Origin of the sequence: Yinghuangia seranimata (genome assembly GCF_029953285.1) — a bacterium.
Classification (GTDB): Bacteria; Actinomycetota; Actinomycetes; order Streptomycetales; family Streptomycetaceae; genus Yinghuangia; species Yinghuangia seranimata.
The window spans coordinates 1-94,469 of record NZ_JASAOI010000048.1 but is presented as its reverse complement, the minus strand read 5'-3'; the positions used below and the strand labels follow the sequence as shown (position 1 = coordinate 94,469).

General features: G+C 72.2%; 87 protein-coding genes and 1 tRNA gene. 48 read left to right on the top strand and 40 right to left on the bottom strand.

All coding sequences use genetic code 11. The annotated features are described in order from the left end of the window. The first annotated feature begins 171 nt into the window (after positions 1-171). Positions 172-1,557, top strand: a complete 1,386-nt coding sequence (locus QI554_RS29615) for a hypothetical protein (RefSeq protein ID WP_281474120.1) — start codon at positions 172-174, stop codon at positions 1,555-1,557. A 12-nt stretch (positions 1,558-1,569) separates the two neighbouring features. Here the strand turns inward: QI554_RS29615 and QI554_RS29610 are convergent, their stop codons facing one another. The 3 genes from QI554_RS29610 to QI554_RS29600 all read right to left on the bottom strand — a co-directional run bounded on the left by QI554_RS29610 (position 1,570) and on the right by QI554_RS29600 (position 3,821). After that, entirely contained in the window at positions 1,570-1,923 is a 354-nt protein-coding gene (locus QI554_RS29610) for a hypothetical protein (protein ID WP_281474118.1), read from the bottom strand. Positions 1,924-2,347: 424 nt separating this feature from the next. After that, positions 2,348-2,995: a TetR/AcrR family transcriptional regulator gene (locus QI554_RS29605; protein WP_281474116.1), complete on the bottom strand. Its 648-nt coding sequence runs from the start codon at positions 2,993-2,995 to the stop codon at positions 2,348-2,350. A gap of 4 nt (positions 2,996-2,999) precedes the next feature. Then, positions 3,000-3,821 carry an SDR family oxidoreductase gene (locus QI554_RS29600; protein WP_281474114.1) on the bottom strand — a complete coding sequence of 274 codons (822 nt, stop codon included), beginning with the start codon at positions 3,819-3,821 and terminating at the stop codon, positions 3,000-3,002. Positions 3,822-3,965: 144 nt separating this feature from the next. Here QI554_RS29600 and QI554_RS29595 point away from each other — a divergent pair, with 144 nt between their 5' ends. The 4 genes from QI554_RS29595 to QI554_RS29580 are packed head-to-tail and all read left to right on the top strand — an operon-like array spanning position 3,966 to position 7,477. Further along, a complete protein-coding gene (locus tag QI554_RS29595; protein ID WP_281474112.1) occupies positions 3,966-4,724 on the top strand; it encodes an enoyl-CoA hydratase family protein in 759 nt (252 codons plus the stop codon). Positions 4,725-4,758: 34 nt separating this feature from the next. Next, positions 4,759-5,631, top strand: a complete 873-nt coding sequence (locus QI554_RS29590) for a CoA transferase subunit A (protein ID WP_281474110.1) — start codon at positions 4,759-4,761, stop codon at positions 5,629-5,631. Next, complete coding sequence (locus QI554_RS29585; RefSeq protein WP_281474108.1) at positions 5,628-6,407, top strand: CoA-transferase subunit beta; 780 nt, start codon at positions 5,628-5,630, stop codon at positions 6,405-6,407. Before QI554_RS29590 ends, QI554_RS29585 begins: the two co-directional genes overlap by 4 nt. Beyond that, positions 6,404-7,477, top strand: coding sequence for an NAD(P)H-dependent flavin oxidoreductase (locus tag QI554_RS29580; RefSeq protein WP_281474106.1), 1,074 nt, complete (start codon positions 6,404-6,406; stop codon positions 7,475-7,477). The genes QI554_RS29585 and QI554_RS29580 overlap by 4 nt, the downstream gene beginning before the upstream one ends. Positions 7,478-7,556: 79 nt before the next feature. Here the strand turns inward: QI554_RS29580 and QI554_RS29575 are convergent, their stop codons facing one another. From QI554_RS29575 to QI554_RS29555, 5 genes are all read right to left on the bottom strand, one after another. Further along, positions 7,557-8,387: a hypothetical protein gene (locus QI554_RS29575; RefSeq protein WP_281474104.1), complete on the bottom strand. Its 831-nt coding sequence runs from the start codon at positions 8,385-8,387 to the stop codon at positions 7,557-7,559. 70 nt (positions 8,388-8,457) lie between these two features. After that, on the bottom strand, positions 8,458-8,964 hold the full coding sequence (locus QI554_RS29570) for a SigE family RNA polymerase sigma factor (protein WP_281474102.1): 507 nt from the start codon (positions 8,962-8,964) through the stop codon (positions 8,458-8,460). A 164-nt stretch (positions 8,965-9,128) separates the two neighbouring features. After that, positions 9,129-9,791: an HhH-GPD-type base excision DNA repair protein gene (locus QI554_RS29565; protein ID WP_281474100.1), complete on the bottom strand. Its 663-nt coding sequence runs from the start codon at positions 9,789-9,791 to the stop codon at positions 9,129-9,131. Positions 9,792-9,932: 141 nt separating this feature from the next. Next, positions 9,933-11,162, bottom strand: a complete 1,230-nt coding sequence (locus QI554_RS29560; RefSeq protein WP_281474098.1) for a L,D-transpeptidase — start codon at positions 11,160-11,162, stop codon at positions 9,933-9,935. Positions 11,163-11,343: 181 nt separating this feature from the next. Then, positions 11,344-11,808, bottom strand: a complete 465-nt coding sequence (locus QI554_RS29555) for a MarR family winged helix-turn-helix transcriptional regulator (RefSeq protein WP_281474096.1) — start codon at positions 11,806-11,808, stop codon at positions 11,344-11,346. Positions 11,809-11,843: 35 nt separating this feature from the next. Between QI554_RS29555 and QI554_RS29550 the strand changes: the two genes are divergently transcribed. Both QI554_RS29550 and QI554_RS29545 read left to right on the top strand, forming a co-directional pair. Beyond that, positions 11,844-12,221: a YrdB family protein gene (locus QI554_RS29550; RefSeq protein ID WP_281474094.1), complete on the top strand. Its 378-nt coding sequence runs from the start codon at positions 11,844-11,846 to the stop codon at positions 12,219-12,221. Positions 12,222-12,266: 45 nt separating this feature from the next. Beyond that, positions 12,267-13,028, top strand: coding sequence for an SDR family oxidoreductase (locus QI554_RS29545; RefSeq protein WP_281474092.1), 762 nt, complete (start codon positions 12,267-12,269; stop codon positions 13,026-13,028). Positions 13,029-13,066: 38 nt separating this feature from the next. On the opposite strand, the gene QI554_RS29540 is transcribed toward QI554_RS29545, so the two are convergent. The 7 genes from QI554_RS29540 to QI554_RS29510 all read right to left on the bottom strand — a co-directional run bounded on the left by QI554_RS29540 (position 13,067) and on the right by QI554_RS29510 (position 18,148). Continuing rightward, a complete protein-coding gene (locus tag QI554_RS29540; RefSeq protein ID WP_281474091.1) occupies positions 13,067-13,336 on the bottom strand; it encodes a hypothetical protein in 270 nt (89 codons plus the stop codon). A 60-nt stretch (positions 13,337-13,396) separates the two neighbouring features. Beyond that, positions 13,397-14,284: a sigma-70 family RNA polymerase sigma factor gene (locus QI554_RS29535; RefSeq protein WP_281474090.1), complete on the bottom strand. Its 888-nt coding sequence runs from the start codon at positions 14,282-14,284 to the stop codon at positions 13,397-13,399. A 100-nt stretch (positions 14,285-14,384) separates the two neighbouring features. Beyond that, positions 14,385-14,768 (bottom strand): hypothetical protein, encoded by a 384-nt coding sequence (locus QI554_RS29530; protein ID WP_281474089.1) that lies wholly within the window; start codon positions 14,766-14,768, stop codon positions 14,385-14,387. Between the two features lie 55 nt (positions 14,769-14,823). Continuing rightward, entirely contained in the window at positions 14,824-15,201 is a 378-nt protein-coding gene (locus QI554_RS29525) for a roadblock/LC7 domain-containing protein (RefSeq protein WP_281474088.1), read from the bottom strand. 97 nt (positions 15,202-15,298) lie between these two features. After that, positions 15,299-16,213, bottom strand: a complete 915-nt coding sequence (locus QI554_RS29520; RefSeq protein ID WP_281474086.1) for a transcriptional regulator — start codon at positions 16,211-16,213, stop codon at positions 15,299-15,301. Continuing rightward, the gene (locus QI554_RS29515; protein ID WP_281474083.1) at positions 16,210-16,584 is read right to left on the bottom strand and encodes a hypothetical protein; all 375 of its coding nucleotides are present in this window, start codon (positions 16,582-16,584) and stop codon (positions 16,210-16,212) included. Before QI554_RS29515 ends, QI554_RS29520 begins: the two co-directional genes overlap by 4 nt. Positions 16,585-16,774: 190 nt before the next feature. Beyond that, positions 16,775-18,148, bottom strand: coding sequence for an MFS transporter (locus QI554_RS29510; protein WP_281474081.1), 1,374 nt, complete (start codon positions 18,146-18,148; stop codon positions 16,775-16,777). Between the two features lie 722 nt (positions 18,149-18,870). On the opposite strand from QI554_RS29510, the gene QI554_RS29505 reads away from it, so the two are divergent. Further along, complete coding sequence (locus tag QI554_RS29505) at positions 18,871-19,725, top strand: helix-turn-helix transcriptional regulator (RefSeq protein ID WP_281474080.1); 855 nt, start codon at positions 18,871-18,873, stop codon at positions 19,723-19,725. A 106-nt stretch (positions 19,726-19,831) separates the two neighbouring features. Here the strand turns inward: QI554_RS29505 and QI554_RS29500 are convergent, their stop codons facing one another. After that, entirely contained in the window at positions 19,832-20,998 is a 1,167-nt protein-coding gene (locus QI554_RS29500; RefSeq protein WP_281474078.1) for an acetyl-CoA C-acetyltransferase, read from the bottom strand. 131 nt (positions 20,999-21,129) lie between these two features. Here QI554_RS29500 and QI554_RS29495 point away from each other — a divergent pair, with 131 nt between their 5' ends. Together QI554_RS29495 and QI554_RS29490 are read left to right on the top strand one after the other, a co-directional pair. Next, complete coding sequence (locus QI554_RS29495) at positions 21,130-22,296, top strand: acyl-CoA dehydrogenase family protein (protein ID WP_281474076.1); 1,167 nt, start codon at positions 21,130-21,132, stop codon at positions 22,294-22,296. Between the two features lie 33 nt (positions 22,297-22,329). After that, entirely contained in the window at positions 22,330-23,364 is a 1,035-nt protein-coding gene (locus QI554_RS29490) for an acyl-CoA dehydrogenase family protein (protein WP_281474074.1), read from the top strand. 168 nt (positions 23,365-23,532) lie between these two features. Here QI554_RS29490 and QI554_RS29485 read toward each other — a convergent pair whose 3' ends face one another. Both QI554_RS29485 and QI554_RS29480 read right to left on the bottom strand, forming a co-directional pair. Beyond that, positions 23,533-23,673 (bottom strand): hypothetical protein, encoded by a 141-nt coding sequence (locus tag QI554_RS29485; protein WP_281474072.1) that lies wholly within the window; start codon positions 23,671-23,673, stop codon positions 23,533-23,535. A 167-nt stretch (positions 23,674-23,840) separates the two neighbouring features. Then, positions 23,841-24,617 carry an enoyl-CoA hydratase/isomerase family protein gene (locus tag QI554_RS29480; RefSeq protein WP_281474070.1) on the bottom strand — a complete coding sequence of 259 codons (777 nt, stop codon included), beginning with the start codon at positions 24,615-24,617 and terminating at the stop codon, positions 23,841-23,843. A 159-nt stretch (positions 24,618-24,776) separates the two neighbouring features. Here QI554_RS29480 and QI554_RS29475 point away from each other — a divergent pair, with 159 nt between their 5' ends. From QI554_RS29475 to QI554_RS29440, 8 genes are all read left to right on the top strand, one after another. After that, a complete protein-coding gene (locus QI554_RS29475; protein WP_281474067.1) occupies positions 24,777-26,402 on the top strand; it encodes a FadD3 family acyl-CoA ligase in 1,626 nt (541 codons plus the stop codon). A gap of 166 nt (positions 26,403-26,568) precedes the next feature. Beyond that, a complete protein-coding gene (locus QI554_RS29470) occupies positions 26,569-28,062 on the top strand; it encodes a helix-turn-helix domain-containing protein (protein ID WP_281474066.1) in 1,494 nt (497 codons plus the stop codon). A 215-nt stretch (positions 28,063-28,277) separates the two neighbouring features. Next, positions 28,278-31,382, top strand: coding sequence for a hypothetical protein (locus QI554_RS29465; protein ID WP_281474065.1), 3,105 nt, complete (start codon positions 28,278-28,280; stop codon positions 31,380-31,382). A gap of 192 nt (positions 31,383-31,574) precedes the next feature. Further along, on the top strand, positions 31,575-31,832 hold the full coding sequence (locus tag QI554_RS29460) for a hypothetical protein (RefSeq protein WP_281474063.1): 258 nt from the start codon (positions 31,575-31,577) through the stop codon (positions 31,830-31,832). Between the two features lie 27 nt (positions 31,833-31,859). Then, positions 31,860-33,116 carry a hypothetical protein gene (locus QI554_RS29455; RefSeq protein WP_281474061.1) on the top strand — a complete coding sequence of 419 codons (1,257 nt, stop codon included), beginning with the start codon at positions 31,860-31,862 and terminating at the stop codon, positions 33,114-33,116. 25 nt (positions 33,117-33,141) lie between these two features. Then, entirely contained in the window at positions 33,142-33,882 is a 741-nt protein-coding gene (locus QI554_RS29450; RefSeq protein ID WP_281474059.1) for a hypothetical protein, read from the top strand. A gap of 46 nt (positions 33,883-33,928) precedes the next feature. Further along, the gene (locus tag QI554_RS29445) at positions 33,929-34,513 is read left to right on the top strand and encodes a hypothetical protein (protein ID WP_281474056.1); all 585 of its coding nucleotides are present in this window, start codon (positions 33,929-33,931) and stop codon (positions 34,511-34,513) included. Between the two features lie 74 nt (positions 34,514-34,587). Further along, positions 34,588-35,352, top strand: coding sequence for a class I SAM-dependent methyltransferase (locus QI554_RS29440; protein ID WP_281474055.1), 765 nt, complete (start codon positions 34,588-34,590; stop codon positions 35,350-35,352). 27 nt (positions 35,353-35,379) lie between these two features. Here QI554_RS29440 and QI554_RS29435 read toward each other — a convergent pair whose 3' ends face one another. Then, positions 35,380-36,213, bottom strand: coding sequence for an enoyl-CoA hydratase/isomerase family protein (locus QI554_RS29435; protein WP_281474052.1), 834 nt, complete (start codon positions 36,211-36,213; stop codon positions 35,380-35,382). 106 nt (positions 36,214-36,319) lie between these two features. Here QI554_RS29435 and QI554_RS29430 point away from each other — a divergent pair, with 106 nt between their 5' ends. The 5 genes from QI554_RS29430 (at position 36,320) to surE (ending at position 44,606) form a co-directional block, all read left to right on the top strand. Further along, the gene (locus QI554_RS29430) at positions 36,320-37,270 is read left to right on the top strand and encodes a TIGR03619 family F420-dependent LLM class oxidoreductase (RefSeq protein ID WP_281474050.1); all 951 of its coding nucleotides are present in this window, start codon (positions 36,320-36,322) and stop codon (positions 37,268-37,270) included. Between the two features lie 216 nt (positions 37,271-37,486). After that, positions 37,487-39,229: an N-acyl-D-amino-acid deacylase family protein gene (locus QI554_RS29425; protein ID WP_281474048.1), complete on the top strand. Its 1,743-nt coding sequence runs from the start codon at positions 37,487-37,489 to the stop codon at positions 39,227-39,229. Between the two features lie 239 nt (positions 39,230-39,468). Then, entirely contained in the window at positions 39,469-42,024 is a 2,556-nt protein-coding gene (locus QI554_RS29420) for a bifunctional FO biosynthesis protein CofGH (protein ID WP_425528075.1), read from the top strand. A gap of 196 nt (positions 42,025-42,220) precedes the next feature. After that, a complete protein-coding gene (locus tag QI554_RS29415; protein ID WP_281474044.1) occupies positions 42,221-43,321 on the top strand; it encodes an ADP-ribosylglycohydrolase family protein in 1,101 nt (366 codons plus the stop codon). A gap of 310 nt (positions 43,322-43,631) precedes the next feature. Next, positions 43,632-44,606 carry a 5'/3'-nucleotidase SurE gene (gene surE / locus QI554_RS29410; protein WP_281474042.1) on the top strand — a complete coding sequence of 325 codons (975 nt, stop codon included), beginning with the start codon at positions 43,632-43,634 and terminating at the stop codon, positions 44,604-44,606. Between the two features lie 192 nt (positions 44,607-44,798). On the opposite strand, the gene QI554_RS29405 is transcribed toward surE, so the two are convergent. Continuing rightward, complete coding sequence (locus tag QI554_RS29405) at positions 44,799-45,545, bottom strand: acyltransferase (RefSeq protein WP_281474040.1); 747 nt, start codon at positions 45,543-45,545, stop codon at positions 44,799-44,801. Between the two features lie 216 nt (positions 45,546-45,761). Here QI554_RS29405 and QI554_RS29400 point away from each other — a divergent pair, with 216 nt between their 5' ends. Further along, positions 45,762-46,805 carry a zinc-binding dehydrogenase gene (locus QI554_RS29400; protein WP_281474038.1) on the top strand — a complete coding sequence of 348 codons (1,044 nt, stop codon included), beginning with the start codon at positions 45,762-45,764 and terminating at the stop codon, positions 46,803-46,805. A 3-nt stretch (positions 46,806-46,808) separates the two neighbouring features. Here the strand turns inward: QI554_RS29400 and QI554_RS29395 are convergent, their stop codons facing one another. Next, positions 46,809-48,392, bottom strand: coding sequence for a putative PEP-binding protein (locus QI554_RS29395; protein ID WP_281474124.1), 1,584 nt, complete (start codon positions 48,390-48,392; stop codon positions 46,809-46,811). Positions 48,393-48,575: 183 nt separating this feature from the next. Between QI554_RS29395 and QI554_RS29390 the strand changes: the two genes are divergently transcribed. Further along, complete coding sequence (locus QI554_RS29390) at positions 48,576-48,959, top strand: hypothetical protein (protein WP_281474036.1); 384 nt, start codon at positions 48,576-48,578, stop codon at positions 48,957-48,959. A gap of 59 nt (positions 48,960-49,018) precedes the next feature. On the opposite strand, the gene dhaL is transcribed toward QI554_RS29390, so the two are convergent. Then, positions 49,019-49,660 carry a dihydroxyacetone kinase subunit DhaL gene (gene dhaL, locus QI554_RS29385; RefSeq protein WP_281474034.1) on the bottom strand — a complete coding sequence of 214 codons (642 nt, stop codon included), beginning with the start codon at positions 49,658-49,660 and terminating at the stop codon, positions 49,019-49,021. 35 nt (positions 49,661-49,695) lie between these two features. Further along, complete coding sequence (gene dhaK, locus QI554_RS29380) at positions 49,696-50,688, bottom strand: dihydroxyacetone kinase subunit DhaK (RefSeq protein ID WP_281474033.1); 993 nt, start codon at positions 50,686-50,688, stop codon at positions 49,696-49,698. Between the two features lie 119 nt (positions 50,689-50,807). Between dhaK and dhaM the strand changes: the two genes are divergently transcribed. Together dhaM and QI554_RS29370 are read left to right on the top strand one after the other, a co-directional pair. After that, the gene (gene dhaM / locus QI554_RS29375; RefSeq protein WP_281474031.1) at positions 50,808-51,206 is read left to right on the top strand and encodes a dihydroxyacetone kinase phosphoryl donor subunit DhaM; all 399 of its coding nucleotides are present in this window, start codon (positions 50,808-50,810) and stop codon (positions 51,204-51,206) included. Beyond that, the gene (locus QI554_RS29370; protein ID WP_281474029.1) at positions 51,190-51,597 is read left to right on the top strand and encodes an HPr family phosphocarrier protein; all 408 of its coding nucleotides are present in this window, start codon (positions 51,190-51,192) and stop codon (positions 51,595-51,597) included. Before dhaM ends, QI554_RS29370 begins: the two co-directional genes overlap by 17 nt. Positions 51,598-51,676: 79 nt before the next feature. Here the strand turns inward: QI554_RS29370 and QI554_RS29365 are convergent, their stop codons facing one another. Next, on the bottom strand, positions 51,677-52,210 hold the full coding sequence (locus tag QI554_RS29365; RefSeq protein WP_281474028.1) for a MarR family winged helix-turn-helix transcriptional regulator: 534 nt from the start codon (positions 52,208-52,210) through the stop codon (positions 51,677-51,679). Positions 52,211-52,427: 217 nt separating this feature from the next. Here QI554_RS29365 and QI554_RS29360 point away from each other — a divergent pair, with 217 nt between their 5' ends. Both QI554_RS29360 and QI554_RS29355 read left to right on the top strand, forming a co-directional pair. Next, the gene (locus QI554_RS29360) at positions 52,428-53,195 is read left to right on the top strand and encodes an SDR family NAD(P)-dependent oxidoreductase (RefSeq protein ID WP_281474027.1); all 768 of its coding nucleotides are present in this window, start codon (positions 52,428-52,430) and stop codon (positions 53,193-53,195) included. Positions 53,196-53,354: 159 nt separating this feature from the next. Then, complete coding sequence (locus tag QI554_RS29355; protein ID WP_281474025.1) at positions 53,355-54,638, top strand: cytochrome P450; 1,284 nt, start codon at positions 53,355-53,357, stop codon at positions 54,636-54,638. Positions 54,639-54,644: 6 nt separating this feature from the next. On the opposite strand, the gene QI554_RS29350 is transcribed toward QI554_RS29355, so the two are convergent. Beyond that, the gene (locus tag QI554_RS29350) at positions 54,645-55,154 is read right to left on the bottom strand and encodes an SRPBCC family protein (RefSeq protein ID WP_281474023.1); all 510 of its coding nucleotides are present in this window, start codon (positions 55,152-55,154) and stop codon (positions 54,645-54,647) included. Positions 55,155-55,276: 122 nt separating this feature from the next. Between QI554_RS29350 and pcaD the strand changes: the two genes are divergently transcribed. Next, positions 55,277-56,050: a 3-oxoadipate enol-lactonase gene (pcaD, locus tag QI554_RS29345; protein WP_281474021.1), complete on the top strand. Its 774-nt coding sequence runs from the start codon at positions 55,277-55,279 to the stop codon at positions 56,048-56,050. Positions 56,051-56,100: 50 nt separating this feature from the next. Here pcaD and QI554_RS29340 read toward each other — a convergent pair whose 3' ends face one another. From QI554_RS29340 to QI554_RS29325, 4 genes are all read right to left on the bottom strand, one after another. Continuing rightward, on the bottom strand, positions 56,101-56,568 hold the full coding sequence (locus tag QI554_RS29340; protein ID WP_281474019.1) for a hypothetical protein: 468 nt from the start codon (positions 56,566-56,568) through the stop codon (positions 56,101-56,103). 10 nt (positions 56,569-56,578) lie between these two features. After that, positions 56,579-57,148, bottom strand: coding sequence for a hypothetical protein (locus tag QI554_RS29335; protein WP_281474017.1), 570 nt, complete (start codon positions 57,146-57,148; stop codon positions 56,579-56,581). Between the two features lie 150 nt (positions 57,149-57,298). Then, the gene (locus QI554_RS29330) at positions 57,299-59,632 is read right to left on the bottom strand and encodes an FGLLP motif-containing membrane protein (protein ID WP_281474016.1); all 2,334 of its coding nucleotides are present in this window, start codon (positions 59,630-59,632) and stop codon (positions 57,299-57,301) included. 224 nt (positions 59,633-59,856) lie between these two features. Next, complete coding sequence (locus QI554_RS29325) at positions 59,857-60,438, bottom strand: TerD family protein (RefSeq protein ID WP_281474014.1); 582 nt, start codon at positions 60,436-60,438, stop codon at positions 59,857-59,859. A gap of 249 nt (positions 60,439-60,687) precedes the next feature. On the opposite strand from QI554_RS29325, the gene QI554_RS29320 reads away from it, so the two are divergent. Beyond that, positions 60,688-61,173, top strand: a complete 486-nt coding sequence (locus tag QI554_RS29320; RefSeq protein ID WP_281474012.1) for a flavin reductase family protein — start codon at positions 60,688-60,690, stop codon at positions 61,171-61,173. A gap of 153 nt (positions 61,174-61,326) precedes the next feature. Here the strand turns inward: QI554_RS29320 and QI554_RS29315 are convergent, their stop codons facing one another. Beyond that, a complete protein-coding gene (locus tag QI554_RS29315) occupies positions 61,327-64,407 on the bottom strand; it encodes a PQQ-dependent sugar dehydrogenase (protein ID WP_281474011.1) in 3,081 nt (1,026 codons plus the stop codon). 264 nt (positions 64,408-64,671) lie between these two features. On the opposite strand from QI554_RS29315, the gene QI554_RS29310 reads away from it, so the two are divergent. The 13 genes from QI554_RS29310 to QI554_RS29250 all read left to right on the top strand — a co-directional run bounded on the left by QI554_RS29310 (position 64,672) and on the right by QI554_RS29250 (position 79,422). Then, positions 64,672-65,529, top strand: coding sequence for an ABC transporter ATP-binding protein (locus QI554_RS29310; protein ID WP_281474008.1), 858 nt, complete (start codon positions 64,672-64,674; stop codon positions 65,527-65,529). Then, positions 65,526-66,383: an ABC transporter permease gene (locus QI554_RS29305; RefSeq protein ID WP_281474006.1), complete on the top strand. Its 858-nt coding sequence runs from the start codon at positions 65,526-65,528 to the stop codon at positions 66,381-66,383. The genes QI554_RS29310 and QI554_RS29305 overlap by 4 nt, the downstream gene beginning before the upstream one ends. Then, a complete protein-coding gene (locus tag QI554_RS29300) occupies positions 66,380-67,672 on the top strand; it encodes a sensor histidine kinase (RefSeq protein WP_281474004.1) in 1,293 nt (430 codons plus the stop codon). The genes QI554_RS29305 and QI554_RS29300 overlap by 4 nt, the downstream gene beginning before the upstream one ends. 2 nt (positions 67,673-67,674) lie before the next feature. Continuing rightward, the gene (locus tag QI554_RS29295; RefSeq protein WP_281474002.1) at positions 67,675-68,328 is read left to right on the top strand and encodes a response regulator transcription factor; all 654 of its coding nucleotides are present in this window, start codon (positions 67,675-67,677) and stop codon (positions 68,326-68,328) included. Positions 68,329-68,440: 112 nt separating this feature from the next. Continuing rightward, positions 68,441-69,190, top strand: a complete 750-nt coding sequence (locus tag QI554_RS29290) for a PIG-L deacetylase family protein (protein WP_281474000.1) — start codon at positions 68,441-68,443, stop codon at positions 69,188-69,190. Positions 69,191-69,401: 211 nt separating this feature from the next. After that, positions 69,402-70,559 (top strand): acyltransferase family protein, encoded by a 1,158-nt coding sequence (locus QI554_RS29285; RefSeq protein ID WP_281473998.1) that lies wholly within the window; start codon positions 69,402-69,404, stop codon positions 70,557-70,559. Positions 70,560-70,679: 120 nt separating this feature from the next. Next, positions 70,680-71,825 (top strand): acyltransferase family protein, encoded by a 1,146-nt coding sequence (locus QI554_RS29280; RefSeq protein WP_281474122.1) that lies wholly within the window; start codon positions 70,680-70,682, stop codon positions 71,823-71,825. Between the two features lie 107 nt (positions 71,826-71,932). Then, positions 71,933-73,093 (top strand): acyltransferase family protein, encoded by a 1,161-nt coding sequence (locus QI554_RS29275; protein WP_281473997.1) that lies wholly within the window; start codon positions 71,933-71,935, stop codon positions 73,091-73,093. A 115-nt stretch (positions 73,094-73,208) separates the two neighbouring features. Continuing rightward, positions 73,209-74,876, top strand: coding sequence for an acyl-CoA synthetase (locus QI554_RS29270; protein WP_281473995.1), 1,668 nt, complete (start codon positions 73,209-73,211; stop codon positions 74,874-74,876). Positions 74,877-74,930: 54 nt separating this feature from the next. Next, positions 74,931-75,914: a Zn-ribbon domain-containing OB-fold protein gene (locus tag QI554_RS29265; RefSeq protein WP_281473993.1), complete on the top strand. Its 984-nt coding sequence runs from the start codon at positions 74,931-74,933 to the stop codon at positions 75,912-75,914. Positions 75,915-75,940: 26 nt separating this feature from the next. Beyond that, positions 75,941-77,023: a thiolase domain-containing protein gene (locus QI554_RS29260; RefSeq protein ID WP_281473992.1), complete on the top strand. Its 1,083-nt coding sequence runs from the start codon at positions 75,941-75,943 to the stop codon at positions 77,021-77,023. After that, positions 77,023-78,186 (top strand): thiolase domain-containing protein, encoded by a 1,164-nt coding sequence (locus QI554_RS29255; RefSeq protein WP_281473990.1) that lies wholly within the window; start codon positions 77,023-77,025, stop codon positions 78,184-78,186. The genes QI554_RS29260 and QI554_RS29255 overlap by 1 nt, the downstream gene beginning before the upstream one ends. 111 nt (positions 78,187-78,297) lie before the next feature. Continuing rightward, a complete protein-coding gene (locus tag QI554_RS29250; protein WP_281473989.1) occupies positions 78,298-79,422 on the top strand; it encodes a nitronate monooxygenase in 1,125 nt (374 codons plus the stop codon). Between the two features lie 81 nt (positions 79,423-79,503). Here QI554_RS29250 and QI554_RS29245 read toward each other — a convergent pair whose 3' ends face one another. From QI554_RS29245 to QI554_RS29230, 4 genes are all read right to left on the bottom strand, one after another. Next, entirely contained in the window at positions 79,504-80,298 is a 795-nt protein-coding gene (locus tag QI554_RS29245) for an MHYT domain-containing protein (RefSeq protein WP_281473988.1), read from the bottom strand. 163 nt (positions 80,299-80,461) lie between these two features. After that, on the bottom strand, positions 80,462-81,823 hold the full coding sequence (locus QI554_RS29240; protein WP_281473987.1) for an amidase: 1,362 nt from the start codon (positions 81,821-81,823) through the stop codon (positions 80,462-80,464). Between the two features lie 107 nt (positions 81,824-81,930). Beyond that, positions 81,931-82,938 carry an MHYT domain-containing protein gene (locus QI554_RS29235; RefSeq protein WP_281473985.1) on the bottom strand — a complete coding sequence of 336 codons (1,008 nt, stop codon included), beginning with the start codon at positions 82,936-82,938 and terminating at the stop codon, positions 81,931-81,933. 277 nt (positions 82,939-83,215) lie between these two features. Further along, positions 83,216-84,334 carry a P1 family peptidase gene (locus QI554_RS29230; RefSeq protein ID WP_281473984.1) on the bottom strand — a complete coding sequence of 373 codons (1,119 nt, stop codon included), beginning with the start codon at positions 84,332-84,334 and terminating at the stop codon, positions 83,216-83,218. A 330-nt stretch (positions 84,335-84,664) separates the two neighbouring features. On the opposite strand from QI554_RS29230, the gene QI554_RS29225 reads away from it, so the two are divergent. After that, positions 84,665-85,903: an MFS transporter gene (locus QI554_RS29225; protein WP_281473982.1), complete on the top strand. Its 1,239-nt coding sequence runs from the start codon at positions 84,665-84,667 to the stop codon at positions 85,901-85,903. 47 nt (positions 85,904-85,950) lie between these two features. Here the strand turns inward: QI554_RS29225 and QI554_RS29220 are convergent, their stop codons facing one another. Next, a complete protein-coding gene (locus tag QI554_RS29220; RefSeq protein ID WP_281473980.1) occupies positions 85,951-86,838 on the bottom strand; it encodes a TetR/AcrR family transcriptional regulator in 888 nt (295 codons plus the stop codon). A gap of 168 nt (positions 86,839-87,006) precedes the next feature. On the opposite strand from QI554_RS29220, the gene QI554_RS29215 reads away from it, so the two are divergent. Continuing rightward, entirely contained in the window at positions 87,007-88,575 is a 1,569-nt protein-coding gene (locus tag QI554_RS29215) for an MFS transporter (protein ID WP_281473979.1), read from the top strand. Between the two features lie 116 nt (positions 88,576-88,691). Here QI554_RS29215 and QI554_RS29210 read toward each other — a convergent pair whose 3' ends face one another. After that, positions 88,692-89,888: a CaiB/BaiF CoA transferase family protein gene (locus tag QI554_RS29210; RefSeq protein ID WP_281473977.1), complete on the bottom strand. Its 1,197-nt coding sequence runs from the start codon at positions 89,886-89,888 to the stop codon at positions 88,692-88,694. Between the two features lie 48 nt (positions 89,889-89,936). Then, positions 89,937-90,461 carry a DUF4383 domain-containing protein gene (locus tag QI554_RS29205; protein WP_281473976.1) on the bottom strand — a complete coding sequence of 175 codons (525 nt, stop codon included), beginning with the start codon at positions 90,459-90,461 and terminating at the stop codon, positions 89,937-89,939. A 179-nt stretch (positions 90,462-90,640) separates the two neighbouring features. Between QI554_RS29205 and QI554_RS29200 the strand changes: the two genes are divergently transcribed. Next, positions 90,641-91,084, top strand: coding sequence for a VOC family protein (locus tag QI554_RS29200; protein ID WP_281473975.1), 444 nt, complete (start codon positions 90,641-90,643; stop codon positions 91,082-91,084). A 49-nt stretch (positions 91,085-91,133) separates the two neighbouring features. On the opposite strand, the gene QI554_RS29195 is transcribed toward QI554_RS29200, so the two are convergent. Together QI554_RS29195 and QI554_RS29190 are read right to left on the bottom strand one after the other, a co-directional pair. Next, the gene (locus tag QI554_RS29195; RefSeq protein ID WP_281473974.1) at positions 91,134-92,345 is read right to left on the bottom strand and encodes a cytochrome P450; all 1,212 of its coding nucleotides are present in this window, start codon (positions 92,343-92,345) and stop codon (positions 91,134-91,136) included. A 105-nt stretch (positions 92,346-92,450) separates the two neighbouring features. Further along, a tRNA-Val gene (locus QI554_RS29190) sits at positions 92,451-92,522 on the bottom strand. Positions 92,523-92,680: 158 nt separating this feature from the next. Here QI554_RS29190 and QI554_RS29185 point away from each other — a divergent pair. Then, positions 92,681-93,442, top strand: a complete 762-nt coding sequence (locus QI554_RS29185; protein ID WP_281473972.1) for a restriction endonuclease — start codon at positions 92,681-92,683, stop codon at positions 93,440-93,442. Between the two features lie 36 nt (positions 93,443-93,478). On the opposite strand, the gene QI554_RS29180 is transcribed toward QI554_RS29185, so the two are convergent. Further along, complete coding sequence (locus QI554_RS29180) at positions 93,479-93,973, bottom strand: Rieske (2Fe-2S) protein (RefSeq protein ID WP_281473970.1); 495 nt, start codon at positions 93,971-93,973, stop codon at positions 93,479-93,481. Positions 93,974-94,469: the final 496 nt, after the last annotated feature.

Sequence of the window (94,469 nt, the reverse complement as noted above, 5' to 3'; positions counted from 1 at the left end):
GGGGGCCGCCCCCCGGGGCGCCCCCCCCCCGGGGGCCCCCCCCCGCCCCCCCCCCCCCCCCCACGCCTGCACCGCCCCGCGCGGTCGGGGTCGCGGACCATTGCGCCCGTCGTCGGGGCGGGGTTCGATGTGCCGGGTCCGGACATCGACCCCGCACCCCGAGGCGCCCTCGTGAACCCTGCCGCGCTGCTCCTCGAGCAGGCCCCCGACGCGTTGTTCGCCCCCGTCCTCGCCCGGCTGGACGCCGCGACGCGCCAGGCCGCGCTGGGCGGGCACGAAGCACCCGGGCCGCGACTGGTGGCGCATGTCCTGGACCGCGGCGAAGCACGCGAGCGGGCCGTCCTGGCGGGCAACCTCGGGCTGCGGCCAGGCGAGTTCGCCGCGCTTGCGGACACGGCCCGCCCTGAGGTGGCGGCGCGCATGCTGGTGAACCGGAGGGCACCGCGCGAGGCGTTGCTGAGGGTGCTGCCCGTCGCCCCGCCGTTTGCGGCGATGGTCGAGGCGGCCGCGGGCGACTACGACACGCACGGGCTGCAGACCTGCGTCGCGGTGTGTGTCGACGCACCCGACCCGGACCTCGTCCGCGACGCGCTTGCCCACCTCGACACGGCCACGAACGCGCTGGCCCACCACGCGGTCACGATGCGCGGCTGCCTCGCGCTGCTGGACGCCGAGGGCCCCGACGCGGTCCTGGAGGCTCTTGCGTCCGTGCCGGCGCCTTCGTCGCAGCGAGAGGTCGTCGAACCGTCCGACGCGGTCGCGGCCGCGCTCGCCGAGCCGACCCGGCGCGAGCTGCTGGTGGAGGCGCTCGCGCACGAGACGGGCATGGAGACGCTGCTGCGGCGCTTGCGCTACGAATCCGCCCACGACTCGTTCGACGACTACATGCGCGACCCCCGGCGGTACGACGACGGGACGTTCGCCCTGCTGCTGGCCTCGCCCCGGAGCCCGCTCGACTGGAACGCGGTCCTGCGCGAGCACCGCAGGGTGCCGTACAGCCGGCACGCGAAGGCCGCGTTGGCCCGCCAGGCCGGTTGCCCTTCGGAGTTGGCCGCGGAGCGGCCCGAACCGCCGAACCGACGGCCGCTTGCCCAGCGCTTGCGGCCCGGTGCCGCCCGCAGGCAGCTGTTCGAGCTGATGGCGCCCCGCCCGGAGCCGCGGCCCGAACCGCCGCCGGACCGTCCGCCGTTCGCCCAGCGGCTGCGCCCCGGTGCCGCCCGCCGACGGCTGGTCGATCTGATCGCGGCCGAGCCGGAGTCGTCCCAGACGCCGAAGCACCAGGTCGTGACGGCCTACGGAAACGGCCTGCTGTCCGCCCGTGAGGTGCTGGACCGGGCGCACGGCGCATATGCGGCTCTGCTCGTCCTCGCAAGAGCGCGCGGTGCCCGTCTCGCCGAAGCCCGGGCGGAGTTGGCGGCGACGACGCGCGGCAAGCTCGGCACCGAAGCGGACGCATGGATCGTCGCGCTCACGCTGCTACCGGAGTTCGCCGGCACCGTCGACGAACTCCTGGACACGGCAAGGGTGGCGGCCGGCGCAGGGGACGGCCGCACGTGAAGCGCCGTCTGGTCAGCAGTGCTTCAGCGCCTCGGCGGCCGCCGGCTCCACCTTGTGGATGTCGAACGAGCGGCTGAACTCGTCCTGGCCGCGCTGCAAGGCGTCGTACATCGCCTTGTGCTTCGCGTCCTTGAGCGACGCGGCCCTGGCGAGCACGACTGCGGCCTGGTAGCGGGAGGTCGCCGTTTCGTAGGCGTCCGCGGCCGGACCGTCCTTGGCCGGCTCCGGCATCCGCGTGGGGACCTGCTTGAGGACCGTGCACGCCTCGGAGGCGTCGCTGTAGTCCTTGGCGTCGTCCGAACACGCCGCGGCACCCGCCATGACGACCACTGCGGCGACCGCTATCCCGAGTGCGCGCTTCGGCACCGTTCTGCCCACCCCTGCGTTTCGGCGCGGCCCCGTTGGCCTGCGGAAACGTTCACCCTACGGGAACCGGCTCCGGACGCGACAAGGCACCTATCCGCGCAAGTGCTGCCGACCGGCGGCCCTGCGGCCAACTCGGCTTTTCAGGCGAGGCGTTCGTGGATTTCGAGAGCGCGTCGCAGTCCCCTGCGGGGCTTTGGTGCCGGGCAAGGGTCCGGACACGACAAGACACCCCTGGCCCGGCCGGCCCGGCGGCCCGTCCTGCCGCCGGGGGAGTCGAGTGGGGTGCTCCGCCCCGGCCGGGGGCGCTTCCTTTGCAGGGAAGCCGACCGGGGCGTGATGCCGTGTCGGACACGGGTCGGACGACACGTGTCGAACGGTCGTGCGTTCGGTGGTGCGGGTGTGGCGTGTGGTGCGGCGGCGCTGATCAGCGCGGCGGCTTCTTGCCCGTGATGCCCATGAAGACCAGGGTGGACAGCGCCGGACGCACGTCCTTCATCTTGATCTTCCAGGTCTCGAAGCCCTTTTGATGTCCGGAGACGGCCGCGAGCATGGCGACGAGCGTGCCCGCCATGGCGTTCGCCGCGACCTCCTCGCCGGTCTTGCCCTTCGCCTGGACCTCTTCGATGGCCTCGGTGAGGCCCGTGGTGACGGCGGTCAGGATCGACTGCCGGACCTTGTAGAAGCGCTTGTCCCCTTCGGCGGAGGCCAGGTCCACGACGCGGAGGATCGGCTCGTACTCCTGCCAGAACTCCAGGAACCCGTCGACCAGCGCCTCGGCCGCCGCGTATCCGCCCTTGCCGGTCCAGCCCTGGTCCTCGGTGAGGGCCTTGAGCCGCTGGCCGTCCTTGGCCATGTCGTTGGCGATCTCGAGGATCGCGCTCTCGACGTCCTGGAAGTACTGGTAGAAGGTCGCGGGTGAGGTGCCTGCCATCCGGGCGACGTCGATGACCTTGACGTCACGGTACGGCGACGTGTCGAGCATCTCGCGCAGGCAGTCCAGCAGTTTCTGCCGGGTTGCCTGGCCGCGTCGCCCGGCGACGCGGCCGTCGACGGTGCGAACTTGTCCTGTCATGCCGTCAGTTTACGGGCGCATGATCGGCCTCGCTGTTCGCGGCGCGGAGGAAGGCCGGGGATTCGCCGCCGCCGTGCAGGAGGATTTCCGCACCGCTGACGTAGCGCGACATCGGGGAGGCCAGGAAAAGGCAGACGTCCGCGATGTCGTCAGGTTCAGCCATTCGGCCCAGCGGGATGGTTTCGCCCACCGCCGCGATGCCCGCGTCGTCGCCGTAGTGGAGGTGCGCCTGCTCGGTCTTGACGAGGCCGACGACGACCGAGTTCATGCGGATCTTGGGGGCCCACTCGACGGCCAGCGACCTGGTCAGCGAGTTCATCCCGGCCTTGGCCGCGCCGTACGCGGCGGTGCCGGGCGACGGGCGGACGCCGCTCACGCTGCTGATGTTGATGACGGTGCCGCCGCCGGCCTCGCCGTGCAGTCCCGGCTGAGTCGTCATCAGGCGGTGGGCGGCCTGGGCGAAGTAGAGCGGGCCGAGCAGGTTCAGCTCGATGATCGCCTTCGAGAACCGCGGGGAGACGGTGGCCGCGTCGGTCATCGGGGCGCCGCCCGCGTTGTTGACCAGGACGTCCAGCCGCCCGAACTTCTCCTCGACGAAAGCGACGGTGGCGAAGGCGGTGTCCGGATCGCGCACGTCGGCGGGGTGGAAGACGGCGGTGCGGCCGCCCGCGCTCGGCAGCGTCTCGGGCTCGTTGCGCGAGCACACGACGACGTCCGCGCCGGCCGCCAGGAATCGCTCGCTGACGGCGCGTCCGATGCCCTTGCCGCCCCCCGTGACGAGCACCACACGACCGGTGAGGTCCAGCGGGTTGGAGGCTTCGGTCATGGCGGTCTCCGAGGGGGAAAGGGTGTCGTCGGCCACGGCGGCGGCGTCTGGCGCGGTCTGTCAGGAGTCAACTATGGTGGCAGAAATCTGACGATCAGTCAGATCGGATGGTGATTTACCACACGCCGAATGGATCCGATTGCCATGGCTATCCGCTACGAGGTGCGCGAAGGCATCGCCGAGGTCGTCCTGGACGCACCCCCGGTGAACGCCCTCGACGTCGCCGGCTGGTTCGAGCTCGCCGACAAGATGCGCGCCGCGAGCCGCGACCCGCAGGTGCGGGCCGTCGTGCTCCGCGCCGAGGGACGCGGGTTCAACGCCGGCGTCGACATCAAGGAGATGCAGAACACCACCGGCCACGACGCGCTCGTCGGCGCCAACCGGGGCTGCTACGAGGCGTTCGCCGCGGTCTACGACTGCGAGGTCCCGGTCGTCGCGGCCGTGCACGGCTTCTGCGTCGGCGGCGGCATCGGCCTCGTCGGCAACGCGGACATCATCGTCGCCAGCCACGACGCGTTCTTCGGCCTCCCCGAGGTCGACCGCGGCGCGCTCGGCGCGGCCACCCACCTGGCCCGCCTCGTCCCGCAGCACCGCATGCGGCAGATGGTCTACACGAGCGAGAACGCCCCGGCGTCCGAACTGCACGCCTACGGCTCCGTCTACAAGCTGGTCGACCGCGACAAGCTCGTCGAGACCGCCTTCGAGGTGGCCCGCAGCATCGCGTCGAAGTCGCCGACCGTGATCCGCGCCGCCAAGGCCTCGCTCAACGGCATCGACCCGGTCGACGTCAAGCGCAGCTACCGCTACGAGCAGGGCTTCACCTTCGAACTGAACCTCACCGGCGTCTCCGACGAACTGCGCGACGCGTTCGTCGAGGGCCGCGACGCGGACACCTCGAAGTAGCAGGCGGACGAGCAGGGGAGAGGGAAAACCCACCGTGGCTGACAAGCGCATGACGCCCGAAGAGGTCGTCGCACAGCTCGAAGACGGCATGACCGTCGGCATCGGCGGCTGGGGCTCGCGGCGCAAGCCGATGGCCCTGGTCCGCGCCATTCTGCGGTCCGACCTGAAGGACCTGACCGTCGTCTCGTACGGCGGCCCCGACGCCGGCCTGCTGGCCCGCTCGGGCAAGGCCCGCAAGCTGGTTTACGCGTTCGTGTCGCTGGACTCCATCCCGCTGGAGCCCAACTTCCGGTACGTCCGCGAGAACGGCCTGGTCGAGGCCGTCGAGTACGACGAGGGCATGTTCCTGAGCGGGCTGCGCGCCGCCGCCTACCGGCTGCCGTTCCTGCCCACCCGCGCGGGCCTCGGCTCGGACATCCTCAAGGTCTCGCCGCACCTGAAGACCGTCGCGTCCCCGTACGAGGACGGCGAGGAGCTGGTCGCGATGCCGGCCCTCAACCTGGACGTCGCGCTCGTGCACGCCAACGTCGCGGACGAGAAGGGCAACGCCGCGCTCACCGGGCCCGACCAGTTCATGGACGACCTGTTCTGCCTGGCCGCCGACAAGGCGTTCGTCTCCGCCGAGCGGGTCGTCTCCAGCGAGGACCTCCTCAAGGAGGCCGGCTGCTTCCACACGCTGGTCCTGCACCGGTACATGACGGCCGGCGTCGTCGAGACCCCCAACGGCGCGCACTTCACCGAGTGCCCGCCGGAGTACGGCCGCGACGAGGCGTTCCAGAAGGCCTACGCCACCGCCGCCGGCGACCCCGAGGCGTGGGCCGCGTTCGAGGCGCGCTTCCTGAAGACCGCCGACGAGGCCGCGTACCAGGCCGAGGTCGCGAAGTTCCGTGAGGAGAACGCCAAGTGACCGACACCCTCACCGAGATCACCCGCGCCGACGTCTGCGTCGTCGCGGTCGCCGAGTGCTTCCGCGGCGACGGCGAGATCATCGGCTCCCCGATGGGCACGATCCCCACCATCGGCGCCCGCCTGGCCCGCGCCACCTTCGAGCCGGACCTCGTCCTCTCCAACGGCGAGTCGCTGTTCTTCGAGGGCACCCACCGGCTCGGCGCCAAGCCGGACGAGTTCGCCGCGGTCGGCTGGATCCCCTACCGCCAGGTCCTCGACGTGCTCGCCTCCGGGCGCCGCCACGTCATGATGGGCCCGGTGCAGATCGACGCGCACGGCAACGCCAACATCTCCGCCATCGGCGACTGGGCCAAGCCCAAGCGCCAGGTGCTGGGCTCGCGCGGCGGACCGGGCAACACGATCAACCACACCACCAGCTACTGGATCCCCAAGCACTCGGCGCGCGTGCTCACCGCGACCGTCGACATGGTGTCGTGCATCGGCTACGACCGGGCCGCCCAGGTCGGCACGTCGGCGCGGTTCCACGAGGTGCGCCGGGTCGTCACCAACCTCGGTGTGCTCGACTTCGTGTCGGTGGACGGCGCCCCCGCCACCATGCGCCTCGCCTCGGTGCACCCGGGCGCCACCGTCGACGAGATCGTCGAGAACACCGGCTTCGAGCTGGTCGTGCCGTCCGACGTGCCCGAGACCCGGCTGCCGGACGAGGCCGAGCTGCGGCTCATCCGCGAGGTCATCGACCCGCGCGGCATGCGCCTGCGCGAGGTCCCGGCATGACGGCCCTGCACCCGGCGCTGAAGACCGGCTTCACCGAGAAGTTCGGGGTCCGTTACCCGATCGTGCAGACCGGCATGGGCTACGTGTCGTACCCGCCGCTGGTCGCGGCCACCGCCGAGGCGGGCGGCCTGGGCATCCTCGCGTCGGCGACCATGTCGTACGACGAGCTGGTCGCCGCCATCGCGCAGGTCAAGAAGGCCACGGACAAGCCGTTCGCGGTCAACCTGCGCGCGGACGCGCCCGACGCCGCCGACCGCATCGAGCTGATGGGCCGCGAGGGCATCAAGGTCGCGTCGTTCGCGCAGGCCCCCAAGAAGGACCTGATCAAGCGCGCGCACGACCTCGGCATGCTGGTCGTCCCGTCGATCGGCGCCAAGCGGCACGCGCAGAAGGTCGCCGAGTGGGGCGTCGACGGCGTGATCGTGCAGGGCGGCGAGGGCGGCGGGCACACCGGCTCGATCCCGACCACGCTGCTCCTGCCGCAGGTCACCGACGTCCTCAAGGACACCGACGTCACGGTCATCGCGGCCGGCGGCTTCTTCGACGGCCGCGGCCTGGTCGCGGCGCTCGCGTACGGCGCCGACGCCATCGCCATGGGCACCCGCTTCCTGCTGACCTCCGACAGCCCGGTGGGCCTGGCGGTCAAGGAGGTGTACCTGGCGACCGACGTCAACGGCACCGTGGTGTCCAAGGAGGTCGACGGCGTCCCGCACCGCGTGCTCGCCACCGACTTCGTCAAGAAGCTCGAGCAGCGCTCGACGGTCGCCCGCTACCCCCGGGCGGTTTCCAACGCGCTGCGCTTCCAGAAGCTGTCGGGCACCCCGATCAAGGACATGGTCCGCGAGGGCCTCGCCATGAAGAAGTCCCAGGGCCTCAGCTGGCCCCAGGTGCTCATGGCGGCCAACACCCCGATGCTGCTCAAGGCCGCGATGGTCGACGGCCGCCCGGACCTGGGCGTCATGGCGTCCGGCCAGGTCGTCGGCGTCATCGACGACCTCCCCAGCTGCCAGGAACTGATCGACCGGATCACCGTCCAGGCGAGCGAGATCCTCCGCGGACTCGAGGGCTGACCGCCGAGGCAAGCCGAAGGGCCGGTAAGGAGCAATCCGCACCGGCCCTTCGGCGTTGGCGCGTATGCGCGCCTGGAGCCTACTTCGCGGGGAAGTCGCAGCTCACGAGGCCCGAGTTCGGATCGATCGGCGCGGTCCTCGTGGCGGTCTTGCACGCCACGGGGGTCCCGGGGGGCGGCTCCTCGCTGGCGGACTTGCTCGGGAGCGCCCGGATCGCGGCCAGGACCCGGGCGTTCTTGGCCAGCGCGAGCAGCTGATCCTCGGGGAGCGGGGTGCCGGTGGCGTAGCCGCCGTTGGGCAGCGCCAGCTTCGTGCTGATGACGTGGACGACCCGCCCGTCGGGGGTCTCGAGCGTCAGCCAGGTGTGACGCAATCCCTCCGGGTTCGGGACACCGCCCATGGAGAGCGCGCCCGTGGCGGCGCGGCTGCCGTCGGGGAGGGGCACCCAGGAGCATTCGTTGGTTGACGGGACACCGCACGACCGGCCAGGGACTCCGCCGGACAGGTAGGGATCCGGGACGACCTGGAGCTCCCACTTGGCGCCGTCGGCCTGGGCCACCTCGAAGTAGACCGCGTCGCTGCGTGGCCCGTCGGTGACGGTCGCGCCGCGGAGGACCGGGTCCGCGGTCAGCGCGTCGAGAAGCTGTTGCCGAGGCGTGGTCGCGGCCTGGCTCGCCGCCGGGCCGGTGGCGGTCGGGCCGGTGGCGGTGTGCTCGGGCCACGTGGTGGCGGCGACGGTGCCGGCGAGGACCGCGCTGAAGGCGAGCGCGGCCGCGCCGACGCGGATCCGGCGGCGCCGCCGCAGCCGGGCGCCGTCGGCGCGGGCGGCGGGGCGGAAGTCGCGCAGGTCGGGTTCGTCGCCGGGGAGTGCCTGGGAGAAGAGGTCGTGCATGCCGTCGTCGGTGATCACAGGATTCTCCATAGGAAGGTGGGACGCAGGCGGTGAGCGCGGGCTGGGACAGCCGGCGTGGAGGAACCGCTTAGGCGTGGGTGAGGTCGGCGAGCTGGTCGCCGAGGATGGCGCGTAGCTGCTCGAGCCCGCGGGTGGTCGCCGACCGCACGGAGCCGGCGTTCTTGTTCAGCAGCGCCGCGGTCTGCTCGATGCTCTGGTCCTCCCAGAAGCGCAGCACCAGCACCGCGCGGTACGCGGGTGTCATGCGGTCGAGTGCGGCCATCAACGCGACCCGGGTGTCGGGGTCGCCGGCGGCCGTTGCCTCGACGTCCGGCAGCGCCCCGGTCGCCGTCTCGGTGCTCGAGCGCTTGCGCGTGGTGTCCACGTAGGCGCGGACGAGAATCTTCCGCGCGTAGGCGTTCATGGCGCTCGGATCACGCACTCGGTGCCACCGCGAATAGACCTGCGTCATCGTGTGCTGGACGAGGTCCTCGGCGTGGTGCCAGTCGCCGCACAACAGGTACGCGGTGCGGCGCAGCGCGGCGCCGCGGGCGACGACGAAGTCGTCGAACGCGCGGTCGTGGTCTCGCTTCATCCGGGTCCCGGTTCTCCCGATCCGTCAACAACAGGGCACTCATCAGTCGGGATGGGGACGGGAAAACGCTGCGTCGTCGGGGCCGCGAAAAGTCGCCGGCCGCGCAAAAGGGCCCGTACGGTGTCGCACCGTACGGGCCCCTGCGGTCGTCGTTTCGCGGCGGGCTACTTCTTCGCGGTCTTCTCGGCCGCCTTCTTCGCGGTCGCCGTCTTGGTCGCGGTCTTCTTCGCGGCGGCCGGCTTGGCCGCCTTCTCGGCCTTCGCGGCGGCCTTCATCTCCTGCTTGTGGGCGCGGACCTTCTGCAGCGAGTCGGGGCCGGTGATGTCGGCGACCGACATGCACGAGCCGTCCGCGCCGTACGCGCCGGCGGCCTCGCGCCAGCCCTTGGGGCGGACGCCGTACTGCTTGCCCAGGAGCGCGGTGAAGATCTTGGCCTTCTGCTCGCCGTAGCCGGGCAGGTCGTGCAGCCGTTGGAAGAGCACGTCGCCGGTCGTGGCGTCCTTCCACACGGCCTGGGCGTCGCCGTCGTAGTGCTCGACGAGGTACTGGCACAGCTGCTGGACGCGCTTGGCCATCGAGCCCGGGTAGCGGTGGATCGCGGGCTTGTCGGAGAACAGCGCCGCGAACGCCTCGGGGTCGTAGGCCGCGATGTCGTGCGCGTCCAGGTCGTCGCCGCCCATGCGGGTCGCCAGCGTGTACGGGCCGGTGAACGCCCATTCCATGGGGATCTGCTGGTCGAGCAGCATGCCGACCAGCGCGGCCAGCGGGCTGCGCGCCAGCAGCGCGTCGGCGTCGGGCTGCTGCGCGAGTCGGATCGTGTTGGTCATGCCCCGATCTTCCCGCCCCCGGTGAGGCCGCGCACCCTGGCGCGCGGCCCACCCTGGCGCGCCGCCCACCCGTCGCCCCCCACCGCCCATATTCGAGGTCGCTTCGCTCCCACCCCTCTTTTGCCACTCGGCGGGGGCGTGCTACTTGAGGGCGCTGCCGGCCTGCCAGGCCGTCCAGTCGGGGTTCCAGTCGCCGTAGCCGTTGCCGGTGGCCACCGTCTTCTCCGTCGTGTTCTTGACGATGACCACGTCGCCCGGGATGACGCGGTTGTAGAAGCTCTGGGCGGTGCCGTCCGTCGCCAGGCCCACGCAGCCGTGCGTGACGTTGTTGTGGCCGGCCTCGGTGTCGGCGCGGTGGTTCTCGTGGAGGTAGGTGCCCGACGTGGTCAGGTGGACCGCCCAGTCGTAGTAGTCGTGGTACGCGTCCGCGAAGCCGACCGTGCGGGAGTCCATGAGCAGGTGCGGGTCCTTGTCCATCACGACCATCGTTCCGCCCCAGGTCGGGGTCGCCGGGGCGCCGCCGGTGACGGGGATCTTGACCGGCGTCTTGCCGTCGTCGACGGTCATCTCGTGGGTCTTGAGGTCGACGGTCGCGACCAGGTGCCGCGCGATGGTGAAGGAGACCTCCGCGTCGCGGGCCCCGAACCGGCCGCCGCCGGTCGGGACGCCGTTGAGCGCCGCCTTCACGGTGACCTTGGTGCCGGGCTGCCAGTAGTCGCGCGGGCGGAAGTCGATGCGCTGGCCGTCGTTCAGGTTCCGGTCCTTGACCCAGCTCCACGAGCCCTCGACCTTGGGCTCGGTGGTGACGGTCAGCGCGCGCTCGACGGCGGCGCGGTCGGTGACCGGCTGGTCGAAGGTGACGGATATCGGCATGCCGACGCCGTACTGGTGGCCGTTGCTCACGTTGACCTGCCAGGTGAGCTTCTTGTCGGCGGCGGGCGTGCTGAACTTCGAGGTCTGGCGGGTCTCCTGGCCGGTGGCGTTGGTGGCGGTGGCGACGACGCTGTAGGTCGTGCCGACGTGCAACGCGGCGGTGCTGTGCCACTGCGAGCCGTCCTGCGCGGTCTCTCCGGGGACCGCCGAGCCGTCGTCCGCGGTGACCGTGACGCCGCCGATCCGGCCGCCGGTGACGGCCACCGTGACGGGCTGCCCCAGCGTGAGCTTCGCGCCGTCGGCGGGCGTGACCGTGAGGGCCGCGGCGGGAGCCGCCGGGGAGCCGGGGGAGGCGGGCGCGCCGACGGGCGCGCCGGACACGACGGAGCCGTCGGCCGGGCGCGCCTTGCCGTCGTCGCTCTTTCCGCCGCCGCCGCCGGTGCACGCGGCGGAGAACACCGCCAGTGCCGCCAGCACCGTCACCGTCGTCCGCCGCATGGGTCCCTCCGGGGTGCGTGGGTTCACCCGGGTTCACCCGGGGTTCGTGCGAACCGCCCACCTCGTGGTGGTCGGCACCCGGATGACGTAGCGAGGCGGATCGGACGTTGCTCGCAAACCCTGTGACGCACACGACATTTCCCGCGGGAGCCGGAGGGGGCTTTGCGGCGTCCTGTCTGGGTCAGCCGGGCAGGCCGAACCGCCCGGCCAGTGCGGCGAGTACGGCGTGGAGCCGCTCGCGGTCGGCCCGGGGGACGCCGTCGAGCAGCTCCTCGTCGAGTTCGTGCCCGATCGCCGCGCAGCGCGCGAGCAGTGCCCGGCCTTCGTCGGTGAGGGTGAGCAACTGGCGGCGCCGGTCGGCCGGGTCGCGCTCGCGGCGCACCGCGCCGAGGCCCTCCAGATGGTCGGCCAGGGCGACGACCAGGCTCGGGGCGACGCCGAGGCCGCGCGCGAGGTCCTGCTGCGAGCGGCCCGGTCCCTCGGCGGCGAGCACCGTCATCAGGCCGACGTGCTTGGGCCGGAGCCCGAACCCGAGTGCGTCGATGCGGGCGGTGTAGGCGTCGGTGACGTACGCGCCGACGGTGCCGAGCCGGAACGTCGCCGTCGCGGTCAGGTCGGGGGAGTCGGCCCCCTTGACATCCTTCATGCCGATCATAATAACCTCTGAGAATCATTCAGAGCATGAATCGTTTTCGAATCGACGGATCGGGGAGTCGGACGATGATCGTGGTCAAGGGCGCCAACCTCGCGGTGGTCTTCCTGCTCGAACTGGCGGCGCTGGCCGGCGTCGGGACGTGGGGGTTCACCACCCGCGACGGGCTCGGCGCACGGCTGCTGGCCGGGCTCGGCGGGCCGGCCGTACTGATCGTGCTGTGGGCGCTGTTCGGCGCGCCGGACGCGACCTACAAGGTGCACGGGGCGGTCCGCGTCGCGTTCGAACTGGGCTGGTTCGGCATCGGCGTAGCGGCGTTCGCCGCCGCGGGGTACGTCACCCAGGCGACGGTGTTCGCCGTCACGTTCGCGGTGTCCAAGACCCTGGCGGTGGTGTGGCACCAGTAACGTGAAGCCGGACGCGCGTGCGGATCCGCCGGCGAAAGGTGCTCGATGACCGTCTTCCGTGATGACATCCTCGACGGCCGGGTCGCGATCGTCACCGGCGGAGCGACCGGGCTCGGGCTCGAAGTCGCGCGCACCCTCGGGCGGCACGGCGCGAAGGTGGCGATCTGCAGCCGCAAGGAGGACAACCTGCGGCCCGCCGTCAAGGAGTTGGCCGCGCAGGGCATCGAAGCCCGCTACGGGGTTTGCGACATAAGGGACATGGAGCAGGTGCAGCGCGTCGTGGCGGAGACCGTCGCCGCGTTCGGGCGGATCGACGTCGTCGTCAACAACGCGGCGGGCAACTTCCCCGCGCCGCTCACCGGGCTCAGCACCAACGGCTTCAAGGCGGTCGTCGACATCGACCTGCTGGGCACGTTCAACATGTCGCGTGCCGCGTACGACGCGTACCTCGGCGAGCACGGCGGCTCGATCGTCAACATATCCGCGACGATCCAGTACACCGGTATGGCGATGCAGGCGCACGTCGCCTCGGCGAAGGCGGGTGTCGACGCGCTGACCCGCACCTGCGCCATCGAGTGGGGCCGGAACGGGGTCCGCGTCAACGTCGTCGCCCCAGGCGGCATGACCGGCACCGAGGGCTACAGCCGCGTCACCGCCGTCACCGGCACGGGGACCCGCAGCCCGCTCGGCCGGCACGGTACCCGCCACGAAGTCGCCGACGCCGTCCTGTTCCTGGCGTCCGACGCCGCGTCGTACATCACCGGCGCCACGATCGCCGTCGACGGCGGGGCCTGTCTGGCGCGTTGAGCGCCTTCCTCGACGAACGGGCGGCGTGCGTCAGCGCGTCACCAGGTCAAGGCCGCCGCCGCGCCCGCCACCAGCCAGCCCCAGCGCAGCAGGGTCAACTCGGGCAGCGCGTGCGCGATCCCCGTCAACGCCAGGAACCCGCACAGCCACACCACCGCCGCGCCGCCGGGCCCGGTGACCGCGAGCAGGAGCAGCAGCACGAGCCAGCCCACCACCGTCAACACGACGGCGGGGCCCAGCAGCACGAAGAACTCGATGACCGTCGGCTCGCGCCGGACATACATGTACCGCGAAGCGGGGCGTCTCACGGCGATCTCCTTTCCGGAGACATCGGATGCACCCCGCTTCGCTGCCCGCTGAGCCGCCCGTCAGTCGAAGTCCGGCAGGTCCAGCGCGGCGAGGCGCTCCATGTCGCCGAAGACCTGGATGTCCAGGACCTTGCCGTTCTCGCCGACCGTGAACGCCATCGCCGTGACCGGCTTGCCGTCGAGGCGGGCGAAGATGCCCATCTGGCCGTTGATGACCGCGATCCGGCCCATCGGCGCCATCTTGCGGAACATGAACGCCTGCGCGCCGACGTCCGCCGCGCCGCGGATCAGGCGCAGCACGCCCGCGCCGCTGTCGACCCGCATCGACACGCTCGGGTCCAGCACGTTCACCAGCGCCTCGAAGTCGCCGCCGCGCGCCGCCGCGAGGAACGCCTCGACCACCTTGCGCTGCCGGCCCAGGTCCGGATCCGGCTTCGGCGGGGCGTCCGCCTGCACCTTCTTCCGTGCCCGGCTGGCCAGTTGGCGGGTCGCCGCCGGGGTCTTGTCGACGATCACCGCGATCTCGTCGAACGGCATCGCGAACATGTCGTGCAGGACGAACGCCAGCCGCTCCGCGGGCGGCAGCGTGTCCAGCACCACCAGCATCGCCAGCCCGATCGAGTCCACCTCGACCGCGCTGCGCTCCGGGTCCGCGTCGGGGCGCTCGACGACCGGGTCGGGCAGCCACGCCTCGCGCGCGTCCAGCGAGTCCTCGCGGCGCGACGTCCGCGACCGCAGCAGGTCCAGGCACACCCGCGACACCACGGTGGTCAGCCAGCCGCCGAGGTTGGCCACCTCGCTCACGTCGGTGCGGGCCAGCCGGAACCACGCCTCCTGGACCGCGTCCTCGGCCTCGCTCAGCGAACCGAGCATGCGGTACGCGACGGCCCGCAGGTGACCGCGGTTCTCCTCGAAACGCTGGGCCAGGAACTCTTGCTGGTCGGTCATGGGCCTATATAAGCACCGGGCGGCGCGATCGGAACCAACCCCTGTCCCGATCACGCCGCCCGGTGGTGCGCGCGGCGGCCACCCCGCCGCCGACGGACCGTCAGACCTCCAGGCTGTCCTCCACCTTGCGCAGCTGGTGCCGCGCCATCGCGAGGTTCGCGCGGTGCTTGTCGAGCGCCAGATAAAGGAACAGGCCGGTCTTGCCGCGGCCCTTGAGCAGCCGGATCAGGTGGTACTGGCCGCCGAGCGTGATCAGGATGTCCTCGATCTCGTCCTTGAGGCCCAGCATCTCCATGGTCCGCAGCTTCGCGCGCACCACGTCCGTGTTCCCGGCCGCCGCGACGGTCAGGTCGAGGTCCTTGCCCCCGCCGAGCGTGCCGAGCGCCATGCCGCTCGTGAAGTCGACGAGGGCGACGCCGAGGGTGCCCTCGATCGTCGTCATCGCTTCCTTGAGGGCGGTTTCGGTGTTGGCGGTACTGGCCATGGCTGGTCTACTTCCTCTTCTTCTGGGGATCCTGCGTACGGTGTTGGTCATCCGGTCACCCGTGCGCACCGTCGACCAGGTCCCCGATGCGGGCACTGGACTGGCGCGCCTCCATGTGCAGGCGGCCGACGTTGATGCGCGACTCGGCGAGGACGGTGAGCACGGCGGACGAGCCCGCCGAGTACGTCGCGACGTAGCCCTCCTCGCCGCGCACGAGCAGTTCGCGGAACTCGCCGCGGCCCGTGGCGTCCGCGAGACGTACTGCGACCGCGAGCGACGCCGCGGTCAGCGCCGCGACGCCCTCCGCCTCGGTGCCCGTGGTGTCCTGGGCCAGGACGAAGCCGTCCGTACTGGCCGCCACCGCACCGGTCACCTGCGGCACACGGGCCCGCAACCGGCGTAGTTCGTCCAGGACTTCGGGTTCCGCCGACATCGGCTTCCTCCTCTCGGCGCGCTTCCTCAGCGAGCGCCACATGGCACGGTTGGCGGGGTGTTCGGGCACGAGAAGGAAGCCGGGGAGCTCGGGTCGGTCACAGGCGGGCCTCCAGGGCGTCGCGTAGTCGGCGCAGCAGCGCGAGGTCGGGGTCGGCGGACACGTCCGCGATCCACGCCGGCAGCGCGGGGGGCGCGGCCGGAGGCGCGGTGCGCGGCGCGTCCAGGTACCCGGCGGCGGCGAGCCGCCGCACGTCGACCAGCACGTGGAAGGCCGGACGGCGCAACAGCCGGGCGATCGTGGTGGCGGTGCGGACCCCGTCGACGAGGTCCAGGACGGCGCGCCTGCTCCGGGCCAGCCCGCCCGCGCGGGGCTTCGCCGCGCGGCTGCGGCACAGCGGCGCGGTGTCCAACGGCGGGCACGGGCACACGTGGTCGAGCAGCGCGCGCCGCCGCCGGGTCTCCCGCTCGACCAGCCGCGCGGGGACGGGGCGGATCGGCCCCAGCCAGTGCGCCGCGCCGTACCGGAACCGGGCCGGCCCCGCATCGGGCGCGAGCGCGAAGAACGCGGCGTCGAACAGCGCGCCGAGGTGGCAGATCTCCAACTCGCCCGGCGCCACGCCCGCGTGGTCGACGAGGTAGCGGGCGACCTGGTGGTGCCCGCCCGCGTAGTCGACGGCCTCCTGCCAGCGCGCGGGCGCGAGCACCGACGGCCCCAGCAGCACGTCGAGCGGCGGCGCGTTCGGGCTCTCGGCGTGCACGACCTCGCCGTCCATGAGGTAGACGGTCCCCGCGTCGCCGAGCAGCGCCCCGGTCGCCCGCTGGGCGGCGAGGTGCACGAGCGTTGCGGCGTTCGCGGTCGTGGTGGACGGCGGGCCGTCAAGGGACGCGAGGACAGCCGTCTTTGCGGGCCTCGACGGGCGATGGTGTGCGTGTGGTTCGCGCGGCTCCCGTCCGGGCCGCGGGCCCGTCGTGGTCATGGCGTCCAGGGCGGACTCGGTGGTCGTCGTCATCGCAGCGCCAGCCTCTCGGCGAGGTCGCGCAGGCGGATCCGCGCGAGGGCGAGGTTGCCGGTCTCCCGGTCGAGCCACAGGTGCAGGAACACCGAGCTGTCGAAGCCGGTCTCGACGAAGCGCAGCAGGTGGAATCCGGCGCCGCTCGTGACGATCACGTCCTCGACCGGCACCCCGGCCGGTGCGAACGCGGCGTACTCGACGGCCAGGCGCGCCAGTTCGGCGGTCTCGGCGGCGGTCGCCTCGTGGTCGTCGTTCGGCGAGTCGCCGACCGCGCCCAACGCGAGCCCGCTGATCCACTCCACCACGCTGGCCCCGCGGGCTCCGGGCAGGGCCATGGCTTCGTAGAGGCACTCGTCGATCCCTGGCACGCCGAGGCTCCCCTTCCTGCGTGACATCGGTAACCGGGAAGCTACGCAGGGCGTTTGACCGAAAGGGTGAAATCCCTTGTTTTCCAGCGGAGACCCCGGGGGGCGGGGTTAGGATGCGCGCCGCCACCATGGGCGAACGCCCGACGGCCGCCGCACCGTGAGGGTGCGACGGCCATTGGGCGTAAGGGAGTCAGGCGCTCGCGGCGGCCGCGGCGTGCCCGCTCGAACGGGCGTCGCGCGGCAGGGCGAGCGCGGCGGCGACGCCCAGCAGGGTTCCGGCGGCGATCAGCCACAGCGCGGGCCGTACGCCGTCGAGCGGGACGAGGAGGGCGAGCCCGGCCCCGGCGCCGAACTGCAGTGCGGTGGAGGCCAGTCCGGACGCGATGCCCTGCTCCTCGGCGGGCACACCGGCTCCGGCCGCGATCCACATGGTGGTGAACACCATGCCGCCGCCGAGCCCGAACGCCGCGGTGCCGGGCAGCAGTTCGGCGTACCGGACGTCGCCGCTCATGACCGCGGCCAACAGCGCGGTGCCGACCGCCGCGAGGCCGAAGCCGAGGAGCAGCGTGCGGCGGACCCCGAGCCGGGCGACGAGCCGCTCACCGGCCATGTTGCCGAGCGTCAGCGCGAGCGTCGGACCGAGGAACGCGACACCGGTGCGCAGCGCCGAAAAGCCCATCTCCTGCTGGAAGTAGAGCGTGAGGAAGAACGGCACCGCCTGCACCGTCAGGCCGAACACCATGATCACGCCGGACGCCGCGGTCAGCGCGCGGTTGCGCAGCATCCGCAGCGGCAGCAGCGGACGCGCGGTCCGCGACTCCACCGCGCCGAACCCGGCCAGCAGCGCGACCGCCGCCACCGCCGCACCCAGCAGCCGGGCGTCGCCCCACCCCCACTCGGGGCCCTGCGCGATGACGAACACCAGCAGCGTCAGCCCGGCGGTACCGGTGACCGCGCCCGGCAGGTCGAACCCGCCGGTGTCGCGGGCCGACACGTCGGCCGGCAGCAGCACGAACGCGGCGGCCCCCGCTACCGCGACCAGCGGCACGTTGACGAAGAACACCGCCTGCCAGCCGAACGCACTGGTCAGCACCCCGCCGAGCAGCGCCCCGACACTCAGCCCGCCGGCCCCGGCGACCGCCCACACCGCCATGGCCCGGGTCCGCTGCGGCCCCTCCTCGAACAGCGTGCTCACCAACGACAACGTGGCCGGGAACAGCACGGCCCCACCGGCCCCCTGCACCGCCCGCGCCGCAACGAGCGCCCCGGGAGCGGCCGCCAACCCACCGAGCAGCGAGCCGACCCCGTACAGCCCCATCCCGACCACGAACATCCGCCGCCGCCCGGCCACATCGGCCAGACGCCCGCCGAGCAACAGCAACCCGCCGTAGACCACGGCGTAACCGCTGACCACCCACTGCAGCCCGTGGTCGGAGAACCCGACGTCGGTGGCGATCTCCGGCAGCGCGACGTACACGATCGTGAAGTCGATCGCCGTGACCAGACTCGCGAGCCCGAGCAGAGCGAGCGCCCATCCAGGTCGAAAGCGTGCGGCGTGCGGCATGGCGTGTCTCCGAACGAGAGGCGGGAGCGGCACCCGTCTCCCGGGCCCACCCCAACCCTGGGCTCCCACGCGGAACGGACCCAGCCCCGACCCGTGAGTACGCACACCGTGATCACCCTCCGGGGAGCCCACCCGCAGGACAGCCCGACCAGCAGGGCAGGGCCGCGGTGGGGGAGACCGGGTGCGGTGGAGCCCGACCCGGGAGCGCGCCGTGGCCGACGAGCCGGGCCGACGGGACAGGCGGCGCGGCGGGGCGGGATGACGGGAGCGCGAGATCGGTGTGGTGTGTGGGCGGCGGGCGAAGTCGGGGTCGGCGGCCGCGCGTCCGCCCTGCGCCGCGAATGCACACCTCGCCCGCGCCCGCGCCCGCGCCTGCGCCCGCGCTGCGAGTGTTGGCGCATGGGTGTGGTGCTGCCCCGGCAGGTGAGTGCGCGGCGTGATCACCTGCCGACGAGCCAGACCGGCGGGACAGACGGCGCAGCGGGGCGGGGTGACGGGAGCGCGAGATCGGGCGAAGTGCGGGGCGGTGGAGGCGCGTGCGTACTGCGTCCGACTCGCTGCCCGGCGACTGCGCCGCCCCTGCGCCTGCGCCGCGCGGGTGCCGCATCCGCACCGCGGCCTTTGGCCGCTGTGCCTTCCCCTCGTCCACAGGCTCGCGGCGTCGGCCTTGCCGTCGGGCGGGGGTGCTCGTCGGGGGTTCGGGGCCGACGTAGGGTCCTCGCATGGACGCCCGGAGCGAGTTGAGTGAGTTTCTCAAGTCCCGTCGTGCGCGGTTGCGCCCCGCCGATGTGGGGCTGCGGGACTACGGCGGGCGTCGGCGGGTTGCCGGGTTGCGGCGGGAGGAACTGGCGCAGGCCGCTGGGGTGAGTGCGGCGCATTACACGCGGTTGGAGCAGGGGCGGCCGGACAGCGTGTCCGCCGACGTGTTGGACGCGATCGCCACGGCGTTGCGGCTGGACGACGACGAGCGGGCCTATCTGCACCACGTCGCGCATCCCGCCGCTCCGTGTGCCGGTGGGGTGGCGCCGGTGCGGCCCGGGTTGCGGAACCTGCTCGCCTCGTTCGACACGACGGCGGCGCTGCTCGTGGGGCGGTTCACCGAGATCATCGGGTGGAACCCGCTGGCCGCCGCGGTGTTCACGGACTTCGGGGCGATGCCGGCGGAGGCCCGGACGATCACCGATCTGCTCTTCGGCGACCACGGGCTGCGCACGCTGCACGGCGACGGGTGGGAGACGGCCGCGCTCGAGCACGTCGCCCACCTGAGGGTGCTGAGCGCGCACTTCCGAGGCGACCCGCGGATCGACGCGCACATCGCCCGCGTTGCCGCGGCGAGCCCCGAGTTCGCCGCGATGTGGGCGGCGTATCCCGTCTCGCGGGTCCGGGACCGCGTCTACCGCCTGCACCATCCGGTCGTGGGCGTCCTGGAGCTGTACGGCGAACTCGTCATGCTGCCCGGCGACTCCGAGTACAGCGGCCTCGACCTGCTCGCGGCGGAACCGGGTTCGCCCTCGGACACCGCCCTGCGCAAGCTCGCCGCCGACGCCGGCACCGGAGCGGTGATCCCCTCACGGTGACACCGTCGCGGAAACGCGACCGCCGCGCCCCGGGCGGGGACGCGGCGGTCGATCGCTCGTACCGGTGCCGCGTGCTGACTGTGCGTCAGTACGCGGACGCGCGGCGTCAGCCCAGACGCTCGATGATCGTGACGTTGGCCTGGCCGCCGCCCTCGCACATGGTCTGGAGGCCGTAGCGGCCGCCGGTGCGCTCGAGGTGGTGCAGGAGCGTGGTCATGAGGCGCGCGCCGGTGGCGCCCAGCGGGTGGCCGAGGGCGATCGCGCCGCCGTTGGGGTTGACCTTGGCGTGGTCGGCCTTGATGTCCTTCATCCAGGACAGCACGACCGGGGCGAAGGCCTCGTTGATCTCGACGGCGTCGATGTCGTCGATGCTGAGGCCGGTCTTGGCGAACGCGTACTGCGTGGCCGGGATCGGCGCCGACAGCATCTCGATCGGGGACGCGCCGCGCACGCTGAGGTGGTGGATGCGCGCGCGGGGGGTCAGCCCGTACTGCTCGAGCGCGCGCTCGGAGACCACGAGGAGCGCTGCCGCGCCGTCGGAGATCTGCGACGCCACGGCGGCGGTCATCGAGCCGCCCTCCATGAGGACGTTGAGCTCCGCCATCTTCTCGAGCGTGGTGCCGCGGCGCGGGGGCTCGTCGGTGGTGACCAGCGTCCCGTCGACGTCGATCGGGGCGATCTCCTTCTCGAAGTACCCGTTGTCGATCGCGTGCAGCGCGCGCTCGTGCGAGGCGAGCGCGAACTCCTCCATCTCGCGGCGCGCGATGCCCCAGCGCTTGGCGATCAGCTCGGCGCCGTAGAACTGGTCCACGGGCTCGTTCCCGTACCGCGCGACCCAGCCCTTGGAGCCGGAGAACGGGTCCTCGAAGCCGAACTGCTTGGCGGAGGTCATGGCCGCCGAGATCGGGATCTGGTTCATGTTCTGCACGCCGCCGGCGACGATCACATCGGACGTGCCGGACATCACGGCCTGCGCCGCGAAGTGGATGGCCTGCTGCGACGAGCCGCACTGCCGGTCGATGGTGACGCCCGGCACGGCCTCGGAGTAGCCGGCCGCGAGCCACGCGGTGCGGGCGATGTCGCCGGCCTGCGGGCCGATCGCGTCGACGCAGCCGAAGACCACGTCCTCGACGACGTCGGGGTCGATGCCGGACCGCTCGACGAGCGCCGTGAGCACGTGCGCGCCCAGGTCGGCGGGGTGGACGCCCGCGAGGGAGCCCTTCTTGCGGCCGACCGGCGTACGGACCGCCTCGACGATGTATGCCTCGGGCATCAGAACTCCCAGAGTGATTTAACGGACATCCCCTGAACCGCGCCTGAACCGCTAACCTGACGGTCCGTCAGTTATATGCTACCCGCGCCCGGCGGAACGCCGAAGACGTGAGCAGTGTGAGGAGTGTCCCGGTGGATCTGGAGTTCTCACCGAAGGAGCAGGAGTTCCGGCAGGAGGTCCGCTCCTGGCTGGCCGCCAACGTTCCCGCGACCCCGCTGCCGTCCATGGACACCGAGGAGGGCTTCCGGCTCCACCAGGAGTGGGAGAAGAAGCTCTTCGACGCCCGCTGGGCGGTCGTCTCCTGGCCCAAGGCGTACGGCGGCCGCGAGGCCGGCCTCACCGAGTGGCTGATCTTCGAGGAGGAGTACTACCGCGCGGGCGCGCCCGGACGGGTCAGCCAGAACGGCATCTTCCTCTTCGCGCCGACCGTCTTCGAGTTCGGCAGCAAGGAGCAGCAGGACCGCTACCTGCCCAAGATGGCCTCCGGCGAGGAGATCTGGGTGCAGGGCTGGTCCGAGCCTGAGGCCGGCTCCGACCTCGCCAACGTGCGCTCGCGCGCCGACCGCGACGACGAGCGCGGCGGCTGGGTGCTCAACGGCCAGAAGATCTGGAGCTCGCGCGGCACCTACGGGCACCGCCTGTTCGGCCTGTTCCGCACCGACCCCGAGTCGAAGCGGCACCACGGCCTCACCTACTTCATGGTCGACCTGGCGTCCGCGGGCGTCACGGTCCGCCCGATCCCGCAGCTGGACGGCGAGCCGGGCTTCGCCGAGGTCTTCCTCGACGACGTCTTCGTGCCCGACGCCGACGTGCTGGGCGGCCCCGGCGAGGGCTGGAAGATCATGATCGCCACCACCGGCAGCGAGCGCGGCCTCAACCTGCGCAGCCCCGGCCGCTTCCTGGCCCCCGCCGACCGCCTCCTCGAGCTGTACAAGGAGCGCGGCAACGGCGACCAGGTGCTGCGCGACGCGGCCGTCCAGGCGTGGATGGACGCCGAGGCGTACCGACTGTTCACGTTCGGCACCGTCACCAAGCTGCTGGACGGCGGCCAGATCGGCGCCGACTCGTCCATCAACAAGGTCTTCTGGTCGCAGATGGACGTCGAGCTGCACGCCACCGCGCTCAAGCTGCTCGGCGGCTACGGCGAACTCGACGAGGGCTCGCCCGACGCCGTCGACGGCGCGCGCTGGCTGGACGGCTTCCTGTTCGCCCTCGGCGGCCCCATCTACGCCGGCACCAACGAGATCCAGCGCAACACCATCGCGGAGCGCATCCTCGGCCTGCCCCGGGCCAAGTAAGCACACGGCCCTAGCGAGCAAAGGAATCTGACGATGCGTCTGGCATTCACCGAGGACCAGCAGCTGTTCCGCGAGACGGTCCGCGACTTCCTCGATGCGAACTGCACCACCGAGCAGCTGCGCGCGGCGTGGGCGGCCGACAGCGCGGTGTCCGCGCGCTGGGGCGAGCTCGCCAAGATCGGCGTGACCGGCCTGGTCGTCCCGGAGGAGCAGGACGGGCTCGGGCTCACCGACGAGGAGCTGTCCGCGGTCCTGGAGTCGGCCGGCTACGCCGCGCTGCCCGAGCCGCTGCTGGAGTCCGCTGTCGCGGCGGGCCTGCTCGCCGAGTTCGCGCCCGACGCGGGCTGGCTGGAGCGGATCGCCGCGGGCGATGCGGTGGCCTCCGTGCTGCTGCCCGGGCAGCCGTTCGCGATCGAGGCCGCGGCCGCCGACGTGCTGGTGATCGGCACCGAGGACGGCGAGATCCACGTCGTGAACCCGGCGGACTGCACGCTCACCGCGCAGCGCTCCGTCGACCGCAGCCGCAAGCTGTCGGCGGTCGCCTTCACCCCGGCCCCCGAGACGCTGGTCGCCTCCGGACCGGCCGCCGCGGCGGCGCTGGCCCGCGCGGCGGACCGCGGCGCGCTGGGCGCGGCGGCGCTGCTGCTCGGCCTGACCCGCCGCATGCTGGACATGGCCGTCGAGTACGCCAAGCAGCGCGTGCAGCGCGGCGTCCTGATCGGCACCCACCAGTCGGTGCAGCACCACCTGGCAAACGTGCTGATCAAGCTGGAGTTCGCCCGGCCGGTCGTGATGCGCGCCGCGTACTCGCTCGCCCGCGACCTGCCGTCGGCGGCGCGCGACGTGTCGATGGCGAAGATCTACGCCGGCGAGGCCGCCGACCTCGCGGCGCGCAACGCCCTCCAGGTGCACGGCGCGATCGGCTACACCGAGGAGCACGACCTCCAGCTGTTCATGAAGCGCGCGTGGGCGCTCGGCGCGGCCTGGGGCGACGCGGGCCACCACCGCGCCCGCGTGGCGGCGGACCTGCTGGGCGACGCCCCGGCACCGCTGACACCGGCGTTCTGACGGCGGAACGCAGCCGCCAGGCGACAACCGCGAACGACAAAGGAGAACCCCGGGCGTCCCGTCCGGGGTTCTCCTCGTCATGGGCCCGCCGCACCGGACCCGGGGGCGGGGTGTGGGGTCCCGTTCCCGGTCCGGCGCGGCGGGGGTCGTGGTGGGGGTTCGGTCGGGTCAGCGTCGCGCGCCCGCGCCCACGCGACGGGTCTCCCCGCGCCGGGCGGCGTTGCGCAGTTCGAGCAGGGCGGCGACGGCCAGCACGAAGGCGACGGGCAGGACCAGGCCGGCCGACGTGAGCTGCGAGAGAGCGGTCACGGGAGACACCCCTTGTCGTCCGCGGACGTCGTTGGCGGTTCGGAGCCGGGGTTTTCCCGGCACCACGAGTCAACCGCTCCGAGGGGGTGTCCCGACATGGTGCGACCGCCCCGTTAGGGGTGGGGCTAGCCCCACCCGTCCCGCGGCGGTCCACCCGTCCGTGAGGGTCAGCGGACCCGGTACTCCTTGCTGCGCTGCTGGAACAGCCCGGCCTGCTCGGACCAGTCCAGGTTGCCGAGCGTGATCATGTGGGGGGCCATCGTGAGGGCCTGCGCGCGCGTCATGTCGCGGGCCGCCCAGATGGAGCGGACCGAGCCCTCGACGCCGTGCGGCGGGTACGACGCGATCGCCTCGGCCGCCCAGCGCGCCGTCTCGCGCAGCTCGTCGGCCGGCACGACCTGCGAGACCAGCCCGGTCTCGTACGCCCGCTTGGCGCTCATCCGCTCGGCGTTGCCCAGCAGCGTGAGCCGCATGACCTCGCCCAGTGGCATGCGCTGCGCGAGGTGCATCGACTCGAAGCCGGACACCATGCCGTACGTGGTGTGCGGGTCGAAGAACGTCGCGTCCTCGCTCGCGATGATGAACTCGCACTCGCCGAGCAGGTAGAACGCGCCGCCGCAGGCCATGCCGTTGACCGCGACGATGACCGGCTTCCACAGGTCGGAGTACTTCGGCCCGATCTTCAGCATCGGGTCGTCCATCATGTACGGCGACGACGGCTGCGGGATGTCCACGGACCGGTCGATGCCGGTGCAGAACGCCTTGTCGCCGGCCCCGGTGAGGACGATCACACGCACGTCGTCGTCGTGCCGCAGGTCACGCCACAGCGTGTGCAGCTCCTCGATCATCACGAGGTCGAAGGCGTTGTGGCGGTCGGGCCGGTTCAGGGTCACCCAGGCGACGCCGTCGGCCTGTTCGTACCCGAGCGTCTCGAACGTGCGCATGCTGCCCATCCTCCGTCTGTCGGTCCCGTGGCCTGGCGTGCTCCGGGCGTGGTCTCGATCTCCTGGTCGGCAGCTTCCCTCGCCGACCTAATCTGACGTACCGTCAGGTCAGACTAGCAACGGCACTGGCGGCCTCCGTCGGACCTCTCAGGAGCGATCATGCAGGGTGATCTCGAGTGGGGCAGCATCCCCGCTCTCGTCGACAGCGCGGCCGAGCGCTTCGGTGACCGCGAGGCCGTCGTGGACGGCGGTGTGCGCATCACGTTCGCCGAGCTGCGCGACCGTGTGCGCGCCGCCGCCGCGGCCGCCATCGCCGCGGGCCTGGAGAAGGGCGACCGGGTCGCCGTCTGGGCGCCGAACTCGCGCGACTGGCTCACCGCCGCGCTCGGCGCGCTCACCGCGGGCGGCGTCATCGTCCCGATGAACACCCGCTACAAGGGCGCCGAAGCGCAGTACGTGCTGGAGAAGACACGTGCCAAGCTGCTCTTCGTCTCCGGCACCTTCCTCGGCGCCTCGTACGTCGCGATGCTGCGCTCGTCCGCGGGAGAGGGCAGCCCTGGCCAGCCCTTCGCCGCGCTCCCCGACCTGACCACCACGGTCGTCCTCGCCGACGGCGCGCCCGAGACGTGCACCACGTGGGCCGACTTCCTGGCCGCGGGTGAGTCCGTGCCGGCCGAGGCGGTCGACGCCCGCGCCGCGTCCGTCGGCGCCGACGACACCGGCGACATCATCTTCACCTCCGGCACCACCGGGCGCCCCAAGGGCGTCATGACCACGCACGGCCAGTCGCTGCGGGTCTTCCGCACCTGGGCGGACACCGTGGGCCTCGCCGAAGGCGACCGCTACCTCATCGTCAACCCGTTCTTCCACACCTTCGGCTACAAGGCCGGCATCCTCGCCAGCCTGATCACCGGCGCGACAATGATCCCCCAGGCGGTCTTCGACGTCGACGCGACGCTCGCGCTCATCCAGGCCGAGAAGGTGTCCGTCCTGCCGGGCGCGCCGACCATCTACACCTCGCTGCTCGACTCCGGGACGCGCGGCAAGTACGACCTGTCCTCGCTGCGGCTCGCCGTCACCGGCGCCGCGTCCGTACCGCTGTCGCTGGTCAACCGGATGAGCACCGAGCTCGGCTTCGACACCGTGCTCACCGCGTACGGCCTGACCGAGTCGTGCGGCACCGTCAGCATGTGCCGCCAGGGCGACCCCGCGGAGATCATCGCGGCCACCTCCGGGCGGGCCATCGACGGCGTCGAGCTGGTCACCGTCGACGAGTCCGGCAAGCCCACCGCGCCCGGCGACCCCGGCGAGGTGTGGGTGCGCGGATACAACGTGATGAAGGGCTACTTCGAGGACGCCGAGGAGACCGCCAAGGCCGTCGACGCGGACGGCTGGCTGCACACCGGCGACGTCGGCATCCTCGACGAACAGGGCAACCTGCGCATCACCGACCGCATCAAGGACATGTACATCGTCGGCGGCTTCAACGCCTACCCCGCCGAGATCGAGTCCGTCCTCGCCGCCCACCCGGCGGTCTCCGAGGCCGCCGTCATCGGCGTCCCCGACGCCCGCATGGGCGAGGTCGGCAAGGCCTACCTCCTGCTCCGCGCCGGCGCGACTGTCACGCCCGAGGAGATCGTCGACTACTGCCGCAAGGAGATGGCGAACTACAAGGTGCCGCGCTACGTCGAGATCGTCACCGAGTTCCCGCGCAACCCCACCGGCAAGGTCATGAAGTTCGAGCTCCGCGCCCAGGCCGCCGAGGAGTTCGCGCGCAAGGACTGACCCCCGCGACCTCGTCGCCACGGCCGACCCGGGCCGCGCGTCTCGTCCCCAGGTGGGAGGCGCGCGGCCCGGGTGGATCATGCCTCGGGCCGAGTTCCGCGCCGCGCGCCGTCCTGCATCATGCCCTCGGGGACGTGATCGCGGAGCTGACGGGGGAGGCGCGGACGTGGCGACGGGGCGGTGGGGGCGCGACGACCACGGTGCGGACCTTGTCGAACTGCACCGCATGGTCGGCGGCGGACGGCTGACCACGGCGTGCGTGCTCGGCCGGCTCGGACGGCACGCCGGTTGCCCCGTCCTGCTGTTCGACCGCGCCGGGCGGGTGGTGTGCGGGGACGGGCCCCGCCCCGACCCGGCCCCGCCCGCGGCCTCGGTGTTCGCGACCGTGCGGCCCGTCGTGCACCGGGTCGGGGAGGCGTACTGGACGCTCGTCCCGTTCGAACGCGACGACCTGGTGCTCGGCGCCGTCGGCCCGTACCCGCTGCCGCCGGGACTCGTCAGGTTCCTGGCCGACGCGGTGTGGCTGGTCGCGTTCTCGCACGGGCGCGAGCGGCACGAGGCCGCCCGGCTGCGGCTCGCCGAGTCGGCGTTCAGCCTGCGCGAGGGCGTGGTGACCCTCGTGCTGTCCGGGCAACTCGCCACGGCGCAGCGGGTCGCCGCCCGGCTCGGCGACCGACTACCGGAACCCGCACGCGTGTTGGTGGTCGACACCGACCCCGCCGGGCGCGACCGGGTCGCCGCGGACTGCGCGAAGGCCGGCGACGGGGTCGGCGGCGGGCTCGTGTGGGTCGCCCGCTGCCTCGAGTCCGAGCGGCACGTACTGGTCGTGGCGCCCGCCGAGCACGGCGAGGAACTCTCCGGCGAACTGGCCGCCGTCGACCCGCACGTGGTGGTCGGGGTCGGCCCGCCGCAGCCGCTGCGGCACACCGCGTTCGGGTACGAGCGGGTACGCGACGAGGCGCTCCCGGCCGCCCGGCGTGCCCCGTGCCGGTGCGCCGTGCTGGCCCCCGACGCCGGTCCGGCCTGGGCGATCGGCGCCATCGGCCGAGGCTGGGCCGACGCGTTCCTCCGGCCGCTGGCCGCACACGAGCCCGCGCGTGCCCAGGACCCGTGCGGCGAGGACCTGACCGTCACGGTGCGGACCTGGCTCGCGTACGGCGCCGAAGCGCCGCGCCGCCTCTACGTGCACCGCAACACCCTGACCGCGCGCCTGCGGCTGGTCGGCGCGCTGTTGGACGTGGACCTCACGACGGTCGCCGGGCAGGCGGTCGCGTCGCTGGCCCTCGGCTTCGACGCGCTTCCGCCCGACACCCGTGACGCCGACGACGCCTCCGACGCCGCCCGTGATGCGCGCCCCGACCGCAACGAACCGCCTTTCGTGGCACTCGACTCCGTCCTGAGCGCGCCCGCCGCCCGGGCGTGGGCGGTCGAGACGCTGTGCGGCGTGCTCGACGCGCCGGCGGGCGCCGAGGCGCGGACGCTGCGCGCCTGGCTCGCACACGACACTCGCATCGGGCCGACCGCGACCGCGCTCGGCATCTCGGTCGCGGGACTGCGCAAGCGCTTGTGCCGGCTGTCGCGGCGGTTCGGCGCCGACCTGCGCACGAACCCGCCGCTGCGCCACGACCTGTGGCTGGCGCTGCGCGTCGTGGACGCCTGACGGGTCCGGCCGCGGCAGTATCCCCGCACGCCCACGCCCGAGGCCAGTCCCGCTCGGCACACTGACCCGGGCCGCGCGGTACCGCTTCGACCGGTGTCCCGCACGACACGCCGACAGGACGCGAAACACCAGGTCGGGCAGGGTCTTTGGGGAGGTTCACGGAGCCACACTGCGGCCCGGCCGTGATCATCGGCCGCGTCGTACGAGAGGCTCTCATGAAACGCATCGCCACCGCGATCGCCGCGATGGTCCTCCTCACCGGACCGGCGTACACCGCGTCGGCCGCTGTGCCGTCCGCGGGCGCACCACCCGGCAAGTCCCCTTCCGCCGCACCCGACTTCGGCACGGCCGACAAGGTCGTCGCGGCCTGGAAGGCGCACGCCGTCAGCGACGACGAACTCGTCCGCTACGGCACCCAGTGGCTCATCGGCGACCCCGCGTTGCCGGACCGCTTCAAGGCGGACCGGCCGCTGGGCGAACTGTCCGCCGCCTACCAGGTGTTCCTGTCCCAGCACGCCGCCGCGGCGAGCCCGCAGACCCGTGACTGGCTGGCGTCGGTGTTCGCCGGCGACAAGGGCGGTGCGGCCAAGCCCGCCGCCGCCGCGAAGTCCGCGTCCGTCGCGACGGGTTCCGCGGCGCTGCCGGACGACCCGAACAACGAGTGCGGCCTGGACGTGACGTTCCTGCTCGACCACTACAGCTGCCGCTACCGCACGGCGGACTTCCGGATCTACTACAACATCGCGTCGGGGACCGCGTACGAACCCTGGAGGATCCCCGGCGTGTTCACCCGGGCCTCCGACACCCCGGACGGCATCCTCCAGCTGGTCGAGGGTGCGACGTCGGCGTTCTCCGCCTACCGCAAGATGGGCTACCAGATCTCGCTGACCAGCGACGGCATGCCCATCTACATCGGCTCACGCGCCGTGGAGAAAGAGGGCGCGGCGCTCACGTGGCCCTTCGACAGCATCGGCGAGGGCAAGGGCAACCCGGTCATCATGATGCCGTCCGACTTCCGCACCGGACGCACCACGCCCAAGACGCAGTACAACTACCTGCCGCGGCACGAGGTCTTCCACGCCTTCCAGTACCACTACATCCCGAACGCGAGCATCCTCCAGGAGGTCGCCTCGACCAACTGGTGGATGGAGGCCACGGCCGAGTGGGCGACCCGCAAGAGCTACGACACCGACCCGGGCTACTACGGAGAACCCGGTGAGGACACCTACTACGCGCGCAACGCCGACCAGTTCTTCGGCGCCCCCGAGCGCGCGGTCAACGCGTGGGACAGGCTCGGGCAACCCCGCCAGTACTCGGCGAACCCGTTCGCGACCTACCTGAGCGAGCGCGTCGACTCGACGTTCGTGCGCCGCAGCTGGGAGAACTACGCGTCCGGCGACAACACGGCGATGAGCGCGATCATGCTCACCTTCGCCCAGCTGAAGGCCGACGCCTCCGCAGTCATGGCCGACTTCGCCGTCGCCAACTACCGTCTCTCGTACGCCGGATCGGTGCTGTCGCCGACGACGGGAAGCTACGTCCCGCTGCCGGGCTACAACGATCCGCAGGCCGGAACGCTGTGGCGCGAGGTCCTCCAAGACACCCTGAAGTTCCCGACCGCGGGCGACTCGTACGGCGCCGCCCGGCCGTCCCGCCGCCTCCACGAACTCGGCTGGCACGACGGCAAACCGACGTCCACCGGCGACCAGACGTTCCAGCTGCAGCCCGGCGGCGCGTTCTACGCGGACATCGCGCCGCAGGGCGTGCTGAACGCGCCCGACGACCGCGGCATCGTCAAGGTGCATGTGAACCCCGACCCGAAGCTGCGCTACAAGCTGCTCACGTGGAAGCGGAACGGCTCTGGCGGCAACGTCTACCCGGGCATGGAGGAGATGGTCTCCTTCGACGCCAACGGCGACGCCACCACACGGGTCGCGGACCCCGGCACGGTGTTCACCCTCGTGGTGGCCCGCGTCGACCTGGTCAACGACTCGGCGACGGCCGCGGCCGACGTCCTGACCGGGGGCTGGAACGCCGCCCTCGTCCCCGACGCGTCCACCCGGGTCACCGTCGAGGGCGACCCGGGGACCGCGTCGACGCTGTACACGGCGCAGCACAACTGGTTCACCTTCGACACGACGCCCGGGCAGCGGTTCTACGTGGCCGGGTCGGTGCCGGAGTACGCGACCGTGTACCTGCACGAGCCGTCCGGCAACGTCGTCGCCACCGACTACGCCGAATCGGACGCGCGACGCCACATGTTCGGCGGCAACGAGTACACCGCCAAGGGCGGCACGTACTACGTCGAGGTGATGCCGCGCGGGAACTCGGCCACGACAGCCGCGACCGTGCGCGTGCTGTCGGACGTCCCGACCTTCGACGCCACCGTCGACGGCGACCCCGCCGTGCCGGTCACCGTCAAGTGGGGCCAGCACACCCAGGTCACCTTCCAGGGCACCGCGGGCCAGAACGTCTACTTCGCCGGACAGGCGCCGGGCGTCAGCTACTACGAGCTGTTCGACCCGTCCGGCAAGTCGCTGCGCTGGGACACCGAGACGTCGTCGGGCCGCGTGGCGCTTTTCGACCGCACTCAGCTCGGCACGACCGGCACGTACACCGTGAAGGCGCGGCTCGACGCGCGGCAGACCGACACGTCGCTGTTCCGCGTCCTCAGCGACATCCCCACGGCCGCGGCGACGATCGACGGGCCCGCGGCCACGGCCACCGGGACGAAGTGGGGGCAGCGCACCCGCGTCACCTTCCAGTCCCCGAACGCGAACCAGCTGTTCTACGCGGCGGCGAACAGCGGCCTCTACCGCCACTGGACGCTCTACGGCCCGCGCGGCGACACGATCCTCACCGCCACCGAGTGGGACAGCAACCGCAACATGCTGATCAGCCCGCGCACGCTCGCCGAACCCGGAACCTACGTCCTGGAAGCCGATCCGCAGTTCAACGACAACCCGGCCTCCACCGTCCAGCTCTACGGCAGCCGCGACGCCGCCACCATCGCGGTGGACGGGGCGGGCACGACGCTGAACGTCGCGGCCGGCGGCCGCCAGGCGGCGGTGTCGTTCACCGCGAACGCCGGCCAGAAGGTCAGCCTGAGCGCGTCCGGGCCGTGGGGGACGACGTTCGAACTGCGCGACCCCAAGGGCCAGTACGTCACGTCGGTCACCAGCTACAGCAACTGGGACCCGACGTCGGTCCTCAACGGCAGGACGCTCTCCACCACGGGTGAGTACCAGTTGTGGATCGCACCGCCGCCGGCCCGCGGCAGCGCGTCCACCGTCACCGCCAGGGTCGTCACGGCGCCCTGACCGGACCGCTCGGCGGACAGCCGGGCCCGGTGGCCGGGACGCGCACCAACCCGACCGCTGGGCCCGGCGCGCTGTAGGCTGCCGGACTTCGGACCCCTCCCCGGGTCCCTGAGACCGACAAATGGCAGCTCACGGGGGTGAAGCCACATGGGAAGTCCGTCGTTTCGCGTCGATGTGGAAACGCTGCGGGGCATGATCAACAAACTGCACACCGCAGAGAACGACATGCGCGAGGGCCTGGAGGCCATGCACTCCACCGGCGGTGCGGACAACGTCGGGACGAAGAAGCTCGACGACACCTGCAACGACTTCTACAAGCACTGGCAGTACGGGCTCGACCAGATCCACAAGGACATCGAGGACACCCTCAAGGGCCTCGAGGAAGTGGTGAAGGCGTACTCCGAGACCGATAAGACGCTCGCCACGCTGTTCCCGATGCCGGGCCAGTAGCGACAACCACCACGGGGAGTTCGAAGCATGGCACCGTCCAACTATCCGAACCTCGGGTTCAACCCCGCGCGCGGGAACGTCGACACCATCGGGCACATGGTCGATGTGCTCACCAAGGCGCAGAAGGCGCTCGAGGACGCGGGCACCACCGTGCGCGGCGTGGCCGCGGCCGACAGCCAGATGTGGCAGGGCGACGCGGCGACCAAGTTCCGCGGCCAGCTGTCCGACAAGCTGCCGGGCAAGCTCGACAAGGCGCGTGAGTCCATAGGCCAGGCCATCACGGCCCTGTCCGGCTGGAAGGGCGACCTGACCGGCTTCCAGTCCGACGCGACGAAGCTGGACGGCGAGGCGAAGACCGCAAAGGACAAGCTCGACAAGGCCGGGCACGCGTCGGCCGACGCCCGCGGCAACCCGGACCTGGCGCTGGCCGGCACCAAGGCGAACACCGACGCCGAGCTGAGCAACCTGCAGACCCGGTACAACAACGCGCAGGCGGCGGTCGCGCAGGCGGACCAGGACGTCAAGGCCGCGAAGGACGAGTACGACTCGGTCGTCCGGCGCGCGCACGAGCTCGAGACGCGGCACGAGGACGACGCCAAGTCGGTGTCCGCGAAGCTCGACACGGCCGACAACATCGCGCCGTCCAAGCCGCACAAGAGCTTCTGGTCCAAGGTCGGCGACGCGCTCGGCTCCGCGGTCCACTGGATGGCCGACTGGAAGCACATCGGCGACGTCCTGGCCTGGGCGGCGGCCGGTGTGGCGCTCGTCGCGCTGACCGTGTCGACGGCCGGTGTCGGCACCGTTCTCCTCGCGGGTGCCCTCAGCGCCGGCGCGCTCGGCGCCCACCTGATGGACCCGGCCACGCGGAAGGCCGCGTTCAGCGGTGATCCGGGCGCGATCGCGACGCTTGCGGGCGACGCGATCGGCATGATCCCGATGGCCGGCCCGCTGGCGCGTGCCGCGAGCGGCGCGGTCAAGGCAGGCGTCCACGCGCCCGCCGCGCTCGGCGCCCTCGGCAAGGCCGGGACCGCGGCGTCGACGTTCGGCACCAACCTGGCCAAGGTGCCGACCCGCATGACCCCGCTGCTGAAGGGCACGCCGAGCGTGTTCGGCAAGGTCACGGGCGGCATCGGCGTCGTGTCCTCCGGCCACGACGTGCTCAACGACCTGGGCATGCCGAGCCTGATCCCCGGCGACGCGAAGGCTGCCGTCGACGGCGGCACGGCCGCGGCCGGCGCGGGCAGCGCGTACGCGATCATCAAGAACGTCCTCCGTGTCGGCTGACCTCGGAGCCGGAGTGGAGGTGCACATGGAAGCGCCGACGGAAGCCGCGGTGCGGCCGACGATCCCCGTCGAGGTGACGGCGGATGAGCTCAGGAACGCCCCGTGGGAAGGCGTCGCCTTCGGCGCGCTGCCGGGCTTCCTGAGCATCGACATCGACATGGACTTCGAGGAGTTCGCGGCCGTCGTCATCGACATGGGGCGCGACCTCGAGATGCACGAGCGCGCGGCGTGGGCCGACCAGGCGTACGCCGCGATGCTCGCGATCGAGGAGGTCCGCAACGCGAACGGCAGCTACCTGGCGGTCGGCGTCCACACGCTGGACGACGGCACGCTGGCCACGGCGTCGGTGACGCTGACGGCGGTACCCACCGGCGTGCCGGGGGAGTTGGTCCTGCGCGGCATCGGGCGGATCTTCGACGCCCGGCTCGGCGAGGCCGACGAACTCGACGTCGCGGAGGGCACCGCGGTGATCGCCGACGGCGTGCTGAAGGTCGAGCCGGTGCCGGGCACACCCGCGTCGCTCGTCGACAAGGAGGGGCTGGTCTCGCTCCGGCAGATCCAGATAGCGATACCGCACCCGGACGACGAGTACGCGGCGCTGTGGTCGCTGAGCACGACGTGCCTGGAGGCGGGGGACTTCTACCGAGGGCTGCTCGAATACGCGGCGTACACCACCGTGTTCGGCCCTGGGCTGAAAGCGGAAGCGGCGGTACCGCCTCCGCCGGAGGGCAGCGTCGTCGCCAACATCGCCAACGTGCTCGGCTAGGGTCCGTCGTCAGGTCGCGCCGCACGTCGCGCCGTCAGGAGGAGACATGGGTTCGGCGTCCGCATCGCGCCCCGTCGGTGCCGTGGCATGGGACGACGCGGAGGTCCGCCGCATCGTCGAGACACCGCAACGCCTCATGCTGCGCAAGCGGTTCATCCTGTGGGGCGCGATCGGCGCGGCCTTCGTGGTGCTCGCCGCGGTGCTGGCGGAACCGCGGTACCTCATCGGCGAGGTGCTCGTCGTGGCGGGCGCGTGGATGTTCATCGGGGCCGAGAACCGGCCGTACGCGCGGATGCGGCGGGTCCTGCGGCACTACCCGTTCGAGGAGGTCGCCATCCGCATGGACCGCGAACCCCGTCCGTACACCTCGCGGCGGATGGTCCTCCTCGACGGCCAGGGGCAGGACGCCGGGTCGCTCTTCACCCGCGTCCCGGTGTCCGCACTCGAACCGGACGGCCCGGACCCGAGCACCGAGCCGCGCACCGTCCTGTTCGCCGGCGACGGCCGCTTCGCCGGCGTCGCGATGCTCCCGGGCGGGTCGGCCATGACCTTGTACGAACGCTCCGGCGAACGCCCCCGCCTCGGCACCTCCGAAGCCGACCGCCTCGCGAAGGCGGCGGGCCTCCGCTGACCCACCCTTGAGTTCCCTGAGGGAACCTCTCCATGTTAAGTTCCCCGAGGGAACCGTGGAGAGGGGACTCCGTCATGGCCGCGACACCGCGCATCGAACTCGACACCACCGACCCGCACGCGATCGACGGCCGCCACATCCGGGCCCTCGCCTTCCAGGACGTCAGACTCGCCTACCTGCGCGAGCTCCTCACCCGCCTCGACATCGCCCCGTCGGGCCGCAACGCCCTCGTCGTCGGCAACGGCCACGGCCCCCTCGCCGACTCACTGGCCGGCCTCGGCTTCGAAACCACCGCCGTCGACCCCTCACCCGCGGCAGTCGAACTGGCCGCAACCGCAAGCAAATCCCGCGCCACGACGGTCACCCACACCGTCGCGACCGCCGAGGAACTCCCCCTCGAACCAGACGCCTTCGGCTTGGTGCACCTGGCCGACACCCTCGAAGTCACCGAGAATCCAGCCCGCGTGATCGCCGAAGCCGCCCGCGTCCTCGCCCCCGGCGGCGTCCTGACCTACGACACGGTCAACCGCACCTGGCTCGCCAAACTGATCTACCTGGGCGCCTTCCAACGCTTCCGCGCCACCCGGATCATGCCCCCGACCCGCTACTCCGCCGCCCGCCTCCGCCCCCCGACCGAACTCGCCGCGTTGTTCACCACCCACGGCCTGACCCCAGGCGACGTCCGCGGCTTCAAGCCCCGCAGCCCCCTGAAACTCGTCACCGCCACCCGCAGCCGCGTCAAGGGCCGCATCACCGACGAACAGATCCCGCCCCTGGTCGACTTCGAAACCAAGGGCGCCCCCCTGGTGACGTACTTCGGCTACGCCCTCGGCACGTAGTCGGCGACAACCGGTCGGCGTGAGTTGCTACTTGCCCTCGAAGCCAGGCGTCCGCTTGGCGGCCTTGGCGGTGTAGCCCTCGGTTATGTCTTCGGAGGCGAGGGTGACGGCGGCGGTGAGGGCGGTTTGGGCCAGGGCGGTGTCCAGGGCGGCGTCGGCGTAGGAGTCGATGCTGCGTTTGATGCCCTGGACGGCGAGGGGGGCGTTGGCGGCTATCTGGTCGGCTATTTCGCGGGCGGTCTTGTCGAGGTCGTCGCGGGGGACGACCAGCTGGACCAGGTTGAGGCGTTCGGCGGTCGGGGCGTCGATGCGGCGGCCGGTCAGGGCGAGGTACTTGGCCCAGCCGGCGCCGGCCTCGCGGGCGATGCGCATGTCGCCGCCGGCGTCGACGGCCACGCCGAGCTGGGCCTCGGGCAGGGCGAAGACCGCGTCGTCGGCGGCGACGCGGATGTCGGCGAGGAGGGCGAGCTCGAAGCCGAAGCCGAGGGCGTACCCCTGCACCGAGGCGACGACCGGCTGGGGGAGGCGGGCGAAGGCGCGGAAGCGTTCGTGGACCCAGCGCAGGCCCTCGTAGTAGTTGCGGGTGCGCTCGGCGCCGGAGCGGCCGGTGATGTTGCCGCCGGGCGCGGTGACGTCGATGCCGGCGCAGAAGGCGCGGCCTTCGGCGCGGAGGAGGACGACCCGGATGGCCGGGTCGAAGCGGATCCGGTCGGCCATCACGCCGAGCTGCCGGCTGGACTCCCAGCTCCACCCGTTCAGCTTCTCGGGGCGACAGAGCGTGAGCACGCCGACACCGTCCTCGACGTGCAGTCGCATCCGCTCCTGGCCCGGCTCGATCGTCGGATCGGTGGTGTTGATCACGTGCCTGTCCCCCTCGGTCCGGCCCGATCGGTCTTGTCTGACGGTGTGTTAGATCGGAGTATGTGACCCGTCTGCAGATGACACAAGGTGAGACAAGGGAGTCCCCATGGCCGCGATCCTGACCCCCGGCGTACTGCACTACGGCATGCAGCTGCCGATCCAGTCGCAGAGCAAGCTGTACGCCGAGGCGTGGGAGGAGAACGCGACCCCCGACGACCTGGCCGCCGTCGCGCAGGCGTGCGACCGGGGCGGCTTCGCCTACATCGCGGTCTGTGACCACACCGCGATTCCGCGCAGCCACGCCGGGATGATGGGCACCGAGTGGTGGGACACCATGACCACCCTCGGCTGGCTCGCAGGCATCACCGAGAACGTGCGCCTCGTCAGCCACGTGGCGATCCTGGCGTACCGCCACCCGCTGATGACCGCGAAGGCGTTCGCGACCCTCGACGTCATCTCGAAGGGCCGCGCGATCATCGGCGCCGGCGCCGGACACGTCGAGGCCGAGTTCGAGATGTTCGGCCTCGACTTCAAGGACCGCGGCCCCGCGCTCAACGAGTCGCTGGAGCTGCTCGACCTCGCGCTCCGCGAGGAGTTCGTCAGCTACGAGGGCAAGCGCTTCACCGTCAAGGACATGGGCCAGCGCCCGCGCCCGGTGCAGGGCCCGCGCCCGCCGATCTGGATCGGCGGCTCGGCCGGCGCCGCGCTCAAGCGGGTCGCCAAGTACGCCGACGGCTGGCTCCCGCAGGGCAGCCCGCGCTCGACGTTCCCCGACCAGGTCGCCGAGCTGCGCCGGCTGCGCGAGGAGTGCGGCCGCGCGGACGAGCCGATGGACATCGGCGCGATCACCGAGATGCTCTACGTCGGCACGCCCGACTGGGAGGTCGGCGAGCACACGCTGTCGGGCAGCCCGGAGAAGATCGCCGAGTCGCTGCGCTGGTACGGCGAGCAGGGCGCCAACCAGATCCAGATCCGCTTCCGCAACCGCACGCTGCAGGAGCTGCTCGACCAGATCGAGGCGTTCTCGACGCAGGTCGCACCGCTGCTGAACAAGTAGCCGACGCCCGCAAAAGGGCAGGTCGACACGTGGCGGGCAGGGCCCGAGGCCTGGTTAGGCATGCCTAAGGTGAGTTTCAACTCACGGCCTCGGGCCCCTCGCCAATCGAGGGATCTGACGTACCATCAGGAAATCGCGGTTCGATGCCCCCGTCACCGCGGGAAACACCAGCACCGCCAGGCATCGCAGGCATCTGAGCAGTAGGGAGCCCGGGTCATGCTCGACCACCTCATCACCGGAGCCACCGTCGTCGACGGAACGGGAGCGCCCTCATTCCGGGGTGACGTGGGCATCCGGGACGGCCGTATCGTCGCGGTCGGCCCGGCCGGCAGCATCACCGAGGACGCCGCGACCACGGAGGACGCCACCGGCCTCGTCCTGGCCCCCGGCTTCGTCGACCCGCACACGCACTACGACGCCCAGCTGCACTGGGACGCGTACGCGACCCCGTCCGCCAACCACGGCGTGACCACGATCGTCGGCGGCAACTGCGGCTTCACCCTCGCCCCGCTCAAGGCCGAGGACGCCGACTACACGCGCCGCATGATGGCCAAGGTCGAGGGCATGGCGCTGCCCGCCCTCGAGACCGGCATCGACTGGAGCTGGGAGACCTTCGCCGAGTTCCTCGACAAGCTCGACGGCAGCATCGGCGTCAACGCCGCCTTCATGGCCGGCCACTGCGCCATCCGCCGCTACGTGATGGGCCCGGACTCGGTCGGCAAGGAGGCCACGCCCGAGCAGATCGCGGCGATGGTCGCCGAGCTGAAGAAGGCGATGGAGGCCGGCGCGCTGGGCTTCTCCACCGGCCGCGCCAGCCACACCGACGGCGACGGCAAGCCGGTCCCGTCGCGGCACGCGACCCCCGAAGAGGTCCTGGCGCTGTGCGCCGAGGTCGGCCGCCACGAGGGCACCCAGCTCGAGGTCATCGTCGCGGGCTGCAACGACGAGTTCAGCGACGAGGAGATCGAGCTCCTCACGCAGATGACCGTCACCGCCGGGCGTCCCATGAACTGGAACGTGCTGACCGTCGACTCCGCCGCGCCGACCCGCGTCCCGCGGCAGATCTACGCGTCGGAGAAGGCCGCCGAGGCGGGCGGCAAGATCGTCATCCTCACGCTGCCGGTGCTGGTGCCGATGAACATGTCGCTGCTGACCTACTGCGCGCTCAACCTCATGCCGGGCGAGTGGGGCCCGACGCTGGCGCTGCCGGTCGCCGAGCGCATCGAGAAGCTGCGCGACAAGGAGCTCCAGGCCCGCCTGGTCGCCGCCGCCACGAGCCCCGAGGCGGGCGTCTTCCGCCGCCTGTCGGACTTCGGCCGCTACGTCATCGGCGACGTCTACTCCGAGGCCAACGCGGGCCTGTCGGGCCGCCAGGTCGCGGACATCGCCAAGGAGCGCGGCCAGGACGACTTCGAGACGCTCGTCGAGATCTGCGCCAACGACGACCTGCGCACCGTGCTGTGGCCGATGCCGACCGACAACGACCAGGCCTCGTGGGACCTGCGCCAGGAGACCTGGACGAACGAGCACGTCATCCTCGGCGGTTCGGACGCGGGCGCGCACCTCGACCGCATGTGCGGCGCCACGTACACCACCCGCTTCCTGGGCGACACGCTGCGCGGCCGCAAGCTGGTCTCGCTGGAGCGCGCGGTGCAGATGCTGACGTCCGACCCGGCCAAGCTGTTCGGCCTCAAGGACCGCGGCTCGATCACCGAGGGCAACTACGCCGACCTGGTGCTGTTCGACCCGGAGACGGTCAACTCCGGCCCGGCGCGCCTGATGCACGACCTGCCCGGCGACAGCCCGCGCCTGACCGCCGAGTCGGAGGGCATCGTGTCGGTCCGCGTCAACGGCGTCGAGACGATCCGCGACGGCCAGACGGTCGGCGCGCTGGCCGGCCGCATCCTGCGGTCTGGCAAGGACACCTACACGGTGACGCCGGAGTCCGTCAGCTTCTGACCCTGTCGCGGTACTCCGCGACACGTCCGAACATCCCGAGGCCGGGCCGGAATCTCCGGTCCGGCCTCGGTGTTTCCCGTGCGGTACTCGGCCGGCACGTGATGTGCGACACGAGTGCAGGAACCTTTCCGGGGGCCCGCCTACAGTTGGTCCGTTCGGGACCAAATCTCCCGGAACCACCGGTCACACAGCACGACAGCGAGGGGTGTCGCATGACCCAGACTCCTACCGAAAACGCGATGCGGCGCGCGCTGCGCCGTGCCCGTGACGGGGTCATGCTGGACGCCGCCGAAGCCGAGGTGCTGCTGCACGCCAAGGGCGCCGACCTCGACGACCTGTGCGCGTCCGCCGCACGCGTCCGCGACGCGGGCCTGGACGCGGTCGGCCGCGCCGGGGTGATCACCTACTCCCGCAAAGTGTTCATTCCGCTGACCCGGTTGTGTCGTGACAAGTGCCACTACTGCACGTTCGTGACCGTCCCCGGCAAGCTCAAGCGCGACGGCCACAGCCTGTTCCTCACCCCCGACGAGGTCCTCAAGATCGCCCGCGAGGGCGCCGCGATGGGCTGCAAAGAGGCCCTGTTCACGCTCGGCGACCGCCCCGAGGACCGCTGGCCCGAGGCCCGCGAGTGGCTGGACGCGCACGGCTACGACGACACGCTCTCGTACGTCCGCGCCATGTCCATCCGCGTCCTGGAGGAGACCGGCCTCCTCCCGCACCTGAACCCGGGCGTGCTGTCCTGGACCGACTTCCAGCGCCTCAAGCCGGTCAGCCCGTCGATGGGCATGATGCTGGAGACCACCGCGACCCGCCTCTGGTCGGAGCCCGGCGGCCCGCACCACGGCTCGCCCGACAAGGAGCCGGCCGTCCGGCTGCGCGTCCTGGAGGACGCCGGCCGCTCGAACGTGCCGTTCACCACCGGCATCCTGATCGGCATCGGCGAGACGATGGCCGAGCGCGCCGAGTCCGTGTTCGCGATGCGCCGGATCCACCGCCAGTACGGCGGCGTCCAGGAGGTCATCGTCCAGAACTTCCGCGCCAAGCCGGACACGGCGATGCGCTCGGTCGCGGACGCCGACCTGCAGGAGCTGGCCGCCGCGATCGCCGTCACGCGCATCGTGCTCGGGCCGAAGGCGCGCGTGCAGGCGCCGCCGAACCTCGTGGGCGAAGAGTTCGCGCTGATGATCCGCGCGGGCATCGACGACTGGGGCGGCGTCTCGCCGCTCACCCCCGACCACGTCAACCCCGAGCGCCCGTGGCCGCACATCGACGAACTCGCCGAGCGCACCTCGGCGTCCGGCTTCACGCTGCGCGAACGCCTCACGATCTACCCGGAGTTCATCCGCCGCGGCGAGCCGTGGATCGACCCGCGGGTGCTGCCGCACGTGCGGGCGCTGAGCGACGCCGACGGCATGGCGCTGGAGGGCGTCAACCCCGAGGGCCGGCCCTGGCAGGAGCCCGAGGACCTGTTCGCCGCCGCCAGCGGGCGCACCGACCTGCACGTCACGATCGACACGACGGGCCGCACGGCCGACCGCCGCGACGACTTCGACGAGGTGTACGGCGACTGGGAGGAGCTGCGCGGCCAGGCCGCGTACGGCAGGGACGGCGCCGCCGCGCCGGTGCGGCTCGACGGCGACGTGAAGGCCGCGCTCGCGCAGGCCGCCGCCGACCCGACGCTGCTGACCGACGACCAGGCCCTCGCGCTGTTCCACTCCGACGGCCCCGCGCTCGACGAACTCGCGCGCATCGCCGACGACTTGCGGCGCGACACGGTGGGCGACGAGATCACGTACATCGTCAACCGGAACATCAACTTCACCAACGTCTGCTACACCGGCTGCCGGTTCTGCGCGTTCGCGCAGCGCCGCACCGACGCCGACGCGTACACCCTCTCGCTCGAGCAGGTCGGCGAACGCGCCGAGCAGGCCTGGGCGGTCGGCGCCACCGAGGTGTGCATGCAGGGCGGTATCCACCCGGACCTGCCCGGCACCGCGTACTTCGACATCGCGCGCGAGGTGAAGAAGCGCGTGCCGGACATGCACGTGCACGCGTTCTCGCCGATGGAGGTCGTCAACGGCGCGACCCGCACCGGGATGTCGATCCGCGAGTGGCTGATCGCCGCCAAGGAGGCCGGACTCGACACGATCCCCGGCACCGCGGCGGAGATCCTCGACGACGACGTGCGGTGGATCCTCACCAAGGGCAAGCTCCCGGCCGCGACATGGGTGGAGGTCGTCACCACCGCGCACGAGGTGGGCATCCGGTCGAGCTCGACGATGATGTACGGGCACGTGGACACCCCCGCGCACTGGCTGGCGCACCTGCGGCTGCTCGGCCGCATCCAGGACCAGACGGGCGGCTTCACGGAGTTCGTGACGCTGCCGTTCGTGCACACCAACGCGCCGGTGTACCTGGCGGGCATCGCCCGCCCGGGTCCGACGCTGCGCGACAACCGCGCGGTGCACGCGATGGCGCGCATCCTGCTGCACGGCAAGATCTCCAACATCCAGACCAGCTGGGTCAAGCTCGGCGTCGAGGGCACCAACCTGATGCTGCAGGGCGGCGCCAACGACATGGGCGGCACGCTGATGGAGGAGACCATCTCCCGCATGGCCGGCGCGGACAACGGGTCGCGCAAGTCGATCGCCGAACTGGAGTCGATGGCGGCCTCGCTCGGCCGCCGCGCCCGGCAGCGCACGACGACGTACGGCGAGGTCAGCGCGGAGCGGCAGGAGGTCGCGCGGCGGCACGACGCCGAGGTCGAGAAGATCATGCTGCCGATCCTGGGCTGACGCGCGACCGACCGCACCGTCGGTCCGAAGGGCTTCCGGCGAAGCGGAATCTGACTGAACGTCAGTTCCAGGACGTCAGTTGCCCGGCACTGGGTACGCTGCCGCAGACTGTGCGTGACGCATCAGGACGGACGGGGGCGGGCCGCCGGAGGGGAGCCGGAGGCCCGCGCCCGGAACGCGACGGGGAGGAACACCCATGGCCGCACTGTGGTCCAGGGAGCGGCAGCAGGACTTCCGCAGCCGGGTCAGGGGCTGTCTGCTCGGCGGGGCGGTCGGTGACGCGCTGGGCGCGGGCATCGAGTTCCTCGCGCTGGACGAGATCCGGGCCCAGCACGGCGCGGAAGGCGTGACCGGGTACGTCACGGCGTACCACCGGCGCGGCGCGATCACCGACGACACGCAGATGACGCTGTTCACCGTCGAGGGCCTCATACGCGCGCACGTGCGCCGCGACGAGGGCACATGGCACCCGCCGACCGACGTGCACCGCGCGTACCTGCGCTGGAAGGCCACCCAGAGCGAGTGGGGCCCCGACGAACGCCGCGACGAGGGCTGGCTGGTGCGCGAGGAGTGGCTCTACAGCTCGCGTGCCCCTGGGCACGCCTGCCTGCGCGGGCTCGACGACGACGTGATGGGCACCCTCGACAAGCCGAAGAACGCCGACTCCAAGGGCTGCGGCGCGGTGATGCGCTCCGCGCCGTTCGGCATGCTGGTCGGCTGGAGTCCCGAGCTGGTCTTCCAACTCGCCCTCGAGTGCGCCGTCCTGACGCATGGTCATCCGACCGGCTACCTGTCCGCCGGGGTGTTCGCGGTGGTGGTGCACGCCGTGATGCAGGGCGCGACCGTCGAGGCCGGTGTGCGCGAAGCCCTCGAACTGGCGTCCGCGCACGAGGGGCACGAGGAGACCGTCGCCGCGGTCGAGGCGGCGCTGCGCATGGTGCGCGGCGGGACGCCGGACTCGGGCCGCGTCGAGGAGCTCGGGCAGGGCTGGACCGCCGAGGAGGCGCTGTCGATCGGCCTGTACTGCGCGTTGGTCGCGCCGGACGTGCGCAGCGGCCTGCTCCTGGCCGTCAACCACTCCGGCGACAGCGACTCCACCGGCTCGATCTGCGGCAACCTGCTGGGCGCGATGCACGGCGAGACCGCGCTGCCCGCCGATTTGGTCGCCGAACTGGAGGGCCGCGGCACGCTGTTGCAGCTCGCCGACGACTTCTCGATGGAGATGACGCAGTCCGCCGCGCTGCACAGCACGGAAGGTCCGCCGACGCACTGGGCCAAGCGCTACCCGGCGGCCTGACCGCGCGGCCGTACCGCCGGTCGTACCACCGGTCGTACCACCGGTCGTACCACCGGTCGTCCCGACCGTCGCATCACCCGTCACACCGCTCCGACGGGGTACCGCAACAGGCCGTTTGCCGGACCGCGCGGCGCGACTCTTGAAATGTCCGCGAACCCGGCTTATTTTCGCTGCCCAGCGGTCGACACGTGTCTCGGTGTCGGCCCGCACGGGGAAGTCAGCACGCGCTCATACCCGCGCTCCCGTACCGTCCACCGGGTGCCGCCGCACGTCTTCGGCAACTCACCTCTTCCTCATGGAGGCCCGAGCGATGGCACGGAACGGCACGACACCCCTTCCCGGCTCCCGGCCCAGACGCGGCCGACTCCTGACCGCCTTCGTGGTCTGCGCAACGGTGTTCGGCCTCGCGGCGCCCGCCGCGAGCGCCGCGGACGCGGCCCCGCCCGCGCCGCGCCGGCTCAACATCCTGATCAGCAACGACGACGGCTACCAGTTCCCGTTCATCCGCGCGCTGCAGGGCGCGCTCAAGGCGGCCGGCCACAACGCGGTGATCGTCGCGCCGGACACCGACCAGTCGGGCAAGGGCACCGGCATCAACGCCAAGCCGGGCGCGGTGTTCAAGGCCTTCGAGGCACAGCCCGGCATCTGGTCGGTCGAGGGCACCCCCGCCGACGCGGTCGGCTTCGGCCTCGCGCAGGTGTTCGCGTCCGGCAAGCCCGACCTGGTGATCTCGGGCATCAACGCGGGCCAGAACGTCGGCTCGACGACCAACCACTCCGGCACCGTCGGCGCCGCGATCACCGCGGCGGAGAAGGGTGTTCCGTCCATCGCGGTGAGCGCCGAGTACGACCCGACCTCGCCGACCAACCCGTTCCCGGAGCTCCCGCAGGCCGTCGGCTTCACCGTGAAGCTGGTCGAGAAGCTGATCGCGACCGCGCCGAACAGCGGCAAGGTGCTCCCGGACCACTCGACGGTCAACGTCAACTACCCGGCGCACCCGACCGGCAAGGTCGCCTTCACCAACGTCGGCCGCGCCGAGGCGGTGCAGGCCACGTACGTGCCGGCGCCCGACCAGTGCCCGACCTGCTACCGCATCGCGCTCGGCCTGAACCCCGACCCGAGCGAGCCGGTCGGCAACGCCGACACCACGGCGCTCAACAACGGCAGCGTCTCGCTGTCGCTGCTGGACGGCGACTGGACGACGCCCGCTTGGGCGCTCGGCCAGATCGTCTCGATCATGGACAACCTGAGTCTGCGGCTGCGGCTCAACGGGCTGACCGCGTAGGAGAGTTCCGTCGGCGGGACAGCGCCGGCGGAACGGGGGAACGACGGGGAGACGGGGAACGGGGGAGCGGGGGACGACCGACGGGGGGACGACCACCGGTGCCGGGGACCGGTGCTGGTATGCCGGGGGCGGCAGCACGCACACCTGCCGCCCCCGGTACGCCCCGCGGGCCGGGATCGGCCCCGCGTCGGTTCAGTCCCCGGCGCTCTTCTCGTACTCGTCGATCAGCGCCAGCAGTTGCTCGTGGGTGACGCCTTCCGGGATCCCCACGGGCACGCTGCGCAGCGGGGGATCCCAGCCGGTGGCCGGGTCGTACCGGCGCACGACCTTCGCCGGTACGCCGGCCACCACGCTGTGGTCCGGGACCGTGCCCCGGACCACCGACCCGGCGGCCACCACGACGTTCCGGCCGAGCCGGGCGCCGGGGAGGATGATCGCCCCTGCGCCGATCCAGCTGCCCGAACCGATCTCGACGGGGTCGTTGACCGGCCACTGGCGGCCGATGGGCTGGTCGGGGTCGGCGTAGCTGTGGTTCTGGTCGGTGATGTAGACGTACGGACCGGTCCACACGTCGTCGCCGATGCTGATCGAGTGGTGGCCGACGATGTGGCTGCCGCGGCCGATCGTGCAGCGGTCGCCGATCGTGACGATCGGTCGGCGGCCGAGGTCGTGTCCGGGCGCGAGCCCCGCGGAGAGGCTGACGTGGTCGCCTATGCCGCATTCGGCGCCGATGCGGATCCAGCGCTCGCCGAAGATCGTGCCGACCGGGAACATGAGCTTCGAGCCGGCGCCCAGCGCGCCGAAGTCGTAGCGGCCGGGGCGCTCGGGGGTGACCGCGGCGGCCCGGCAGGCCGCGTCCCAGCCCCGGTGCAGGGTGCGCGAGACTGCCCGCCCGACGGCGGCGCGGCCGCGGTCGCGCAGGGTGGGAACGATCGCCATACCTTCCACGCTAGCGAGATCGACTCGTGCCGCGACCGGACGTGGGACGAAGCTCACGCCGCCGCGCTGCCATCCGCACGGACAGTGGGTTACATTCACGGACGGCAACCCTGTAACAGTGTTACTGGCGCGGATCCGCACACAGCGGGCCACCGCGTCGGCAGGAACAGGCCCGGGCCCCACGCGGGCGCCACCCCGAGAATCACGGAGCAGCCGATGCGCGCCGTCGTCATCAACGGAACCCGCGACGTCACCGTCGAGAAGGTCGACGACCCGGTGCTGAGCGGGCCCGACGGCGCGATCGTCCAGGTCACCGCGAGCGCCCTGTGCGGCTCCGACCTGCACTTCTACGAAGGCGACTTCGCCGTCAGCGGACTGCGCCCCGGGCACGAGGTCGTCGGCACCGTCGTGGAGACCGGCTCCGCGGTGACACGTGTGAAGGCCGGCGACCGCGTGCTGGTGTCGCCGGTGTTCGGCTGCGGCAAGTGCGCCGGCTGCCTGGCCGGCAACGGCATCGACTGCACCGGCGGCGGGCTGCGCGTCCTCGGCTCCGGACCCGACCTGCCCGGCGGGCACGCCGAGGCGGTCGAGATCCCGGTCGCCGACATGGCGCTGCTGCCCATCCCGGAGGACATCTCCGTCGACAACGCGGTGCTGCTCACCGACGCGCTGCCCACCGGCTGGACCGCCGCCACCCGCGCCGACATCCGCCCCGGCGCGACCGTCCTGGTGATCGGCCTCGGCCCCGTCGGCCTGTACGCGCTGCAGTCGGCGCAGGTGCTCGGCGCCGGACGGGTGCTGGCCGCCGACCGCGTACCCGAACGGCTCGCGATGGCCGAGGCGCTCGGCGCCGAGCCGATCGACGCGTCCAAGGGCGACATCGTCCAGCAGGTGCTGGCCGCCACCGGCGGACTCGGCGCCGACGCCGTCATCGAAGCGGTCGGCCACGACGCGACGCTCACCGCGGCCCTCAACGCCGTGCGGACCTCGCACACCGTCTCCGTGGTCGGCGTCAACGCCAACTTCGCGTTCCCGATCGCCGCGCCACTGCTGCTCATCCGCAACGTCACCGTGCGGTTCACGACGGCGCCGGTCGCGGCGACCTGGTCCGAGCTGATCCCGCTCATCCGGTACGGGCGGCTCAAGCCCGTCGACGTGTTCACCCACCGGCTCGGCCTGTCCGAGGCGGCACGCGGCTACGAGGTGTTCGCGGACCGCACCGAGGGCTGCCTCAAGGTGCTGTTCGACCCGACGCGCTGACGCTCACGGGGCCGCGTCGGACGCCAGCAGGGTGCGCACCAGCTCCTGACAGTGCGTCCGGTCCAACGCGCGCACCTGGTCGCGCACCCCGTCCAGTGCCGGGGGCGCGACCGACAGCGTGTCCACACCCAGACCGACCAGCAGTGGCAGCACCTTCGGATCGGCCGCCGCGACTCCGCACACCGATACGCTCCGGCCGAACCCGGCCGCCTTCGCCACCACCTTGCGCAGCGCCCGCAGCACCACCGGACGTGCCGTCAGGTCCGGGGTCAGCGCCGGGTCGTGGCGGGACCGGCCGAGCAGGGCCGCGGTCAGGTCGTTCGTCCCCAACGAGAGGAAGTCGGCCCCGGCGGCGAGCGGTTCGGCGTCGGCGACCGCGCCCGGCGACTCGACCATCGCCCCGAGCGGCGGATGCGGGACGCCGAGCCGCCGGCACACCTCGGCCAGCAGATGGCGGCAACGGGCGAAGTCCGTCGCGTCGCGCACCATCGGCACGAGCAACCGCACGTCCCGACCGGCCTTCGCGGCAGCGGCCAGCACGCCGGCGAACTGCGTGCGCAGCACGGCGTCCGAGCGGTCCGCGTCGGGCGGCATCGCGGCGAGGAACGGCGGGCGTTTGTCGCCCGCGAAGTCGAACGTCCGCACCACGACGACGCCGTCGGGGCCGTCGCGCAGCAGCGGGACGAGCACCGCCTCGTGCTCGTCGGCGTCCGGCCAGTGGTCCGCGGCCAGGAACGGCAGCTCCGTGCGGAGCAGTCCGACGCCCTCCGCCCCCGATGCCCGGGCCGCGACCGCCTCGCGATAGCCGCCGACGTTCGCGAGCACGACGATCCGGTGCCCGTCCCGCGTATGCGTCGGCCGCACCGGCCGCGCCGGGGCCGGGGTGTCCGACAGGTCCGGGACCACGTCGCCGACCGCCGGATCGACGACCACCCGGCCGCGGTCGCCGTCCACGAGCACCCGCCGCCCCTCGGCGGCCCGCAACGCGTCGGCGTCCGCGCCCAGCACCAACGGCATGCCCAACGCCCGAGCGACGACCGCGAGATGCCCGGTCGGCCCGCCGCGCGCGGACACGGCGGCGACCGGCCCGCGCCCCGTCATGAGCACATCCGCGGCCGCCAACTCCTCCCCGACCAGCACCACATCGACGCCCCGCACCAACGGCCGCGACCCACCCCGCAACCACGCCGCGGCCCGCCGCCCGATCTGCCGCACATCGGCCGCCCGGTCCGCGAACAACGGATCCCCGAGCGCCACGAGCGCATCGGCATGCCGGTTGGCCGCCGCAACGACCGCCTCCCCGACGGAAAGCCCGCCGCCGACGAACTCGGCGGCCAGCCCCCGCAACGAGGGGTCTTCGGCGATCAACGCCCCGACCTCGACAATGTCCGCCTGGTCGGGGCGCCCTTCGCCACGCAGCCGCTCGGCGACCCCGTACAGCTCATCGGCAACGGCCTGAAACGCCGCCCCCACGTCGTGCGGTTCGCCTCCGGCGCGGGACGGTTCCAGCCGGTCGACGGACACAACCCGCCCGACCGCGACACCGGGAGAGGCCCCGACCCCGTCGAGGACGAGCGAGGCCGAGATCCCGGCGGATGCGCCGGCCTCGTGCGACCGAGGGGCACCAGGCGACGAGTCGCTGCGCGACGGTCCGCCGGCGGCGTGATCCGACGCGTCTCCTTGGCGCGCGGAACGGTTGCCCGACATCGCACGATCGCCGGCCGCAGCCCCGCCATCACGCGACGGCTGCCGGGTCGGCGCGGTGTCGGCGTGGTTTCGATGCTGTGCGGGTGCCTCGCCAGGGCGCTCGTTCCCTGCCTCCCCGCCGTCGGTCGCCGGCTCGCCGCGACGGTCACGCTGCGCATGCTCGGCCGACTCGCCGTGGTTGCGGTTCAGGGCCTCGTCCGGGCGCTCCCTCGCCTCCCCGCCGCCGGTCGCGGGCTCGCCCAAGGGCTCGCCGCGACGGTCATGCTGTGCACGCGGGCCATCCCGCTCGGCGAATTCGGCGCTGTGCTCCTCCGGCCCGCGGAGGTCGTGCTCGTCGGACGCCGACTGCTCGGCCGACTCGGCGCGGCCGCGGTCCAGGGCCTTGTCCGGGCGCTCTCTCGCCTCCCCGCCGGAGGCGGGAGCGTGCGCGGAGGTCTGGCGAGGTGAACCCGCGTGTGGCTTTCGGTGGTTGTCGGCCGTCGGCTCCCCGTCAGCGGGCTCGTCGGTCATGCGTGGTCCGAGGTCAGGGCGTCGGCCAGCGCGCGGAAGATCAACGCCGTCGACGTCGCTCCCGGGTCCTGGTGGCCGATGCTGCGTTCGCCCAGGTAGGACGCGCGGCCTTTGCGGGCGCGTAGTGGGGTGGTTGCTCGCATGCCCGCTTCGGCGGCGTCGGCGGCGAGGAGGGCGGCCTGGCTCAGGTCGTCCGTGGCGGCTGACTGCAACGCCGTGACGGCTGGGGCGAAGGCGTCGACCATGGTCTTGTCGCCGACGGCCGCGCCGCCGAGGCGGCAGAGGGCGTCGAGGCCGGCCTGGAGTGCCGCGGCGAGGGCGGCGGTGTCGGCGTCGGGGCCGGGCAGGGCCTTGCCCGCGGCGCGCAGCGCGGTGCCGTACAGCGGGCCCGAGGCGCCGCCCACGCTGGAGATCAGGGCTCCGCCGACGTCGACCAGGAACGCGCCCGGTTCCTGGCCCGCCGCCGCCGAGCGTTCGGCGGCCAGCGCGGCGGTGGAGAAGCCTCGCCGGAGGTTCGCGCCGTGGTCGCCGTCGCCGATCGCCGTGTCCAGTTCCGTCAGCTCGGCCTCGTGCGCGGTGATCGCGTCCGCCGCTGCGCGAATCCACGACAGTGCCGTCGTGGTGTCCAGTCGTCCCACGGTCCTGCTCCCAGTGTCCCGGCGGTCCGGCGCGGTCAGCCCCATCGCAGGGCGGGGGTGTCGACCGGCGCGTCCCACAGCCGCAGCAGTTCGGCGTCGGCACGGCACAGCGTGATCGACACCCCGGCCATGTCGAGGCTGGTCACGTAGTTGCCGACCAGGTTGCGGGCGATCGCGACGCCCCTGCGGGCGAGTTCCTCCGCCACGTGCCCGTAGACGACGTACAGCTCGAGGAGCGGCGTGGCGCCGAGCCCGCTGACCACCGCGACGACCGGGTCGGAGGTCTCGGGCAGGTCGGCGAGCACCGCGTCGAGCATGTCGGCGACGAGGGCGCGGGCCGGCCGCAGCGGGCCGCGTCGCCTCCCGGGCTCGCCGTGGATGCCGACGCCGATCTCGATCTCGTCCTCGGGCAGGTCGAAGCCGGGGCGTCCGGCGGCCGGCACCGTTCCCGCGCGCAGCGCGACGGCGAACGACCGGGACATCGCGTCGGCGCGCCGCGCGGTGTCGGCGACGGCCTTCAGGTCGCCGCCGGCCTCCGCGCGGGCCCCGGCGACCTTCTCGACGACGACCGTCGCCCCGGTGCCGCGGCGGCCCGCCGACCACGTCGACTCCTCGACCGCGACGTCGTCGTCGACCAGCACCTTCTCGACCTCGATGCCTTCCTCGCGGGCGAGTTCGGCGGCCATGTCGAAGCTGAGGTTGTCCCCGGTGTAGTTCTTGACGATGTGCACGACGCCCGCGCCCGCGGAGACCGCGCGGGTCGCGACGAGGATCCGGTCAGGCGTCGGCGCGGAGAACACCTCGCCCGCGCAGGCCGCGTCCAGCATGCCGAGCCCGACGTAGCCGCTGTGCAGCGGTTCGTGCCCGGATCCGCCGCCGGACACCAGGCCGACCTTTCCGGGCCGCACTCCGGCCCTCCGGGTCACCACGCGGTGCTCCTGATCCACCATCAGCTCCGGCCGCGACGCGGCCAGTCCGGCCAGCGCGTCGGCGACGGCGGACTCGGGGTCGTTCAGGAGCTTCTTCATCGCCGCCGCCTCCGCCTCCTCCTACTTCGGACTCCTGTGTACACAGTGTGCCGGGGCGGACGACGCAGCGCGACAAGCGCGTGAGCCGTGTCGCCCGCGGCACGCATCCGCCGCGTAGCATGCCGAACGTGGGCAATCTCGTCGGTCTCGTCCTGGTTTCGCACAGCGTGGCGCTCGCGGAGGGGGTGCGCGAGCTGGTCGCGCAGCTCGGCGGCGAGGTGCCGGTGGCGGTCGCGGCGGGTGCGCCGGACGGCGGCCTGGGCACGTCGGTGGAGCGGGTGGCGGCGGCGTTGGCCGAGGCCGACCGGGGCGCGGGCGTGGTCGTGCTGCCGGACCTCGGCAGCGCGGTGCTGACCGTGCGGGCCCTGCTGGACGACGAACCCCGGCCCGGCGCGCGGCTGGTGGACGCGCCGTTCGTGGAGGGCGCGGTGGCGGCCGTGGCGGTGGCCTCGACGGGGGCGGTGCTCGCGGAGGTGGTGGCGGCGGCCGAGGAGGCGCGGCGTGTTCGGAAGTTCTGACGGCCCGCGTGCCGGAAGGCGTGCTGAGCGGTGCGACGGCGCACACGGCGGCGTTCCCGACTCCGCACACGAGGCCGCGCGGAACTCCGAGCACGAGACCGCGTACGACACAGCGGGCGACGACGTGGCCGACGGCGCCGCCTGCGCCGAGGACGTGCTGCTCGGTGCGGACCTGCACCTGCGTCCGGCGGGTGCGGTGGTGCGGGCGGCGGCTGTCTACGCCGCCGAGGTTCGCATTGAGGTGGGGGAACGGACCGCGTCGGCGTCGAGTGTTTTGGCGGTGACCGGTCTCGCGGCGCGTGCGGGCACGCGCGTCACCGTCCGTGGGCGCGGCCCCGACGCGGCGGCGGCCGTCCGCGCGTTGGCCGCTCTGCTGCGCGCGCCTGGATAGCCGCCCGGCCGCGCGCCCGGGCGGACCCGCCCCTCAGCCCCTCAGCCCCTCGGGCCTCGGCCGGCTCGTCGGGCCCGGGTCAGCCTGCCGTCCCGCCGTCCGAGTCCGCGTCCCTGTACCGCACGGTCTGCAGATCGTCGACGAACCGCGTCATCAGGTCGCCGAGCGCGGCGAGTTCCTCCGGCGACCAGGCCGACAGCACGTCGAGGATGTGCTTGTCGCGGACGTTGCGCAGCCGCCGGACGATGCCGCGGCCCTTCGGGGTCAACCCGACCCGGGTCACGCGTCCGTCGTTGGCGTCGGTGGTGCGCGTGACCAGCGCCTCGGTCTCGAGCTTGCGCAGCTCGCGGCTGACCAGCGACATGTCCATGTGGGTGCGGCGGGCGAGTTCGCCGATCGTCATGCCGCCGTCGGACTGCAGCCGCGACAGCAGGATCACGGCGGGCTGCGACATGGTCGCCCGGGCGGCGGTCATCAGTTCACCGTGTACGCGGCGGCTCTGCTGGAGCCGCAGCAGGCGTTCGACGGCGCCCTGGACCCGGCGCTGGGACGCGAGCCGGTCGGGTGGCGCGGTGTGCTGTCGGTCGTCCGGGGGCTGCAAGGGGACGCTCACTCCCGCGTTCGTGTCGGGCCGGGCGCTCGCGTAGGGGGACCGAGCGTCGGCGATCATGGTCGGGACGCACCGTACGGGACCGTGCGGTGCCGGGAAGTCTACGTCCGAAGACGATGCCCCCGTCACTCGAGCGCGGTCCGCATGACCTCATTCACTTGATTGACTCCACCATTGACTCCGTGGGAGGGCAGTGGTTGGCTCCGGCCCGGAGCGGGAGGTGCGTGTGTTCGAACTGGAGGGCAGGACCGCCCTGGTGACCGGGGCGGGGCAGGGCGTCGGAGCGGGCATAGCCGAGCTGATGGCGCGCCAGGGCGCCGTTGTCGCGGTCAACGACGTCGTGGCGGAGCGGGCCGAGGCGGTGGTGGAGCGGATCCGCGCGGCGGGCGGCGCGGCGCACGTGCTGCCGTTCGACGTCACCGACCGGGCCGCGGCAGGTCCCGCGGTGCGCGGGTTCGAGCGCCGTGCGGCGCCCGTCGACATCCTCGTCAACAACGCCGGGAACGGCGGGGCCGAGGGCTTCCGGCCCACCCGGTTCCGGGACGCCGACCCCGCCGAGTGGCAGCGGTTCGCCGAGGTGAACCTGTTCGGCGTCATGAACACCACGCGCGCCGTGCTCGACGGCATGTGCGCGCGCAGGTACGGCCGGATCATCACCATCGCGTCCGGCGCGGGCGTGCAGGGCCTCGGCTTCGGGGTGTCGCTGTACGGCGCGGCCAAGGGCGGCGCCATCGCGTTCACCCGCCACCTGGCCATGGAACACGCGCGCGACGGCATCACCGCGAACTCGGTGGCGGTGGGCCTGATCGACCCGGCGGCGAGCGGGCGGCAGGCCGACAAGACCGCCGCGATGGCCAAGGCCATACCGGTCGGGCGGCTCGGCACCCCCGAGGACATCGGCGCGGTCTGCGTCTTCCTGGCGTCGCGCGAGGCGGAGTGGATCACCGGGCAGACGTGGCAGGTCAACGGCGGTCAGCCGACGACGTGACGGGCGTCGGGCGGGCGCCCCCGGGTCGGCCGGGGACGCCCGCCCGAACCCGTGTGCGAACGTTGTGCGGCTACCCACGATGGAAGGCAACCCCTGGTCCGGCCACCGGGGTTCGTGGTTCGCTGGAGCCTCCAAGCCGATCCGGACGGGGGTCACGCCATGGCGGTCACCGAAGGGCCCGCAGCACAGGCCGACGGGGCGCGGCCCAAGGCCGCGCCGGACTGGGTGAACCTGTCCGACATGGAGTTCTGGGCCGCGCCGTACGAGGACCGCGAGGCCGGCTTCGCACGGCTGCGCGCCGAGTGGCCGCTGGCGTACTACCCCGAACCGGCCAGCCCGCTGCCCGCCGGGCCCGGCTACTGGGCGGTGACCCGGCACGCCGACGTGGTCGAGGCGAGCCGCAACCCCGAGGTGTTCTGCTCGGGCCAGGGCGCCACGCACGTGCCGGACTTCCCGACCGAGTTCGCGGAGTTCTTCGGCTCGATGATCGAGATGGACGACCCGCGGCACCACCGCCTGCGGCGCATCGTCTCGCGCGCCTTCACCCCGCGCATGATCAAGAAGTTCGAGCAGGACGTGGAGACCGCCGCCGCGCGCGTCGTCGACGACCTCGCGGCCACCGGCACGGGAGACTTCGTGACCGACGTCGCGGCGCGGCTGCCGCTCAAGGTCATCTGCGACATGATGGGCGTCCCGGAGAAGGACTACGGCTTCGTCCTCGACCGCACCAACACGATCATCGGTGTCGCCGACCCCGAGTACGTCCCCGAGGACGCCGACCACCTGACCGTCCTGCTCACCGCGGGCGGCGAACTCGCGGGTCTGCTCACCGAACTGGGCGCCTACCGCACCGACAACCCGGCCGACGACGTCATCTCGGCCCTGGTCAACGCCAACATCGACGGCGAGCGGCTGACCGCCGACGAACTGGCCTCGTTCTTCATCCTGCTCGTCGTCGCGGGCAACGAGACCACCCGCAACGCGATATCGCACGGCCTGCGGCTGCTCACCGCGAACCCCGACCAGCGCGCGCTGTGGCTCGGCGACTTCGAGCGCCACACCCCGACCGCGGTCGAGGAGGTCGTGCGGCTGGCCTCCCCGGTGGTGTGGATGCGCCGCACCGCCACGTGCGACACCGTGCTGGGCGGGCAGCCGATCGACGCCGGGGACAAGCTGCTCCTGTACTACTGGTCGGCCAACCGTGACGCGGCGGTGTTCGCCGACCCGGAGCGCTTCGACATCACCCGCGACCCGAACCCGCACGTCGGGTACGGCGGTCCCGGGCCGCACTTCTGCCTCGGCGCGCACCTGGCCCGCCGCGAGATCACCATCATGTTCCGCGAACTCCTCGGCCGGTACCCGGCCGTCCGCATGACCGGGCCGCCCGAGCGGCTGCGCTCCAGCTTCATCAACGGCATCAAGCACATGCCGTACGAGATATAGGCGGCTTCAGGCGGCTATGGGGGCCAGCTTGCGGTCGAGGTTGCGCATCGCGCGGTAGAACGTCGAGCTGATGAGGAACGGCGCGAACCGCAGCGTCAGCGCGATGACCGCCTTGGGGTCGACCGCGAACGTCCAGGTCACGCGCGAGCCGGTGCCGCGCTCCTCGATCGTCCACTCCTCGATCAGCGCCTTGAACATCGGCACGGTCGCCGAGTCGACCCGGTACGCCCACCGGCTCGGCTCCTCCCACGCCATGATCGTCTCGTGGAACACCACCGGCTTGACCAGGCGGATCTCGCGGCGCGCGCCGACCCCGTAGGGCTGCGCGCCCTCCGGCGCCTCGGACAGGAACCGCCCGCCCTTGAAGTTCGGGAACCAGCCGGTCCACGTCGCCGGCTCGTCGGTCAGCGCGGCGAAGACCTGCTTCGGCGACGCGGCGAGGTCCGCCGACCAGGCCCGGCGGCGCGGCGCGGTCTGCACGAACTCGATCGGTTCGGCACGGAGCGTGTACTTCACCGGGGGCCTCCGGAGGCTGGGAAGGAACGGACCGCCAGGTTATTGACGACCCGTCAGACTCTCAACGGCAAGGACCGCACCCCGTGCGGCCCCGCACCCGCGGCACACCCGAAAGGCACCCCATGACCGCCGCCCTGAACCACCGCGTCGACGGCCCCGACGACGGCTCCCCCGACGCGCCCGTCCTCGTGCTCGGCGCACCCCTCGGCGCGGACATGCGCGTCTGGGACCGGCTGCTGCCGACGCTCACCGCGACCCACCGTGTCGTCCGGTTCGACACCCGCGGCCACGGCGCCTCGCCGCTGCCGCCGGGGAGCCCGACGATGTCCGACCTCGCCGCCGACGTCCTGGCGCTGCTCGACGGGCTCGGCGTCGCCCGGTTCCGCTACGCGGGCATCTCGCTGGCCGGCGCGGTCGGCCTCACCCTGGCGCTGGACGCCCCAGACCGGCTCGACCGCCTCGTGGTGCTGTGCAGCGGCGCCCGACTCGGCGAACCCGAGGCGTGGCACGAACGCGCCGCGCTGGTACGGGCCGAGGGCATGGACGCGGTCGCCGAGACCGTCCTCGGCCGCTGGTACACCCCGGAGTTCGCGTCCCGCGAGCCGGAGACGGCGGCCGACACGCTGGCGATGCTGCGGGCGGCGTCCCCGGAGGGCTACGCCGCGAGCTGCGAGGCGATCGTCGGCTACGACGTGCGGGACCGCCTGGCGGACATCCGCACCCCGACCCTGGTCGTGGCCGCGGGCCGGGACCCGTCGACCCCGCTCCCGCTGCCGACCGAGGTCGCCGCGGGCGTTCCGGGGGCCCGGCTGGAGGTCGTCGAGGACTCGGCCCACCTGGTGATCGTCGAAGCGGCCGAGGCGGTCCGGCCGTTGCTGACGGACTTCCTGACCTGACACGCACGGGTCCGGCCCGCGTCGGGCGGGCCGGACCCGGTCGGCGGACGCTACTGCGAGATGACGGAGTCCAGTGCGGCCCGGTACCTCAGGAGCGCCAGCCTCAGCTGCTCCGTGTCGCCGCCCTGGCGTTGCCGGGCGAGTTCTTCGCGGCGTTTGGTCAGAGCGGCGGTCAACTGCTGGACGGCCTCGTCGAGCAGCGTGTCAGCGCGCGACACCGCGCCGGCGGGGTCCTCGACGAACAGGGCGTTCGTCTCCCGTAGCCGCTTGCGGAAGTTGTCGGCCATGCCCTTGCCGAACAGCGGTGCCAGGCCGTCCGGCACGGCGGGCGGGGCGGCCTGGGCCGACCCCGCGGCCGACCCCGCGGCCGACGCCGGGCGGGCCGGGGCGGGGATGGAACCGGCCGGTGGCCGCAGTGCGGAGCCGGTCTTCTCGGTGACCCGGGCCTGGCGGGCCGCGCGGTCGCGGTCGTCGCGCTCGACGACGAGGTCGTCGGCGGGCTTGTCGGTCGATGTCATGCCGGGAACCTCAGCTCTCACGGGATGTCTCACGGGCGGGTGACGCTGCGTCCGGGGCGCGGCCGAGCAGGGCGAGGAAGAGCGTGCGGTGGTGCAGCAGGGCTTGGCGCAGGTCCTCGGTCGAGGCCTTGCCCGCACCGCTGAGCCGTCCGATCTCCTGCGCCTGCCGGTACCGGTCGAGGGCGTGGCCGTGCGAGACGGACAGCACCTCCATGGGCTTGTCGGCCGCCCCCGTCGGGTAGCCGCGTGCGTGCATGACGCGGGCGATGAGCTCGTCGGCGGCCGTGACCGCGTCGGCGGGCGCCTCGACGAACCGTTCCATCAAGGTGTTCCAGTCGGCTTCGTACTTGGTCTTGGCCTCCGCCGGCAGCGGCCTGATGTCCAGGTCGCGGAACCGGCGTTCGCGTTCCACCAGGTTGCGTTCGGCGTCCCGGCGGCTCGCGAACTGCCCCAGCGCGCGGTCGTATTCCGGGCCGAAGCGGCGGCGCAGGTGCTGCCGCCGCAGGTAGGGGCGCCCGGCGACCGCGCCCGCGAGCAGGACCGCGGCGGCGATTCCGATGACGATCAGAAGTGTGGACACGGTGATTCCCTCCGAGAACTCCCTTGCCCGCTTTCCCCTTTCCTCATACGGATGGCGACTTTCGGCCGGTGGTTCCCGGGAACGCCGAAGGGGCCGGCCGAGGCCGACCCCTTCCTGTTCAGCGTGGTGCGTCGGTGCCGGTCGACGGTCTCAGTCGTCGTCGCGGTCCGCGCCCGGCGGCGGGCCGCTGGGTGGCAAAGGAGGGCGGGAGCGAAGCGACTCAGATATGGGCGGTGGGGGGAGACGGGTGGGCGGATCGGACGGCGGCGCATAGGTGGGCGGAGGTGCGTACGTGGGCGGGGGAGCGTAGGTCGGCGGCGCGGGCGTCGGCGGCTGCGCGGGAGGCGGCACGTACGGCTGCGCCGGGGGCTGCCCGGGCGGCGGCGCGTAGGTGGGCGGCGCGGGCGTCGCCCCGTACGCCGGCTGCGTGCCGGTCGGCGGCTGGTACGCCGGCGGCGGAGGCGCCATGGGCGGCGGCACCGTGCCGAACGTACGCGGCGGCACCGCCGCCGCGACCGGCGTCGGCGCGGTTTCCGGCACGTACCGGAACCAGGCCCAGAACAGCGCCGCGACGAGCCCGAACCCGGCGAAGAGCACGAGCGCGGCGGTGAGCGACGTGCTGTCGTCCGAGCCGCTGTCGCCGGAGTTGAGCACGAGGACGTGGACGAACAGCAGGATCGCCGCCGCGTAAGTGGCCAGCCAGATCCACAGGTTCCACTTCCGCAGCTTCTCGCCGTCCATGAAGCCGATCGGCACGAGGCCGAAGATGACCGTCTCCAGGCCCATGATGAAGATGGTGCCGAGCACCGTGTCGGCGATCACCAGACCGACGTTGGCGCCGACATCGGTGGCCTTGTCGTGGATGAAGCCGAGCCCGAACCACGCCGCGACCGAGACGACGAGCGCGGCGATCGCGCCGAACAGCACGCCGCGGCCCTCCTGGGCGCGGGTGAGCCGACGCTCGCGCAGCGCCACGTAGCCGAGCACGAGGCCGAACACGTAGCCGGGCACGAAGTCCGAGAGCCGCGACAGCATCGTGCAGAAGATCGCGAGCACGAGCGCGCCGGGCGCGGTCTTGAGCGACGCCGGCACCTGTGACGCGCGCTTGGCGACCTGCTCGGCCGGCCACGAGTAGGCGAAGATGACGACCGGCGCCGCGACGACGAAGCCGAGCAGCAGGATGCCGGTCTTGCCGTCGAAGCCCGAGTCGGGGTCGACGAACGTCGACAGGATCGCGCTCAGCAGCACGAACAGCGGCAGGATCCAGCGCGAGGTCCAGAACGCGCCGCCGGGGACACCGCCCGCCACCGCGAACGACCCGGAGCCGCCCGCCGCGGCGAACGAGCCGCTGCCGCCGGCCGCACCGAAGGTGCCGGTGCCGTGTGCGTGGTGCGCGCCGGAGAAGCCTCCGCCACCGCCACTCGCCCCGCCGTATCCGTCGCCGGCCGGGCCCGTGCCGTAGCCGCCACCGCCGCCGCCGGACTCCGCTCCGGACGCCGCGGCCGGGCCGCCGGGGCCGCCGTGCGCGTGTCCGGACAGACCGCCGCCGGGACCGCCGCCCGGCGGGTAGGGGTCGCCGCCCCCGCCCCCGCCGCCGCCTCCTCCGCCGGAGCCGCCCGGGCCACCCGACCCCGCCGGTCCGGCACCGCGGCCGCGCCGCCGCCACCAGCGGCCGATGCGCTCGGCGTTCTCCTCGTACGTCTTGTTGAACAGCTCGGCGGGGAAGCCGATCAGCAGCACCAGCGCCGCCGCGAGGCCGGCGCTCTTGCCGACGCTCTTGGCGTCGAGCGGGATGTCGCCGGGGGTCGGCAGGGCGTTCAGGATCGTCGAGACGTCGTCGCCGACGGGATTGAGCGCCTGCTTGAGGCCCTCCTTGATGCTGTCGGCGTCGTCCGCGGAGAAGTACTTGCCGCCGGTGCTGTTCGCGATGCAGGACAGCTCGCCCTCGGCGCTCGCGTCGGTCTGGAAGCCGATGGTGTTGGCGACGAACTTGATGCCCAGGTCGCGCTGGATGTCCTTGACCACGGGGCACGGGTCGCCGCAGGAGCTCTGGCCGTCGGAGACCAGCATCATGATCTTCTGCGAGTCGTCCTTGGGGAACTCCGCCGCGGCCGCGCGGATCGCGTCCGGCGTCGGGGTGCTGCCGCCGGGCTCCAGCGTGGCGATCTTCGCGTTCAGCTCGTCGCGGTTGCCGGTGCCGGGCGGGACCAGCTGCTCGCCGCCGTCGCCGCAGGGGCCGTCGTAGTGGTGCAGGCCGACCACGTCGCCGTCGTTCAGCGACGCGACCGCCGAGCGCAGCGCGGTCTTGGCGTCGTCGATGCGGCCGCCCATGCGCATCGACCCGGAGGTGTCGACGACCAGGATGATGGAGCGTTTGGACGCCGCGTGCGCGTTAGGCGCGAGGAATGTGAGCAGTACGAGCGCGGACACGAAGGCGAGGAGGCACCTGCGCCATCGGTCCGCCTGGGTTCTCGTCACCGGCATGCCTTAAGCCCCTCCGACGGTTCCTGGTGGTCGGGCGTTGCGACCCCGGGCGACCCGCGACCTCCCCGGCCTCCCGCCCGCCGCCCCCGCTGTGCACGTGGAACCCCAGTCTTCCGGCATCCGGGGGGTCGAGGGAGGGGATTTCCCTCGATTGGGAGCCCGGGAACGCGCGACCGCCCGGCGGCCGGAGGACCGGCGGCCGGGCGGCGGGAAAGCGGCGTGGATCAGACGTTGACGCCGTAGTCCTTCGCGATGCCGGAGAGGCCGGAGGCGTAGCCCTGGCCGAGCGCGCGGAACTTCCACTCGGCGCCGTTGCGGTAGATCTCGCCGAACAGCATCGCCGTCTCGGTCGACGCGTCCTCGGAGAGGTCGTAGCGGGCCAGCTCGGAGTTGTCGGCCTGGTTCACGATGCGGATGTACGCGTTGCGGACCTGGCCGAAGGACTGGCGGCGGGTCTCGGCGTCGTAGATGGAGACCGGGAAGACGATCTTGTCGATCTCGGCCGGCAGCCCCGCCAGGTTGACCTTGATCTGCTCGTCGTCGCCCTCGCCCTCACCGGTCTTGTTGTCGCCGGTGTGCACCACGCTGCCGTCCGGCGTCGAGGTGTTGTTGAAGAAGACGAAGTGCTGGTCGGACGCGACGCGGCCGCTCGCGTCGACGACGATCGCGCTGGCGTCGAGGTCGAAGTCCTCGCCGGTGGTGGTGCGCAGGTCCCACCCGAGGCCGACGACGACGGCGGTCAGCGTGCCGCCCGCGGCCTCCTTGGTGAGCGAGACGTTGCCACCCTTGCTGAGGCTCACAGCCATGGGGATTCCCTCCGAGGATCTTTGCTGCTTTAGGTCCGGTTTTCCGCACAGACGGTACTGCCATCAGCAGGACGTGGGGAGGGGTCTTCCAGTTCCCGCCCCGACGTGGCGTACGCCGCACCTCGCCCGACCTCTTGACGGGCCGGGGGAAAGCCGCTCTCATAGACATACCGAAAAGTCATACAACTATTAGTTGTATTCGCTGCTGTATTCGCACCGCTTGCCGCTCTACGTTCTCCAGGGGCCGCCATGACCAGCGCCACGATCGACTCCGCGCGCATGCGCCAGGTGATGGGCCACTTCTGCACCGGCGTCACCGTCATCACCGCGGTGCACGACGGCGACCCGGTCGGCATGGCGTGCCAGTCCTTCACGTCGCTCTCGCTGGAGCCCGCGTACATCTCGTTCGCGCCCGCCCTCACCTCCACCACCTGGCCGCGCATCCGTGCCGCGGGCCGCTTCGTCGTCAACGTCCTCGCCGAGGACCAGCAGGACGTGTGCCGTGCGATGGGCCGGAGCGGCGGCGAGAAGTTCGCCGACGTGGACTGGGAGCCGGCCGGCAACGGCGCGCCCCGCCTGGCGGGCAGCCTCGCGTGGATCGAGGCCAACGTCGAGCACGTCGTGCCCGGCGGCGACCACGAGATCGTCATCGGCCGCGTCGGCGCGCTCGAACTGCCGCGCGACGCCGCTCCGTTGCTCTTCTACAAGGGCGCATACGCCGGCCTCGCCGGCTGACCCGCCACCCGCGGCCGAGGGACGGTCGGTCCGCGGGACGGCGGGAGTTCGTGGGCACCCCTGTTTCCACGGAACCCGCCGAGCGCCACAGGCCCGCCGCCGACCCACGTACCGGGGTCGCGGCGGGCCTGTGCACGTCCGCCGTCGGGTCCGCTACCGGTGGCTCACCGCACCGCCCTTCGGCGTCCAGGTGATGTACCCGCCCTGGAAGTCCTGGCGACGCCCGCCCGCGATGTCGTACTCCTCGCTGGTCGGGAACCCGAGCGAGGAGTTCTCCCAGCCCATCGACGCCCACTTGTCCCGGATACCGCCGCGGATCATGTGCGCGCCGGTCGCCGGGGACCAGAAGATCGAGCCGTTCTGGAAGTGGTTGTACGCGCCGGGCTTCTGCGTCGTCGGCAGCTCGCTCGTCGTCGGGAACGCGAGGATGCCGGCGTCCCACCCGTACTGCGCGTACTTGTCGGCGATCGCGCCGTGCACGATCTGCGCCCCGGTGTCGGGCGACCAGTAGGCGGTGCCGCCCTGGAACACCTGGTAACGACCGCCGGGATGCCCGGTGTTCGCCTCATCGGTCGCCGGGAAGCCGAGGTACCCGGCGTCCCATCCCGCCTCGCCCCACTTCTGGCCGATGCCGCCGTACACACCGTGCACGCCGGTCGCCGCGTTCCAGATGATCGTGCCGCCCTGGAAGTTGATGTACCGGCCGCCGGGCCGCCCGGTGTCGGCCTCGTCGGTGGTCGGGAAGCCGAGCGGCCCCGCGTCCCAGCCGAACTCCGCGAACTTCTGGGCGAAGACGCCGCTCACCGCGTGCGCGCCGGTCGTCGCCGACCACGTGATGCTGCCGTGCTCGAAGTTGTTGTAACGGCCGCCCGGACGCCCGGTGTTGCCCTCGTCCGTGACGGGGTAGCCGACCGTGCCCTTCTCCGCGCCGAGCGCCTTCCACTTGGCGTAGATGCCGCCCCACATCAGGTGGCTGCCGGTGGTGGGCGTCGTGTAGACCGCCGCCGTACCCGCGGCACCGAACACCGTGAAGCGCGCGACGCCGTCGGACGCCACCTGCTCCTCCGTGCTCGGCGGGCCGAACGCGGTGGCGCCGCCCTGCGCGAGGTACGCGGTCAGCGCCGCGCCGCGCACCGAGTGCACGCCCGTCGCCGGGCTCCAGTACGCCCGGCCGTTCGCGAAGTCCCGGTACCGCAGCGCCGCGTCGCCGACCTCGGCGCCGGTGGGCGCGCCCAGCCCGGCCAGCGGCCCGCCCGGCTTGACGGCCTGGTCGATCGGCGTGTCGTAGCCGAGCGTCAGGGTCAGGTCGTGGTCGGGCATGGTGAGCGTGCGCGTGCGGTCGCCGCTGGTCGGCCAGCCGACGAACGTCGCGACGCCGTCGTTCGACTTCTGCGGCGCGGTCACGGTCACCGCGGCGCCGGAGGCGACCTCCACGGTCTGGGCCTGGTGCGTGTTGATGGTCACCGCGGCCGGGATGTCGGACGCGACGGTGAGCGTCACCAGCTTCGGCCACGCGTTGTACACGCGCTGCGTGGTCACGCCTTCGGCGTCGGTCGTCGTCGCCGTCAGCTGGATGTGCGTGTCATCGCCGTGGTCGACGAACGGCGTCTCGTAGGTGTTGGCGACCTGGCTGGTGCCGTCCGGGTGGACGTGGCAGCCGCCGCCGTAGCAGTGCACCATCTGCTTCGTCCACGTGATCGGCAGCGCGCCGCCCGAGGCGTCGGTCGCCGTCGCGTCGAAGTGGATGGGGTCGTTGACCTTGAACCGGGCCTCGTCCGTCGGCCCGGTCCAACTCAGCTTCGGCGCCGCGTGGTTCGGGATCACCTTGATCCGGTACTCGCCGGTCTTGCCGCCGGGGTCGGTCACGGTGAGGGTGGCCACGACCGCGTCGGGCGCGCTGTAGGTGTGCGACACCTTCACGCCGGTGCCGGTCGAGCCGTCGCCGAAGTCCCAGGCGTAGGTGAGCTGGTCGCCGTCCAGGTCGCTCGACCCCGACGCGTCGAAGTCCACCTTCATCGCGGCGGCGTCGACGGTGCTGGTCGCGGAGGCCGTCGGCGCGCGGTTGCCGGCCTCGTACACCAGCCGCCGGATCTTGTTGGCGACCAGGTCGGCGCTGACGATGTCGCCGTTCGGCGCGGCCGCCAGCTTCACCACCGCGCCGGTCTCGGTGCCGAAGTCGGTCGCGACCGGGTGGGCCAGCGGCTGCCCGGCGCCGTCGCGCAGCGGCAGCGTCCACAGCTTGCGCAGGCTGTAGTCGCCGAAGAAGTAGGTGCCGCGGTACTGCTCCGGGTACGACGTGCCGGTGTACACGATGCCGCCGGTGACGCATCCGTTCGCGCCGTTGTGGCTGTACGTGTACAGCGGCCCGCTCGCCGAGACGCCCTTGCAGCCGGGCAGGTCGCGGTAGTCCGCGGTCGGGGCGTCGCCCTCCCAGCACGGCCACCCGTAGTTGTTGCCGGGCTGCACGAGGTCGACCTCCTCCCACGACGACCAGCCGACGTCGCCGACCATCGGCGCGCCCGTCACCGGGTCGAGGGAGAGGCGGAACGGGCTGCGGAAGCCCGAGGCGTACGTGCGGCTGCGCCACGACGTCGGATCGGCCGCGTTGTAGCCGGGGTTGGTCGGCACACCGGCGCCGGTGGACGTGACGTGCAGCAGCTTGCCGAAGATCACGTCCGGGTTCTGCGCGTCGAGGGCCCGCGGGTCCATCGCGCGGTAGTCCGCGTTGTCGCCCACGGACACCCACACCGTGCCGTCGGGGGCGGCCACCACGCCGGTGATCGCGTGCACGGCGATGTCCGCGCGCCGCGGCGCCTCCAGCATGATGTGCTCGGCGCCGACGCCGGTCGGTTCGCCGGTGCCCTCGACGTGGAACGAGCTCAGCCGCAGCGTCTTGGCGTCCGACGCGCGTGCCGTGTAGATCGTGCGCGACGTCGCGTAGTCCGGTGCGACCGCGAGGCCGATCAGGCCGAGGTCGTCCACCGCCTCGGTCGGCACGTCGGCGACCGGTACGACGCGGCCGTCCGGTGAGATCCAGGCGATGTGCCCGGTCTTGCCGGCGGTGAAGTAGCCGCCGTCCGGCGTGTAGGCGAAGTCGGTGAGCGTCCACTGCTGCTGGCCGGTGGGCTGCTCGCGGAACGAGAAGCCGGGAGGCAGCGCTTCGGCCGCCTCACTGCGTCGGGTCAGGTTCAGGAACGTGAAGACCGACGCGGTCAGCGCGAGCACGATGCCCACGGCCGCGGCGACGTGCAGACGGGATCTGCGCGTGCGTAGGCGACGGTGTGTGTTGATGACAGGACCCCCCACGGGTACCCCTCAGACCGAACGAGCCTCGGCTGGGAGGGACGAAGCTACTCAGACCCGGCGCCGCCCGGAAGACGCACGAGGTTGCGAATTACTCACAATGGCGTCCGCGGCGGCTGTCCACCGATCGGTGGACAGCCGCTGTCAGCCGCTCGTACGTCCCGTGCGCGGGCCCGCCGACGGCAGTCTCGGGGCATGGAGAAAACAGCGGGCGGCCCGGCGGTCCGGGTCCGGGGACTGCGCAAGACCTACGGCGCGCACACCGCGGTCGACGGCGTCGACCTGGACGTGCACACCGGCGAGATCTTCGCGTTGCTCGGCCCCAACGGCGCCGGGAAGACCACCACCACCGAGATCCTCGAAGGCCAGCGCCGCCGCGACGCGGGCGAGGTCGCCGTGCTCGGCGTCGACCCGGCCGCGGCCGACACCGCGTGGCGCGCCCGGATCGGCATCGTGCTCCAGGAGTCGCGCGACTTCGCCGAGCTGACGGTGCGTGAGATCGTGCACCACTTCGCGCTCTACTATCCGGCGCCGCGCGACCCCGACGAGGTGGTCGAGGCGGTCGGGCTCGCCGCCGAGGCCGGCCGGCGCACCGCGCAGCTGTCCGGCGGGCAGCGCCGCCGCCTGGACGTCGCGCTCGGCATCCTCGGCGACCCCGAGCTGCTCTTCCTCGACGAACCCACCACAGGGTTCGACCCCGAGGTGCGGCGCCGGTTCTGGGACCTGGTCGCGTCGCTGCGCGACGGCGGCACCACGATCCTGCTGACCACGCACTACCTGGACGAGGCCGAGCAGCTGGCCGACCGGGTCGGCGTCCTGGCCGGCGGCCGCATCGTCGACGTCGACACCCCCGACCGGCTCGGCGGCCGCCACCTCGCGCCCGCCACCGTCCGCTGGACCGAGCACGGCGCGCCGCGCGAGGCGGTCACCGACGGCCCCACCGCGCTGGTCGGCGAACTCGCCGCGCGGCTCGGGGGCGAGGTGCCCGACCTGTCCGTGTACCGCCCCTCGCTCGAGGACACCTACCTGCAGCTGATCGGAGAGACGCGATGACCACGACGCCGGCCGTCGTCCGCACCCCTGCGCGCACCCCGCGCGTCCGCGCCATCGCCGCACCCTCAGCGCTGCGCATCGGCCGGGCCCGCGCGGTCCTGGAGGTCCGCCAGTTCTTCCGGAACAAGGGCGCGATGTTCTTCACCTTCTCGATGCCGCTGGTGATGTTCCTGCTGCTCGCCTCGATCTTCGACGAGACCGACAAGGCCACCGGGGTCAGCACACAACAGGTGTACGTCACGGGCATGCTGGCGATGGGCGTGATGTCCACCTGCCTGCAGAGCCTCGCCCTCCAGGTCGGCGGCGAACGCCACAACGGCACCCTCAAGCGACTGCGCGCCACGCCGATGCCGCCCGCCGCGTACTTCCTCGGCAAGATCGCGATGGTCGTCGTGACGAGCCTCGTCCAGGCCGCGATCCTGCTCGGGCTCGGCGCCGCGTTCTTCGGTCTCGAACTGCCCGCCGACCCGGGCCGCTGGTTCACGTTCGTGTGGGTCTACCTGCTCGGCGCGACCGCCTGCACGCTCATCGGGCTGGTCGCGAGCAACCTGGTCAAGGGCGAGAACGGCGGCCCGGTCGTGCTGCTGCCCGTCATGGTGCTGCAGTTCATCTCCGGCGTGTTCGTGATCTTCTCGCAGCTGCCCAAGGGCGTGCAGATCGTGTCCGCGGTCTTCCCGCTCAAGTGGATGTGCCAGGGCATGCGCTCGGTGTTCCTGCCCGACGCCTACGCGTCGGTCGAGCCCGCCGGCGGCTGGGAGCACGGCCGCACGGCCATGGTCCTCGCCGCGTGGGTGGTCGTCGGGGCCATCATGTGCCTGAAGTGGTTCCGCTGGAAGGGCGAGGACGAGGGATGACCGTGACGGACGCGGACGCGGACGGGCTGACGGGCGCTGACGGCCCGACCCCGGCGGACGACCTGACGCCGTGGGCGGCGAGCCTGCCCGCGGACCGCGGCTGGCGCGGCCAGGTGGTGGGCGTGTGGCACATCGCCTTCGGCATCGTCGTGCTGGTGAGCGGGCTGCTGACCGCCTCGCGCGGGGCGCCCGCCGTCGCGTACGTCGCCCTCGGTGTCTACGCCCTCGCCTACTTCACGCTGCTCGCGCCGATCATGTCCGGCGGCCGCCCCGAAGGGCCCGCGGCGTACGCCTTCCTCGCGGTCTCCTACGCGACCGTCGTCGTCATCGGGCTGACCGCACCGCACGGCCTGATCATCCTGTACGTCGTCTTCCCGCACTGCGTCGCCATCCTCGACCGGGGCTGGGCCAAGGTCTCCGCCGTCGCGCTCGTCGCCGTCACCGCCGGCGTCTGCTCGGTGGTCCACGACGGCACCGGCGGCGGCCAGATCGCCGACGCCGCCATCACCGTCGGCGTCGCGGTCCTCACCAGCCTCGGCCTCGGGTTCGTCACCACCGTGCTGATCCGCGAGTCCGAGCGCCGCGGCAGGCTCATCCAGGAGCTGGAGCGCACCCGCGCCGCGCTCGCCGCGTCGCACCACGAGGCCGGCGTGCTCACCGAACGCCAGCGCATGGCCCAGGAGATCCACGACACGCTCGCCCAGGGCTTCACCAGCATCCTCATGCTCCTGCAGGCCGCCGACGCGTCGCTCGACACCGACCCCGAGGGCACCCGCCGCAGGCTCGACCTCGCCGCCCGTACCGCGCGGGAGAACCTCACCGAGGCCCGCGCGCTCGTCGCCGCCCAGGACCCCGCCGAACTCGACGGCGGCTCCCTGCACGACGCGCTCGGCCGGGCCGTGGCCGGGCTCGCCGAAGAGCTCGACGTCGCCGCCGAGTTCCGGGTCGCCGGAACGCCCCGCGACCTGCCCGCCACCACGCAGGTCGTGCTGGTGCGGACGCTCCAGGAGTGCCTCGCGAACATCCGCAAGCACGCGGACGCGACGGCGGTGTCCGCCGAACTCGCCTACCGGCCGGTCGGCGTGCGCCTGACCGTCACCGACGACGGCCGCGGCTTCGCCCCCGCCGAGACCGCCCCCGGCACCGGAACGACCGGCGCGGGCACCGGCACCGCGGCGGGCGGCTACGGCCTGCGGGGGATGCGCGCCCGCATCGAGCAGGCGCGCGGGAGACTGGACCTCGACAGCGCCCCGGGAGCGGGCACGACGGTACGCGTGGAGGTGCCCTGACCATGGCCGAGCCCGGCCCCGCCGTCATCCGCCTGCTGCTGGCCGACGACCACCCGGTGGTCCGCGAAGGCCTGGCCGGCATGCTCACCAACGAGCCCGACCTGGAGGTCGTCGGCGCCGCCGAGGACGGCGCGGCCGCCGTCGCGCTGGCCGCCGAACTACGGCCGGACGTCGTGCTCATGGACCTGCGCATGCCCGGCACCGACGGGGTCACCGCCACCGGCCGGATCACCCGCGAACTGCCCGGCGTGCGCGTGCTGATCCTCACCACGTACGACACCGACACCGACATCGTCCGGGCCGTCGAGGCGGGCGCCGCCGGCTACCTCCTCAAGGACACGCCGCGCGCCGAACTCGCCGCCGCCGTACGGGCCGCCGCACGCGGCGAAACCGTCCTCGCGCCCCCGGTCGCCGCCAAACTCGTGACCCGCATGCGCGCCCCCGCCCGCGAGTCCCTCAGCCCCCGCGAGACGCAGGTCCTCGGCCTCGTCGCCCGCGGACTCACCAACGCCGAGATCGGCCGCGAGCTCTACATCGGCGAGGCCACCGTCAAGACGCACCTGCTGCGCGCCTTCGCCAAACTCGGCGTCGACGACCGCACCGCGGCCGTGACCGTCGCCATGGAGCAGGGCCTCCTGCCACGCCCGGGCGAATAGCCGCGTGACCAGCCGCGGGACCGGCCGACATCGCGCCGTAGCGCCACGGTCGCCCCCCGCCGCTGCGACGATGGGGGGACATGTCCGATCGTTCGCCCTGAAAGGGAGCCCCATGACCGAGCAGGCACCGGCGCCGTTCGAACCGCTGCGTGAGGACTGGTCGACCGCGGTCGCCATCGTCGCCCACCCCGACGACATGGAGTACGGCGCGGCGGCCGCCGTCGCGCGGTGGACCGACCAGGGCAAGAAGGTCGTCTACGTGATGCTCACCAGCGGCGAGGCCGGCATCGACGGCATGCACCCCGACAAGGCGAAGCCGCTGCGCGAGGCCGAGCAGGTCGCCTCCGCCGCGCTGGTCGGCGTGGACACCGTGGAGTTCCTCGGCCTGCCCGACGGCGTCCTCGAGTACGGCCTGCCGCTGCGCCGCGAGGTCGCCCGCGTCGTGCGCCGGCACCGGCCCGAGATCGTCATCACCGGCAACTGGCGCGAGACCTACGGCGGCACGGTGCCCAACCAGGCCGACCACATCGCGGCCGGCCGCGCCGTCCTCGACGGCTGCCGCGACGCCGGCAACCGCTGGGTCTTCCGCGAGCTCGCCGAGTCCGAAGGCCTCGAGCCGTGGAACGGCGTCAAGGAGGTCTGGGCCGCGGGCTCCCCACAGGCCGCCCACGCCGTCGACACCACCGCGACCTTCCCCCGCGGCGTCGCCTCCCTCGAAGCCCACGCCGCCTACCTCGCCGGCCTCGGCGGCGCCATGGCCGACGCCGAGGAATGGCTCGAAGGCTTCTCCCGCACCGCCGGCTCCCGCCTGGGCACCCGCTACGCCGCCTCCTTCGAGGTGGTTCCGCTGTCCTTCGAGTAGGCCCGCGCCCGGACGGGCCGCGGCCGGGACGGCCCCCGGCCGGGCGGGCCGGGCGACCACGGGTCCTCGGGTTCGCGCGGCCCGCGGTCCGCTGGGTACCGTGCAGGGTCGGTCGCGGGAATGAGGGGCTTTGTCAGACACGTCGATTGGTGCGCGCTCCCTGCTCGGCTCGATGTCGCGGGCGGCGCTGTGGTGCGGTAGAACCTCCCGCGTGACCACGACTGCGCCCGAGCCGGGAACAGCCCCTCCCCGCCCCCGGGCGATGCCCGAAGCCGTCGCCTCCGACCCGCACCCCGGGCCCGTGGGGCGCCGGCACGGCGCCGTCGAGGTGCTGGTCGCCGTGGCCGTGGTCATGCTCGTCGCGTTCGACCTGGTCGCCTTCGGCTACCCGTGGCTGGACGGTCCCCGCACCGTGCAGTCGCAGCTGCCGCACCCGCTGCTGACGGTGTCGCGGTACGGCTGGCTCGGCGCGTACCTGTTCTTCATGGCGAGCGGCTTCGCGGTCGCGCTGCTGAGCCGCGGGCGCGGTGTCGGCAACTACGCCACCGCGGTCGCCGTGCGCCGTTACCCCGCGTACTGGGCGGCGGTCGGCGTCACCGTGGCGGTCGTCGCCTGGGTCGGCGACGGCGTGAGCTACAACCGCCTCACCGCGTGGGACCGCACCCTCAACCTGACGATGTTTCAGCAGGCGCTCGGGATCGGTCACGTGGACCCCGCATACGCACTCCTCTGGGTCGAGCTGCGGTTCTTCCTGCTCTTCGCGCTTGTGGCGACCTTCGGTGCCACGTACCGCAGGCTCCTGGCGTTCTCCATGTTGTGGTCCGTGGCGGCGCTGCTCGCGCAGGCCACGGACAACGAGGCGCTGCGCTACGTGTTCGTCCCGGAGCAGGCGCCGTTCTTCGTCGCCGGCATCGCCTTCTACCTCATCTACCAGTACGGACCGGATGTCCTGCTCTGGTGCCTGGCGGGGTTCGCCTTCGCGGCGGGGCAGCGCGCGGTGGCCGACCAGACGCCCGACACCGAGGCGCACCTCGTCCACAGCCTGCGCGAGTGGCCGGGACACGCCGCGGTCGTCGTCTTCTTCCTGGCGATGGCGTTGCTGGCGCTGCGCAGGCTCGAGTGGCTGGACGTCCGTCCGGCGGTGGTCCTGGGGGCCGTCGCCTACCCCCTTTACCTGATCCACGGTCAGGCCGGGTGGACGTTGATCCTCCGCTTGCGGGAAGATCTCAGCGCCGGCAGCGCACTCGCGGTCGCGCTCGTCGCGGCCGCTGCGGCGGCACTCGTGATCCACCTCGTGGCCGACCGTCTGGTCGCACCGCGCTGGGGCCGGTCGCTGCGCGAGGCGATCGAACGCATGCCGCGCGAGTGACGCGAGCCGCCCCGTACCGGGCGGATCCGTACAGATCACGGCGTCACGCCGTCATGATCTGTGGATTGTTCCTCTGTAGTCGACGCACGCCAATCCGTGCGATACAAACGGCCGGTGGTCATGTCCGTCTCGCTGAAGTACGACACCGCGCCCACCGAATCCACGGTGGCCGCGGCAGCGTCTGCGCCGGGTGTCGCGCGTCCGCGCGGGGGACGGATCCCGGTGCTGGACGGCCTCCGCTTCGTGGCCGCCTCGTCCGTGGTGCTCTTCCACCTGTCCACGATGATCTTCCCGTGGGGTGACCACCGCCCCTCGGAGAACCTGTGGACGCCGTACTACCAGGCGACCTCGTACGGCTGGCTGGGCGTCGAGCTGTTCTTCATGATCAGCGGCTTCGTCATCTGCATGAGCAGCTGGGGCCGTTCGATCGGCCAGTTCCTCGTGTCGCGTGCGACCCGGCTGTACCCCGCGTACTGGTTCGCGGTACTGCTGACGTCGCTCGTGGTGTTCCTGGTCGCGGGCGGCATAGGCTCCCGAAGTCCCGGGGGATGGGACATCGTCGCGAACCTGACGATGTTCCAGGAGCCGCTCGGCAGCGTCGACGTCGACAGCGTGTACTGGACCCTCTGGGTCGAGATGCGCTTCTACCTGATCTTCTCGATCGTCGTGTTCATGGGCGTCACGTACCGCAGGGTCGTGGTGTTCTGCGTCGTGTGGACCCTCGGCGCGTTGCTGGCGACCGGTACCGACGCCGGCGTCCTCAAGTACGTCCTGGTGCCCACCTCGGCTCCGTTCTTCGTGGCAGGCATCGCGTACTTCCTCATGTACCGGTACGGTCCCAGCCCCGTGCTGTGGGTGATCATCGGCTTCAACTTCCTGATCGGGCAGCGCACCGTCATCGACCGGCACCACGACGCCGAGGTCGGGATGTCCGAGTACCACCAGCAGTGGGCGACGCACATGATCGTCGCCGTCTTCTTCGTGGTGATGGCCGCCCTGGCGCTGGGCTGGTTCGACCGCGTCACCTTCCCGTGGCTGACCACGCTCGGCGGCCTGACCTACCCGCTCTACCTCGTCCACTGCGAGATGAGCTGGGTGATCATCAAGGAACTGCGCGACGACTACCCGCCGAGTGTGCTGATCTCGACGCTGGCCGCCGCCGCTGTGCTGATGGCGACCCTCGTCTACGTCGTCATCGAGAAACGCCTGGCCCCGCGGTTCGCGAGGGCGATGCGGGGCGCACTGGCGCGCATGCCGGACGCCTGAGTGGATCTTCGTCCGCCAAACGTTCGGCGACGAGAGCGATGTCACGATTCAGCGGATTTCCTGGCGAACCCTTAGCGGGCTCTCGCGGTGCAAGGTAAAACCTTCGGGTGCCGACTTCCCAGACGCTTCCCTCCGAGGCTGCCGTGTCGGCGGGGCCGGCCGGGGACGTCATTGTCGAACCCGTCGCGCCGGCGCCCGCGCCGGCACCGCGTCGCGGGCGTCTGCCCGCGCTCGACGGCATGCGCTTCGTCGCCGCGACGGTCGTGATGCTCCACCACCTCGTCATAGCCCCGTACGCGTGGCACGGCACCACCGGCAAGGTGTTCCACCCGTTGCTCGTCGCGACCACCGCGTACGGCTTCCTCGGTGTCGAGTTCTTCTTCCTGATCAGCGGCTTCGTCATCTGCATGAGCAGTTGGGGCCGCAGCCTCGGCCAGTTCTTCACGTCGCGCGTGACGCGGCTCTACCCGGCGTACTGGGCGGCGATGGCGGTCACGACGCTCGTGGTCTGGTACGTGGCCGACGGCAACGCGACGGTCAAGCTCAGCAAGTGGGACCGGCTGGTCAACCTGACCATGTTCCAGGAGCCGCTGAACATCGCCGACGTCGACACCGTGTACTGGACGCTGTGGGTGGAGATGCGTTTCTACCTGCTGTTCGCGATCGTCGTGTTCCTGGGCGTCACCTATCGCCGGGTCCTGGCGTTCTGCGTCCTGTGGTCGGTCGCCGCCATCCTGGTCACGGCCGTCGGGAACAGCGAGGCGCAGTACCTGCTCGTCCCCAACTCGGCGCCGTTCTTCGTCGCGGGCATCGCCTTCTACCTCATGCACCGCAACGGACCGAACGTGATCCTGTGGGGCGTCATCGGCTTCAGCTTCGCGGTCGGCCAGCACAACGTCATCCAGCGGTGGCAGGGCACCGAGGACATCATGCGGCACAAGATGCCCGAGGCTCCGGTGCACATCGCCGTGACCGTGTTCTTCGTGCTCATGGCGGCGCTCGCGCTCGGCTGGCTCGACCGGATCAACTGGGGCTTCCTCACCACGCTGGGCGCCCTGACGTACCCGGTCTACCTGCTGCACTGCGAGGCCGGCTGGGCGCTCGTCCGTGCGCTGCGAGGCCACTACAACGCGAACCTGGTCGTCGCCATGGTCGTCGCCTGGGTGTTCCTGGTGGCCTGGCTGATCCACGTGCTCGTTGAGAAGCGCCTCGCGCCGCGCCTGGGCACACTCGTCAAGAAGTCGTTCGCCACCATGCCGAGGGACTGACGCGCGTTCCGGCTCCGGCGGCCGCTCCGCCGAGCACCTGGTCGTGGGCTGTGTCACGACTACGTGTTTTCCGGAACCATTGACGTCGTCAAGGAACCTTACCTATCGTGCGGCCGTGGCCGACTTCAATCTCGCGGACCTCTGGGAGCTGCTCGCCGACGCGGGCGGGGACACCGAGGTGCTCGTCGCAGGCGATCAGCGACGCACGTACAAAGAGCTCGACGCCCGGGCCAACCGGCTGGCGCACCATCTCGCGGAGAGCGGGGTGGGGCCAGGCGACCACATCGGCCTGTACAGCTTCAACCGGGTCGAGTTCGTCGAGGCGCTGCTCGCCGCGTGGAAGATCCGCGCGGTGCCGGTCAACATCAACTACCGGTACGTCGAGGCCGAGCTGGCGTACCTGCTCGGCGACGCCGACCTGGTCGCGATGGTCTACGAGCGCGGGTACGCGGACCGGCTGAGCGCGCTCGCCGCCGACTTCCCGGGCCTCAAGACGTACGTCTCGATCGCCGACGACCAGCCCGCCGTCCCCGACGTGCCCGGCGCGGTCGACTACGAGGAGGCGCTCGCCGCCGCGTCGCCCGAGCGGGGCTTCGGGCCGCGCTCCGCCGACGACCGGTACGTCGTCTACACCGGCGGCACCACCGGCATGCCCAAGGGCACCATGTGGCGCCACGAGGACATCTTCTTCGGCGCGATGGGCGGCGGGGGCTGGCCGGGCACCCCGATCGCGACACCCGAGGCGATCGCCGGGAACGCGGTGCGCGACTTCCGGCTCACCTTCATGCCGGCCGCGCCGCTCATGCACGGCGCCGCGCAGTGGTTCGCGGTCGGCGGCCTGCTGGCCGGCAACCGGGTCGTGCTCTACACGGCACGCAAGTACGACGCGGCCGACCTGCTGTCGATCGCCGAGCGCGAGCAGGTCTCGTCGATCCAGATCGTCGGCGACGCGATGGGCCGGCCGCTCGCGGACGCCGCCCGAAGAGGGCGGAGCGAAGCGACTTCGAATATGGGTGGTGGGGGGCGACGGGTGGGCTCGTACGACCTCTCCAAGCTGTACGTCGTCGGCTCCGGCGGCGCCGTGCTGTCCGAGGCGGTCAAGGACGAGCTCAGGGCCGTCGTCCCGCACCTGATGATCAACGACAGCTACGGCAGCTCCGAGCTCGGCGCGGGCGGCAGCGGCGTCCCGAAGAAGGACGCCGACAAGGACGACGCCGCCGGCAACGCGCCGCGGTTCGCGATGGGCCCGCAGATCACCGTGCTCGACCAGGAGACCATGCGCCCGGTCGAGCCCGGCTCCGGTGTGGTCGGACGCATCGCGCGCACCGGCCACATCCCGCTCGGCTACTGGAAGGACGAGGTGAAGACCGCCGCGACCTTCCCGACCGTCGACGGCGTGCGCTACGTCGTCCCCGGCGACTTCGGCATGATCGAGGCCGACGGCACGATCGTCATGCTCGGCCGCGGCTCGGTGTGCATCAACTCCGGCGGCGAGAAGATCTACCCCGAAGAGGTCGAGTCCGCGCTCAAGGCGCACCCGGACGTGTTCGACTGCATCGTCGTCGGCGTGCCCGACGAGCGCTGGGGCGCCCGCGTCGTCGGGGTCGTCCAGCCGCGCGAGGGCACCGCGCCCACGTACGACGACCTCGCCGCGCACTCCCGCACGCTGCTCGCCGGCTACAAGGTGCCGCGGGCGGTCGTCCTGGTCGACGAGATCGGCCGCACCAACGTCGGCAAGGCCGACTACGCCTGGGCCTCCCGCGTCGCGGCGCAGGGCTCCTGAACTCCCGTACCCACCAAGCATCGCCGATCAGCCCAGCGCCGAGAGGACGACCGCGTGTCGACACAGACAAGCAGCACCATCCAGTTCCCGTACAAGCGCACGCTCGGACCGGTCATCAGCCGCTTCTTCTCCGAGCTGACCGCGCAGCGCATCGTCGGGATCCGCAGCGGCGAGCGGGTCATCGTTCCGCCGATGGAATACGACCCCGAGACCGGGAACGCGCTCGAGCCGGACTTCGTCGAGGTCGGCCCCGCCGGCACCGTCGTGTCGTGGACGTGGGTCGCCGAGCCCGGCAAGCACCACCCGCTGGACCGGCCGTTCGCGTACGCGCTGATCAAGCTGGACGGCGCCGACACCAACCTGCTCCACGCGCTCGACGCGGGCAGCGAGGACGCGGTGTCCACCGGCATGCGCGTCGCCCCGCGCTGGCGCGACGAACCGGTCGGCCGCATCGACGACATCGTCGCGTTCGTGCCCGGCGAGACCCCCGAGGGGCCCGCCGCCGGCGAGGCGCAGGACGTCCAGACGATGGACTACTTCTCCACCATCACGTACACGGACGTGCTGTCGCCGACCCTGGAGCGTTACGCCGCCAGCATGCGGGCCGGCGTCATCACCGGCCAGCGCTGCCCGCAGTGCAACCGCGTCTTCCTCGGCCGCGGCTACTGCTCGGTCGACGCGATCACGCTGGGCGAGGAGCACGAGGAGACGCTGCCGGACTACGGCGTCGTGTCGAACTACACGATCGTCACCCCGACTCCGTACCCGGGGCAGAAGGAGACCGAGCCGTTCGCGCGCGCCTCGGTCGTCCTGCACGGCGACGAAATGGTCATCGCCCAGCAGCAGATCATCGGCATCCCGGTCTCGGAGATCCGCGTCGGCATGCGCGTCAAGGCCCAGTGGTTCGCCGACGACGCCCGCAACGCCGCGGAGATCACCAGCAAGGGCTGGGGCACCGTCGCCGGGTTCATCGAGGGCTGGCTGCCCACCGGCGAGCCCGACGAGCCGGCCGAGCAGTACATGAACCGGGTGTTCTGACCGTGGCCGATTGGGAGACAGGCATCGTGAGCAACGAAAGCAACGACCGCGCCGACACCGCCATCGCGATCGTGTCGACCGCGTACCTTCCGGCCGTGCGGCGCAACGACGTCACCGAGACCGAGATGCTCATCGCGGTCGTCGACGAGGCGCTCGGCAAGGTCGGCCTCAAGCGCTCGGACATCGGGTTCAGCTGCCAGGGCTCGTGCGACTACGTCTCGGGCGGCACCTTCTCGTTCGTCCCGAACCTCGACGCGATGGGCGCCTGGCCGCCCATCCACGAGTCGCACGTCGAGATGGACGGCGCGTGGGCGATGTACGAGGCGTGGGTCCGCATGCAGCACGGCGACGTGGAGATCGCCGTCGCGCTGGGTTCCGGCAAGTCCTCGACCGGCGACCCGGCCGAGATCTACCTGAACGAGCTCGACCCGTACTACCTCGCGCCGCTCGGCCCCGACCCGGTCTCGCTGGCCGCGCTCCAGGCCCGGCAGCTGATCGAGAGCGGCAAGAGCACCGAGCGCGAACTCGCCGAGATCGCCGCGCGGTCCCGCCGCGACGCCGCGAACAACCCCAAGCAGCAGGTGCGTTCCGCGGAGACGGACGTCGACAAGCTGCTGGCCGAGCCGTACCTGCGCAACCCGCTGCGCAAGAGCGACCTGCCGCCGATCTCGGACGGCGCGTCCTGCGTCGTCATGGCGACCGCGCGCAAGGCCCGCGAACTCGTGTCGCGCCCCGCGTGGATCGCCGGCATCGACCACCGCAGCGAGGTGCACAACCCGGCGCTGCGCGACCTGACCGACTCGCCCTCGACGCGGCTCGCCGCCGAGAAGGCGGGCGGCGTCGAGGGCGTCGAGGTCGCCGAGCTGATGGCGCCGTTCACGGCGCAGGAGGTGGTCCTGCGCCAGGCGCTGGGCCTGGGCGACGACGTCGTGGTCAACCCGTCGGGCGGCGCGCTGACCGGCAACCCGCTCATGGCCACCGGACTGGTCCGGATCGCCGAGGCCGCCGAGCAGATCCTGTCGGGCGGGCGCAACCGTACGCTGGCGCACGCCACTTCGGGTCCGCTGCTGCAGCAGAACCTGGTGTGCATTCTGGAAGGTGACAACTGATGGGGCACGAACCGGTTGCGGTCGTCGGCATCGGCCAGACCAAGCACAAGAAGCGCCGTGACGACCTGTCGATCGCGGGCCTGGTGCGCGAGGCGGCGCAGCGCGCGCTCGACGACGCGCAGATGACGTGGTCGGACATCGACGCGGTGGTGATCGGCAAGGCGCCGGACATCTTCGAGGGCGTCATGAAGCCCGAGCTGTACCTCGCGGACGCGCTGGGCGGCGCCGGCAAGCCGGTGTTCCGCGTGCACACCGCGGGTTCGGTCGGCGGGTCGACCGCGATCGTCGCGTCCCACCTGGTGTCGTCGCGCGTGCACAAGCGCGTGCTGGCCGTGGCGTGGGAGAAGCAGTCCGAGGGCAACGCCCAGTTCGGGCTCGGCGGCGGCAAGTCCGGGTCGATCGGCGCGGGCGGCGCGTTCGCGCCGTGGATCCGCGCGTACATCCGCAAGTCGGGCGCGCCGGAGCACATCGGCTGGCAGGTGGCGGTCAAGGACCGGCAGAACGCGCTGCGGAACCCGTACGCGCACCTGCACCTGAAGGACATCTCGATCGAGAAGGTCCGCGAGTCGCCGATGATGTGGGACCCGCTGCACTTCCTGGAGTCCTGCCCGTCGTCCGACGGCGCGGGCGCGATCGTGCTGACCGACAAGGCGGGCGGCCTGGCGGCGGCGGCCGACGGGCGGCCGCCGGCGTGGGTGCTGGGGACGTCGATGCGTTCGGAGCCGTCGTCGTTCAACGGCCGCGACCCGATCCGCCCGCAGGCGGGCGTCGACTGCGCGTGGGACGTCTACAAGCAGGCCGGCATCACCGACCCGCGCAACCAGATCGACGTGGCCGAGCTGTACGTGCCGTTCTCGTGGTACGAGCCGATGTGGCTCGAGGGCCACGACATCGCGCCGGTGGGCGAGGGCTGGAAGATGGTCGACCGCGGTGAGACCGCGTTCGGCGGCTCGTTCCCGGTCAACCCGTCGGGCGGCGTGCTGTCGTCGAACCCGATCGGCGCGTCCGGCATGCTGCGCTTCCTGGAGGCCGCGCTCCAGGTCCGCGGGGCGGCGGGGGAGCACCAGGTGGACGGCGCCCGCGTGGCGCTCGCCCAGGCCTACGGTGCGGCCGCGCAGTACTTCGCGATGTGGGCGGTCGGCTCGGAGCTCCCGTCGAGCTGACTCGCGCGGGGGGCGGCCCCGACCACGCGCTCGAGGCGTGGTCGGGGCCGCCGTTTTTTGTCAGGGTTCCTGACCTTGTTTTGGTCAAGGAACCTGTCTATGCTCCCTCGCATGAAGCCACCCATCTGCGAGAAGCTCGGGATCGAGTTCCCGATCTTCGCCTTCTCCCACTGCCGGGACGTCGTCGCCGCGGTCAGCCGCGCGGGCGGCTTCGGGGTGCTCGGTGCCCTGGCGTTCAGCCCGGACCAGCTGGAGATCGAGCTCGCGTGGATCGACGAGCACGTCGAGGGCAGGCCGTACGGCGTCGACCTCGCGATCCCCATGAAGTACCTCGGCAAGGGCGGCGGTGACGCGGCGCTCCCGGCCAACCTTGAGAAGCTGATCCCCGAGGAGCACTGGCAGTTCGTCGACCGGCTGCTCGACGAGCACGGCATCCCGCCGCTGCCCGCCGAGCTCGAGGGCAAGGCCGCCAAGGCCGCCGGCCTCAACGTCGACCTCGAGTCGCGCGCGCAGATCGACACCGCGCTCAAGCACCCGCTCGTCAAGATGTTCGTCAACGCGCTCGGCCCGCCGCCCGCCGACATCATCGACGCGTGCCACGACGCCGGCGTCCTCGTCGGCGCGCTGTGCGGCAGCCCGCGGCACGCGCAGAAGCAGGTCGAGGCCGGCGTCGACGTCGTCGTCGCGCAGGGCACCGAAGCCGGCGGCCACTGCGGCGAGATCTCCACGATGGTGCTCATCCCGCAGGTCGTCGACGTGGTCGGCCCGGACGTCCCGGTGCTCGCCGCCGGCGGCATCGGCGGCGGCCGGCAGATGGCCGCGGCGCTCGCGCTCGGCGCGCAGGGCGTGTGGACCGGCAGCATCTGGCTCACCGTCGCCGAGGCCGACACGCACGAGACGGCCGTGCAGAACCTCCTGGAGGCGGCGTCCACGGACACCGTGCGCTCGCGCGCGATGACCGGCAAGCCGGCCCGCCAGCTGCGCACCGCGTGGACCGAGGCGTGGGAGGACCCGGCCAACCCGGACCCGCTGCCGATGCCGCTGCAGGGCCTCGTCTTCAACAAGGCGGCGCGGCGCATCACGCGCACCAAGAACAAGGAGCTCAACGGCTGGCCGGTCGGCCAGATCGTGGGCGCCATGGACCGGGTGCGGCCGACCCAGGAGGTCGTGCTGTCGATGGTCGAGGAGTGGGTCGAGGCGACCGAGCGGCTCGGCTCGCTGCTGTCGGACGACTGACCCGCACGTGGTTCCGCGCGGCGAGGGTGTGCTCGGGGAAGCACCCTCGCCGCGCGGCGTGTTCGGGGACGCGCGGTCGGGTCAGGACGCCGTGTGCGGCACCCCGCCCGCCGTGAGCCGGGCGACGCGGTCGTCGAAGTCCCGGTCGTCCTCCATCTGTTCGACGTTGGGCCAGATCGCCACGATCACCAGGATGATCATCGTCAGCACGCTGATCGAGGTGATCATCGGCGCGAAGAACGTGGTCTGGTCGGTGCCGTGCGGGTGCGCCCCGGCCGAGCCCGTGCCCGTGCGGTGCATGGCGAACATGCCGGTGTAGTGCATGCCGCAGACCGCGAGCCCCATGACCGGTACCGCGGCGGAGATCGCCTTGGCGCCTCGCACATGAAGTGCCGCCCACAGCGCGGCGGTCGCGGCGACGATCGCGATCACCATCGACAGCGAGACCACGCGCGGGTCGTAGCCGATCGGCTGCGTCGTCTTCATCGCGTACATCCCCAGGTAGTGCATCGCGCCGACGCCGGACCCGGTGATGACGCCGCCCACCAGCAGTGACGCCGTGCTCGACTCGCCGCCGATCGCCAGCGTCAGGCCGATGCCCACCACCAGGACGGACAGCAGCAGGCTCGCGAGCGTGAGCGGGATGTCGTACCGGACCTCCTGGCCGGGGATGCTGAACCCGAGCATGGCGATGAAGTGCATGACCCAGATCCCGGTGCCGCCGAGCGACACCGCAGCCATCGCGATCCAACGGCCGCGCGCGAAGCCGGACATGGCCTGCGCGCGGGCGCTGCACAGCAGCCCCAGGCAGGCGCCCGTGCACGACATGAGGAACGCCAGGCCGGGGGTGAGCGGGCCGTACGTGAAGTGGTTCATGTGTGTGTGCGCCGCGAAGCGCCCCTGGCGTTACGGGGGCAGCGGCCCTCCTTCCGGTCACCAGAGTGACCGGGTGTGACACGGCCCTTTCGCAAAGTACGCGGAATCGCCCGCGTTCGGGTTACCCGGCGTATAGTGCCCGGGTGCGGAAGGGCACAAGGCACTACACAGGCGCTGGGATTCGTGCCAACTTGCCGCGCATGTCCGGGACCTGGTGGTGCCATTCGGCCCGCCGCTGGTACGCGTCGCCGGCCCGCAGCACCAGCGCCTCGTCGAACGGCCGCCCGGAGATCTGCATGGCGAGCGGCAGTCCGTCGTCCCCGAACCCGATCGGCACCGACAGCGTCGGATTGCCCACCGCGCTCCAGTACGGCGTGTGCACCGCGGACCCGAACACAGCCATGAAGCCCGGGCTGTCCAGGCGGTCCACGCGCGGCGCGGTCACCGTCGCGGTCGGCGTCACCACCAGGTCCACCCGCTCCAGGAGCGCGTTGACCGCCTGCTGGCCGGTACGCCGCACGGCCTGGGCGCGCACGTAGTCCGCGGCCGTGTAGAACGCGCCGGTGGCGAAGGCGGTGCGGCCCGTCGTGCCGAACTCCTCCCAGCGGGACGTCAGGTCCGGTGCGAAGTGGGCCAGCGCCTCGGCCGCCAGGGTCAGCATGTCGGCGGCGTACAGCTCGCGGGCGAAGGGCAGTTCGACGTCGACGATGACCGCGCCCGCGGCCGCCAGGACGTCCAGCGCCGAGCCGAAGCGCAGCGGCAGCGACCGGTCGGCCAGGTCCGCGCCGAGCCGTAGCAGCGGGTCGACGCCGATCCGCACTCCCTCCACATGGCCGGACAGCGCCGCCGCGTACTCCGGTACCGGGCGGTCCGCGCAGCGCGCGTCCGCCGGGTGGTAGCCGGCCATCGCCGTCAGCAGCAGCGCGCAGTCCTCGGACGTGCGGCCCATCGGCCCCAGGTGCTCGACCGCCCCGGAGGCCGGGTTCGGCACCCTCCCGCGCGTCGGACGCAGCCCGGTGACACCGCAGAACGCCGCTGGCATCCGGATGCCGCCCGCCGCGTCCGCGCCCACGCCGCCCGGGAACAGCCCCGCCGCGATGCCGTTCGCGGTGCCCGAACTCGCGCCGCCCGCCCAGGCCGCCGGGTCCCACGGATTGCGCGGCACCGGCGTCTCGCGGCCCGGATCGGGCAGCCCGATGGTGAACTCCATGGCCGTGGTCGTGCCGAGCGGTACGGCGCCCGCGGCGCGGAGCCGGCCGACGGCGACGTCGTCCAACGCGCCGGGGAAGTCCCGCACGCCGATCGGCACTCCGTGCAGCGGGCCGCGGTCCAGGCCCGACGCGCGTTCGGCGTCGGCGCGTTCGGCCTCGGCGAGGGCCTCGTCGTCGCGTAGGGCGGCGTAGGTGCCCAGCCGTCGGCCGATGCGGGCGGCGCCCTCCAAGGCGACGCCGACCAGGTCGAGCGAGGTGACGGTGCCGGCGCGGAGCGCTCTGGCGGTCTCCGCGAGGGACATCGTTTCGGACATGCGTCGCCCTCCCCGTGGCAGGTGCTGGTGCCGGAATCGACCAGCCCAGCGTCCGGGGTCGGCATTGCCGGGGCGTCACTCCGGCGTGTACACGGGGTTACGTGTGGTCAGCGCCGCCGGAAGTAATCCTCGTGGGCTTCCGGACCGTCCTGCCAATCGTTCACGGGGTGGGGATTCGCCGAACCCTGCGGCATTCCGGAATAGGGAATTCCGGTTCCGTTCGGCCGGGGGATCCGGGAATGCCCGCCGATCTGATCCGGTCCGCGCGCCGGCGCCGGTCGCGCTGCCGCGCGGGGTGACCGGGAAGGCCTGACGGTGGTGCGCCGCCGGATTTTCTGATTCTCCGTCAGGCGATCGAGTCGGGCACCCAGTTCCGCCTCCTCCTCCATTTCGTCCTCGGTCGGCGAAAGCGCCACGATGAACATCGTCACGAAGGTGAAGAGGCTGATTCCGGTGATCAACGGCGCCAGGAACTGAACCGGTTCGGCGCCGTGCGAGACACCGCTGGACGCGGAGGTGTCGACACTCATCGAGTACATCGCGGTGTAGTGCATTCCGGTGACGGCCACACCCATGATCAATGCGGCCACGACGGTCGCCAGCATGCCCCGGATATTGAACGCCATCCACAACGCGGCGGTCGCCGCGACCACCGCGATCACCACCGACAGCGACACGATCGTCGTGTCGTAGTCGATCGAACCCCGCAGCCACAGCGCCGACATGCCCAGGTAGTGCATGCTCGCCACCCCGCCGCCCGTGAGCACGCCGCCCAGCAGCAGCGGGGCCACCCGGTTGCCGGCGTACCCGACGATCGACAGGCCGAGGCCGACCACCGCGATCGCCGCGATCAGGCTGAGGATGGTGCGCTGGACGTCGTACCGGATCGCGGTGCCCTCGACGGAGAAGCCGAGCATCGCGATGAAATGCATGACCCAGATTCCGGTGCCGCCGATCGAAACGGCGGCGAGAATCAGCCATCGGGCGCGGGCCCAGCCCAGCGCCGCGCGTGCTCTCGACGTGCACAAAAGGCCGAGGCCTGAGCCCAGGCAGGACATCACATAGGCGAGCGTGGGCGTCAGGGGTCCTGACGAGAAATGGTGGATGTCGCCCATTGCGCCGAGCCTCCTTGATCGTCGCGTGCCGACGCCCCCGAGGAAAGGCTGATCACGCGGTCGACGGCCTGCTGCCGTGGGGGGCTTGGTGCACACCGGAAAGGCGATCGCCGCGCGCCGATCATAGGCGCAGATGAAGTCGGTGTGCACTGCACGCGAATTGGCTTTGCGCGATCCGAACCATAGGCACGGATACGGGAGTTACTCATTCCGGTCGTGCGATTTTCGTGCCTTTTTCGGGCGGTCTCGCCGGAATGGCCGCAACTGTGCGGGGAATTCAGTCGGTGCGCCGGTATCGCGCCGCCGCGCCCGGGTACAGCGAGCGGTACGACGGTGCGGGACCCGTCGCCATATCCACAGATTCCGCCGCAAGAACCCCGTGCACGATGGCGCGCGCCACCACGTCGGCGGCCGCGGCGTGGATCGCCGACAGGGCCGCGGCCTCCGCATTGACGCCGTACGGGGTCTCCGACGAGACCGCGGGCAGCAGCCGGGCGCCGGTGGACAGCGCGAAAACGGTGTCGCCGTCGTAGAGCGTGTGCACCGGGCGCAGGGCGCGGGCCATGCCGTCGTGTGCGACGCCGGCGAGCTTGTGCGCCTGCGCGCGGGTCAGCGCGGCGTCCGTCGCGACGACCGCGAGCGTGGTGTTCAACGGCGGCTGGGGCGCGTCGGCGTCCACGAACCGGCCGAGCGCCGCGGCGTGTTCGTTGTGCGACGGGGGCACCAGCGGGAACTCGCCCGGCAGCGCCGCGACCATGCCGTACGGCAGCCCGCCGACCGGGTCGATCGCCGACCCCGCAGCGTTGACCACCACGAGGGCGGCCACCGTCACACCGCCTTCCAGGACGCAACTCGCGGTGCCCAGGCCACCCTTGAGCCCACCGGCGAGCGCGCCCGTCGCGGCGCCGACGACGCCCGTGGCGACCGGACCGCACTCCTCCTCCGCCGCGGCCGCCTCGACCGCGGCCCGCCCCAGCGCGGCGTCCGGACGCTTGCGGAAGTCCCCGCCGCGCCCCAGGTCGAAGATCGTCGCGGCGGGCACCACCGGCACCACCTCGTGCGGCAGTTCACCGACGGGGAACCCGCGCTCGTGGTCCTCCAGCCACGAGACGACACCCGCCACCGCGTCCAGCCCGTACGCGCTCCCACCGGTCAACGCGATCGCCTCGACACGTGGGACCAGGTTCCGCGGATCGAGCGCATCGGTCTCCCGCGTCCCAGGCCCGCCCCCACGCACATCGACCGCCGCCACCACGCCCCCGGGCGGCGCGAGCACGACCGTCACCCCGGTCAGCGCACCGTCCCCGACCATCGACGCATGCCCGACCCGCAGCCCCGCGACATCGCTCAGCGCGTTCCGCGGCCCGGCGGTCATGTGCGGCGTTGCGACGGCCATACGGGCTCCTCAGTACGGAACAACCGACATCCGGCGGCCAACCCCGCCGTACCCCCCTGATCATCCGCCGCCCACCCCAACCCGGCCACGCCGGGTCCCACCCCGCCCACCCCGTCTCGACCCGCCCGATCCCTCCGGCCCAGCCCAGCCCACTCCGCCGCGCCGCCTCGCCGTTGCCTCACCCGCTCTCGCCCGCCCACCCCTCCCGCTTCACCCAGCCTCACGTTCCCCCGCCCGCGGCATCTGTGCGGCGATCAGAATGCGAGACGCATATCTCGGATCATGAGATCCCGTGTAGCGTGCATGTTGTTCTCCAGGGGAGGGGCCGCGATGACCGTCGAGCCGCGTGCGTCCAGTCGGCGGTGGGTGATGCTCGGGATCGGGATGACCGCGCAGTGCGCCAGTTGCGTCTTCCTCTACGGCCTCGCCTACCTCGTGCCCGTGCTGCGCGAGCAGGAGGGCATGTCGCTGACCGCCGCGGCGACCGTCGTCACCTGTCCCACCGTCGGGCTGATGTGCACGCTGGTGCTGTGGGGTGCGGCCGCGGACCGGTTCGGGGAGCGGGGGGTCATGGCGGCCGGGCTCCTGCTCGCGGGTGGGGCGATCGCGGTGGCGATGAGTGGCGGCGGGGTTGTCTGGATGGGGACGTGGCTGGCCGTCGCCGGTGCGTCGAGCGCGTCGGTCAACGCCGCCAGCGGCCGGGTCGTGCTCGGCTGGTTCGGCCCGACCGAGCGCGGCATGGCGATGGGTGTGCGCCAGATGGCGCAGCCCCTGGGCATGGTGGTCGCGGCGTTGGTGCTGCCGCCGATCGGGACCTCGCACGGCGTACGGGCCGCACTGCTGTTCCCGTTGGTCTTCTGCGTCGTTGCGGGCCTCGCGGTCGCGCTGTTCGTCGTCGATCCGCCGCGTCCCGGACCGGTCGCCGGCGCCGCCAAGCCCGCCTCGCCGTACCGCACGCCGGTCCTGTTCCGCATCCACGCGGCCGGCGCACTGCTGGTGATACCGCAGTTCGTGGTGGTCTCGTACTCGGCCGACTACCTGGTGGAGGAGCACGGCTGGACGGCGACCTCGGCCGGGCGCCTGCTGGCCGCCGTGCAGACGGTCGCGGCGGTGTCCCGGCTGCTGGTGGGCGCCTGGTCCGACCGCGTGGGTTCGCGGCTGGGCCCGATGCGCACGCTGTCGCTGGCCAACGCCGCCGCGGTGGCGGCGCTGGCGGTGGCCGCGCTCTGGCCCTCGTGGCCCGCGGTCGTCGCGCTGCTGGTCGCGTCCGTGGCGACGGTGTGCTGGAACGGCGTGGCGTTCACCGCCGTCGCCGAACTCGCCGGGTCCGCCTGGGCGGGGCGCGCGCTCGGCATCCACAACATGGGCCAGAACCTGGCCGCGGCGGCCGGACCGCCCGTGCTGTCGCTGGTCATCGGCGGGCCGGGCTACGCCGCGGCGTACGGCCTGTGCGCGGTCATCCCGCTGGCAGCCGCCGCCCTGACACCGGTGCGGGACGAGCCGAGGTTCGCCCCGAAGCGCGCCGTGGCCGAACGCAGCCCGGGAGAGCGGGCGTTGAGCGAGCGCTGACGAAAGGGGCCGCGGGACACCGGTGGTGACGGGGCGTCATGCCCCGTTCAGCGGTCCCCGCGCCTGCCCCGCAGGCGGTGCCGGCGACCCTGTCCCCGGCCGCGCTCGCGCCCGCGTTCGCGCCTTCGCTCGTGCCAGCGTCCGAACGGTTCGGGCTTCCCGCCCGCCTCGCGGGCGCGCATGCGCTCCGCGTACGCCTGCATCCCGAGCAGGATGACCTCGGCGCCGAACATGAAGCGCTCGTCGCCGTCGCCCTGGGTCATGACGTCGAACAGCGACACCGCGGTGGGGAACTCGTCGGGCGGCAGGTTCTCGAAGAAGTCCCTGATCTCGTCGAAGTACGCGTGGATCGACCCGGGTGCGAGCTCCTCCTGCAGCTGCATGAGGCCCTGCTCGTACGCCGCGGACGTGGTGTACAGCGCGATCAGGTCGGCCGACCACGCGATGACGAGGTCGGGCAGCCCGCCCGCGCGCAGCATGGCCAGCATCGCCTCCATGCTGCGCAGCGTGTTGGGCATGGTCGGGATCTTCCCGAAGCTGGCCTTGGCGAGGTCGCGGTGCGCGGCGTAGACGTCGCGTACCTGACGCATGCTCTCCGCCGTCTGCTCCTGCCAGCGCTCCGGATCCGGTGGCGGGACGCGCAGTTCGCCGTTGACCCGGTCGAGGACGAGCTCGATGAGCTCCTCCTTGTTCTGGACGTGGGCGTACAGCGAGGCGGCGCCCGTGTCGAGGCTCTGCGCGACGCGCCGCATGGACAGCGCGTCCAGGCCTTCGGCGTCGATGATCGCCAGCGCGGCGTCGATGATCGTGTCCGCGGTGAGCGGCGCCTTGCGCGCGGACCGCGCGGGCTTGCGGGGCGCCCTCGGCGCGCGCCAGCCGGGCACCAGCGACGAGGGCGGCGTGGCGGCCTCGTGATCAGCGGGTACGGCGGGCATCGCTCACCTCCGGGGGGCTCTTTCGAACACTGTACTTGACGCGAACACTGTTCGACCTTATAACAGTGTTCGTTGCTTCGAACAGTGTTCGTGGATCGAACATCGTTCGGGAGAGGGTCGAGGCCCGCAGGAACCGCACCGTCCGACACCGAGCCCCAGGGGGACCTCATGAGCGCCACCGCCGAACACCTGTCCGAGCCCCGCGAAGACGAAGACGTCCGCCCCGGCTCAGCCGTCGACACACAGACCGCGGCGCCACCCGACACGGACGAGGCCGAGGGGCCCACCCCGTACAAGTGGCGCTGGTTCGCCCTCGCCGTCGTGCTCGGCGCCGAGATCATGGACCTGTTCGACGGCACCATCACCGGCGTCGCCGGTCCCAAGATCGAGGCTGCGCTCGGCGGCAGCTACAGCCAGCTCCAGTGGATGTCGGCCGCGTACACGCTGTCGTTCGCGATGCTGCTGATCACCGGCGCGCGGCTCGGCGACCTCTTCGGCCGCCGGACGATGTTCCTCATCGGCACCGCGGGCTTCGCCCTCACGTCGCTGATGTGCGGGCTCGCGACCTCGCCCGAGACGCTGATCGCCGCCCGCGCGGTCCAGGGCATCGCCGCGGCGATGATGATCCCGCAGGGCCTGGGGATCCTGCGCGACCTGTTCCCGCCCAAGGAGATGGCCGCCGCGTTCGGGATCTTCGGGCCGATCATGGGCCTCGGCGCGGTCGCCGGCCCGATCATCGGCGGATTCCTGGTCGACGCCGACCTGTTCGGCTTCGGCTGGCGCTCGATCTTCTTCGTGAACCTCCCCGTGGGGGTGTTCGCCTTCACCGCAGCCCTTCGGATTCTTCCCAAGTCCCTTGACGCGAACCGCAGCCGGAGCCGCTTCGCGGACCTCGACCTGACCGGCATGGCGCTGATGAGCGGGGCCATGGTGCTCGCCATCCTGCCGCTCGTGCAGGGCCGCGAAGAGGGCTGGCCGACCTGGACGTTCGTGTGCATGGGCCTCGCGCTCCCGGTGTTCCTCCTGTTCGTCTGGCACGAGACCCGGCTGCGCCGCGCCGGCGGGTCGACGCTCGTCGAGCTCAGCCTGTTCCGCAACCGCGCCTTCACCAGCGCGCTCGTCGTGGGCTTGCTCTTCTTCAGCACGATGATGGCCTTCATGCTGATCCTGACCGTCTACATGCAGGCGGGCCTGGCGTGGTCTGCCGCCGACGCGGCCGTCGCGATGATCCCGTGGTCGCTCGGCGTCACCGTCGGCGCGGGCTTGTCGGGCGGGCTGCTGGCCCCGAAGTTCGGCCGCAAGGTGCTGCACGCGGGCCTGCTGGTGCAGGTCGTCGGCGGCATCGCCCTGTGGTTCACGATCGACCAGCGCCCGGAGGGCGTGTCCGGCTGGATCCTGGTCCCGGCGCTCGCCGTCATGGGCATCGGCACCGGCCTGATCATGGCGCCGTTCTTCGACATCGCGATCGCGGGCGTCACCGACGAGCAGACCGGCTCGGCGTCCGGCGTCCTCAACGCGATCCAGCAGCTGGGCGGTTCGATCGGCATCGCGGTCTTCGGGACGGTCTTCTTCGGCTACGCCGACGACCGCATCGGCCACGGCGCGGTGTCCGCGTTCGGCGACGCCGCGGAGTACACGATCCTGATCATGTGCGGGGTGCTCGCCGCCACGTGGGTCGCCGCGTTCCTCATGCCGAAGTGGGCGCGCCCGGCCGACGAGGCGGGTGCCGGCCACTGACCGGCCGGGCGGGGCCGAGCCCCGTCGGCGCCGCACCGCGGTCCCCCTGACGACGCCCGCCGGAACCCTCCGGCGGGCGTCGCCGCGTTTTCCGCGGCCGACCGGTCAGGCCCGGGTCATCCGAGGCCCAGCTCCGCGCGGATCGCCGCGCCGTGCTCGTCCACCGCCGGGATCGGACCCATCGCCGGCTCCCGGCCCGGCACCGTCACCGGCGGCAGCAGCGCGCGCAGCGGCCCCGCGGGCGAGCCGACCTCGCGCCACCGGTCGCGCGCCGCGAGCTGGGGGTGGGACGCGAAGCCCGCCATGTCCCGCAGCCGCGCGTTCGCGATGCCCGCGGCGTCCAGCCGGGCGAGCACCTCGTCGGCGGTCAGCTTCGCGAACACCCCGGTGATTTCGGTCTCCAGCGCGTCGCGGTGCGTCAGCCGGTCCGGGTTGGCCGCGAACCGCGGATCCGCCTCCAACCCGGGGCGGTCCAGGACGTCGCGGCACAGCAGGCCCCACTCCCGCTGGTTCTGCACGGCCAGGAACACCTGGCCGCCGTCGCCCGCCGCGAACGGGCCGTACGGCGCGATCGTGGCGTGCCGCGCGCCGCTGCGCACCGGCGGCACGCCGCCGTACTCCGTCCAGTAGTACGGGAAGCCCATCCACTCGCCGAGCGCCTCCAGCATCGACACCTCGAAGCGGGTGCCCAGGCCGGTCGCGCGGCGCTCGTACAGCGCGGTCAGCACGCCGGTGAACGCGTACATGCCGGCCGCGATGTCGGCGACCGCGATGCCGGTCTTGGCCGGCTCGGCGCCGCCGGTGATCGAGGGCAGGCCCGCCTCGCACTGGACGAGCAGGTCGTACGCCTTCTTGTCGCGGTACGGGCCGCTGTCGCCGTACCCGGAGATGCCGCACACGATCAGCGCCGGATGCCGTGCCGCGAGCTCCTCCGCGCCGAGCCCGAGCCGGTCGGCGGCGCCCGGCGCGAGGTTCTGCACGAACACGTCCGCCCGCGCGATCAGCCGGTCCAGGACCTCGCGGTCGACGGGGTCCTTCACGTCGAGCGCGATCGACTCCTTGCCGCGGTTGAGCCACACGAAGTGGCTGGACAGGCCGCGCACGGTCCCGTCGTACGCCCGCGCGAAGTCGCCGTCGCCCGGCCGCTCCACCTTGATGACGCGCGCCCCCAGGTCGGCGAGCTGCCGGGTCGCGAACGGCGCCGCGACGGCCTGCTCCAGCGCGACCACGGTGACACCGGCGAGCGGCAGACCGGCCGGCGACGGGGCGCCCTCCGGCGGCTCGGTGCGTCCGGTGTGCTGCTGACCCGGCATGCGGGGCCTCCTCGTGGTGCGGGGACGCCCATCATCCTCCGGGGCGGATCAGTGCGTCCCCAGCGGGCCACCGCCCGCCAGGGTCTGCCGCGCCTTGTCCTCGCGCGCCGCCCGGCCGGGGTTCCGGGCCCGCCAGTACGGGTTGTCGTGCGGCAGGGCGCTGCCGACCCGCCCGTACATGCCGAACGCCAGCAGCGCGACACCGACCGCGAAGCTGAAGATCACGTTGGACATGTGGAAGCCGAGGACGTTGTGGTCGCGGCCGATCAGCGACAGGTTCACGAAGCCGCTCATGATGAACGCGACGCCGACCACGATGTTGAGGTTCGAGGCGAAGTTCCCGCCGCGCAGCGTGCCCGAGACCAGGACCAGGCCGACCGCGATCGACAGCGTGCTGAGCGCGCCGTTGGTCGACAAGCCGGCCACCTCCTGGTCGGACGAGCCGAAGAACGTGATCGACTCGACGAGCCCGAGGATGCCGAAGACCAGCAGGAACACCCCCACCAGGCCGGCGCCGAAGCGGTACACCCGGCCGAGCCGGTGGTCCACGGGCAGCTCGTCGTGCAGCTCCATCGGACGCCTCCTCGCGGACGTGTCCTTGCGGCGGCCGGAGTGATAATTCCAGGTTCGTCCTGATTCACCGGAATGCCAAGCCGGGCTGCCGCGGCCCTCGATCATTCGCGGCCGCGCGGCTAGCCTGCGCGCAGTGCTGACGCGCCGTCAGCAGAACGGCCGGAAAAGGGAGTCCACGCATGTCCGACGCCTACGCTGTCTCACACCTCGGCCTCTGCGTCGGCGACCTCGACCGCTCGCTGCGCTTCTACTGCGAGGGCCTCGGCTTCGCCCCCGTCATCAGCTACGAGATCGGCGACGAGGCGGCCGCGACGCTGGAGGTGCCCACCCCGGTGCGGCTGACCTCGCAGATGATCGCCAAGGGCGCGCTCGTGATCGAACTGCTGTGCTACGCGTCCCCGGGCGCCACCGGCACGCCCTCCGCGCACCGCAACCAGCTCGGCCTCACGCACCTGAGCTTCACCGTCGAGGACGTCGACGCCGCGGCCGCCCGCCTCGTCGAGTACGGCGGCACGCTGCTCGCCGACACCCGCACCAGCATGAAGACCGACCTGGGCTCCGCCGAGCTGGTGTTCCTGGCCGACCCCGACGGCACCCGCGTCGAACTGATGAAGCTCGGCTAGCGGGAGCGGCGCCGGGGCCGGCGGATCCGGGCGGCCCCGGCCCGGTCGGTCAGCGCGGCACCAGGTCGACGTACGCCTCCCGGATGCCGTGCACGAACGCGTTCGGCATGTCCACGACCTCGGTGCCCGGCGTCAGCCGGATGTCCCGGACCCGGCGCAGCAGCTCCTCGAAGAAGATCCGGATCTCCAGCCGCGCCAGCGGCGCGCCCAGGCAGAAGTGCGTGCCGAAGCCGAACGTGATGTGGTCGTTCGGGCTGCGCGTCACGTCGAAGCGCTCCGGGTCGGTGAACACGCGCGGGTCGCGGTTCGCCGAGCCGTACAGCATGACCACCTGGTGGCCGTCCGGGATCACCGTCTCCCCGATCGGCTGGTCGCCCACCGCGACCCGGCACATGTTGTGGATCGGCGTCACGTACCGGATGAACTCCTCGGTGGCCACCGCCAGATCGGCGCCGCCGACGAGCAGGTCCCACTGCTCCGGGTGCGCGATCAGGTTGAGGAACGTGCGGGCGATGACCGTACGGGTGGTCTCCGCGCCGCCGTCCAGCAGCAGCAGGCAGTCGCTGAACACCTCGCCCGGGCCGATCGGCACGCCGTCGATCGACGCCTTCGTCCACGTCGACATCACGTCGTCGGCAGGACACCCCTTCTTCGCCTCGAACAGCTCCAGCGCCGCCGTCGCGAACTCGCCCACCGCGGCCTTGCCGTCCTCGGTGAAGGCCTGCGGGCCGCCGCCGAGCGCGATGGTGCGCTCCGACCAGTCGCGCAGCAACGGCCACTGCTCGTCCGGGAACCCGAGCAGCCGGCCGATCATCATCGCGGGCAGCACGGACGCCAGCTCGGAGACCACCTCGACGCTGCCCTTCGCGACCGCCGTGTCGAGGATGTCGACGCAGACCGCGCGCACATGCTGCTCCCACTCGCGCACGCCGCGCGGGGTGAACCACTTGCTCACCAGCTTGCGGCGCTGGTTGTGCAGCGGGTTGTCCAGCCCGATGATCGCCGGGTCGGCGGGCAGGTTCGGGCGGTAGCCGCCCTTGTTGCGGTCCGAGTTGATGAAGTGGTCGCTGCGCGCCTCGACGTCCTTGAGGTCTGCGTAGCGGAAGACGCCCCACAGTTCGTTGCCCGCGTCCCAGGCGACCGGCTCGTGGTCCCGGAACCACGCGTACGTCGAGTACGGGTCGCGGGCGTAGAACTCACCGTCGAGCAGGTCGAGCGCGGGGCGCGGTGCGGCGGGAGCGGTGGCTGTGGTGGCGTCCATGGTGCCGTACGCAACCACGGATCCCGGCCGGATACCAGACTCCGGCAAGCTTTTGGACGGGGAACGCCAAGGGCCCGGTCCGCAGGACCGGGCCCTTGTCTCGGGTGGGCGATACTGGGATCGAACCAGTGACCCCTTCGGTGTGAACGAAGTGCTCTCCCGCTGAGCTAATCGCCCGAGAACGTGCCCCACGATACTGGTTAACCCCCGCAATCCCACAACCAGGTATTCACGCGCCCGGCCTCGCCGCGTTCATCAGCCGTCCCTTGCCCTGCTGAGATAGCGTCTGGGCCGGGTCGAACGGCCCGGCACGGGGCGGCGGAACGGGGGCGCGGATGACCACGACACGGCGTACGGCACGCGGCAACGGGACGACCCGGACCGCTCGAAGCACGCGGGTCCCCGCGCCGCGACGCACCCGCCCCGGCGGACGCCGCCCGTCCGGTGGACGCCGGCCGCGGCGCACCGGACCCGCCGCACGCGTCTACGCGACCCTGACCATCGGTTTCTGCGTCGCGGCCGGGATCGCCGGCTATCTGCGCGCCTGGCAGGCGCTGTTCGGCATCCTCTCCGCCGCCGCGTTCGTACTGGTCCTCGTCCTCGGCACGCGCTGGATCAGGAACGGCCTGCGCACCGGATGGCGCCGCCGCGGCCAGGACGCCCGCCGCCGCATCGCCAGGTCGCTGGCCGCCGTCGACGCCATGGACGGCACCGCCTTCGAACACCACGTCGCCGCGTTGTGCGAACGCGACGGCTGCACCCGGGTCCAGGTCAGCGGCGGCGCCGGCGACCTCGGCGCGGACGTGACCGGGCGGCTGTACAACGGCCGCTTCATGGTCATCCAGTGCAAGCGCTACGCACCGGACCGCGCGGTCGGCAGCCCCGACATGCAGCGCTTCGTCGGCACCGCGCGACCGGTGCACAACGCCGAGGTCGCCCTCTTCGTCACCAGCACCCGCTTCACCACCCCGGCCCGCGACCTCGCGCGCGGCCAGCGCATCATCGCCATCGACCGCGACCTGCTGGGGCTGTGGATGAACGGCACGCCGCTGGCGTCCGTCATCGCGATGACGGCCACCAGCACGACGCGCGCCTGACGGTCCCGCGGCACCGGGCCGCGGGACCGCCGCGACTCAGGCCAGCGAGATCTGGTCGCCCGTCACCGTGATCTGCTTCGGCGGCAACGGCTTGGGCGCCGGCCCGGCCTTCACCGACGCGTCCACGATCGAGTACTCGCTGCCGTGGCACGGGCACTGGATCAGACCGTCGGCGACCTTCGCGACCGTGCAGCCCTGGTGCGTGCACGTCGAGCTGAACGCCTTGAACGTGCCGGCGGTCGGCTGCGTGACGACCACCTTCTGGCTGTCGAAGATCTTCCCGCCGCCCACCGGAATGTCCGACGTCTTCGCCAGCACCTTCCCGCCACCGGCCGACGACGCCCCCGACGGCTGACCACCGCCGGCCGAGGTCTGACCGCCACCCGCCGGCTGGGACCCGGCCGTCGTCGCCGACCCCGACCCGGAATCCTTCGAGTCACTGCCACACGCGACCAGCGCGGCACCGCCGACCGCCGCCGCAGACACGGCGAGCAGCCGTCGCCGCCCCACACCCACGTTCTCGACGTCCACCGTTCCCCCAAAAGGAACTCGCAGGGACGCGCCGCGATGGCCGCGGCCGCGCATGCCCTCCACACGTACGGGAACGAGGCGATGGTTCAACGTCGAAGCCGTCAGTACGCACCAACCCCATGTCCGCCCCGGGCGACGGCACGCCGACGAGGTTGCCCACCCCCAGAGAGCCCAGCCGGATGCCCACCGACGACCACCCGGACGGAGCAGGCGACGGGCCGGGGGTTCGGCCCATTCCGGTGCGGGGGCGCGTCTTTGGCGCGCGAGCTGGCCGCCATGTGCGGGGCGGGGCTCGGTCGTTGCGGCGTGGAGACCGTGGCCATGCACGGTCCCCTGACCTGCACGCTGGCGGTGGCCACCTCCCCCTCCCGATTTGTGATTGTCCGCGCGGCCGGTCGCCTGTCAAGGCGCGGTGGATCAGTCGTCAACAGGTGGCCTGTCGCGTGTCGGGGAGGCGCCTTGACAGGCGCCCGGCCGCGCTAAAACCTCGGCAACT

What these genes read in the sequence shown, in the direction of transcription:
- QI554_RS29605 (WP_281474116.1), bottom strand. Translation starts at nt 2,995, where the DNA reads ATGACAGGACAAGTTCGCACCGTCGACGGCCGCGTCGCCGGGCGACGC.
- QI554_RS29600 (WP_281474114.1), bottom strand. Translation starts at nt 3,821, where the DNA reads ATGACCGAAGCCTCCAACCCGCTGGACCTCACCGGTCGTGTGGTGCTC.
- QI554_RS29595 (WP_281474112.1), top strand. Translation starts at nt 3,966, where the DNA reads ATGGCTATCCGCTACGAGGTGCGCGAAGGCATCGCCGAGGTCGTCCTG.
- QI554_RS29580 (WP_281474106.1), top strand. Translation starts at nt 6,404, where the DNA reads ATGACGGCCCTGCACCCGGCGCTGAAGACCGGCTTCACCGAGAAGTTC.
- QI554_RS29570 (WP_281474102.1), bottom strand. Translation starts at nt 8,964, where the DNA reads ATGAAGCGAGACCACGACCGCGCGTTCGACGACTTCGTCGTCGCCCGC.
- QI554_RS29565 (WP_281474100.1), bottom strand. Translation starts at nt 9,791, where the DNA reads ATGACCAACACGATCCGACTCGCGCAGCAGCCCGACGCCGACGCGCTG.
- QI554_RS29560 (WP_281474098.1), bottom strand. Translation starts at nt 11,162, where the DNA reads ATGCGGCGGACGACGGTGACGGTGCTGGCGGCACTGGCGGTGTTCTCC.
- QI554_RS29555 (WP_281474096.1), bottom strand. Translation starts at nt 11,808, where the DNA reads ATGAAGGATGTCAAGGGGGCCGACTCCCCCGACCTGACCGCGACGGCG.
- QI554_RS29550 (WP_281474094.1), top strand. Translation starts at nt 11,844, where the DNA reads ATGAATCGTTTTCGAATCGACGGATCGGGGAGTCGGACGATGATCGTG.
- QI554_RS29545 (WP_281474092.1), top strand. Translation starts at nt 12,267, where the DNA reads ATGACCGTCTTCCGTGATGACATCCTCGACGGCCGGGTCGCGATCGTC.
- QI554_RS29535 (WP_281474090.1), bottom strand. Translation starts at nt 14,284, where the DNA reads ATGACCGACCAGCAAGAGTTCCTGGCCCAGCGTTTCGAGGAGAACCGC.
- QI554_RS29530 (WP_281474089.1), bottom strand. Translation starts at nt 14,768, where the DNA reads ATGGCCAGTACCGCCAACACCGAAACCGCCCTCAAGGAAGCGATGACG.
- QI554_RS29525 (WP_281474088.1), bottom strand. Translation starts at nt 15,201, where the DNA reads ATGTCGGCGGAACCCGAAGTCCTGGACGAACTACGCCGGTTGCGGGCC.
- QI554_RS29520 (WP_281474086.1), bottom strand. Translation starts at nt 16,213, where the DNA reads ATGACGACGACCACCGAGTCCGCCCTGGACGCCATGACCACGACGGGC.
- QI554_RS29510 (WP_281474081.1), bottom strand. Translation starts at nt 18,148, where the DNA reads ATGCCGCACGCCGCACGCTTTCGACCTGGATGGGCGCTCGCTCTGCTC.
- QI554_RS29505 (WP_281474080.1), top strand. Translation starts at nt 18,871, where the DNA reads ATGGACGCCCGGAGCGAGTTGAGTGAGTTTCTCAAGTCCCGTCGTGCG.
- QI554_RS29500 (WP_281474078.1), bottom strand. Translation starts at nt 20,998, where the DNA reads ATGCCCGAGGCATACATCGTCGAGGCGGTCCGTACGCCGGTCGGCCGC.
- QI554_RS29490 (WP_281474074.1), top strand. Translation starts at nt 22,330, where the DNA reads ATGCGTCTGGCATTCACCGAGGACCAGCAGCTGTTCCGCGAGACGGTC.
- QI554_RS29480 (WP_281474070.1), bottom strand. Translation starts at nt 24,617, where the DNA reads ATGCGCACGTTCGAGACGCTCGGGTACGAACAGGCCGACGGCGTCGCC.
- QI554_RS29475 (WP_281474067.1), top strand. Translation starts at nt 24,777, where the DNA reads ATGCAGGGTGATCTCGAGTGGGGCAGCATCCCCGCTCTCGTCGACAGC.
- QI554_RS29465 (WP_281474065.1), top strand. Translation starts at nt 28,278, where the DNA reads ATGAAACGCATCGCCACCGCGATCGCCGCGATGGTCCTCCTCACCGGA.
- QI554_RS29460 (WP_281474063.1), top strand. Translation starts at nt 31,575, where the DNA reads ATGATCAACAAACTGCACACCGCAGAGAACGACATGCGCGAGGGCCTG.
- QI554_RS29455 (WP_281474061.1), top strand. Translation starts at nt 31,860, where the DNA reads ATGGCACCGTCCAACTATCCGAACCTCGGGTTCAACCCCGCGCGCGGG.
- QI554_RS29450 (WP_281474059.1), top strand. Translation starts at nt 33,142, where the DNA reads ATGGAAGCGCCGACGGAAGCCGCGGTGCGGCCGACGATCCCCGTCGAG.
- QI554_RS29445 (WP_281474056.1), top strand. Translation starts at nt 33,929, where the DNA reads ATGGGTTCGGCGTCCGCATCGCGCCCCGTCGGTGCCGTGGCATGGGAC.
- QI554_RS29440 (WP_281474055.1), top strand. Translation starts at nt 34,588, where the DNA reads ATGGCCGCGACACCGCGCATCGAACTCGACACCACCGACCCGCACGCG.
- QI554_RS29430 (WP_281474050.1), top strand. Translation starts at nt 36,320, where the DNA reads ATGGCCGCGATCCTGACCCCCGGCGTACTGCACTACGGCATGCAGCTG.
- QI554_RS29425 (WP_281474048.1), top strand. Translation starts at nt 37,487, where the DNA reads ATGCTCGACCACCTCATCACCGGAGCCACCGTCGTCGACGGAACGGGA.
- QI554_RS29420 (WP_425528075.1), top strand. Translation starts at nt 39,469, where the DNA reads ATGCGGCGCGCGCTGCGCCGTGCCCGTGACGGGGTCATGCTGGACGCC.
- QI554_RS29415 (WP_281474044.1), top strand. Translation starts at nt 42,221, where the DNA reads ATGGCCGCACTGTGGTCCAGGGAGCGGCAGCAGGACTTCCGCAGCCGG.
- surE (WP_281474042.1), top strand. Translation starts at nt 43,632, where the DNA reads ATGGCACGGAACGGCACGACACCCCTTCCCGGCTCCCGGCCCAGACGC.
- QI554_RS29405 (WP_281474040.1), bottom strand. Translation starts at nt 45,545, where the DNA reads ATGGCGATCGTTCCCACCCTGCGCGACCGCGGCCGCGCCGCCGTCGGG.
- QI554_RS29400 (WP_281474038.1), top strand. Translation starts at nt 45,762, where the DNA reads ATGCGCGCCGTCGTCATCAACGGAACCCGCGACGTCACCGTCGAGAAG.
- dhaK (WP_281474033.1), bottom strand. Translation starts at nt 50,688, where the DNA reads ATGAAGAAGCTCCTGAACGACCCCGAGTCCGCCGTCGCCGACGCGCTG.
- dhaM (WP_281474031.1), top strand. Translation starts at nt 50,808, where the DNA reads ATGCCGAACGTGGGCAATCTCGTCGGTCTCGTCCTGGTTTCGCACAGC.
- QI554_RS29355 (WP_281474025.1), top strand. Translation starts at nt 53,355, where the DNA reads ATGGCGGTCACCGAAGGGCCCGCAGCACAGGCCGACGGGGCGCGGCCC.
- pcaD (WP_281474021.1), top strand. Translation starts at nt 55,277, where the DNA reads ATGACCGCCGCCCTGAACCACCGCGTCGACGGCCCCGACGACGGCTCC.
- QI554_RS29340 (WP_281474019.1), bottom strand. Translation starts at nt 56,568, where the DNA reads ATGACATCGACCGACAAGCCCGCCGACGACCTCGTCGTCGAGCGCGAC.
- QI554_RS29330 (WP_281474016.1), bottom strand. Translation starts at nt 59,632, where the DNA reads ATGCCGGTGACGAGAACCCAGGCGGACCGATGGCGCAGGTGCCTCCTC.
- QI554_RS29325 (WP_281474014.1), bottom strand. Translation starts at nt 60,438, where the DNA reads ATGGCTGTGAGCCTCAGCAAGGGTGGCAACGTCTCGCTCACCAAGGAG.
- QI554_RS29320 (WP_281474012.1), top strand. Translation starts at nt 60,688, where the DNA reads ATGACCAGCGCCACGATCGACTCCGCGCGCATGCGCCAGGTGATGGGC.
- QI554_RS29310 (WP_281474008.1), top strand. Translation starts at nt 64,672, where the DNA reads ATGGAGAAAACAGCGGGCGGCCCGGCGGTCCGGGTCCGGGGACTGCGC.
- QI554_RS29305 (WP_281474006.1), top strand. Translation starts at nt 65,526, where the DNA reads ATGACCACGACGCCGGCCGTCGTCCGCACCCCTGCGCGCACCCCGCGC.
- QI554_RS29300 (WP_281474004.1), top strand. Translation starts at nt 66,380, where the DNA reads ATGACCGTGACGGACGCGGACGCGGACGGGCTGACGGGCGCTGACGGC.
- QI554_RS29295 (WP_281474002.1), top strand. Translation starts at nt 67,675, where the DNA reads ATGGCCGAGCCCGGCCCCGCCGTCATCCGCCTGCTGCTGGCCGACGAC.
- QI554_RS29290 (WP_281474000.1), top strand. Translation starts at nt 68,441, where the DNA reads ATGACCGAGCAGGCACCGGCGCCGTTCGAACCGCTGCGTGAGGACTGG.
- QI554_RS29280 (WP_281474122.1), top strand. Translation starts at nt 70,680, where the DNA reads ATGTCCGTCTCGCTGAAGTACGACACCGCGCCCACCGAATCCACGGTG.
- QI554_RS29255 (WP_281473990.1), top strand. Translation starts at nt 77,023, where the DNA reads ATGGGGCACGAACCGGTTGCGGTCGTCGGCATCGGCCAGACCAAGCAC.
- QI554_RS29250 (WP_281473989.1), top strand. Translation starts at nt 78,298, where the DNA reads ATGAAGCCACCCATCTGCGAGAAGCTCGGGATCGAGTTCCCGATCTTC.
- QI554_RS29245 (WP_281473988.1), bottom strand. Translation starts at nt 80,298, where the DNA reads ATGAACCACTTCACGTACGGCCCGCTCACCCCCGGCCTGGCGTTCCTC.
- QI554_RS29240 (WP_281473987.1), bottom strand. Translation starts at nt 81,823, where the DNA reads ATGTCCGAAACGATGTCCCTCGCGGAGACCGCCAGAGCGCTCCGCGCC.
- QI554_RS29235 (WP_281473985.1), bottom strand. Translation starts at nt 82,938, where the DNA reads ATGGGCGACATCCACCATTTCTCGTCAGGACCCCTGACGCCCACGCTC.
- QI554_RS29230 (WP_281473984.1), bottom strand. Translation starts at nt 84,334, where the DNA reads ATGGCCGTCGCAACGCCGCACATGACCGCCGGGCCGCGGAACGCGCTG.
- QI554_RS29225 (WP_281473982.1), top strand. Translation starts at nt 84,665, where the DNA reads ATGACCGTCGAGCCGCGTGCGTCCAGTCGGCGGTGGGTGATGCTCGGG.
- QI554_RS29220 (WP_281473980.1), bottom strand. Translation starts at nt 86,838, where the DNA reads ATGCCCGCCGTACCCGCTGATCACGAGGCCGCCACGCCGCCCTCGTCG.
- QI554_RS29215 (WP_281473979.1), top strand. Translation starts at nt 87,007, where the DNA reads ATGAGCGCCACCGCCGAACACCTGTCCGAGCCCCGCGAAGACGAAGAC.
- QI554_RS29210 (WP_281473977.1), bottom strand. Translation starts at nt 89,888, where the DNA reads ATGCCGGGTCAGCAGCACACCGGACGCACCGAGCCGCCGGAGGGCGCC.
- QI554_RS29205 (WP_281473976.1), bottom strand. Translation starts at nt 90,461, where the DNA reads ATGGAGCTGCACGACGAGCTGCCCGTGGACCACCGGCTCGGCCGGGTG.
- QI554_RS29200 (WP_281473975.1), top strand. Translation starts at nt 90,641, where the DNA reads ATGTCCGACGCCTACGCTGTCTCACACCTCGGCCTCTGCGTCGGCGAC.
- QI554_RS29195 (WP_281473974.1), bottom strand. Translation starts at nt 92,345, where the DNA reads ATGGACGCCACCACAGCCACCGCTCCCGCCGCACCGCGCCCCGCGCTC.
- QI554_RS29185 (WP_281473972.1), top strand. Translation starts at nt 92,681, where the DNA reads ATGACCACGACACGGCGTACGGCACGCGGCAACGGGACGACCCGGACC.